Origin of the sequence: Streptomyces gamaensis (genome assembly GCF_042656465.1) — a bacterium.
Classification (GTDB): Bacteria; Actinomycetota; Actinomycetes; order Streptomycetales; family Streptomycetaceae; genus Streptomyces; species Streptomyces gamaensis.
In genome coordinates, this window is the sequence record NZ_JBHSPB010000015.1 from 1 (window position 1) to 112,501 (window position 112,501).

Genomic DNA, 112,501 nt, shown 5'->3' on the forward strand with positions numbered 1-112,501 from the left:
GGACGGGCTGGATTTTCCAGCCCGTCCGGCGTTTGAGGACCGGGGTCTGGGGCGGAGCCCCAGTTACGGGACCCCTTACCGCCCCCGCAGCTCCCGGTACCGCGCCACCAGCGCAGCGGTAGACGCATCCAACCCGGAAACCTCCGCGGAAGCGGAAAGCGCCGGCTCCACCCGCTTCGCGAGCACCTTCCCCAGCTCGACCCCCCACTGGTCGAAGGAGTCGATGTTCCAGATCGCCCCCTGCACGAACACCTTGTGCTCGTACAGCGCGATCAACTGCCCCAGCACGGACGGCGTCAGCTCCCGCGCGAGGATCGTCGTCGTCGGCCGGTTCCCCCGGAACGTCTTGTGCGGGATCAGCTCGGCGGGCACGCCCTCCGACGCGACCTCTTCCGGGGTCTTGCCGAAGGCGAGCGCCTGACCCTGGGCGAAGAGGTTCGCCATCAGCAGGTCGTGCTGGGCGACGAGACCGGGCTCCAGGTCGGCCACCGGCCGGGCGAAGCCGATCAGGTCGGCGGGGATGAGCTCGGTGCCCTGGTGGATCAACTGGTAGTAGGCGTGCTGCCCGTTGGTCCCGGGGGTGCCCCAGACGACCGGCCCGGTCTGCCAGTTGACCCGCTCCCCGTCGCGCGTGACGGACTTGCCGTTGGACTCCATGTCCAACTGCTGGAGATAGGCGGGGAACTTGGACAGGTAGTGGCTGTAGGGCAGCACCGCGTGCGACTGGGCGCCGTGGAAGTTGCCGTACCAGATGCCGAGCAGACCGAGCAGCAGCGGCGCGTTCCGCTCCGGCGGCGCCGTGCGGAAGTGCTCGTCGACGAGGTGGAAGCCGGCGAGCATCTCACGGAAGTGGTCGGGGCCGATGGCGATCATGAGGGAGAGGCCGATGGCGGAGTCGTAGGAGTAACGGCCGCCCACCCAGTCCCAGAACTCGAACATGTTGCACGGGTCGATACCGAACTCGCGGACCTTGGCCTCGTTCGTCGACAGCGCGACGAAGTGCTTGGCCACGGCCTCCTCCCCGGCGCCGAGTCCGGCCAGCAGCCAGGCGCGCGCGGAGGTGGCGTTGGTGATGGTCTCGATCGTGGTGAAGGTCTTGGACGCGACGATGAACAGGGTCTCGGCCGGGTCCAGGTCCCGCAGGGCCTCGTGCAGGTCGGCGCCGTCGACGTTGGAGACGAAACGCACCGTCAGGTCGCGGTCGGTGTAGGCGCGCAGGGCCTCGTAGGCCATCGCGGGGCCGAGGTCGGAGCCGCCGATGCCGATGTTGACGACGGCGCGGATCCGCTTGCCGGTGTGGCCCTTCCAGTCGCCGGAGCGCACCCGGTCGGTGAAGACCTGCATCTTGCGCAGGACGGCGTGCACTCCGGGCACGACATTCTCGCCGTCGGTGGTGATGACGGCGGACTCGGGGGCGCGCAGCGCGGTGTGCAGCACGGCCCGGTTCTCGGTGGTGTTGATCTTCTCGCCGCGGAACATGGCGTCGCGCAGCGCGGCGACGCCGGTGGCCGACGCGAGCTCGCGCAGCAGGCGCAGGGTCTCGTCGGTGACGAGGTGCTTGGAGTAGTCCAGGTGCAGATCGCCGACAGTGAGCGTATAGCGCTCGGCGCGGTCCGCGTCGTCCGCGAAAAGCTGCCGCAGCTGCACCTCCCCCAGCTCTTCCCGGTGCTTGGCCAGTGCCTGCCACTCGGGGGTCCGGTCGAGCCTGCCGCGGCCTTCTGCGTTCATATCGGACATCGCTCACTTCTCACTCGTAGCTGACTCATCGTCCAACCTAACGGAACGGGGCTTTGTTCCAATGTCAGGGCGGGGGACGGGACGCGAACGGCCCGGCCGCGCACCCCTCGTCGAAGGAGGGGGCGCGGCCGGGCCGCTTCGCTGTCACTGTCGGCCGGTCAGATCTCGCCGCGCAGCTTGGCGAGGGCCTCGGCGAGGATGGCCTCGCCGTCGGCGTCACTGCGCCGCTCCCGGACATAGGCGAGATGGGTCTTGTACGGCTCGGTGCGCGGCGGGTCCGGCGGATTGTCCCGGTCCTGGCCGGCCGGGAAGCCGCAGCGCGGGCAGTCCCAGGTGTCCGGCACCTGTGCGTCACTGGCGAAGCTCGGCTGCGTCTCGTGCCCGTTCGAGCACCAGAAGGAGATGCGGAGGCGCGGGGCCGACTCGCCCCGCTCGGCCTCCCCCATCGGCCCCGCTCCGACCCGGCTTCCCCGGATCGCGTTGCCACTTGCCACGGTCGTAACTCCCTGCGTGATGGTGCTGCACTGTGCCGAAAGCGGCTGCGCCGCGGGGTCGTACGAACGGCTCCGCTGCGGGCGCCCCAGTCTACGTAAGGCCCAACGCGCGTCCACTGGCAGGAGTTGCGGCCCGGCCGCGTGGACGCGAGCCCATGATAGGCCCCGTCCACGACGGTACGTCAGCGATTGAGCTTCATCAGCAACCCGAGCACGACAATGCACGCGAACCACAGCAGGCCGACGACGATCGTGATGCGGTCGAGGTTGCGCTCGGCGACCGAGGAGCCACCGACGGACGACTGCATGCCACCGCCGAACATGTCGGACAGGCCGCCGCCCTTCCCCTTGTGCATGAGCACCAGCATCATCATCAGCAGGCTGAAGACGATGAGGGCGATCGAGAACCCGATGACCACGGCTTGACCAACTCTCTCGGACTGAAGTACAGGCTGGAACAGGTGCGGGGCCGGGCGGCGCGCGAACGCGCCGGTCCCGGCCCCGACAGGGTACTTCGACGACGGTCCGTCGTCATAGCGGCCGCCGGGGCGGCCGCGGGGACGGACTCGTGGGCGGGCTACTGGTCCCGGAAGCGGACGATCTTGACGAACTCGTCGACGTCCAGCGAGGCCCCGCCGATCAGGGCGCCGTCCACATCCGGCTTCGCCATGATCGCGGCGACATTGCCGGACTTGACGGAGCCGCCGTACTGGATGCGGATCTTGTCGGCGACCTCGCGGCCGTACAGCTCGGCGAGGCGGCCGCGGATGGCCCCGCAGACCTCCTGCGCGTCCTCGGGGGTGGCGACCTCGCCGGTGCCGATGGCCCACACCGGCTCGTAGGCGATCACGATGGACTCGGCCTGCTCGGCCGGGACGTCCGCGAGCGCGCCGTCGACCTGGGCCAGGGTGTGCGCGACCTGGCCGCCGGCCTTGCGCACGTCCAGGCCCTCGCCGACGCACAGGATCGGGGTGAGCCCGTGCCGGTAGGCGGCCTTGACCTTGGCGTTGCAGAGCTCGTCGGTCTCGTTGTGGTACTGGCGGCGCTCGGAGTGCCCGATCACCACGTAGGTGCACTTGAGCTTGGCGAGCATCGAGCCGGAGATCTCGCCGGTGTAGGCGCCGGAGTCGTAGGCGGAGACGTCCTGCGCCCCGTACTTGATCTTCAGCTTGTCGCCGTCGACGAGGGTCTGCACCGAGCGCAGATCCGTGAACGGCGGCAGCACGGCGACCTCGGTGCCCTCGTAGTCCTTGTCGGCGAGGGCGAAGGCGAGCTTCTGGACGTGGGCGATGGCCTCAAGGTGGTTGAGGTTCATCTTCCAGTTGCCCGCCATCAGCGGGGTGCGGCCGGTGTTTTCCATGGATGCCACGGTGGTTCAGTCCTCCAGTGCGGCGAGGCCGGGGAGCGTCTTGCCCTCAAGGTATTCGAGGCTCGCGCCGCCGCCGGTCGAGATGTGGCCGAAAGCGTTCTCGTCGAAGCCCAGCAGGCGCACGGCCGCGGCCGAGTCGCCGCCGCCGACGACGGTGAAGGCCTCGGAGTCGATCAGGCCCTGCGCGACGGCCTTGGTGCCGTTCGCGTAGTCGGGGTGCTCGAAGACGCCCATCGGGCCGTTCCAGAAGACCGTGCCGGCGTCGGCGAGCTTCGCCGCGTACAGCTCCCGGGTCTTCGGGCCGATGTCCAGGCCCTCCTTGTCGGCGGGGATGGCGTCCGAGGCGACGAGCTCGGGGCTCGCGGGGGCCTTGGTCTTCAGGTCCGGGAAGTCGGCGGAGACCAGGACGTCGACGGGGAGGAGGAACTCCACGCCGCGCTTCTCGGCCTCGGCGAGGTACTCCAGGCAGACCGGGATCTGGTCCTCCTGGAGCAGGGAGATGCCGACCTCGTGGCCCTTGGCCTTGAGGAAGGTGTACGACATGCCGCCGCCGATGAGGATGCGGTCGGCCTTCTTCAGCAGGTTGTCGATGACGCCCAGCTTGTCGGAGACCTTGGCACCGCCGAGGACGACCACGTACGGGCGCCGTACGTCCTCGGTGAGCTTCTTGAGCACCCCGACCTCGGTGGCGATCAGGTCGCCCGCGGCGTGCGGCAGGCGCGCCGGGAGGTCGTAGACGGAGGCGTGCTTGCGGTGCACCGCGCCGAAGCCGTCGCCGACGTACAGATCGGCCAGCCGCGCCAGCTGGTCGGCGAACGCGCCGCGCTCGGCGTCGTCCTTGGCCGTCTCGCCCGCGTTGAAACGGAGGTTCTCCAGCAGCGTGACCTCGCCGTTCGCCAGGGCGGCGACGGTGGCCTTCGCGCTGTCGCCGACCGTGTCGGTGGCGAACGAGACGTTCTTGCCCAGCAGCTCACCGAGTCGCTTCGCGACCGGGGCCAGGGAGAACTGCGGGTCCGGGGCACCCTTGGGGCGGCCCAGGTGGGAGGCGACGATCACCTTGGCACCCGCCTCGGCGAGCTTGCTGATCGTCGGGGCGACGGCGCGGATGCGGCCGTCGTCGGTGATGGTCTCGCCCTGGAGCGGGACGTTGAGGTCGGCGCGGACGAAGACCCGCTTGCCCTCGACGCCGCCCTGGATGAGCTCGTCGATCGTCTTCATGGAGTGACTCCGTGACGTCCGTGATGGATCGGTGTGGTCCAGGGGGCCGGGGATGCCCCCGGGGAGAACGGGGCACGGGACGGGGCCCGGACGAGCGCGTCGCCGCGCCGTACGAGCCCCGTGCCCACAGTGCCTCGATCAGCCGGTGATCAGAGCTGGCCGCCGACGAAGACGGTCAGGTCCACCAGGCGGTTGGAGTAGCCCCACTCGTTGTCGTACCAGCCGACGACCTTGACCTGCTTGCCCTGGACCATCGTCAGCTGCGAGTCGAAGGTGCAGGAGGCCGGCCAGTTGACGATGTCGGAGGAGACGATCGGGTCCTCGGTGTATTCCAGGACACCCTTGAGCTGGCCCTCGGCGGCCTTCTGGAAGGCGGCGTTGATCTCTTCCTTGGTGACCTCGCGGTCGAGCTCAAGGACCAGGTCGGTGACCGAGCCGGTCGGGACCGGGACGCGCATGGCGATGCCGTCCAGCTTGCCCTTGAGCTGCGGGAGGACCAGGGCGGTGGCCTTGGCGGCACCGGTCGAGGTCGGGATGATGTTCTCCGCGGCGGCGCGGGCGCGGCGCAGGTCGGAGTGCGGGAAGTCCAGGATGCGCTGGTCGTTGGTGTACGCGTGGACCGTGGTCATCATGCCCTTGACGATGCCGAAGTTCTCGTCGAGAACCTTGGCCATCGGCGCCACACAGTTGGTGGTGCAGGAGGCGTTGGAGATGACGTGGTGGTTGGCCGCGTCGTACTTGTCCTGGTTGACGCCCATCACGATGGTGATGTCCTCGCCCTTGGCGGGCGCGGAGATGAGGACCTTCTTGGCGCCGGCGGCGAGGTGCTTGGCGGCGTCCTCGCGCTTGGTGAAGATGCCGGTGGACTCGATGACGATGTCGGCGCCGAGCTCGCCCCACGGGAGGGCGGCCGGGTCGCGCTCGGCCATCGTCTTGAAGGTCATGTCACCAACGGTGATCGTGTCGTCGGTGTGGCTGACCTCCTGCTGCAGACGGCCCAGGATCGAGTCGTACTTCAGCAGGTGCACCAGGGTGGCATTGTCGGTCAGGTCATTGACACCGACGATCTCGATGTCCGCACCCTGCTCCAGGAGCGCACGGAAGTAGTTGCGACCAATACGGCCAAAGCCGTTGATGCCTACGCGGATCGTCACGAACCGATCTCCTCGTTGGTGTGCCGGACATTCCGCCGGCGGCTTATTGGGATGTCCCCGACCACCAACGACCCTACCTCTAACAAGGGGGGTACGTGACATTTGGTTGCGCGGCCCCGGGGTGCCGCGCGGGCAGGGGCGCGAACACGCGGACCCCGCTTCCCACAAGGGAACACGAGGGAAAGCAGAGCCCGCGTGAGCGGGGTGGAGCTCACCCGTGCACGGCCTTCAGGGCGGCCCGGAGCAGGTCCGCGCGGGCCCGTTCGGACGGCACGTTCTCCAGGCCGAAACCGAGCAGCACGGTGCGCTCGGTGGCGATCGCGGCGAAGGAGCGCGCGAGCTCCCGGGAGCGGGACCAGTCGCCCCGGTTGCCGGGGCTGCCGGCCGGCGGTCCGGGCACGGACCAGGCGCCGAGGGAGGTCTCGAAGCCCTCGGTGGACGGCTCGCCCTTCCCCGTGGTGACGGTGGCCTCGTCGACGAAGGCCCCGGCCCCGCCGTTGCTCGCGTCGGTCACGTACGCGATCGCGAGCTCGGCCTTCTTGCCCGCGTACGGGCCGAGGTCGACGGAGACGGGCCGCCAGCCGCCGGAGGAGCCGGTGAAGCTGTTCCAGGTGCCGGTGGTGCCCTTGGCGGCGCAGCCGCCGCCGTCGCGGGCGAGGTAGTGGCCGAGGAAGGGGTGCAGCTTCAGGTACGTACCGTCACCGCAGTCGGCGGGCACCTTCGCGGACGTACCGCCGTTCGTGTCGGGCAGGGTGGTCCAGTCGTCACTGCCGACGGTGTGCGCCTCGACGACGACGTGGTCGTAGCCGGGTTCGGTGTCGTGGCTGAGCCGGAAGGACAGGTTCGGCTTGTCCGCGGGGCTGACCCCGGTCAGGTCGACGGTGCGGGCGAGACGCATCCAGGCGGCGTCCCGGTGTTCGGCTGCGGCCATCCACTCCCCCGCGTACGGCTGGAACGGGCCGCGCACGCCCGGGTAGTCGCCGGCGCCGGCGCTGCGGAACTGCGGGAACCGCTCGGGCGGCAGCTGCGCGGAGGTGGGGACGTACGAGCTCGCCGCGCCGGCGTTCTTCAGGCCGGTGGCGACACCGGAGAGCGGGCCGGTGCCGGCGAAGGACGCCGCGCCGGTGAGCGGTGTGCGGCCGGTCGCGCCGAGCCAGTACTTGCTGAAGTCCTCGGTGTCGGCGCCCTCGACGCTCACACTGCCGCCGGCCTCCTTGCCGAGGGTGACGAGCCTGCCGCCTTCGTTGACGAAGTCGCGCACGGCGAGCGCGGTCGCGCCGTCCGGCCGGTGGTCGCCCGAGTACCACACGACGGACCTGAAGTGGCCGAGCACGCCGAGCGGATGGGGCGCGCCCTGGGCGGCGACGTCCCACACGGCGGCCTGGTGCCCGGCGGCGGCGAGGGCCTGGGTGTAGGCGGCCAGCTGCCGGGTGGGCGCGCCCTCGTCGGCGAGGACGAGGGTGTCGGCCTCGGGGCGCCGCCAGACGGTGTAGGTGAAGGGCTCGCTCGCGGTCGGCCCGCCCGCCTCCGTACGGCCGGTGAACCACACCTGCACCTTCGAGCCGACGTCCGCGCCGTCGACGTAGCCGCGGTACTCCTCGAAGCGGATGTTGTCCGTGCCGCCGTAGCGGTCGCCGCCGCGCCACGCGGTGAGCGGCGCGGTGCGCGTACTGCCGCCGTCGACGCGGTAGTTGAGCCGCTTGTCGCGCACGCTTCTGCGGGCGGTGACGGAGACCTCCTGCTCCTCGCCGCGCGCGAAGGAGGCGGTGAAGGCGTCGGGCGTGAAGTCCGGGGCGCTCAGGCCGACGGAGGAGGACGGGGTGTCGGGGTGCTCCGCGGTCTCGGCGACGGACAGCGCGAAGGGGATGTTCTTCTCGAACTCGGCCTGGATCAGCCTGCGGTCGTCCGGGAAGTGGAACGAGGACGGGCAGTCGGCCGGGTTCCAGCGCCCGGTGGTGTCGGCCTTCGAGGCGGTCTGACAGGTCGACATCTCCGGCGTGAACATCATGACGCCGTTGACGTTGGCGGCGTGGCCGTCGGCCTCGCCGTTGGTGGTGTACAACTCGGCGGCGCGCTCCGGCCGGTAGCCGGGGACCGCCGGTTTGTCGGGGGTGCCGGCCAGCGCCCGGTAGAGCACGTCGTCGGGTGTGGGCGTGGCGATCTGCCAGCCGACGCCGTACAGCAACAGCTCGGCGGCGGAGTGGTAGTTGACGGCGTAGCGGAAGCGGACGCGCTTCTCGAAGGCGTCGAGGGCACGCGTCTCCGGCTCGGAGGCCGGGCTCTTGCCGCGGTAGGTCTCGGAGGCCGGGTCGGGGGACGAACCCTCGTTGTCGTAGCCCCATTTGTAGGGGAAGTTGCGGTTGAGGTCGACGCCGTCGCCGGGGGTGATCTTCCCGTCGCCGTTGTTGTCGCGCAGGTTCTTGCGCCACAGCCGGGTCGCCGGTCCCTCGAAGGTGTAGTCGTAGCCGTCGGGGTTGGCGGAGAGCACGAACCACAGCTCGGTACGGTCGACGATGCGCGTAATACGGTCGTCGCGCCCGTAGTTGTCGATGTAGTGGTGCATCAGCCGGCGCGTCATCTCCGGGGTGATCCACTCCCGGGCGTGCTGGTTCGACAGATAGAGCACGGCCGGTCTCGCGCCGTCGGGGGTGCTCCCCGCGTCCTTGGTGACCTTGACGGCGAGGATGTCCTTGCCCCTGAGGCTCTTGCCGATGCTCTCCACCTTGGCCAGGCCCGGGTGCTCCCGGCCGGTATTGACCATCTCCTCCATGAGTCCGCCCTTGGGCGCGTACGGGCGGAAGACGCCGTCGCCCTGGGCGGCGAGCTGTTCCCGGACGTCCCGGGGGATGCGCTTCTCCTTCAGGGCCACGCCCTGCGCGCGCAGGCTGCGGGCCTGCTCGCCGGTGAGGACCAGCTCCACGGACCGCGCCGCCCCGCCGGCGGGCCGCTCGCCGAGCTCGTGCCCGTCGACCCCGGCCCGCGCCAGCAGCGGCAGCTGGGCGCTGGTGACCTCGGCGGTCCACACGCTCAGCGCGCCGTCGTCATGACTGTGCGGCGGAGCCGGTTGTGCCTGTGCGAAGGGTGCCGCGGCGAGCCCGCCGAAGAGCAACGAAGCGGCCGCGAGAATCGTTCTCGCCCTGCGTCTCATGAACCCCCCTTACCCCGGTTCGGCACGTCGCTGTACCGACGCCAGGCTGGTGACGCCGCATGAGTGTGTCAATGGCGTCCGGGGGGCCCGGCCGAAAACCGTCCGCCCCCGGCGCGTCGGAGGCGGCGGGGGCGGACGGGGAAGGCTTTTCGAGCTGACGGACGGTCAGCCCGCGACGTTCTCCGCGAGCTCCTCGGAGAGCTCGGTCAGATCGGCCAGGTTCGACTCGGTGCCGGGGATGCCGAGGTCCTGGGCACGCTTGTCGGCCATCGCGAGCAGCCGGCGGATCCGGCCCGCGACGGCGTCCTTGGTCAGCGGCGGGTCGGCGAGCGCGCCCAGCTCCTCCAGGGAGGCCTGCTTGTGCTCCATGCGCAGCCGGCCGGCGGCGGCGAGGTGCTCGGGCACCTCCTCGCCGAGGATCTCCAGCGCCCGCTGCACACGCGCGCCGGCGGCGACGGCGGCACGGGCCGAGCGGCGCAGATTGGCGTCGTCGAAGTTGGCCAGCCGGTTGGCGGTGGCCCGCACCTCGCGGCGCATCCGCCGCTCCTCCCACGCCAGCACGGACTCGTGGGCGCCCAGGCGGGTCAACAGGGCACCGATGGCATCACCGTCGCGGACCACGACACGGTCCACGCCGCGCACCTCGCGGGCCTTGGCGGCGATCTGCAGTCTGCGGGCCGCGCCGACGAGCGCGAGCGCCGCCTCGGGCCCGGGGCAGGTCACCTCCAGCGAGGAGGAGCGGCCGGGCTCGGTGAGCGAGCCGTGGGCGAGGAACGCGCCCCGCCAGGCGGCCTCGGCATCGCAGGTCGCCCCGGAGACCACCTGCGGCGGCAGGCCCCGGATCGGCCGGCCCCGGCCGTCGACCAGCCCCGTCTGCCGGGCCAGCTGATCGCCGCCCGCCACCACCCGCACCACGTAGCGGCTGCCGCGGCGCAGCCCGCCGGGGGCCATCACCACGAGGTCGGAGGCGTGCCCGAAGATCTCCAGGATGTCCCTGCGCAGCCGCCGGGCGGCGATCCCGGTATCCAGCTCGGCCTCGATCACGATGCGGCCGCTGACGAGATGGAGTCCGCCCGCGAACCGCAGGATGGCCGAGACCTCCGCTTTCCGGCAGCAGGTCCGGGTGACGGGGAGCCGGGAGATTTCGTCCTTCACCGCTGCCGTCATCGCCATGGGCCGATCCTTCCATGCATCCGAAAAATACGGTCGTACGCGGCGGCCAACAGCTCCGGGTCGTGCGTGGGGGAGCCGTCCGGCGCGGCCACGCGCGCCAGCTCGACCGTGGCCCCCAGTCGCTCGGCGGCGTCCGTCAGGCTCTTGCGGTCGGGCACGGCGTCCTCGTCGGCCAGCACCACGTCCAGGGCGAGTTTAGGGGCGTGTCGTGCCAAAACCTCCAAATGACGCTGCGGGGAGAAGCCACTGGTTTCGCCCGGTTGCGGGGCGAGGTTGAGCGAGAGCACCCGGCGGGCCTTGGTCTCCTGCAGCGCGTCGAGGAGTTCGGGGACCAGCAGATGCGGGATGACGGAGGAGAACCAGGAGCCGGGGCCGAGGACCACCCAGTCGGCGTCCAGGACGGCCTCGACGGCCTCGGGGACGGCGGGCGGGTCCTCGGGCACGACGTGCACGGACTGCACCTCGCCGGGGGTGAGCGCCACGGTGGCCTGCCCGCACACGGTGCTGGTCTCCTCCGGGGCGGCCGGGTCGTGGCCACGCACGAGGGCCTGCAACTGGAGCGGCACCGCCGACATCGGCAGCACCCGGCCGTGCGCGCCGAGCAGCTTGCCCACCAGGTCCAGGGCCTTGACGTGGTCGCCGAGCTGCTCCCACAGGGCGACGATGAGCAGATTGCCCACCGCGTGCCCGTGCAGATCGCCCTCGCTGGCGAAGCGGTGCTGGATGACCCGGGCCCAGGTCTGGCCCCAGTCGTCGTCGCCGCACAGGGCGGCGAGCGCCTTGCGCAGATCGCCGGGGGGCAGCACGCCCAGCTCGTCGCGGAGCCGGCCGCTGGAGCCGCCGTCGTCGGCGACGGTGACGACGGCGGTCAGGTCGCCGGTGATACGGCGCAGCGCGGCGAGCGAGGCGGACAGCCCGTGGCCGCCGCCGAGGGCGACGACCTTGGGCTGGGCGCCGCAGTTCGCGCGGGCCTCACGGCCCCGGGTGCGGCTGGGGACGAGCCGCCGCATGCGGCGCATCCGGAAGGTACGGCCGGTCACTCGCGCCCCATGTCCCGGTGGACGACGACGGTCTCGACACCCTCCGAGACCAGGCGGTGGGCGAGCTTCTCGGACATGGCCACGGAGCGGTGCTTGCCGCCGGTGCAGCCGACCGCGATGGTCACGTACCGCTTGCCCTCGCGGCGGTAGCCGGCGGCGATGAGCTGGAGGAGCTCGGTGTAGCGGTCGAGGAACTCCTTGGCGCCCGGCTGGTTGAAGACGTAGCCGGAGACCTCCTCGTTGAGGCCGGTGTAGGGGCGCAGCTCGGGCACCCAGTGCGGATTGGGCAGGAAGCGGCAGTCCACCACGAGGTCGGCGTCGACGGGCAGGCCGTACTTGTAGCCGAAGGACATCACGGTGGCCCGCAGCTCGGGCTCCTCCTCGCCGGCGAACTGGGCGTCGAGCTTGGCGCGCAGCTCGTGCACGTTGAGGCTGGAGGTGTCGATCACCAGGTCGGCGTCGCCGCGCAGCTCGCGCAGCAGGTCGCGCTCGGCGGCGATGCCGTCGACGATGCGCCCGGAGCCCTGCAGGGGGTGCGGGCGGCGCACGGACTCGAAGCGGCGCACGAGGGCGTCGTCGGAGGCCTCCAGGAAGATCACGCGCCGTTTGACCTTCTTGGCCGCGAGGTCCGCGAGGGACTCGCGGAGGTTGTCGAAGAAGCGCCGGCCGCGCACGTCGACCACCACGGCGATCCGGGCCACATTGCCCTGCGAGCGGGCGCCGAGGTCCACCATGGTGGGGATCAGGGCGGGCGGCAGGTTGTCCACGACGAACCAGCCGAGGTCCTCCAGGCACTTGGCGGCGGTGCTGCGGCCCGCCCCCGACATGCCGGAGATGATCACCAGTTCGGGGATGCCCGCCGCTTCACCGGCGCCGTCCGCCGTTGTGCCCGTACTCACCTGTGCTCCGTCTCGATCGGTCCCGGTCATGCTGGCTTCCCCCGTTCCGTTGACAACGCCGCGGGCGCGGCCCCGTCTTCCCTCGCCGATCCCCGCGGGCCCCGGCCTGCCGGCCGGGAGGGAACCGGACTGATTCTGACCCATGCCGCTCCCCCGGCGGCGCTGCGGTGGCCGCGCGAGCGCGGCGCGAGCCCCCGGTCACGGCTGCTCCTCTTCCAGGATCTCGCCGGTGGCCATGTTCACGGCAGGGGCCGCGGGGGCTGCCGTGGCGAGCGCGGCGGCGACGGTCTCGGCGGTCCTGCGGCCGATGCCGGGCACCTCGCAGATCTGCTCGACCGTGGCGGCGCGCAGCCGCTTGAGGGAGCCGAAGTGCTTGAGCAGGGCGCGCTTGCGGGTCTCGCCGAGGCCGCTGACGGCGTCGAGAGGGCCGGCCTTCATCGACTTGGCGCGTTTGCCGCGCTGGTAGGTGATGGCGAAGCGGTGCGCCTCGTCGCGGACGCGCTGCAGCAGATACAGGCCCTCGCTGGTGCGGGGCAGGACCACGGGGTCGTCCTCGCCGGGCAGCCAGACCTCCTCCAGCCGCTTGGCGAGACCGCAGACCGCGACGTCCTCGACGCCGAGCTCGTCCAACGCGGCGCGGGCGGCGGCGACCTGGGGCGCACCACCGTCGACGACGACGAGCTGCGGGGGGTAGGCGAAGCGCTTGGGGCGGCCGTCGTCGTCCACGGCGGGGCGGTCGGCGTCCGCAACCGGACCACGACCGGCATCCGCCGCCGGACCCCCGTCGGCAACCGCCACCGGACCACGGCCGCCGTCCTCCACCGCACCGCCGCCGACAGCCGCCACCGGACCACTACCGGCACCCGACGCCAGACCCCCGTCGGCAACCGCCACCGGACCACGGTCGGTTTCCGCCGTCGGCCCCCCGTCGAAGCCCTCCACCAGGCTGCCCGCGGCGGGCGCGCCGTTCTCGGCCGCGGTGCCGGGGTCCTCCTCGCCCCACTCCCCCGTGCGCTGCTTCTCCTGCAGATAGCGGCGGAAGCGGCGGCCGACGACCTCGTGCATGGCGCGTACGTCGTCCTGGCCGGCGAAGCTCTTGATCTGGAAGCGCCGGTACTCGCTCTTGCGGGCCAGGCCGTCCTCGAAGACGACCATGGAGGCGACCACGTCCTGCCCCTGGAGGTGGGAGATGTCGAAACACTCGATGCGCAGCGGCGCCGAGTCCAGGCCGAGGGCCTCGGCGATCTCCTCCAGGGCGCGGGAGCGGGTGGTCAGGTCGGAGGCGCGCTTGGTCTTGTGCAGGGCGAGGGCCTGCGCCGCGTTGCGCTGGACCGTGGCCATGAGGTCCTTCTTGTCGCCGCGCTGCGGCACGCGCAGGTCGACGCGGGAGCCGCGCCGCCCGGTGAGCCACTGCACGAGCGGCTCGGCGGGCTCGGGCAGGGCGGGGACGAGGACTTCCTTGGGGACGGCGTCGCCGCTCTCCTCGCCGTAGAGCTGCTGCAGGGCGTGCTCGACCAGCCCCGCCGTGTCGACGGCCTCGACCTTGTCGGTGACCCAGCCGCGCTGGCCCCGGACGCGCCCGCCGCGCACGTGGAAGATCTGCACGGCGGCCTCCAGCTCGTCCTCGGCGACGGCGATCAGATCGGCGTCGGTGGCGTCGGCGAGGACGACGGCGTTCTTCTCCATGGCGCGCTTGAGGGCCGCTATGTCGTCCCGCAGCCGGGCCGCCTTCTCGTACTCCATCTCCTCGGCGGCCTCGCGCATCCCCTGCTCCAGGCGGCGCAGGTACGCGCCGGTGCGGCCGGCCATGAAGTCGCAGAATTCCTCGGCGAGTTCGCGGTGGTCCTCGGGGCTGATGCGGCCGACGCAGGGGGCGGAGCACTTGCCGATGTAGCCGAGGAGGCAGGGGCGGCCGATCTGGGCGGAGCGCTTGAACACCCCGGCGGAGCAGGTGCGTACGGGGAAGACCCGCAGCATCAGGTCGACGGTCTCGCGGATCGCCCACGCGTGCGCGTACGGGCCGAAGTAGCGCACGCCTTTCTTCTTGGGGCCGCGCATGACCTGCACGCGCGGGAACTCCTCGTTCATGGTGACGGCGAGGGACGGATAGCTCTTGTCGTCCCGGTACTTGACGTTGAACCGGGGGTCGTACTCCTTGATCCAGGAGTACTCCAGCTGCAGCGCCTCGACCTCGGTGGAGACCACGGTCCACTCCACGGAGGCGGCCGTGGTGACCATGGTGCGGGTACGCGGGTGCAGGCCCGCGAGATCCTGGAAGTACGAGGAGAGGCGCTGGCGCAGGCTCTTCGCCTTCCCCACGTAGATCACGCGGCCGTGCTCGTCGCGGAACCGGTAGACCCCCGGCGAGTCGGGGATCTGTCCCGGCTTGGGGCGGTAGCTGCTGGGATCGGCCATGTTCCAACCCTACTTGCGGGCACTGACAACGCCGTGACTCCCCGGTTACGCCCGTACGCTCGCAGGGGCCGCCGCGGGCATGGAGCGGCCCCGGTGGCGAGTGCGCGCCACCGGGGCTCTTGGGGCGGTCGGAGTCCGCCCCGGGTGGGTGGCCCGGCGCGTCAGCGGCGACGCAGCCTGCGGGCCACCAGGGCACCGGCACCGAGCGTCAGGGCCGCGCCGGCGGCTGTCGCTGCGGTGGCGGTGGTCGAGAGGCCCCCGCTGTCGGCGGGCCCGGGGGCCGCGGCGTTCACGGCGGTGTCCGGGGAGCCCTGGGAGGAGGTGTCGTAGCCGCCGGCGAGGCCCTTCTTCGCGTAGGCGGAGCCGGGCAGCTTGTCGCCGTAGGCGCGGTGGACGCGGTCCTGGTACTTCTCCACCGTCGTGCCGTTCTCGCCGACGGCGCGGACGGCGTCGGGGGACAGCGGCAGGACCTTGTCGCCGCGCTGGACGTACCAGGCGTTGATCTGCGGTTCGCGGAAGACGGTGCCGCCGCTGAGCCTGCGGGCGCCTTCGGCCGCGTAGCGCGTCTCGTCGTCGCCGGTGGCGATGTTGACGACCTTCCAGGAGCCGCCGGTCTCGGCGGCCCACACGGAGGCCTTCTGCCCGTCGGCGGCGACGGCCTTGCTGGCGAGGACCTCCAGCGCGGCGACCGGGGCGCCTTCCTTGCCGGCGACGAAGTCCGGGGAGAGCGCGTAGACGGGGACGGTGTCCCCTTCGATCCTCGGCTGGGCCTTCGCGCGTGCCTGCGCGCCGCCGAGGGCGTCGCCGCGGTCCCCGTCGCGGGTGAAGAAGCGGGAGAGGGTGTCGAGGGTGGCGGGGGCGGCGGCCGCGTCGTGGGCGGCGGCGATGCTCGCCGCGGCGGGCGCCTGGGGTGCCGCCGGGACCGGGGTGGCGGCCTGGGCGAGCGGGGCGGCACCGAGGAGGGCGGCGGCGAGGGCGCCGCCGGTGAGCGCGGTGCGGGTGACGGCGGCCTTGCGCGTACGGGCCGTACCGCTCGTACCGCTCGTACGGCCCGTACCGTCCGTACGGTCCTGCGGGCGCGGGGTGTTGGTGGTCATGGCCTTCACGCCCCGATCCGGTAGAGCGAGTGGGTCCACGAGAACCGGTTGTTGTTCACGTACCAGTCGTGCGAGGCCCAGTTGTAGCGGTCGCTGGACGGCCACGGGTCGCCCCAGTAGACCCACGTGCGCGAGTCGTCGTAGCCGTAGAGGACGTGCATGTGGCCGCCCCCGGAGGACCACTGGATGCGCGTTTCGACGGGCCGGCCGGCGTTGATCTCGTTCTTGACGGTCGCGTAGCGCAGCCATCCGCTCACGTAGGAGCCGGAGTTGATGCCGGCCCAGTCGAGGGCGTTCTGTACATTGCCCAGCGTGGCCTGGTTGTTGGGGCACTCGGTGCCCTGCCGGCGGTTGAAGGCGGCGTTGCAGAACTGGTTCTGGCTGTAGTTGCGGCCGTACCAGGTGGCGATGGTGTTGCCGGAGCCGGCCCAGCACCAGTTGCTCTTCTGCTGGGCCTGCATGGAGATGTCGAGCCGTTTGGCGGCGGCGAGCCGTGCCTGGGCGTCGCCGGCCGTGGCGCTCGCAGTGGCGTTCGCGGCGGCGCTCGTCGTGGCGTTCGCCGTGGCACTCGCCGTGGTGGGGACGGCGAGCAGCGCGGTGGCGAGGGCCGCGGTGGTCAGGGTTCTGCGGCGTATACGGCGGCGCGCTGGCGCGCCCTGTGCCGATGCATGGTGCATGGACGTTCCTCACGAGCAAGGGGGGTTGGTGCGGCGACTGCCGCGAAGCGCGTCCGGACGCTGGGCAGGAGCATCAAGGAGTTGTCAGGGGCTGGTCAACACGGTTCAATGCTGGGCGAGCCGGTTGTGTGAACAGTGCGAAGCAGATGTGAACGGCTGGTGCTTGCTCAGGTGGAACGCGGCGCTCCGCCGCACCCTGGCCGCGTGCACCGCCGGTGAATATTCACAAAGGTGGCGAGCGGATGAGACAGACCCGCACCCGGACCGACGTGGCCGAAACCGAGCTGGCGCAGGCCCTGCGCACCGGCCCCTTCCACCACGCCCTGCGGACCGCGCTGTCGGCCCGCGGGCTCGCCCTGCACCGGGTACAGCACCGCCTCGCGCAGCGCGGCGTACGCGTCGGGGTGACGAGCCTGAGCTACTGGCAGCAGGGCGCCAGACGGCCGCGCCGCCCCGAATCCCTGCGCGCGGTCCGCCTGTTGGAGGACGTACTGGAACTCCCCGCGCACGCCCTGACCCGGCTGCTGGAGCAGCCCCCGGCGGAGCGGTCCGGCGAGCGGCCGCCCAGCCGCTCGTACCGCTCCCTGGTCGAGGAGTCCCGCGCCCTGGAACGCCTCCTGGCCGAACTGGAGGCACCGCCCGACGGCGGCCTGCACACCGTCTGCCACCTCGAACGCGTCCTCATCGGCAGCGAGCGCGAGATGCGCAGCCGCGACTCGCAGCACGTGGTCCGCGCACACCGCGACGGCGTCGACCGCTACATCGCCATCCACCACGGCGACCCCGGCTGCGATCCCTCCCGGGTCGTCGTCCGCGCGACGGAGAACTGCCGCGTGGGGCGCGTCCGTTGGCACGCGCGCTCCGGCGTACTCGTCGCGGAACTCCTCTTCGACGCCCGGCTGCGCTGCGGTGAGACCTACGTCCTCGGCTACGGCTTCGACGACGGCACCGGCGGCCCCAGCAGCGAGTACGTCCGCGGCTTCAGCTTCGCCGGCGGCCAGTACGTCCTCCAGGTCCGCTTCGACGCCGCGGCCCTGCCCGTACGCTGCCACCGCTTCACCCGCACCTCAGCGGCCGGCCCCCGCTGCGGCCGGCAGGAACTGACCCTGGCGGGCCGGCACCGCGGGGTGCATGTGGTGGAGCAGGGGGTGCGGCCGGGGATTGTGGGGATTGCTTGGGACTGGGCTTGAGGGGGTTGGGTGGTACGGGCCGGGCCCGCGATCAGCATGCCGCCGGGCTGCTGCCCGGCACCGGGCCGGGCCGCACGTCCGCGCTCCCCGGCCGGAGAGGGCCCTACGCCTCCGGACCCGCGATCAGCTTCCCGCCGGTCTCCCGGACCGGTACGGACGGCAGCGGGGCACCCGCCGGGCCCTGCAGCACCTTGCCCGTCGCCACCTCGAACTCGCTCCCGTGGCAAGGGCAGCGGACCTTCCCGTCCTTGACGCTGTCCACGACGCACCCGGCGTGCGTGCACACCGCGCTGAACGCCTTGTACTCGCCCTTCGCGGGCTGCGTGACGACGACCCGCTGCTCGCGGTAGAGCTTCGCCCCGCCGACAGGGACCTCTCCCGGATCACCGAGCTCCACCGGCGCGGTCGGCGTCGCCGAGGGCCTCCCCCCACCCGCCCCCTGGCACGCACCCGCCGCCCCGCACACACCGACCGCACCGGCGAGGGCGGCAGTGCCGCGCAGAACGGTACGACGGGAGGCTTGCGGTGCGGGGAGGCTGCTCATGCGGGGCTCCAGCGGGGGCGGTGGTTCTTCCGCCTTGACCCTACCGGCAGCGTTCCCGCTGGCTGGGGCCGCACCCCGGCACGGCGAGGCCGCCCGGTTCCGGGGCGGGGCGGGAGGCCCGGGGCAGGGGTGCGGGGTGCGCGTTGCTGTGTCCTACGCCGCGGCCGGGTGTGTGCCGGAGGCGGGGTCCGCCAGGTGGGCTAGCACTGCGGCTTGGGGGTGATCTCCCAGGTCACTGCGGCACCCGCCCGTACCTCCAGAAAAGCCGAAGGAAACTCCAGGAGAGCCCCGGACAGCTCCCCCACAGAGTTATGAATCCCCGAGATCCGCACTACCTTGTCGAGCCCTGGAGCGCCGATCCGCTCGATCTCCTCATGAGCCCACGACTCGGCAGGCCAGCACCAGTCGGGCAGTTCGGGCCAGGCCCCCTCCGCAACCTCCAAGCTCCAGTCCGTGGCACAGGAGAGAAGAACGGAGCGGCCGTCGGCGAGCAGGAACTCCATTCCTTCGGCCGGTGAACGCTCATTCCCTGTGTCGAGCAGGCAGACGATCGCGTACGCCTTCGTGACCCGTTGCCCGGACAGCAGATTCAGTGCGGACCGTCCAGCCCCTTCGGCCGGCTTCACCGGACGTGCTTCGCTTGCTCTTCCCTCAGCCTGCGTGCGATCTCCAGATCCACGTCGAGCGCGCTGAGCCTGGCCGGGTCACGCTCATCGTCGACCACGCAGACACGGAGCACGCTGCCGACGGCGGTGGATCGACCGCCCGAACGCCAGGCCGGGTCCTTGGCGATGTCAATAAAACCTCGGGTTCCGTCCGGGGATTCGACATCCAGGCCCCAGGGGCGAATCGCAACCACTGTCACGTCAACCTCTTGATCCAGCAGAAATTTCATACTCGCTCACTCACTGGGCGGATGCGTCCGAGGACCAGCAGGCCGCCCTCGATCCAGAACCGATGGGCCGTCAGAATCATATGCTGGCCTGGTTCGTGGCAGCCCGCTGGGCATCCCACAGCCCGGCGGGCAGGTGGCAGGCGCCGACGCATCCTGCTGCCCGTTGGAGAATCCGAAGAACCTCATCACCGACCGGCGTTGATCTTCTACTGTGCCGACTTCGCAAAGTTCGGCCGGCTCGAAGATGTCCACCAAGTCCGCGTCGGTCAGAGGCGGATCCCTCCGCAACGGGTAGGCAAGCCGACCGTTCGACATCTGGCGCCCCATCCCCGACGGGAAGACCGTGGGACGTGCGCCTTGACAGCAGATGAGGAGGCCGTCTTGCTCAAGGCTTTGACGAGCGTCCTTCAAGCAGTCGAAGAGATCTCGGCCCGCGTGAACGCTGGTTGTCCCGTTAGCCCGGATCAGCTTGATGCTCGGTGCGCCCGAGTCCTCGACTTCGAGGTCGACCGGCTCGCGACGGCCGTCGCTGCCGACGGCGACGAGGTGAAATACGTCCATAACTCCCCTGCGGGCATGTAGTTGGGGTTGTCTTTCCATGTAGCGCCGCGAAGCCAGACTCCGACAACCCACCGTGAGCTCCGCGCCCTCAACGGGGGAGAGATCAGCGGGAGCATCAGACGTTGCTCGGCCACCGCTTCAGACCTGTATCAGGAATTCCTCACTCGCCTCCCGTGTCCGCGAGCAAGGATCGAAGACGCCTGACTTCCTCTACGAGGCGCGGCACGGCTTCCCGAGCCATGGCGATGAAGGCCGCATTCTCGTCCCACCGCTCATCCCCGGAGTCGACATAGCGCGGATGCACCAACGTTGCAGCGACGATTTCCCGGTGATCAAACTCTGGCCATCTCTCGGCACGACCGGTATCCGGAGCCGTACTCACCGCGACAAGATTCATGGCATGGGTATCGTCCAAAGCGCGGACGAACCAGGGCCCTTGAGTGGCCGCGGAACACAGCTCCTCGATCTCTTCGAGCTCATCTTCACGCATGCGATTACCTTCCCCCGGCGCGCCCACCCGCCGAGGGTATCTCACCAGTGATCACGCTTCAGAGCACATTCAGTGGACGCCGTCGGGCGCTGAACGCCACGAGGGAAAGCACAGGGCGCCGGTCCGGATCGCGGTGATGGAGGAGCGATCCGCCGTGGCTGGGCCGCGTACGCCCGTACGCAGCGCACCCTCGGCCGGCACCGGTCGCGAGCGCACCGCACGTGGTACTCCGAGCCCGTCTGATTCACGCCGCCGCTTCGCGGCAGGTCGGCATCGCCCTCTACGGGCCGCGCAACGACGTGGACAAGGTACTCAAGGGCGCCAGGATGTATCCCTGAGCCAACCGGACCGGCCGTCGGGCCGGGGAGAGCGACGTGCCCAAGGTGACCGCTCCTCCGCGTGCACAGCCATGAATTCCAGGGCCCAGGTTTTCTGGAACTCCGGCTTCGGTGGGACCAGTTCGGTACGGGCGCCGCAGTGCCCTGCCCGGCGCCTGTGGCGTCACCGGGCGAGGTGGGTCCCGACCAACTGAAGCACCATCCGCAGACGCAAAATCTGGTTCAAGGTTCCTTATATCCTTGAACAAAACCCTGGACTGCGGAAACGGAGCATCACCATGCCTGGGCCGGACGTCACGGTCATCATTGCCGCGTACAACGCCATGCCGTACGTCACGCGCAGCGTCACGTCCGTCCTCGACCAGACTCTGGGTACGGACCGCATCGAGCTGATCGTCGTGGACGACGGTTCCACGGACGGTACGTCGGCCGAACTGGACCGCCTGGCGGCGCACGCACCGCAGATGCAGGTGATTCACCAGCCGAACTCCGGCGGCCCGGCCGCACCCCGCAACCTCGCGCTCGGCCGTGCCACCGGCCGGTACGTCTTCTTCCTCGACGCCGACGACCACCTCGGGGCCGAGGCCCTGGAGCGCATGGTCGCGGCGGCGGAGGCGAACGGTTCCGACGTCGTTCTCGGGCGCATGGTGGGTGAGGGCGGGCGTCGCGTACCGCAGTCGATGTTCCGGCGCAATCAGCCGAAGACGGACGTCTTCAGCTCGCGCGTGTACTGGACGCTCGGCCCCTTGAAGCTGTTCCGACGCGAACTGATCGAGCGGCATCAACTCCGCTTCGACACGGGCCTGTCGATCGGCGAGGACCAGCCGTTCACCGCCGCCGCGTATCTCAAGGCCGCCGCGATATCCGTAGTCGCGGACTACGACTGCCTGCACTGCCTCGCGCGCGAGGACGGCAACAACATCACCGCGCGGGAACACAGCACGCGGATGCGTATCGACCTCTTCCGGACGATGACCGAGCTCATAGCGGAACACGTCCCGGCCGGCCCGGACCGTGATGCTCTGATGCACCGCCACTTCGCCGTAGAACTACGTGAAGCCGTACTGCAGTTGTTCCGCGAGCCGGAACGCGGCGTACAGGACAAGCTGCTGCGTGAGCTGGCCGACCTGATATCCCCGTACTGGACCGAGGGCCTGGCGGCCCGCCTCCCCGCCATCTTCCGGCTCCGCTGCCACCTCATACGCCATGCACTCCTCGACGAACTCCTCACTCTCGTCCGTTGGGAACTGGACCGGGGCGCGGCGAACTCCGAGATCACCACCCTGGCGCCCGCAGCCACGGTGGACCCGGACATCCACACAGAGAAAGGCCGCGCCTACGCCCTCTATCCGTACTTCCGGGACTCCACGCTCAACATCCCCGACGACTGCTACGACATCACGTCCGAACTGCGCCTTCGCCACCGTGTCGACTCCACCGACATCGACGGAACGGGGCTGCGCCTCACGGGGCACGCGTACATCCATCGAATACCGGCGAACGATGTGGCCATGGAGCTGGTACTCCGTAAGCGGGGGACAGAAGGCGAGCAGCGCCTGCCGGTGGATTCGGTTCCGGACGCCGGAGAGGACGGCGGCCCGTCCCGCTTTGACATCACGATCGACTTCGCGTCGCTGTCGGCCGGCCTCTGGGACATCTCGCTGTCGGTGGACGCACAGGGCGTGGTCAAGGAGGCCCGCCTGGGCAGCAGTCGCGCCGACTCGGTCACGACCGCGACGACCACGCTGGTCACGAGCACGGGGACGGCCGTCGCTCTCTTCACCACGAAGCCCTACGGCAATCTCACGCTGGACGTGGGTGAGACCCGGCATCGCGTGCTGCCCCATCTGCGTGTCGCGGGTGCGGAGTGGTCGGCGGGCAATCCGGCCACTCTGATCGTGAACGGATGCTGCACGCTCGCTGGTTGGCCCGACGGAGCGTTGACGGTGAGCGCCAGGGGGCCGCGCGGGGCGGAGCGATCCGTGCCGGTCGAGGTAGTGGCACCGGGCGGTACGTTCAAGGCGGTGGTGCGGTGCGATGCCGTGGGGGAATGGGAGTTCACCCTCCGCCTGGCGGTGGGGGATCACGAGTCGTCCGTGCCCGTACCGCCACAGGCGTCGCTCAAGCCCGCTCGTTGGCGGCGGTTCGGGATGCCGTGGTACGCGAAGCCGATGGCAGGGCAGGATGCGTTGACGTTGCGGGTGGGGCGAGTCGAGTTGCTGAAGGCGGTGCGGAATCGGCTGACGAGCCGGTAGCCAGGGGCCAAGCGAAGGGTGGCTGGGAACGCGTCCCGGCCACCGTGTGCGAGTGCGGCTACTCCTCCGTGTGCGAGGCCATGAATTCCAGGGCCCAGGTTTCCTGGAATTCCGGTTTCGGCGCGACCAGTTCGAGCCGGACCCTGCGGCGGCCGGCTGAGCCGCAGCAAGGTAGTTGTGACAAAGGCAGGCGCGTGGTCACTTTGCGTCAGCGGCTGGCCCTGCCGGGGGCTCGCTTCTGGCAACGCCGGTGCAGGCCACTACCGCGGTGGCGGTGGCGTTGAGGAAGAGCATGAACGTCCAGGACCTGTCCGGCGCATCGATACGCCCGATACAGAGAGGCTCTTCTGCTGCCTGGAAGAGGAGGTCGACAGTGGCAGCGAGGGCCAGTGTCGGCTGGCCGCGCCGGTGGGTGATACGGAGCCGCCTCCGGTAGACGTGTGCGAGACGGTCGGCAGGAACCGGGCCGTCCCAGACGATGAAGGGTCCACCGGCGATCAACGCATCGCGTGCAGGTCCACACGCCGTGGTCTGCCCGCCGAGCATCCCGGCGAGCCCCTCACGCGTCATTCCTCGACCTGGTGACAGGACGGTTGCTGATTGAGCGTCTGTGACACGCAGCCTGCCTCCCAGGTGACAACCAGGCTGCTTCGGCCCGGCCCTTCTGTCAGCTTATTCGGCTCCGCCGACCCGACTGGCCGCACCCGGACAAACGCCGACCTGGGCCCCAGTACGTGGCGACGATCTCCATCGGCTGGTCAAGGAGCCACCAGACGTCGTCAAGCATCTGCCGCAGTCCCGAGTTGTGCGTGAGCCGGAGGCCGCTCGGCAGGCGGCGATGCGGCAACGATTTGCCTACGATCTGGGGCCAGTGACGTAGGCAAACTGTGTTGTCGATCCCGATGCCCGGTGACGGCGCCCCTGCGGGCAGTTCCGCTGAAGCGGGGGCCGAAGTGAAAGGGTGACCGGGAACGAGTCCTGGCCACCCCGTGGTGCGCGTGCGGCTACTCCCCTGTGTGCGGAGCCCCGAATTCCAGGGTCCAGGCCTCCTGTAACTCCGCCTTCGGAGTGCAGGCCGCGGGGTGAGGAGGCCAGCTGCCGGGTGGCATGGATGACGGACAAGCGTGTTTCCAACTACGGGTCGGTTGGATCGGGGTTCGCGGCCCTGGCGCCATCCGGGTTCGATGCGGGCTTGGGGCGAGAGTGGTTCAGAGGGCGCCGGTCCGGATCGCGGTGATGAAGGCGGTCCAGGCCGGCGCCCTGGGTATGAGTACGGGGCCGTGGGGGGTACGTTTGCTGTCGCGGACGGGGACAGTGGCGGGGGCAGGGGCGGTTCCGGTTATGTGGTCGGCGACTTCCAGGCAACTGCCGCCAGCGCCACCGCTGTGGCTGCTTTTGCGCCACATCTCTACGCATTCGCCGCCGGTGCCGTTGCTGTGACTGCTCTTACGCCACGTACCACGATGCTGTTCAAGCGTCGTTCGCATGCGTGTAGTCCTCCGCCGTGGACTCGATCAAGGCCAGGGACGCCTCAGGTGGCAGTGCGGCGGCCCGTACAAGATCGTAGGATTCCATGTACCGGGCGACTAGCGCCGGATCATCCAACAGTTGTCCTGTGTGCTGCCCCTCGGTGTAGACCACTGGGGCGTCATCGGGGAACGCCATGACCGTGGCCATGCCACCCATGAGCGCGTGGGCTCCTGCCGCAAGTGGCAACACCTGGATGAGCACGCGTCGACGGCGTACGGTTTCGGCAATGTGCATGAGCTGTCCGGCCATGGTTGCTGGTCCACCGACGCACCGTCGGAGCACATTCTCATCCAGAATCGCCCAAAACGAGGGCGTTGTTGGATGGTCAAGGATGCGAGCCCGCTCAAGTCTCCCGGAAACCAGTCGATCAACCTGGGCAATGGGAGCTACTGGCATAGCGGCACTGGTGACTGCTCTTGCGTACTCTTCTGTCTGGAGCAGGCCGGGCACGAACGTCTGGGCGTAGGTGCAGATGGACTTGGCATACGGCTCCAGCTCGGCCGCCTCTGCGAAGTAATCCGCATGCTTGGACTTCCGCATCGCTCCGCAGTGCCGTTCGAAGAACCCGTTCGTACCCAGTCCGACATCAAGCCGCTGCGCCAGATCCGGCGGCATCCGCCGTGTCCCGGCCTCCAGCTGGCCGATGAACGCCCCGCTGCACAGCACCAGTTTGCCCAGGTCGGTCTGCGACAGCCCCGCCGTCTCCCGCAGGTGCCGCAGTTCCGCCCCGTACAGGGCCTGCGGGGACGCGGACGGGTCGAGTTCCTTGGCAGGGGGCATCGGGCAACTCCGTGTACGCGGCATCTGACTATGTCATTGGCTGGACCACAGGCACTCCCGAGTGCACCGCTCCGTCGCCAAAGTGAGCTGGCACACACGGTAGTTGCCCGTTCCGCATGAGCGGGACACGTTCGATGGAGGTTCGATGCACACCCCGGAAATCGGTGAGATCGTGCGCGACACGGAGGCCAATCGCCTCGGCCAGGTGATGGCCAGAGAAGGCAACGGCTACGCCCTCCGACCCGTGCGCGGCGGCATTGAGTGGACCGCTCAGCCGTCCGCGCTCGAACCGCTCACCGAGCGGGAGTTGCTGAGTGCCCGGGTGGCGGAGGGCAATGCCGGGAGCCGGCGGGGCAGCCGGTGACGGAGCAGGAGGAGGAGACGCACTGGTGCCTGCGGTGTGCGCGGCTGAGCATGGCGCGGACCATGGCGATCCGGGACGGGCGGATGCGGGACGCGTTCGCGATCGAGGACGAGCGACAGCAGCACGTACGGGAGGTGTGCCCGTGAGCGTTCCGGTGCCGCACTCGGGCGGGGCTACGGTCATCGCCCGCAGTGAAGTGGATTCGTGTACCGAGTGCGGGCGGCTCGCGGACCTACGGGACCGGGCCGCCGCCTGCCGTGACTGGGCCGCGTACGCCCGTACGCAGCGCGATTTCGGCCGGCACTGGGCGCATACGCACCGCACGTGATGCCCAGGCCGACTCACGCCGCTGCTTCGCGGCAGTCCCGGCACAGTCCGGGGTGGGGTGCTCGGAACGCGCGGTCGCAGCCGTCGCAGTTGCGCAGGGGGTGGGGGCGTACGGGCTCCGGCTTCGGTGCGGCCGGTGCGGATGCGGGCAGGGCGGGCGGGAGCCAGTCGGTGAGGCGGTGGGTGAGGATTCTGGCGGGCCATTTCAGGCCCTCCGCCGGGAGTTCGCGGGTCAGGGTGTGCCTGAGCTGGTGCGGGCCGATACCCCGGTCCAGCCAGGTCCGGACGAGCGGGGCCATGCGCCGGATGTCCCGCCCGGAGAGCAGCAGGCGCGGGTCGCGGCGGCGGAGGGAGGCCAGGAGGTCGGCCGCCTCCTGGTCCACGGGTTCCTGGTCCACGGGCGGGAGTTCGGGGGCCTTCCGGGTGGGGGCGGGGGCGGGGGCCGCCGGTACGTTCGCGGGGGTACGGTCCGTACGTGTCGGCAGCTGCGGTTCCGGGTGCCCCGGCCCGTCCGCAGGATTACGGCCCGTACCGTCCGGAACCGCCGGGCCACCCGGCGCCATCCCCCACCGCGCCCCCGGGTGCTCGTACCACGTCGTCCGCGTCCGCACCCGCCCGTCCTTCCCCCGCACCCGCTTCCGCAGCAAGTACCCGGCCGCCTCCAGCTCGTTGAGCGCGCGGCCGATCACGGTCGCGCCCTCCGGGAAGACCTCCACCAGCTGCTTGATACCGATCCTCGCGCCGTCCGGGAGGGCCTGGATGTACACCGCCAGGCCGCGCGCGACCAGCGACAGCGAACCGTGCAGCGCCAGGTGATTGCCGACGACCGTGAAACGCTCGGTGTGGCGGTGACGGACATGGGTGACCCCGCGTCGCGGGACGGTGGATGAGCTGGAGCGGGCGGACGCCTGGGCGATAGGCTGGGTCTCAGTCATTGGGAAGGTCCGACTTCCTTGATGATCAGGCCCTCGGCCAGGATGGCAGTCCTGTCGGGGGCCGTCTGCGTGTATGGGGTTCTTGTCGCGAACGTACACACGCAACTCGCCCCGCATCCCGCGTACTTCGCCGCCTCACCCGATGGAGTGAGACCGGCCCCAAAGACGACGCCCCCGTCACCTGAGGTTCCAACAGGGCTGGAAGGGCTTGGTACTTACCCCCAGTTCTTTACAAGAAGGCGTCGGGGCCCACCGGTTCCCGGTCCACCGGGTCCCGGTCCCCTCGACCCGGTACCGACCCGGGTACCTTGAACCGACCTTGGCCGGAATGCGCTGCATGACCAGAGGAGCCGAGGAGCCATGACCGCGCAGCATCACGAGCCCTCTCCCGAGCTGATCCCACGGCCGGAGATGGCTTTCCCCGAGCTACGTGCCGCACTCGCTCGTGTCGCCCCTTCTCGACTGGCCGAGTTCCAGGCGGACCGCGACCTGGCGTTCACCTCGGCCACCCAGCACGGCTCGTTCCGCCCCATCCGCCTCTTCCAGGTCAAATGGGCAACAGAAATCGAGATCGAGCGCCTTCCCCGCCTGGCGGCCCGCTACCGGGCGGCCCTGGACGCCGCGAACACCCTGGACCGCCATGACCCGAAATGGCGTGAGGCCATGGACGATTGCCTGGCGGTTCGCGAGGAGGCCCAGGCCGCAGTGACGGATGCCTGACAGGCAGCGGCCCGCATCCGCGAACAGTTCACGACGCACTGGGCGACGCCCCACCGCGTAAGGCAGTCATGACCCTGCCGCAGCCGACCGCACCGGGGCCCCACGGGCGCACCCGGGTCCCGTGACCGTTGCTCCGCGTCTGAGCAGCTAAACGGCGATGGGTGCGGTTCGTTTCGAGGGAAGATCGTGGTCGGGCGGTCAAGCTGTAGCCCGCCTGGTCGGAGGTGGGCGGAGGAACAGACGACTCGTCACCCTCATTTGGCGATCAGCTCTTCCGCATCCCCGAAGAGAGGGATGGACGTCAATGGCTCCGCCCTGGGCGGGACAGCTGCGAGTTCGCTGCCCTGCCCGGGGCCACGCAGTCGTGGCGGTGATCGGCTTGCAGCTTGTGCTCAGACCAGGGTGGTGATGCAGAACGGGTGGCCTGCGGGGTCCAGCAGGACCCGCCATCTGTCGGGGTCCGGCTGGAATTCGGGCTTGACGGCCCCCAGAGCGAGCAGGCGAGCCTGAGCGGCGTCCAGATCGTCGACGCCTAGTTCTATATGGGCCTGCTTTTCCTGGGAAGGGTCCGGCCAGGTGGGACGGCGGTAGTCAGCAAGCCGGTTGAATCCCAGTCCGGCGGCGCCGTCCTGGCTGAGCAGGACGAAGTCGTCGGTGGAGAAGGCTACGGGCATACCGAGGGCTTCTCCGTAGAAGTGGGCCAGCTCGGCAGGGTCGGGGCAGTCGAATGTGACAGCCGAATAACGGAACGTCAATGCTGACGTGTCTTCATGGCTCATGGAAGGACGGTATTAGGGAAGTAGGACAGGCTGGGCCCTATATGTGGGGGCATCTTGATCGTGCACCAGACCACTGGCAAGGCTCCCCGGGCAACAAGGGAGGGGCTGCCCCTGGGAGGGCGCTGTCCGGGGCTGTGGGCGGGACTGCTCACCTCTACCGTGGTGGTAGAGGGGGTGGCGGATGGGCTCGTTGTTCGAGGAGCTGGAGATTCGGGAAGCGTCCGCTCAGGCGGGGGGGAGGAACTGGAGGCCGAGCTCGCCGACTTGAACGGCCGACTTGAGGAGGCCCGGGGAAGCCTGGAACGGTTGCGGATCGCGCGCGAGACGGTCGACGAGTGCTGGCCGAGATGACGCCGGAGGACGAGCCGGTAGCAGGAGCAGCCATGAAAACGGCCTTCTCCCGGAACAAACTCTCCCCACCCTTCCATGCGATGATCCCGAGATGACCGACAGTGGCCTTCTCCTTCAGCAGTTCACGGCACCCCACCAGGTCACACCCCAGGTGAGGCAACGGCTTGCCGAATGCTGGGTGGAGGTCACCAACGCCGGAGGAGCGGCAGGCTTCCCCTTTCCTCCTATCGACGACGGGCAAGCGGCCCCGGCGGTGGACAGGATCGTCCATTCCCTCGCCCCCGAAACCAGTCGCTTGCTCACGGCCTCGGTCCAGAGGGAACTCGTCGGCTGGCTCAACGTCCGCCGGGATCCTTTTGAACTCACCGCGCACTGGGGCACGCTCCACCATGTCCAGACCCGCCCCGCACTGCGGGGACAGGGCTTCGGAGTGGCGCTCATGAACGAAGTTCGCACGATCGCCCGCGACGAGATGGGCCTGGAACAACTCCACCTCGCCGCCCGCAGCGGCATGGGCCTTGAGAAATTCTACGGACGGCTAGGCTGGAAAGAGATAGGCCGCTGGCCCCAGGCCCTCCGTCTTGCCCCAGGCGACAACCGCGACGAGATCCTTATGCTTCTCGCCCCACTCTGACATCGCACGGCCTGATCAACACCGTCACTTGAGAAGAACCGCGCCCAACGGTGATCCCGAGGTTCTCGCGGGTCCGGTGGAGGAACTCGCGGACGGCCGGCTCGCGTCGCCAGGGGGCCAGGGCGGCGTTGAACTCGCGCACGTAGTCCAGCGCGCGGGCCGATTTCACGCGGGCGAGGATGGCGACGGAGCGGTTGCCGAGCTCCAGGCCGTGGTCGAGGTCGCGGGCCTGGAGGTGGGCGGTCCCCACGATCGCCAGCCGCATGCCGACGGAGCGGGTGAAGACCCCGGGCTGCATGGCGACGGCCTGCTGGTTCCAGGCCAGGGCGGCCTTGGGGTTCTTCACGTCGCGGAAGACCTCGGCGGCGTCGGCCGAGAGCCGCGCGTGATGATAGAAGTCGATCCACCCCGGCTCGTCGCCGCTGTCCTCGCGGGTCCGTTCGAGGAGCCCTTCAGAGGCGGCCCGGGCCCTGGAGGCGGCACGGGCATCGGAGGTTCGCGCGTGAGCGCGGGCTTCGATGAGCTTGGTGAAGGCCAGCACCCGGGGCACCGCGTCGTGTTTGGCCGTTCGAAGGCGCCTTGGGCCATGTCGATGGCCTCCTCTGCGAACCCGCGCATGAGAGCCTGCATGGCCATGGTCGTCAGGACATAGCAGCCGAGCTGGACGTCCCCGCCAGCCCGGGCGAGGCAGAGGGCCTGGATGAAGTGCCGCTGGGCGACCTCGTGTTGGCCGACGTCGAAGGCCGTCCAGCCGGCGAGGCGGGAGAGCTCGGCGGTGACGGAGAACAGCTCGCGGCCGACCTCGTCGGAGAACGATCCTTGCAGCAGCGGGGCGGCCCGGTGTTCCAAGCAGGTGGTGACGGAGTTGGCCCGCCAGTTCCCGCCGCCGTATTTGGAGTCCCAGCGGCGGGCCTCATCGGCGGCGTCTCGCAGTTCGTCCAGATCAAGGCGGCCGACCTGCGCCAGGCCGCAGTGATGGGCGGTGCCGTCGGCGGGGGTGACGAGCCAGCGGGTGACGGGGGTGGTGCACGCGGAGAGCGCGAAGCTCGATCCGGTCAGGAAGTCGCGGCGGTTCACACTGCTCCAGAACGAAGTGGCGACGCGGACGGCATCGGCGGCCCCGTCACCTGAGGTTCCAACAGGGCTGGAAGGGCTTGGTACTTACCCCACGTTCTTTACAAGAAGGCGGCAGGACCCACCGGGTCCCGGTCCACCGGGACCCGGGGACAGCGGCAACGGGGCCGGGAAAGCACACCGCTCCCCCGGCCCCGCCGAATCGAGCCGTCAGCTCTTCCGCGCCCGCGAAGCCGTCTTCTTCGCCGGAGCCGCCTTCTTCGCGGAAGCGGCCTTCTTCGCCGAAGCGGAACCGGTGGAACCGGCCTTCGCCGAAACCGTCCTCTTCGCCGGAGACTTCCGCGCCGCCACCGTCTTCTTCTTCGCACTGGCCGCCGGGCAGTCGCTCACCCGGTCCCCCAGCAGCTCCCGCAGGAACTTGCCGGTGTGGCTGGACGGCTCGGAGGCGACGTCCTCCGGGGTGCCCTCGGCGATGACGAGGCCGCCGCCGGAGCCGCCTTCGGGGCCCATGTCGACGACCCAGTCGGCGGTCTTGATGACGTCGAGGTTGTGCTCGATGACGATGACGCTGTTGCCCTTGTCGACGAGCCCGGACAGCACGGAGATCAGCTTGCTGATGTCCTCGAAGTGCAGCCCGGTGGTGGGCTCGTCCAGGACGTAGACCGTGCGCCCGGTGGAGCGCTTCTGCAGCTCGCTGGCGAGCTTGACGCGCTGGGCCTCGCCGCCGGAGAGGGTGGGCGCGGGCTGTCCGAGGCGGACGTAGCCGAGGCCGACCTCGTGCAGGGTGCGCAGGTGGCGGGCGATGGTGGGCACGGCCTCGAAGAAGGAGAGGGCCTCCTCGATGGGCATGTCCAGTACCTCGGCGATGGACTTGCCCTTGTAGTGGACCTCCAGGGTCTCCCGGTTGTAGCGCGCCCCGTGGCAGACCTCGCACGGCACGTACACGTCCGGCAGGAAGTTCATCTCGATCTTGATGGTGCCGTCGCCGGAGCAGTTCTCGCAGCGGCCGCCCTTGACGTTGAAGGAGAAGCGGCCGGGCAGATAGCCGCGGACCTTCGCTTCCATGGTCTCCGCGAAGAGCTTGCGGACGTGGTCGAAGACGCCGGTGTAGGTGGCCGGGTTGGAGCGGGGGGTGCGGCCGATGGGCGACTGGTCGACGTGCACGACCTTGTCGACGAGGTCGTCGCCGTCCACGCGCGTGTGCCGACCGGGAACGGCCTTGGCGCCGTTGAGCTCACGGGCGAGGTGCGTGTAGAGGATGTCGTTGACGAGGGTCGACTTGCCCGAGCCGGAGACGCCGGTGACGGCGGTGAGGACACCGAGGGGGAAGGCGACGTCGATGTCGCGCAGGTTGTTCTCGCGGGCGCCGCGCACGGTCAGCTGCCGCTTGGGGTCGACGGGGCGGCGCACGTCCGGGGTGGCGATGGACTTCTTGCCCGCGAGGTAGTGCCCGGTGACCGAGTCCTTGTTGCGCAGCAGCTCCTTCAACGGGCCGCTGTGGACGACCTTGCCGCCGTGCTCGCCCGCGCCGGGGCCGATGTCGACGACCCAGTCGGCGACCTTGATGGTGTCCTCGTCGTGCTCGACGACGATGAGGGTGTTGCCCATGTCCCGCAGGCGCACCAGCGTCTCGATGAGGCGGTGGTTGTCACGCTGGTGCAGGCCGATGGAGGGCTCGTCCAGCACGTACAGCACGCCCACCAGACCGGAGCCGATCTGGGTGGCGAGGCGGATGCGCTGGGCCTCGCCGCCGGAGAGGGTGCCGGCGGCGCGGTTGAGGGAGAGGTAGTCCAGGCCGACGTCGACGAGGAAGCGCAGCCGCTCGTTGACCTCCTTCAGCACCCGCTCGGCGATCTTCTTCTCGCGGCCGGTGAGGGTCATCTCCCGCAGGAAGTCGGCGCATTCGCTGATCGACATCGCGGCGACCTCGGCGATGGACTTCCCCTGCACGGTCACGGCGAGGACGATCGGCTTGAGCCGGGTGCCCTCGCAGGCCGGGCAGTGCACCTCGCGCATATAGCCCTCGAAGCGCTCGCGGCCGGCGTCGCTCTCGGCCTCGGAGTGGCGGCGCTTGACGAAGGGCACGGCGCCCTCGAAGGCGGTGGTGTAGGCGCGCTCACGCCCGTAGCGGTTGCGGTAGCGCACCTCGATCTGCGTCTTGTGACCATTGAGGAGCGCCTTTTTCGCGCGCTGCGGCAGTCCGGCCCAGGGGATGTCCGTGCGGAAGCCGAGCTCGCCGGCGAGGGCGTCGACGAGGCGGCCGAAGTAGTCCTTGGTGTGGCCGTGCGACCAGGGGCTGATGGCGCCCTCGTCGAGGGACTTCTCCGGGTCGGGGACGATCAGCTCGGGGTCGACCTCCATGCGCGTGCCGATACCGGTGCACTCGGGGCAGGCGCCGAAGGGGGAGTTGAAGGAGAACGAGCGCGGCTCCAGCTCCTCGAAGGACAGGTCGTCGTACGGGCAGTACAGGTGCTCCGAGTACATCCGCTCGCGCTCGGGGTCGTCCTCGGGGAGGTCGACGAAGTCGAGGACGACCATGCCGCCGGACAGGCCGAGCGCGGTCTCGACGGAGTCGGTCAGGCGGCGCTTGGCGCTGTCCTTGACGGTGAGGCGGTCGACGACCACCTCGATGGTGTGCTTCTCCTGCTTCTTGAGCTTCGGCGGCTCGGCGAGCTGGATCGTCCGCCCGTCGACGCGGGCCCGGCTGTAGCCCTTGGTCTGGAGGTCGGAGAAGAGATCGACGAACTCGCCCTTGCGCTCGCGCACGAGCGGCGAGAGCACCTGGAAGCGGCTGCCCTCGGGCAGCTCCAGCACCTTGTCGACGATGGCCTGCGGGGACTGCCGGGTGATCGGGCGGGCGCACTGGGGGCAGTGCGGCTTGCCGATACGGGCGAACAGCAGCCGGAGGTAGTCGTAGACCTCGGTGATGGTGCCGACCGTGGAGCGCGGGTTGCGCGAGGTCGACTTCTGGTCGATGGACACCGCCGGGGACAGGCCCTCGATGAAGTCCACGTCCGGCTTGTCCATCTGGCCGAGGAACTGGCGCGCGTAGGAGGAGAGCGACTCGACGTACCGGCGCTGCCCCTCCGCGAAGATCGTGTCGAACGCGAGGGACGACTTGCCCGAACCCGAGAGCCCCGTGAAGACGATGAGCGCGTCACGGGGAAGGTCGAGCGAGACGTTCTTGAGGTTGTGCTCGCGAGCGCCACGGACGATGAGACGGTCAGCCACGCCGGTCGGCACCTTTCGTGAGAGTCCTGGGAACGGGTCTCGCAAGGGGAGAACGGGTCCTTCGGGACTGCGGGATTTCCTGAGGCTGTGAGAGCGGTTCGCCGGCGAGGATCGCCACGGCGCGCACCGCGCCCCCGACCCAGGGTATGGGGGGCGGCGAGTGAACGTCGGATCCGCTTCCGGACCGAGCCTATAGCACGCACATTCGATTTAGGGTGGAAGTCCACCACCTTCACCCGCACGAGTGGCGGCACTATCGTCGGCCGCATGACGGATCATGTGCACGACCTGGCCTCTGTACGTGAAGCGACCAGCCGACTGCTCAGCGCGGCCGCCTCCCTGGACGACGCCGCGCTCGCCGCCCCCTCCCGGCTGCCGGGCTGGACGCGTGGCCACATCCTGGCCCACCTCGCCCGCAACGCGGACGCCCTCGTCAACGTACTGACCGGCCGCCCCATGTACGCCTCCGCCGAGGCCCGCGACGCCGACATCCAGCGCGACGCCCCGCGCCCGCTCGCCGTCCAGCTCGCCGACCTCCGCGAGGGCGCGGCCCGGCTGCAGCGGGCCGCCGACGGGATCACCGACTGGTCGCGCACCGTCGTCCTGCGCAACGGCGTCACCGACACCGCCGCACGCGTCCCCCTGCGCCGGTGGACCGAGGTCGAAATCCATCATGTCGACCTTGATATCGGCTACGAACTCGAAGACCTGCCCGGGGAGTTCACCGACCGGGAGATCGCCTTCCTCGCCCAGCGCTTCGCGGGCCGCGACGACCTCCCGGCCATCGAGATCGTCGCCGACGACGGCCACGCCTGGCACACGGGCGCCGCGCGGGGCACCGCGCTCACCGTCACCGGCCCCGCCCCCGACCTCCTGGGCTGGCTCACCGGCCGGCGGGCACCCCGCGCCCTGGACGCGGGCGGGGCCCCCGTCCCCACCCTGCCGCCCTTCTAGAACTAGGCTTGATCCCATGACTTACACCGGAGCAGTGACGGTCGGCGGCCCGGCGGACGTGCACGAGCTGACCGACCTCATGATCTCGAAGGTCGCGGTCGGCCCGATGAACAACAACGCCTATCTGCTGCGCTGTCGCGCGACGGACGAGCAGTTGCTCATCGACGCCGCCGCCGAGCCGCACACCCTGCTCACCCTGATCGGGGACAGCGGCATCGCGTCCGTCGTCACCACGCACCGGCACGGCGACCACTGGGGCGCGCTGCGCGAGGTCGTGGACGCGACCGGCGCCCGCACCTACGCGGGCCGGTACGACGCCGAGGGCATCCCGGTGCCCACCGACGTGCCCGTGGAGGACGGCGACGTCATCCGCGTCGGCCGCGTCGAGCTGGTCGCCCGCCACCTGGTGGGCCACACCCCGGGCAGCATCGCCCTGGTCTACGACGACCCGCACGGCCACCCCCATCTCTTCACCGGCGACTGCCTCTTCCCCGGCGGCGTCGGCAACACCCACGACGACCCCGAGGCGTTCACCAGTCTCCTCGACGGCGTCGAGAGCAAGCTCTTCGGCCAACTCCCCGACGAGACCTGGGTCTACCCCGGCCACGGCGCCGACACCACGCTGGGCGCGGAGCGCCCGCACCTCGCGGAGTGGCGCGCACGCGGCTGGTGATCCAGGGGCCGCGCGGCAGCGCGGACCCGGATACGCGGACGGCTCCGGGCCTCGAAGGCCCGGAGCCGTCTGCCGCGACGCGGTCAGCTGTGGTGCGAGATCTTTCCGGTGTAGACACCGATGGACCAGTACCCCGCGTTGGGGGTCTGGAAGGTGTAGTGCGGCTCGGTCACGAGCGGCGCGAGGGGCCAGTTGATGTGCAGTGCGCTGTACGGCCCCTTGTAGCCCGTGTCCCTGATGAGCCGGTCGGCGTCAGTGATGTCCATCTGCACGGACGGGACGGGGATCCCCCGGGCGCCGATCATGTGCTGCGGGACGAACTCGACGACGAAGGACGGATCCCAGGGCTTCTCGTTTGCGAGGAAGATGGTTCCTTCCTCGACGGCGAAAGCGAACCGCCACATGCCGAAGTCGTCGACATTCGCCGACGTGCCATTGGGAGTCCGCCCGTCCGCGAAAAGGAAGCGGGCTTCCGGATACTCTTCCCTGGCCCGCTCGTCGGCTTGATGGAGCAGGCGGACGAACTTCTTTTCCACTGCTGTCATTTGCCCTCCCTGGTCGACTGGGGACCCTTGAGCGCTGCCAGGGAGCATCCTGCCCTGCGGTGCGCCGTGTAACCGGGATGTTTCCGGACGCAACTCGCGTTCCTCATGCGGCAATCTCATTCCCCTCCGCCACAGAGCCGACCGAAGTGGAGCTCGTGGACTGGCCGAAAAGTGAAGCATCTCAAGCATGCTGCGCCACACCCCTCCCTCCCCGCACACGCGCATGAGTGGCCGGTTCCAAGGAGCGCCCGTATCCGACCGCGCCCAACGGAAGTTGGGCAGTGCATGCAGCGACATGACGCGCAAACCGGCCGTCCCCCGGGCATGTTCCGGCTGGCGTCGGCCGCCATGGCCGGGACCGCCATCGAGTTCTACGACTTCTTCGTCTACGGCACCGCGGCGGCGCTCGTCGTCGGCCCGCTCTTCTTCCCCACCGCCTCCCCCCTGACGGGCACCCTCGCCGCCTTCGGCACCTTCGGCGCGGGCTTCCTCGCGCGGCCGCTGGGATCGGTGCTCTTCGGCCACCTCGGCGACCGGCACGGCCGACGGCCGGTCCTCGTCCTCTCCCTGCTGCTGACCGGGCTCGCGACCGTCGCGGTCGGCCTGGTGCCCACGTACGCGCGCATCGGCCCCGCCGCGCCCGTCCTGCTGCTGCTCCTGCGCTTCGTCCAGGGGCTGGGACTGGGCGGCGAGTGGGGCGGCGCGGTACTGCTGACCGTCGAGCACGCGCCCGCCCACCGCCGCGCCCTGTGGTCGAGCCTGCCGCAGCTCGGGCCGTACGTGGGCTTCCTGCTGGCCAACGGCATCACCCTCGCCCTGTCCGCCGGCCTCGACGAGCGGCAGTTCCTCTCCTGGGGCTGGCGGGTGCCGTTCTGGTGCGCCGCACCGCTGGTCGCGGCCGGGCTGCTGCTGCGGGCCCGGCTCGCCGAGACCCCCGACTTCCGCGAGCTGGCGGCGCGCGGCACCGCCTCCCTGCCGTTCGCCGAGGTCGTCCGCGACCACTGGCGGCTCGTCCTGCTCACCGCCGGCGGGCTCTCGGTGGCGTATTCCGTGTTCTACACGGTCACCACGTGGGCGCTGTCGTACGGCACCGAGCGGCTCGGGGTCGACCGCACGGTCATGCTCGGCTGCGTCATGACGATGGTCTGTGTGACGGGCGCGGCCACGCCGCTGTTCGCGCTGCTGGGCGACCGCGTGGGGCGCCGTCCGCTGTGCCTGGCGGCCTGCGCGGCCATCGCCCTGTGGACGGTCCCGCTGGCCGCCCTGCTGCACACCGGACGCCCTCTGCCGATGCTGCTGGGCTTCCTGGGCGCGGGCCTGGCCTCCTCGGCCGAGTTCGCCGTGATCGCGGCGTATCTGCCGGAGCTGTACGCGCCCCGGGTGCGCTGCACCGGTGCGGCCGTCGGCTACAACCTGGCGGGCGTCCTGGGCGGCGCGGTCACCCCGCTCGTCGCGACAGCGCTCTCCCGGGGCGACGGGCCGCCGTGGGGCATGGCCGTCTTCCTGACCGCCGTGGCACTCCTCAGCCTCGGCTGCTTCGCATTCCTCCCGGAAACCGGGCCCCCGGCGGCCCCGCAGCCGGCACCCGCCGACGGGGCGCCCGCGTAGGCCCGTACGGGCCGGTCGACGGGCTGAGGAAGGGACGCGCGCACGCAGCCTCCTGAGCCGCTCACGGTCCCGTCAGCGGCCCCGGGACGCCCGATACGGTCAGACGCCCGCGCCGTCCCGGTCCGCGACGGCACCGGCCGCCGAGGCCGCGCCGTCGCCGCCCGCCTGCCCGGCGGCCGTCTGCCGCCGGGCGGCCCGCAGGCTCGTGAACGTCGTGACGGCCAGCACCGCGCAGATGACACCCAGCGAGACCGGGATGCTGATCTCGGGCACGGCCACCCCGCTCTCGTGCAGCGCGTGCAGCACGAGCTTGACGCCGATGAAGCCGAGGATGACCGACAGCCCGTAGGAGAGGTGCACGAGCTTCTCCAGCAGCCCGCCGATCAGGAAGTACAGCTGGCGCAGACCCATGAGCGCGAACGCGTTGGCGGTGAAGACGATGTACGGGTCCTGGGTCAGGCCGAAGATCGCGGGGATGGAGTCGAGCGCGAAGAGCACGTCGGTGGTGCCGATCGCGAGCATGACGATCAGCATCGGGGTCATCAGCCGCCGCCCGTTCTCGACGACGAACAGCGCGGTGCCGTGGTAGCGGTCGGTCGAGGGGAAGCGCCGCTCGACCGCCTTCAGGAAGCGGTTCTCCTCGAACTCCTCTTCCGATTCCCCGGAGCGGGCCTCCTGGATGAGCTTCCAGGCCGTCCAGACGAGGAAGGCCCCGAACAGGTAGAAGATCCAGGAGAAGTTGGCGATGATCGCGGCGCCCGCGCCGATGAAGATGGCCCGCAGGACGAGCGCGATGAGCACGCCGACCATCAGGACCCGCTGCTGGTAGGCCGCCGGCACCGAGAACTTCGCCATGATCAGCACGAAGACGAAGAGGTTGTCGACGCTGAGCGACTTCTCGGTGATGAATCCCGCGAAGAACTCGGTGGCGGGCCCGCCGCCGCCGAAGACCAGCAGCCCGAGCCCGAACAGCCCGGCCAGGGCCACCCAGACCGCCGTCCAGATGCCCGCCTCCTTGACGGAGACCTCGTGCGGCTTGCGGCCGCCGATGAAGAAGTCGGCGGCGACGAGGGCGCACAGACCGAGGATGGTCAGGCCCCACAGGGTCAAGGAGACGTCCACGTGTTCCTCCGGCAGCTTTCCGAGCGAACCCAGAACGGTACAGGAGGCCCCACAGAAAGGTAAAGATACCGCCAAGTCACCCAGGGTGAGGACGGGCGCCCCGCACGCGGCCACGGCTTGCCGTCCGGCCCGACAGGGGCTTCCCGGGCACGCGCCCCTCGGGCCCTGCGCGCCCACGGGCACAGCGAACCGCCGCGCGGGGCGCGGCCACCACCCCCCGGAGACATCCACCTGACGCACGCCCACGGCCCCGGCGCGGCGCGCCCGGCCACCAACCCCGAGAAGCCCACCGCTGGCCGCGAGGCCGGCAGCCGTGTCCGGCACGGCCGCCCCCGCCCCCCGCCGGCACGCGCCCCTCAGGTCAGGCCCGCCTCCTTCATCTGCCGCAGTTCCGTCTTCAGCTCGCCCACCTCGTCGCGCAGTCGCGCCGCGACCTCGAACTGCAGCTCCGCCGCCGCGGCCCGCATCCGGTCGGTCATCTCCTCGATGAGCTCGGCGAGCTGTGCCGCGGGCCGGTCCGTCGCCTCCACCGGCTCGGCCTTGGCCTTCTTCCTGCCGCCCTTGGCACCGGCCCCGGCCTTCCCGGCCGCCGGAACCGGCGCCCTGCCCTTGGCGGCCGCGCCCTTGCCCTTGTCGGACTTGCGGTAGCCCGTGCCCAGCAGCTCCTCCGTGTCGAGCTCCTCGCGCACGATGTCGGCCACGATGTCGCCGATCTTCTTGCGCAGCGGCTGCGGATCGATACCGCGCTCCTTGTTGTACGCGATCTGCTTCTCGCGGCGGCGGTTGGTCTCCTCGATGGCCTTCTCCATGGCCGGGGTGATCTTGTCCGCGTACATATGGACCTGGCCGGAGACATTGCGCGCCGCGCGGCCGATCGTCTGGATCAGGGAGGTGCCCGAACGCAGGAAGCCCTCCTTGTCGGCATCGAGGATGGCGACCAGGGACACCTCCGGCAGGTCCAGGCCCTCGCGCAGCAGGTTGATGCCGACGAGCACGTCGAACTCGCCCGCGCGCAGCTCCCGCAGCAGCTCCACCCGCCGCAGCGTGTCGACGTCGCTGTGCAGATAGCGCACCGCGATGCCCAACTCCAGGAAGTAGTCGGTGAGATCCTCGGCCATCTTCTTCGTCAGCGTGGTGACCAGGACGCGCTCGTCACGCTCCACCCGCGTACGGATCTCGTGCACCAGGTCGTCGATCTGGCCGTCGGTGGGCTTGACGACGACCTCCGGGTCGACGAGACCGGTGGGCCGGATGATCTGCTCGACGAAGCCGTCGGAGCGCGAGAGCTCGTACGGACCGGGGGTCGCGGACAGGTAGACGGTCTGCCCGATGCGCTTCGTGAACTCCTCCCACTTCAGCGGCCTGTTGTCCAGGGCCGAGGGCAGCCGGAAGCCGTGCTCGACGAGCGTGCGCTTGCGGGAGGCGTCGCCCTCGTACATGGCGCCGATCTGCGGCACGGTCACATGCGACTCGTCGATGACGAGCAGGAAGTCCTCGGGGAAGTAGTCGAGGAGGGTGTGGGGCGGGGAGCCGGGCTCACGGCCGTCCATGTGCAGCGAGTAGTTCTCGATGCCGGAGCAGGAACCGACCTGCCGCATCATCTCGATGTCGTAGGTGGTGCGCATGCGCAGCCGCTGCGCCTCCAGCAGCTTGCCCTGCTTCTCCAGCACGGCGAGCCGCTCCTCCAGCTCCCGCTCGATCCCCGCGATCGCCCGCTCCATCCGCTCGGCTCCGGCGATGTAGTGGCTGGCGGGGAAGACGTAGAGCTCCTGGTCGTCGGAGATGACCTCGCCGGTGAGCGGGTGCAGGGTCGACAGCGCCTCGATCTCGTCGCCGAACATCTCGATACGGACGGCGAGTTCCTCGTAGACCGGGAAGATCTCGATGGTGTCGCCGCGCACCCGGAAGGTGCCGCGCGTGAAGGCCAGGTCGTTGCGCGTGTACTGGATCTCCACGAAGCGGCGCAGCAGCTGGTCGCGGTCGATCTCCTCGCCGACCTTCAGCGGCACCATGCGGTCCACGTACTCCTGCGGCGTGCCCAGGCCGTAGATGCACGACACCGAGGCGACCACGATCACGTCGCGCCGCGTCAGCAGCGAGTTCGTCGCGGAGTGACGCAGCCGCTCGACCTCCTCGTTGATCGAGGAGTCCTTCTCGATGTAGGTGTCCGACTGCGGGACGTAGGCCTCGGGCTGGTAGTAGTCGTAGTACGACACGAAGTACTCGACGGCGTTGTTCGGCAGCAGCTCGCGGAACTCGCTCGCCAGCTGGGCGGCGAGCGTCTTGTTGGGCGCCATCACGAGCGTCGGCCGCTGCAGCCGCTCGATCATCCACGCGGTGGTCGCGGACTTGCCGGTACCGGTCGCGCCGAGCAGGACGACGTCCTTCTCGCCGGCGCGGATGCGCCGCTCCAGCTCGGTGATGGCCGTCGGCTGGTCACCGCTGGGCTGGTAGGGGCTGACGACCTCGAAGGGCGCCACCTTGCGTTCGATCTGGGAAACGGGCCGCATGGGTCCACCGTACGACCACCCACTGACATCACCTCCCGACCCGGAGATCACGGTCCGTGGGAGCGGCCCTACCCTGGGCCCGTGACGGACTCTGCGACAGACGTGACGGACGTACCGGACGAGGCCGGCGCGAGGGACGACGGGCCCCGTGGAGCCGCCGGGGAGCGGCCCTGGGCCTGGACGGTGCTGCGCACCGGTGTCATCGGCCCGCTCGGCCTCGCGGCGAGCGCCGACGGCCTGCTCCAGGTCGTCTTCGGCGCCGACACCCGTACGGCCGCGACGGCCGTGGACCGGCTCGCCCGCCGCCTGGGCGGCGCCCCCTCGCCCGCCCCGTCCCCCGCGCACGACGTGCTGGCGGCCGCCTCGCAGCAGCTCACCGAGTACTTCGCCGGGGGCCGCACCGTCTTCTCCGTCCCCCTGGACTGGTCGCTGTCCTCGGGGTTCGCCCGCCGGGTGCTGCGCGAGCTGGCCGCGCACGTGCCGTACGGGACCGTCGTCGGCTACCAGCACCTCGCCGACCGCGTCGGTGAACCCGGCGCCGCCCGCGCCGTGGGCGCGGCCATGGGCGGCAATCCGCTGCCCGTCGTGGTCCCCTGCCACCGCGTCGTCGAGAGCGGCGGCGGGCTGGGCGGCTTCGGCGGCGGGCTGGAGACCAAGCGCGCCCTGCTGGCCCTGGAGGGCGTACTGCCCCAGCCGCTGTTCTGATCCAGCCCCTGTTCTTGATCCGGCCCCTGTTCCGATCCGGCCACGGCCCCGCACCGGTGGCACCCTGGAAGCAGGAGGCCACCATGCCCCTGCGGACCGGCAATGAACCGATGACCGCGCGCAGCCCGCTGCGGTTGCGGTGCGCGCTGGCCTCCTGGGGGCTGGCGTGGGCCGTGGCCGGAACCGTACTGTTCGCGCTCGCCGGACACCCGGGCTGGGCGATCGCCTGCGGGGTGCTGTTCGCCATCACCGTGGTGGATCTCGCGATGGTCGTCCGGCACATCCGGCAGGGCCCGCACTACCAGCCGGGCCGGGACATCCCGCCGTACGAGCCGGTCCGCGAGCGCCGCGGGGACCGGATGCGGTGACCGCTGCCGCGCACCTCAGCCCTGGTGATCCCTGTCCTCGAAGCGGGCCGCCGCCACATGGTCCGGGCGCGGGTCGAGGGCGGCCGCGATCCGGAAGTGGCGCAGCGCCTCGGCCGGGCGCGCGGCCCGCTCGTAGGTGCGGCCCAGCGCGAAGTGGGCGTAGGCGTTCGTCGGCTCGCGCTCCAGGACGGTCTGGAACTCCAGCTCGGCCGCCCGCAGTTGGGCGGCGGCGAAGAAGGCACGCGCGCGCAGCAGCCTGGCCGCGGTGCTCTCGGGGTGCGCGGCGATGACCGAATCGAGGAGCCGGATCGCGCCGCGCGCGTCCCGGGCCTCCAGGAGCGTCTCGGCGGCCCGGAAGTCGATGACATGGGTCTCGGGCGTCATGCGGGGCACGTCGTACCGCCTTTCCGTCGCTGCGCGGCCTCCCGGCCGCGGCACGGCCGCAGCCGTGTGATGCGGGTCGGAACGCCGACGCCCGGCGGGCTATTCCGGAGCCGGCGCCCCGTCCGTCGCGGGGCCGCGCGCGGCCCGTTCCGCCAGTTCCTCCCACACCTCGGCGACCCGCCGCTCCAGGGCGGCGAGCGGGCCGTCGTTGTCGATGACGATGTCGGCGACGGCGAGGCGTTCCTCGCGGCTCGCCTGGGCGGCCATCCGGGCGCGGGCGTCCTCGGGGGTCATGCCGCGGGCGCGTACGAGCCGGTCGAGCCGGGTGGCGGTGGTGGCGTCGACGACCACGACGAGGTCGTACAGCGGCGCGAGCCCGTTCTCCGCGAGGAGCGGCACGTCGTGGACGACGACGGCGTCCGGCGCCGCGGCCGCCTCCAGTTCGGCGGAGCGGGCGCGCACCAGCGGGTGCACGATGGCGTTGAGGGCGGCGAGGCGGGCGGGGTCGGCGAAGACGATGCCGCCGAGCCGGGGCCGGTCCAGGGAGCCCTCGGGGGTGAGGACCTCGGGGCCGAACTCGGCGACGACGGCGGCCAGTCCGGGGGTGCCGGGCTCGACCACCTCGCGCGCGATCCTGTCGGAGTCCACGATCACCGCGCCGTGGGACGCGAGGAGCCGTGACACCTCGCTCTTGCCGGCACCGATTCCGCCCGTGAGGCCCACTCTCAGCATGGGCCCACGGTATCGGCCGCCCCGTCAGTGCCCGCCCTCGCCCTCCCGGTCGGCGAGGAAGCGCTCGAACTCGGCGCCGAGTTCATCTGCGGAGGGCAGCTGGGCCGGCTCGGCGACGAGGTTGCCCCGGGTCTCGGCCCCGGCCACCGCGTCGTACTGGTGCTCAAGTCCCCTGACGAGCGAGACGAGTTCCTCGTCGCCCTCGGCGATCTGCCGCTCGATCTCCTCCTGGGTGCGCAGGGCCTCGGTGCGCAGCGCGTGCGCGGCGGTCGGCAGGACGAGCCCGGTGGCGGCGGTGAGGGCCTCCAGGGCGACGAGGGCGGCGTCCGGGTAGGGGGAGCGTGCCACGTAGTGCGGGACGTGCGCGGCGATGCCCAGCACGTCGTGCCCGGCCTCCGCGAGCCGGAATTCGACCAGGGCCTCGGCGCTGCCGGGGACCTGGGCCTCGTCGAAGACACCGCGGTGGCCCGGGGTGAGGTCGGTGCGGTTGCCGTGCGGGGTGAGGCCGACGGGGCGGGTGTGCGGGACGCCCATGGGGATGCCGTGGAAGTTGACGGACAGCCGCACCTTCAGCCGCTCCGCCAACTGCCGCACGGCGGCGGCGAATCGCTCCCACTCCACATCCGGCTCGGGTCCGGACAGCAGCAGGAAGGGCGCGCCCGTCGCGTCCTGCACGAGCCGCAGCTCGATGGCCGGGGTCTCGTACGCGCTCCAGCGGTCCTTGCGGAACGTCAGCAGGGGGCGGCGGGCCCGGTAGTCGATGAGCCGGTCGTGGTCGAAGCGGGCCACCACCTGGTGGGGCAGGGTGTCCAGGAGCTTCGCGACGATCTGGTCACCGGTCTCCCCCGCGTCGATGTAGCCCTCGAAGTGGTAGAGCATCACCAGGCCCGCGGTGTCCTGGGCCAGGGCCAGGTCGGCCACGGCGAGCCCCTGCGGCTCCCATTCGTACAAACCCTGCGGATCCAACACAGTGACCGTTCCTCCTCGTGTTCCGTACGGGAGAACGTCCGTTGCCGCCCCGGCCATTCCCGTACCGGCGCGCGGGGCGGGAAGCGCGCCGGACATGAGCGAGGCCCGCCCCCTCGATGAGGGGACGGGCCTCGCGTCAGTCAGCTGTCAGCTGTCGGGGCAGAGCGTCAGCTCTGGCCGCCGGCCAGCTTCTCGCGGAGGGCGGCGAGCGCCTCGTCCGACGCCAGGGCGCCGGAGTTGTCGGCCGACTCCGAGGAGTACGAACCGCCGCCGGCCTGGCCGGCCTGCGGGGCGGCCTGACCGGCCTCGGCCGCGGCCTCGGCGTCCGCCTCGCGGGACTTGATGACCTGCTGCTGGTGCTGCTCGAAGCGGGACTGCGCCTCGGCGTACTGGCGCTCCCACTCCTCGCGCTGCTTCTCGTAGCCCGGCAGCCAGTCGTTGGCCTCGGGGTCGAAGCCCTCGGGGTAGATGTAGTTGCCCTGGTCGTCGTAGGACGCGGCCATGCCGTACAGGGTCGGGTCGAACTCGACGGCCGACGGGTCGGCGCCGAAGGACTCGTTGGCCTGCTTCAGCGAGAGGCTGATGCGGCGGCGCTCCAGGTCGATGTCGATGACCTTGACGAAGATCTCGTCGTTGACCTGGACGACCTGCTCCGGGATCTCCACGTGGCGCTCGGCCAGCTCGGAGATGTGGACCAGACCCTCGATGCCCTCGTCGACGCGGACGAACGCACCGAACGGCACCAGCTTGGTGACCTTGCCCGGAACGACCTGGCCGATCTGGTGGGTGCGGGCGAACTGCTGCCACGGGTCTTCCTGGGTCGCCTTGAGCGACAGGGAGACGCGCTCGCGGTCCATGTCGACGTCCAGGACCTCGACCGTGACCTCCTGGCCGACCTCGACGACCTCGGAGGGGTGGTCGATGTGCTTCCAGGACAGCTCGGAGACGTGGACGAGACCGTCGACGCCGCCCAGGTCCACGAAGGCACCGAAGTTGACGATGGAGGAGACGACGCCGGAGCGCACCTGGCCCTTCTGCAGGGTGGTGAGGAAGGTCTGGCGGACCTCGCTCTGGGTCTGCTCCAGCCAGGCACGGCGGGACAGGACCACGTTGTTGCGGTTCTTGTCCAGCTCGATGATCTTGGCTTCGAGCTCCTTGCCCACGTAGGGCTGCAGGTCGCGGACGCGGCGCATCTCGACCAGGGAGGCCGGCAGGAAGCCACGGAGGCCGATGTCGAGGATGAGACCACCCTTGACGACCTCGATGACGGTACCGGTGACGATGCCGTCCTCTTCCTTGATCTTCTCGATGGTGCCCCAGGCACGCTCGTACTGGGCGCGCTTCTTCGAGAGGATCAGGCGGCCTTCCTTGTCCTCCTTCTGGAGAACAAGGGCCTCGATCTCGTCGCCGACCTTGACGACCTCGTTCGGGTCGACGTCGTGCTTGATCGAGAGCTCGCGGGAGGGGATGACACCCTCGGTCTTGTAACCGATGTCGAGCAGGACCTCGTCCCGGTCGACCTTCACGATGACGCCGTCGACGATGTCGCCGTCGTTGAAGTACTTGATCGTCTCGTCGATCGCGGCGAGGAAGGCTTCCTCGTTACCGATGTCGTTGACCGCAACCTGAGGGGTGGTGGCGGTGGTCTCGGTGCTGCTCGTCATGTGGGAAAGGGCTCCGGTACGGACATTGAAGTCGTAGGTACTGCTACGCCGAGAGCCCGTATCGCACTGCCGAAGCCGGACAGCCTTGGAGACACCCGGGGGCGCCTCGACAACCGAGGGGACATACAACAGGTGCGAGCGCGGCCTGCTCCGTCTGAGGCGCGCAGGCCCGCAGCGCAACTTGTAGCATACGGGGGCAGCCGGGCACGGTCAATGCGCGAAGGCGCACACCCGGGACGAAACCGTCCATACACGGCTCAACCACTGAACCTGCCGGACCTGCCGGACCCCGCAGACCCGGACCCTGTAGACAACGAAACACTACTGCCGAGGGCACGACCGCCGAGATGATCCAAGAGTACGAGCCGGAAGCGACCCGCCGCGCCACGGGCGAAGCCGAGAGCAGCCGCGCCAGCCGCGGCTGGTGGGACCGCAACGCGGACGAGTACCAGAGCGAGCACGGCGCCTTCCTCGGCGACGACCGCTTCGTCTGGGGCCCGGAGGGACTGGACGAGGCCGAGGCCCGCCTCCTCGGCCCGGCCCCGGCGCTCGCCGGCCGCGACGTACTGGAGATCGGCGCGGGCGCCGCGCAGTGCTCCCGCTGGCTGGCCGCCCAGGGCGCCCGGCCCGTGGCCCTCGACGTCTCGCACCGCCAGCTGCAGCACGCGCTGCGCATCGGCGCGGACTTCCCCCTGGTACAGGCCGACGCGGGCGCCCTGCCCTTCGCCGACGGCTCCTTCGACCTGGCCTGCTCCGCCTACGGGGCCGTGCCCTTCGTCGCCGACCCGGTGCGGGTGATGCGCGAGGTACGCCGGGTACTGCGGCCGGGCGGCCGCTGGGTCTTCTCCGTCACCCACCCCATCCGCTGGGCCCTGCCCGACGAGCCGGGCCCGGAAGGCCTGACCGTGGCCGCCTCCTACTTCGACCGCACCCCTTACGTGGAGCAGGACGAGCACGGCCGGGCCGTCTACGTCGAGCACCACCGCACGCTCGGCGACCGGGTGCGCGACGTGGTCACGGCGGGCTTCCGCCTGGTCGACCTCGTCGAACCGGAGTGGCCGCAGTGGAACCGGCAGGAGTGGGGCGGCTGGTCCCCGCTGCGCGGCCGGCTCATCCCCGGCACGGCGATCTTCGTGTGCGAACGGGACCACTGAGGCGAGCCGCACGACGCGGGCAGCGACCCGATCCGTAGGCGACCCGGATTGCGCCCGCCGGGCTTGCTGCGGCGACACTGGCCCGTGTGATCCGCACCGACGCCCTCGACCGGCTGCCCGTACGGGCCGTACTGCCCGCGCTGACCCGCGCCCTGGACGGGCACGGCACGGCGGTGCTGTGCGCGCCGCCCGGCACCGGCAAGACCACCCTCGTCCCCCTCGCCCTCGCCGGCCTCCTCACCGGCGGCCCCGCCCACCGCGTCCTGGTCGCCGAACCACGCCGGATCGCGGCACGGGCGGCGGCACGGCGCATGGCCTGGCTGCTGGGCGAGGACGTCGGCGACCGCGTCGGCTTCACCGTGCGCGGGGAACGGCGGGCCGGCCCCCGGACGGCCGTGGAAGTCGTCACCACCGGTGTCCTGCTGCAACGGCTGCAACGCGACCCCGAACTGGCCGGCGTCGGCACGGTCGTCCTCGACGAGTGCCACGAGCGGCACCTGGACGCCGACACCGCCGCCGCGTTCCTGCTGGACGTACGCGCCGCACTGCGCCCCGAACTGCGGCTGCTCGCCGCCTCCGCGACCACCGACGCGCAGGGCTGGGCGCGATTGCTCGGCGGCGCGCCCGTGGTGGAGGCCGAAGGGGTCTCGCACCCCGTCCAGGTGGTGTGGGCGCCCCCGGAACGGCCGGTGCGGCCGCCGCACGGGATGCGCGTGGACCCGGCCCTGCTCGCCCACGTCGCCAGGGTGGTGCGGCGGGCCCTGCGGGAACGGCAGGGGGACGTGCTGTGCTTCCTGCCCGGCGTCGGGGAGATCGCCCGGGTCGCCGGACTGCTGGGCGGGGAGAAGGAGTTGGGCGCCCAGGTACTGCAAGTGCACGGCCGCGCCCCGGCGGCCGTGCAGGACGCGGCGCTCTCGGGCGCCACGGGTGGTACGGGCGCTACGGGAGGGCGGCGGGTGGTCCTGGCGACGTCCGTCGCCGAGTCGAGCCTGACCGTGCCCGGCGTACGGACCGTGGTGGACGCGGGCCTGGCCCGCGAGCCGCGCACCGACCACGCGCGCGGGCTGAGCGCGCTGACCACCGTACGGGCCTCCCTGGCGACGGGCCGCCAGCGCGCGGGCCGTGCCGGACGTGAGGCGCCCGGCACGGTGTACCGCTGCTGGGCGGAGGCCGACGAGGCACGGCTGCCCCGCTTCCCGGCGGCCGAGATCACGGTCGCCGACCTGACCGCCTTCGCACTCCAGGCCGCCTGCTGGGGCGACCCGGACGCCTCCGGCCTGGCCCTGCTGGACGGGCCGCCGTCCGGGGCGATGGCCGCGGCACGCGACACCCTGAGCGCCATCGGCGCGGTCGACACGACGGGCCGCGCCACGGACCGGGGCCGCCGCATGACCCGCCTGGGCCTCCACCCCCGCCTGGCCCGCGCCCTCCTGGACAGCACCCCCGAACTCGGCGCCCGCCGCGCCGCCGAAGTGGTGGCCCTGCTGAGCGAGGAACCGCCGCGCGAGTACGGCGACGACCTGGCAGCGGCCTGGCGCACGGCCCGGCGCGGCAGCGACCCGTACGCGGCCCGCTGGCGCGCGGAAGCACGACGACTGGAGTCAGCGGTGCGTGCGGGGGCACGCGATGCCGGGGACACCGACGCACCGGTAACGCAGGGGCACGGCCCACTGCCGGCCGCGGACGGCGCCGGCCCGGGGCCGGGTGGATATGAGCAGGCGACACGCGCGATGAACAACGGCCGATCGGGCGGGAGTTCGGAGACAGTGCGGGACGCCGCCGGCGCGGGGGCGTGTGCAGATGGCAACGAACCGGCGGCCCCGGACCGGCAACGGCCGACAGCAGACAGGGACGACAGCGGCCCGGAGAGCGCGAGTTCGACCACAGCGCCGGACGCCACCGGCACGGAAGCCTGCGCGGACGGCGGCGAACCGGCGGTCCCAGGTCGGCGCCAGCCAGCAGCGGACACGGCCGGCAGCAGCCCGGGCGGCGGGAGTTCGGGCACCGCGCGGGACGCCGCCGGCGCGAAGGCGCGTACCGGCGTGGCGGCCGGCGGGCGGGTGGACGGGCGCGGGGCCGCCCCGGGCGGTGGTGCGTCGCAGGTTGCCCCTGCCGACGACGCCGTCGTCGGTCTCGTCGCCGCGCTCGCCTTTCCCGAGCGCGTCGCGCGGCGCCGGGGTGAGGGCGTGTACCTCATGGCCTCGGGGACGGGGGCGGAGCTCGGGGGCGCTTCGCGGCTGCGTAGTGCCGAGTGGCTCGCGGTCGCGGTCGCGGACCGGCCTGTCGCGGCGGCCTCGGCGCGGGTGCGGCTGGGGGCGGTGATCGACGAGGACACCGCGCGGGCCGCCGCCGGGGCGCTGTACACCTCCGGCGAGGAGATCGCCTGGTCCGAGGAGCGCCGCGACGTGGTGGCCCGCGAGACCGAGCGGCTCGGCGCGGTCGAGCTGGCCGCCCGGCCGCTGCCCTCACCCGATCCGGGGCTGGTGCGGGCCGCGCTGTGCGAGGGGCTGCGCCGTGAGGGGACCGGCCTGCTGCGCTGGACGCCCGAGGCCGTCGCCCTGCGGCAGCGGCTGGCGTTCCTGCGCCGTGAACTGGGCGACCCGTGGCCGGAGACGGACGACGCGGCCCTGCTGGCACGCCTGGACGACTGGCTCGGCTGGGAGCTCGAAGGCGCCCGCAGGCGCGCCGACCTGGAGCGGCTGGACGCCGGGAAGGCACTGGAACGGCTGCTGCCGTGGGCGACCGGCGACGCGGCCCGCCTGGACGAGCTGGCGCCGGAGCGCATCGAGGTGCCGAGCGGTTCGCGGATCCGCGTGGACTACGGCGGCGGGCAGCCCGTCCTGGCCGTGAAACTGCAGGAGCTTTTCGGACTGCGGGAGACGCCCCGTATCGCGGGCGGGCGGGTGCCCGTCCTGGTGCATCTGCTGTCCCCGGCGGGCCGCCCCGCGGCGGTGACCGCCGACCTGGCGTCGTTCTGGGGCGAGGGCTACCGGGCCGTACGGGCCGAACTGCGCGGCCGCTACCCGCGCCACCCCTGGCCCGAGGACCCCACCACGGCCACCCCGACACGCCGTACCAACGCCCGCCGCCAGTAGGGGCGTTGGTACGGTGTGCCCGCCGTCAGGGGAGGTAGCGTTCGATCGCCGCCGCGCCCTTCTCCTCGATGAGCCGCTTGGCGCGCTCCAGCCGCTCGGGGGTGATGTCGTGTCCGGACGCCATGACCAGGTCCTCGGGGTCGAACGGCCGCTCACCGCCGGTGAACAGCCGCTCCCGCGCGGACGGGACGGACTTCTCCTCGGGGTTCGTCTCCTCCATCACGGCGAGCCTCCTTCTGTCGGTGTGGCCCCCTGCCCCGGGGCCGCCGTTCGGGTGTCCCTCCATCCTGTGCCATGTCCCCCGTCCGCGCACGACGATCTCCCCTCGGGGACCGCCGGGACCGTACGGGGGCGGCGTGACCTGGCCTCCAGGTACAGGGACAGCGCGAGCAGCACGACCGCCAGGCCCGCGCAACTCCACGGCAGCACGGTGGTGAGCAGCAGGACGAGGTCGCGCTGCGAGGAGACGAGGGCGACGGTCGCCTCGACGTAGTCGGGGCGCATGCGTACGTGCCCGGCGAACGCGGTGACGGGTTTCTTCTCGGGGTGCCCGGTCCAGCGCAGTTCCTCCCGGTGCTCCTCCTCGCCGTTGACGGGCGCGCCGGTGACGGGGTCGACCCAGAACATGCGCTTGGTGGTGTACCAGCGTTCCAGGCCGAGTTGCCGGACGGTCTCGGGGGTGACCCCGAGCGGCAGGGTGCGGGGCACGGGGACCTCGGTCCAGGGGACGGTCTGCTCGAAGTAGTAGACGTCCAGGCCGTGGAAGGTGCGGGTGCCCCGGTAGTGGATGGGGGCGGAGGTGCGGGTCTGCATGTCGAAGTAGCGGTAGTCGCGTTTCTCGACGAGGAAGGGCCACTTGTACTCGATGCCGTCGCGGCGCACGGGGGTGCCGTCGACGTGCTCGCCGCCGGCGTGCACGGGTTCCTGGCTGTGGGCGTCGAAGACGTAGCGTTCGGGGATCTTCGAGACGAGTTGTCCGTCGGGTCCGGCGACGTAGGTGAGGGTGTCCCAGACGACGGCGTCACGGCCGGTGGCGTCCTTGACCTCGCGGGCCGCCTCCGCATTGCCCTTGAGGGTCTGGACCATGGTGACGCGGGGGACGGTGCGGGGTTCGAGACGGGCGTAGTCGACGAGGGTGGCGTTCTCCGCCTCCAGGACGACGGCCTGGTAGCGGCCTGCGGGCACCTTGGCCAGCCGGGGGAAGGCGTACCAGCGCAGCAGGGGGGCGAGGGCGCCGAGGAAGACGGCGGCGGCGAGGAGGACGAGGCTCGCGGTACGGCGCATCGCGGCGGCCCCGTCTCACGGGTGGGCGGGCGGCGAGGTCAGCAGGGGCTTCGGGGATGTGCCGCCGGAGGGCGGTCCTAGGGCGGTGACGGTGAGCACGAGGGCGAGGGCGGCGGCCAGTCCGGCGGCCGCGGCGGCCAGTGCGCGCATGCTCGGCCTCCCATGAGCCGACAGGGCTTCGGATCGGGGGCACCGTAGCAACACGGGGCACGGATGAGAACACACAAGTGCCGCCCCCGCTCCCCCCGTTGGGGGCGGGGACGGCACTCGCCCGCATACGTCAGTGCGCCGCCGACTCCCAGTCGCCGCCCACACCGACCGAGACGTCCATCGGTACGCGCAGCGACACCGCGCCGCTCATCTCGCGCCGCACCAGCTCCTCGACGCGCTCCCGCTCGCCCGGCGCGATCTCCAGCACGATCTCGTCGTGGACCTGGAGCAGCATCCGGGAGGTGAGCTTCTCGGCCTCCAGGGCCTGCGCCACCCGCAGCATCGCGATCTTGACGATGTCGGCGGCCGTGCCCTGGATCGGGGCGTTGAGCGCCATCCGCTCGGCCATCTCGCGGCGCAGCCGGTTGTCGCTGTTGAGGTCGGGCAGATAGCGGCGGCGGCCGAGAATGGTCTCGGTGTAGCCGGTGGCGCGGGCCTCCTCGACGACGCGCTGGAGGTAGTCGCGCACGCCGCCGAACCGCTCGAAGAAGGTGTCCATCAGCCTGCGCGCCTCGTCGGGCATGATGCTCAGCTGCTGGGACAGGCCGAAGGCCGACAGCCCGTAGGCCAGCCCGTACGACATCGCCTTGATCTTCCGGCGCATCTCCGGGTCGACCTCGGCCCGCTCCACGCCGAACACCTGGGAGGCGACGGTGGTGTGCAGGTCCTCACCGGAGGCGAAGGCCGCGATCAGGCCCTCGTCCTCGGACAGGTGGGCCATCACCCGCAGTTCGATCTGGCTGTAGTCGGCCGTCATCAGCGACTCGTAGCCCTCGCCGACGACGAAGCCGCGCCGGATGGCCCGGCCCTCGTCGGTACGCACCGGGATGTTCTGCAGGTTGGGGTCGGTGGAGGAGAGCCGGCCGGTGGCGGCGACCGTCTGGTTGAAGGTGGTGTGGATACGGTCGCGCGGGCCGATCGCCTTGATCAGGCCCTCGACCGTGGAACGCAGCTTGGACTGCTCCCGGTGCCGCAGCATGATCACCGGGAGTTCGTTGTCGGTCTGCGTGGCCAGCCAGGCCAGCGCGTCGGCGTCGGTGGTGTAACCGGTCTTGGTCTTCTTCGTCCTCGGCAGGCCGAGTTCACCGAAGAGGACCTCCTGCAGCTGCTTGGGCGAGCCGAGGTTGAACTCGTGGCCGGCCGCCGCGTGCGCCTCCCGCACGGCCTGCTGCACGGCGGCCGCGAACTGCTGCTCCATGCGCTCCAGCCGGCCGCGGTCGGCGGCGATGCCCGCCCGCTCCATCCGGGCCAGGACGGCGCTGGTGGGCAGCTCGACCTCGGTCAGCAGCTCGGCGGCGCCCACCTCGGCCAGCCGGCCGGCGAAGGCGGCGCCCAGGTCGAGGACGGTACGGGCGCGGCCCATCAGGGCGTCGGCCTCGGCCTGCTCGTCGGCGCCGAAGGCGAGCTGTCCGTCCCCCTGGGCCGCCGTGGCCAGTTCACGGCCCAGGTACTCCACCGACAGCGCGTCGAGCGCGAAGGAGCGGCGGCCGGGCTTGACCAGATAGGCGGCCAGAGCGGTGTCCATGGTGACGCCCTCGATGACCCAGCCGTACTCGGCGAAGGCACGCATGGCGGCCTTCGCGTCGTGCAGCGTCTTGGGCCGCTCCGGATCCGCGCTCCACTCGCCCAGCGCCCTCTCGTCGGCCGGGTCGAGGTCGGCCGGGTCGAACCAGACGGCCGGGCCGTCCCCGCCGGCCAGCGCGATCTCGGCGACCCGGCCGGCGCCCTGGGTCCAGGTGTCGACGACGGCCACGCCCAGCGGGGACGAGCCGTGCTCGGCGAGCCACGGCGCGAGCTGCCCGGCGGCCAGCACGCTGCCGTCGACCTCCGCGCCCGCCTCAGGGGCCTGCTCCTGCTCCTGCTCACCGCCGGGGTCGGCGGCCAGCAGCCGGTCCCGCAGCCCCTGGTTGCGGATCTCCAGACCCTCCAGGAACGCGATCAGCGCCGTACGGTCGTAGGGCTCGCGCACCAGCCCGCCCGGGTCCGTGGGCAGCTCCACGTCCCGCACCATCTCGGTGAGGCGACGGTTCAGCTTGACGGACTCCAGGTGATCGCGCAGGTTCTGCCCGGCCTTGCCCTTGACCTCCTCGACCCGCTCGACGAGCTCGGCGAACGAACCGAACTGGTTGATCCACTTCGCGGCGGTCTTCTCACCCACCCCGGGGATGCCCGGCAGGTTGTCCGACGGGTCACCGCGCAGGGCCGCGAAGTCGGGGTACTGCGCCGGGGAGAGCCCGTACTTCTCCTGGACCTTCTCCGGGGTGAAACGGGTCAGCTCGGAGACACCCTTGGTCGGATACAGCACCGTGGTGTGCTCGGTGACCAGCTGGAAGGAGTCACGGTCACCGGTGACGATGGCGACCTCGTACCCCTCCGCCTCGGCCCGCGTGGCCAGCGTGGCGATGATGTCGTCCGCCTCGAAACCGTCGAGGGCGAAACGCGGCACCTTCATCGCGTCCAGCAGCTCACCGATCAGCTCGACCTGGCCCTTGAACTCGTCGGGCGTCTTCGACCGGTTCGCCTTGTAGTCGGGGAACTCCTGCGAGCGCCACGTCTTGCGGGAGACGTCGAAGGCCACCGCGAAATGCGTGGGCGCCTCGTCGCGCAGCGTGTTCGCCAGCATCGACGCGAAGCCGTACACCGCGTTCGTCGGCTGACCCGCCACCGTCGTGAAATTCTCCGCGGGCAGCGCGAAGAACGCCCGGTAGGCCATGGAGTGCCCGTCCATCAACAGCAGACGGGGCCGGCCGCCCTCCTCGCCGGGGCGGGACGCGCTCGCCGGCGCGCCGGTCGTCGGGGTCTTCGCTGGGTTCTTCGATGCTTGTGCTGCCACGCCCCCGATCCTGCCACGGCCCACCGACAATCCCGCCACGAGCGACCCGGGCGAGCGCACCGTCCGACGCGACCGCGCGACTGTCACAGGGGCGTGACAGGATCAGCACGTACGGCACTTCGCGGCCGGGCCCAGGCGCCCGTAACCGCGCACCCAGCGACCGCTCAAGGGGGAGCACGATGGCAGGCAAGCCGCCGACCAGCGATCCGGTCCAGGACGCACCCGAGGTCAGCACCCCACGGCACGCCGCGGCCGGACTGCCCGCCGTCGGCCACTCCCTGCGCATCGCCCAGCAGCAGATGGGCGTGCGGCGCACCGCGCTCACCCTCCTCAAGGTCAACCAGAAGGACGGCTTCGACTGCCCGGGCTGTGCCTGGCCCGAACCGGACAAGCGGCACGCGGCCGAATTCTGCGAGAACGGCGCCAAGGCCGTCGCCGAGGAAGCCACCCTGCGCCGCGTGACGCCCGCCTTCTTCGCCGCGCACCCTGTCGCCGACCTCTTCGGCCGCAGCGGCTACTGGCTCGGCCAGCAGGGCCGGCTCACCCAGCCCATGTATCTCGCCGAGGGCGCCGAGAACTACCAACCCGTCTCCTGGGAACGGGCCTTCGACATCATCGCGGAGGAACTGGCCGCCCTCGGCTCCCCCGACGAGGCCGTCTTCTACACCTCGGGCCGCACCAGCAACGAAGCCGCCTTCCTCTTCCAACTGTTCGCCCGCGAATTCGGCACCAACAACCTGCCGGACTGCTCCAACATGTGCCACGAGTCCTCCGGCTCGGCACTCAGCGACACCATCGGCATCGGCAAGGGCAGCGTCCTGCTGGAGGACCTGTACAAGGCCGACCTGATCATCGTCGCCGGACAGAACCCGGGCACCAACCACCCCCGCATGCTCAGCGCCCTGGAAAAGGCCAAGGCCGGCGGCGCCCGCATCATCACCGTCAACCCCCTGCCCGAAGCGGGCATGGAACGCTTCAAGAACCCGCAGACCCCCCGCGGCCTCGCCGCCGGCGGCACCCCCCTGACCGACCTGTTCCTCCAGATCCGCCTCGGCGGCGACCAGGCCCTCTTCCGCCTCCTCAACAAACTCGTCCTCCAGACCGACGGCGCCGTCGACACCGCCTTCGTCCGCGAACACACCCACGGCTTCGAGGAGTTCACCGCGGCCGCCCACACCGCCGACTGGGAAGAGACACTGCGCGCCACCGGACTGCGCCGCGAGGACATCGAACGCGCCCTGCGCATGATCCTGGAGTCGAAACGCACCGTCGTGTGCTGGGCCATGGGCCTCACCCAGCACAAACACGCCGTACCCACCATCAAGGAAGTCGTCAACTTCCTCCTCCTGCGCGGCAATATCGGCCGGCCCGGCGCCGGCGTGTGCCCGGTGCGCGGCCACAGCAATGTCCAGGGCGACCGCACCATGGGCATCTTCGAACGCCCCTCGGCCGCCTTCCTCGACGCCCTGGAGAAAGAGTTCGGCTTCACCCCGCCCCGCGAACACGGCCTGGACGTCGTCCGCGCCATCCGCGCCCTGCGCGACGGCAAGGCCAAAGTGTTCTTCGCGATGGGCGGCAACTTCGTCTCCGCCACACCCGACACCGACGTCACCGAAGCCGCCGTACGCCGCGCCCGCCTGACCGTCCACGTGTCGACCAAGCTCAACCGCTCGCACGTCATCACCGGCGCCCGCGCCCTGATCCTGCCCACCCTCGGCCGCACCGAACGCGACCGGCAGTCCGGCGGCGACCAGTTCGTGACCGTCGAGGACTCCATGGGCATGGTCCACGCCTCACGCGGCCGCCTGGAACCCGCGAGCCGCGCACTCCTGTCGGAACCCGCGATCGTCTGCCGCCTCGCCCGCCGCGTACTGGGCGACAAGAGCACCACACCCTGGGCGGAATTCGAGCGCGACTACGCGACGATCCGCGACCGCATCGCACGCGTCGTCCCCGGCTTCGAGGACTTCAACTCCCGCGTCGCGAAACCCGGCGGCTTCACCCTGCCGCACGCCCCGCGCGACGAACGCCGCTTCCCCACCGCCACCGGCAAGGCCAACTTCAGCGCGGACCCGGTGGAGTTCCCCCACGCCCCCGAAGGCCGGCTGCTGCTGCAGACCCTGCGCTCCCACGACCAGTACAACACCACCATCTACGGACTCGACGACCGCTACCGCGGCATCAAGAACGGCCGCCGCGTCGTCCTCGTCCACCCCGAGGACGCGGCCGCGCTCGGCCTCGCCGACGGCACCTACACCGACCTCGTCAGCGAATGGACCGACGGCAGCGAACGGCGCGCACCGGGCTTCCGCGTCGTGCACTACCCGACCGCGCGCGGCTGCGCCGCCGCCTACTACCCCGAGACCAACGTGCTCGTCCCCCTCGACCACACCGCCGACACCAGCAACACCCCGGCCAGCAAGTCCCTCGTCATCCGGCTCGAATCAGCACGAAACACCGCACACACCCCGGCGGAAGCCACCACCGACCACCGATAACCGCCCCTGGCGGGCCGCCCGCACGGCCCGCCTGATAGGACGGTCCCGGCAAGCGCGCCCACCGCACCGCTGTGGCGCGCCCGGCACCACAGCGATCGGAGCAGCACGGCATGGGCGAGCGCATGCGGACCGTCTTCCCGCAAGAGGTCCTGGACCAGTGGACCGCGAGCGGGCTCGACATGACCCGGCTGTTCTCCGCCGGACACCTCGGCCAACGCATGGGCCTCACCGTCACCGAGGCCGCCCCCGAACGCGTCGTCGGCACCATGCCCGTCGAGGGCAACACCCAGCCCTACGGACTGCTGCACGGCGGCGCCTCCGCCGTACTGGCCGAAACCCTCGGCTCCGTCGGCGCGATGCTCCACGCCGGCCCCCAGGGCATCGCCGTCGGCGTCGACCTCAACTGCACCCACCACCGGGGCATACGCTCCGGCCTGGTCACCGGCGTCGCCACCCCCGTACACCGGGGACGCACCAGCGCCACCTACGAGATCGCCGTCACCGACGAGCACGGCAGGCGCGTGTGCTCCGCACGCCTCACCTGCGTCATCCGCCCGGCGGACACCGTCCCGGGCACACCGCACACCAACGCCTGAACCCCCACCGGCCGACGAGGCATTCCGGGGCTCTCGCGCTTGCCGGACGCCCGGTACGACCCCACACCAGGAGCCGTACCGGGCACCCCAACTCCCCCACACGCCAGTCCCGTTACCGCCCCCGACCCGGGGCATAACAAGAACGTCACATCCTGGACTGCACCACTGCCCCGCACCGCCCCGCCCCCTTAAAGTCACGGCCATTCACGGCCTCGCCGGGCGGTTCGCACCCTGACGTCCCACCCCGTCCGCCTTGCCCGGCGCCACACCCGCGCACCACGGCAACGCCGCACCGGCCCACGCGCCAGGGAAAGGACTCACCGTGCGCCACCGTTCCCTCATCGCCCTCACCGCGGCCCTGACCACCACAGCCCTCACCCTCACCGCATGCGGGTCACGCGACAAGGGCGGCGGCGGAGACGGCGGCGAGAAGAACACCACCGTCGTCATCGGCGTCGACGCCCCCCTCACCGGCTCGCTCTCCGCCCTCGGCCAGGGCATCAAGAACTCCGTCGACCTCGCCGTACGCACCGCCAACGACACCCACGAAGTCAAAGGCATCACCTTCAAAGCCGAACCGCTCGACGACCAGGCCTCCCCCAACTGGGGTCAGCAGAACGCCGCCAAACTCGTCGCCGACAGCTCCGTCCTCGGCGTCGTCGGCCCCCTCAACTCCGGCGTCTCACAATCCATGCAGGGCATCTTCGACAAGGCCGGCCTCACCCAGGTCTCCCCCGCCAACACCAGCCCCGAACTCAGCCAGGGCGACAACTGGGCCACCGGCCAGAAAAAGCGGCCCTTCAAGACCTACTTCCGCACCGCCACCACCGACATCATCCAAGGCCGCTTCGGCGCCCAATACCTCTACAACGACGCCAAGAAACGCAAGGTCTTCGTCGTCGACGACAAGCAGACCTACGGCGTCGGCCTCGCCACCCTCGCCGCCCAGGAGTTCAAACGACTCGGCGGCCAGATCGTCGGCACCGACCACCTCACCGTCAAGGAGACCGACTTCTCCGGCATCGCCAACAAAATCAAGAACTCAGGAGCCGACTCCGTCTATTACGGCGGCCAGTACCCCGAAGGCGGACTCCTCTCCGGCCAGACCAAGAAAGCCGGGGCCCACATCCCCCAGATGGGCGGCGACGGCCTCTACGACCCCGCCTACATCCAAGCGGGCGGCGAAGGAGCCGACGGCGACCTCGCCACCTCCGTCGGCTACCCCGTCGACCAGCTCCCCTCCGCCAAGACCTTCGTCAAGAACTACCAGGCCGCAGGCTACAAAGACCCCTACGCGGCCTACGGCGGCTACTCCTACGACGGCGCCTGGGCCATCGTCCAAGCCGTCAAGAAGACCATCGAGGACAACGGCGGCAAACTCCCCGCCAACCCCCGCGCCAAAATCACCGAAGCCATGGGCAAAGTGAGCTTCGACGGAGTCACCGGACACGTCTCCTTCGACCAGTACGGCGACACCACCAACAAACAACTCACCGTCTACCAGGTCGACAAGGGCAACTGGAAGTCCGTCAAGAGCGCCACATTCGAGGAGTGACCCGGTCCCGTCACACCGCAACGGAGGCCACACGGTGCACGAACTGCCCCAAACACTGGTCAGCGGACTCGCCCTCGGAGCCCTCTACGGACTCGTCGCCATCGGCTACACCATGGTCTACGGCATCGTCCAACTGATCAACTTCGCCCACGGCGAGATCGTCATGGTCGGCGCCTTCGGCGCCCTCACCGTCCACCTCTGGCTCCCCGACCTCTCCCTCGGCGCCACCCTCCCCCTCATGCTCCTCGGCGGCGGCCTCGTCTCCGTCGCCACCGCGGCAGCCGCCGAACGCTTCGCCTACCGCCCCCTGCGCACCGCACCCCGCCTCGCCCCCCTCATCACCGCCATCGGCCTGTCCATCGCCCTGCAACAACTCGTCTGGGCCTTCTACCCCGACGCCAAAAAACCCCGCCCCTTCCCCCACTTCACCGGCCGCGCCTTCGAACTCGCCACCACCGTCCACCTCCAGCGCGACGACATCTTCGTCCTCGCCGCCGCCCCCCTGTGCATGCTCGCCCTCGGCCTCTTCGTCGCCAAGAGCCGCACCGGCCGCGCCATGCAGGCCACCGCCCAGGACCCCGACACCGCCAAACTCATGGGCATCGACACCAACCGCATCATCGTCCTCGCCTTCGCCATCGGCGGCGCCTTCGCCGCCGTCGCCGCCGTCGCCCAAGGACTCCGCTCCGGACAGATCAGCTTCGACCTCGGCTTCATCCTCGGCCTCAAAGCCTTCACCGCCGCCGTACTCGGCGGCATCGGCAACATCTACGGAGCCATGCTCGGCGGACTCGTCCTCGGCATCGCCGAAACCGCCTCCGTCACCTACATCCAGCACATCCCCGGCATGGCACAACTCGGCGGCTCCGGCTGGAAGGACGTCTGGGCCTTCGCCCTCCTCATCATCGTCCTCCTCGTACGGCCCCAGGGCCTCCTCGGCGAACGCGTCGCGGACAGGGCGTGAACACCATGACCACACCTTCACCCCTCCCCGCCACCGCCACCACCACCGACAGCACCGCCGCCGTCGAAACCACCCCCGCCATCCCCCTGCCCCTGCGCACCGCCCGCACCCTCACCACAGCAGGCGCCGCACTCACCCTCGCCTCCACCTTCCTCGCCTGGACCTGGACCGCGCGCTTCCCCGGCGACCTCACCATCGACGGCTACCCCGGCGGCCTTCAACTCCTCACCCTGACGGGCGCATTACTCACCCTCGCCCATGTACTCGGCACCTGGGGCCTGCCCGGACTCCGATGGCTCGCCCCCTCCGGCACCCACACCGCCACCGCCTGGTTCGCCGCCGGCACCTTCGCCGTCACCTGGTACACACTCCTCGCCATCACCGTGCGGCTCGGCGGCCTCGTCAACCTCGAACCCGGCGGCTGGGCCGCCGCGTTCGCCTCACTGATCACCCTCCTGGCCGCCCTCGCCCTCCCCCTCGAACGACGCACCACCGCCTCCTACCCCACCACCGGCCGACTCGCCGGCACCCCCCTCGGCCGACTCCTGCGCGCCATCGACCGCACCGTACGCCCCGGCACAGCCCCCCGCCCCCTCCCCCCGGCCCGTCCCCTGCCCACCTGGGCCGAACTCCCCCTCATCGCCGCCGCGTTCGCCCTCACCCTCGGCATCACCGCCTACGGCATCGGCACCGCCTACGGCGAACTCTTCACCGGCTTCCTCCTCCTCGCCGGCTTCAGCGCCACCGCCCTCGTACGCGCCGGACTCCTCACCCGCCTCACCCAGCTCACCGCCCGGCACCGCCCCACCACCATCACCTGCGCCTTCCTCGCAGCAGCCCTCTTCCCCCTCACCCAGGACACCGACCAGTACACCCTCATCGCCGTCAACATCCTGATCTTCTCCACCGTCGCCCTCGGACTCAACGTCGTCGTCGGACTCGCCGGCCTCCTCGACCTCGGCTACGTCGCCTTCCTCGGCGTCGGCGCCTACACCGCCGCCCTCGTCTCCGGCTCCACCGCCTCCACCCTCGGCGTGCACTTCCCCTTCTGGGCCGCCATGCTCACCGGCGCCGCCGCCTCACTCGCCTTCGGCGTCGTCATCGGCGCCCCCACCCTGCGACTGCGCGGCGACTACCTCGCCATCGTCACCCTCGGCTTCGGAGAGATCTTCCGCATCGCCGTCGGCAACCTCAACGGCGAACTCGGCCCCTCCGTCACCAACGGCCCCAACGGCATCCCCAACATCCCCGACCTCGTCCTCTTCGGCTACTCATTCGGCGACACCCACGACCTCGGCGGCATCACGCTCAACCCCTTCGCCAACTACTACCTCCTGATGCTGCTCGTCACCGTCATCGTCGTCCTCGTCTTCAGCCGCGCCGGCAACTCCCGCATCGGCCGCGCCTGGATCGCCATCCGCGAGGACGAAACAGCCGCAACAGCCATGGGCATCAACAGCTTCCGCCTCAAACTCCTCGCCTTCGCCCTCGGCGCCTGCCTCGCCGGACTCGCCGGCACCGTCCAGGCACACGTCTCCTACACCGTCGTCCCCGAGCAGTACATGTTCGCCGGAACCGCACCGCCCAACTCCGCCTTCCTCCTCGCCGCCGTCATCCTCGGCGGCATGGGCACCATCACCGGCCCCCTCCTCGGCGCCGCCCTCCTCTACCTCATCCCCGCCAAACTCCAGTTCCTCCAGGACTACCAACTCCTCGCCTTCGGCGCCGCGCTCATCCTCCTCATGCGCTTCCGCCCCGAAGGCGTGATCCCCGACCGCCGCAGGCAACTCGAATTCCACGAACCCTCACCCACAGCCGCTACCACTGCTGCTACAGCCGCCACGACAAGGGCCGAGGCATGACATGACGACCACCACCTCCCCCTTGCTCACCGCGACCGGCGTCACCATGCGCTTCGGCGGACTCACGGCCGTACGCGCCGTCGACCTCACCGTCGCCCCCCACGAAATCGTCGGCCTCATCGGCCCCAACGGCGCAGGCAAAACCACCTTCTTCAACTGCCTCACCGGCCTCTACCGACCCACCCAAGGCACCGTCACCTACCGGGACGCCGTACTCCCCCCCAAACCCCACCTCGTCTCCGCCGCCGGCATCGCCCGCACCTTCCAGAACATCCGCCTCTTCGCCAATATGACCGTTCTGGAAAACGTCCTCGTCGGCCGCCACACCCGCACCCGCGAAGGACTCCTCGCCGCCCTCGTCCGCGGCCCCCGCTACCGCCACGCCGAAGCCGAATCCGCACAACGCGCCATGGAACTCCTGGAGTTCACCCACCTCGCAGGCAAAGCACGCCACCTCGCCCGCAACCTTCCCTACGGCGAACAACGCCGACTCGAAATCGCCCGCGCCCTCGCCGGCGACCCCGGACTCCTCCTCCTCGACGAACCCACCGCCGGCATGAACCCCCAGGAAACCCGCGCCACCCAAACCCTCGTACGCGCCATCCGCGACCGCGGCACAGCCGTCCTCGTCATCGAGCACGACATGCGCTTCATCTTCACCCTCTGCGACCGCATCGCCGTCCTCGTCCAAGGCACGAAACTCACCGAAGGCACCCCCGAAGCGGTCCAGGCCGACGAACGCGTCATCGCCGCCTACCTCGGCACCCCCGACGAACCCCGTACCTCCGACGACAACGCCGCAGCACCCACGGAGGAGACCCCGTGACCGCCCTCCTCGAAGTGCACGGACTGCGCGTCGCCTACGGCAAGATCGAAGCCGTCAAAGGAATCACCTTCACCGTCGAAGAAGGCCAGGTCGTCACCCTCATCGGCACCAACGGAGCCGGCAAGACCACCACCCTGCGCACCCTCTCCGGCCTCATCACCCCCCTCGACGGCACCGTCCTCTTCGCCGGACAGCCCCTCATCGGTGTCCCCGCCCACCGCATCGTCGCCCTCGGACTCGCCCACTCCCCCGAAGGCCGCCACATCTTCCCCCGCCTCACCATCACCGAGAACCTCCGGCTCGGCGCCTTCCTCCGCAAGGACACCACCGCCGTCAAACAGGACATCGAGCGCGTCTACGAACTCTTCCCCGTACTCGGCGAACGCGCGAGCCAGCCCTCCGGCACCCTCTCCGGCGGCGAACAGCAAATGCTCGCGATGGGCCGCGCCCTGATGTCCCGCCCCCGGCTCCTCATGCTCGACGAGCCCTCCATGGGCCTCTCCCCGATCATGATGCAGAAGATCATGACGACCGTCGCCGAACTGCGCTCCTCCGGCACCACGATCCTGCTCGTCGAACAGAACGCACGCGCCGCGCTCTCCCTCGCCGACCAGGGCCACGTCATGGAAACCGGCCGCATCGTGCTCTCCGGCACGGGCGCGGGCCTGCTGCACGACGAGTCGGTACGCAAGGCGTATCTGGGCGAGGACTGATGATGCGCGAAGGGGACGAGAGGTCCGCCCCCTCGTCCCCTTCACGCACCCCGCGGGGGCTACTGCCCCTTGCCGGCCGCCTTCTTCCGCTCCTCGGCGTCCTCGATGACCGCCTCGGCCACCTGCTGCATCGACAGCCGGCGGTCCATCGACGTCTTCTGGATCCACCGGAACGCCGCCGGCTCGCTCAGCCCGTACTGCGTCTGCAGCACGCTCTTGGCACGGTCGACCAGCTTGCGCGTCTCCAGCCGCTGCGAGAGGTCGGCGACCTCCTTCTCCAGCGCCTTCAGCTCCGTGAAACGGGAGACGGCCATCTCGATGGCCGGCACGACGTCGCTCTTGCTGAACGGCTTCACCAGGTAGGCCATCGCGCCCGCGTCCCGGGCACGCTCCACCAGCTCGCGCTGCGAGAAGGCCGTCAGCATCAGTACTGGCGCGATCGAGTCTCGGGCGATCTGCTCGGCGGCGGAGATCCCGTCCAGGACGGGCATCTTCACATCCAGGATCACCAGATCCGGCGTGTGCTCCCGCGCCAGCGCGACGGCCGTCTCCCCGTCGCCGGCCTCGCCCACGACGGTGTAGCCCTCCTCCTCAAGCATCTCCTTGAGATCGAGACGGATCAGGGCCTCGTCCTCCGCGATCACGACGCGGGTCGTGTGCGGCGGGGTGTGGTTCTGCTCGTCGTCGACGGGCGGCTGGGGCTCGGCGGCGCTCACGGTTCTCCTTGATCGCGGGCGGGGGTGCTGCTGCATGAGCCTACCTAGGTCGTGTAGTTTTGAGCACAGGAGGGGTATAGACTCTCCTTGCATTGCAAGGCCCCGGTAGCCCAATTTGGCAGCAGGCGATGGATTCAAAACCCATACAGTGTCGGTTCGAGTCCGACCCGGGGCACTTCACCTTCGATTCGAAGGCGGCTCGCCGCTTCTGGGCGTTGGGGATCTTCACTCGTTGCGCTGAAGAGCCCTTCGAAACCGCCGCTCGGCGTTAGTTGCCGGGCCAGGCTCTCCAGGGTGTACGACCTCAAGACACGCAGGCACGCCCTCGCCCTGGTCGTCCAGGGCCACAGCCTGAACTCCGTGAGCAAGCGGACCGGCATATCCAGGGCCGCGATCCGCGCCTGGCAGACCAGAATCGACCCGGTGTCCCGCGCTGCGGACTGCCCGCTCTGCTCGCCGGATCCCCAGCCGCCCGCCGACACCGCTGCCTACGCGTATCTCCTGGGGCTCTACCTCGGCGACGGCTGCCTCAGCAGACAGGCGTCCGGCGTCTACGCCTTACGCATCGCATGTGCGGACGCATGGCCCGGGCTGATCGAATCCTGTCGCGAGGCCGTCACGCGGGTGCGCCCCACGAACAAGGTCTGTACCGTCCGGAAGGACGGCTGCATCATGGTCACGAGCTACAGCAAGCACTGGCTGTGCCACTTCCCCCAGCACGGGCCCGGCAAAAAACACGAGCGCCCCATCATCCTGGAGCCCTGGCAACAGCACATCGTGGACGCCCACCCCTGGGAGTTCATCCGCGGCCTCATCCACTCCGACGGCTGCCGCATCACCAACTGGACAACCCGACTCGTCGCCGGTGTGCGCAAGCGCTACGAGTACCCGAGGTACTTCTTCACCAACAAGTCCGACGACATCCGTCGGCTCTTCACCGACACCCTCGCCAAGGTCGGCGTCGAGTGGAGCACTCTCGCACGCGGCAGCGACCCGTTCAACGTCTCCATCGCCCGGCGCGCATCCGTAGCCCTCATGGACACCCACATCGGCCCGAAGTACTAACCCCTATCCCCCTCCCCAATATGGTGCACCCGCACCATATTCGTCGTCCCAGGCGTCGCCGGCGGCGAGCCCGCCGTGATGATCACGACGTCCCCCTTGCGGCACCGCCCGATGCGCAACAGGTACTCGTCGACCTGGTCGACCATCTCGTCCGTCGTCTGCACCATCGGCCCCAGGAAGGTCTCCACCCCCCACGTGAGGCTGAGTTGGGCACGCGTGGCCGCCTCCGGCGTGAATGCCAGCAGCGGGATCGGCGAACGGTAACGCGACAACCGCCGCACCGTGTCGCCGGATTGTGTGAAGGCGACCAGGAATTTCGCGCCGAGGAAGTCGCCCATTTCGGCGGCCGCGCGGGCGACGGCGCCGCCCTGGGTGCGGGGCTTGCCCCGTTCCGTGAGGGGGGGCAGGCCCTTGGCGAGCATGTCCTCCTCGGCGGCGCGCAGGATGCGTCCCATCGTCTTGACGGTCTCGACGGGGTATTTGCCGACGCTGGTCTCGCCGGAGAGCATCACCGCATCCGTGCCGTCGATAACCGCATTGGCGACGTCGGACGCTTCGGCGCGCGTGGGGCGGGAGGCGTCGACCATGGAGTCGAGCATCTGGGTGGCGACGATGACGGGTTTGGCGTTGCGGCGGGCGAGAGTAATGGCGCGCTTCTGGACGACGGGGACGGTTTCCAGAGGCATTTCGACGCCGAGGTCGCCCCGGGCGACCATGATGCCGTCGAAGGCGGCGACGATCTCGTCGAGGTGTTCGACGGCCTGCGGTTTTTCGATCTTGGCGATGACGGGGGTGCGGCGGCCCTCCTCGTCCATGATCTGGTGGACGTCGTGGGCGTCGCGGGCGGAGCGCACGAAGGACAGGGCGATGATGTCGAGGCCGTTGCGCAGGGCCCAGCGCAGGTCGTCGACGTCCTTGTCGGAGAGGGCGGGGACGGAGACGGCGACGCCGGGCAGGTTGAGGCCCTTGTGGTCGGAGACCATGCCGCCCTCGATGACGATGGTGCGGACGCGGGGGCCGTCGACCTCGGTGACTTCCAGGGTGACACGGCCGTCGTCGACGAGGATGCGCTCGCCCTTGGTGACGTCGGCGGCGAGCCCGGCGTAGGTGGTGCCGCACAGGTGGCGGTCGCCCTCGGCGGAGTCGACGGTGATGGTGAACTCGTCGCCGCGTTCAAGGAGTACGGGGCCTTCGCGGAATCGGCCGAGGCGGATCTTCGGGCCTTGAAGGTCGGCGAGGATACCGACGCTGCGGCCGGTTTCCTCGGCGGCTTTGCGGACCCGTCGGATGCGCGCCTCGTGGTCGGCGTAGGTGCCGTGGCTGAGGTTGCAGCGGGCGACGTCCATACCGGCTTCGACGAGTGCCTTGATCTGCTCGTACGAGTCGGTGGCGGGCCCGAGGGTGCAGACGATTTTTGCTCGGCGCATGACTCGACCTTATGCCGTACCAGCGGGTAGGTGATGGGGCGTCGGCGACTGCCCAACACCCTTTGGGTAAAACCTTGTTGACGCTAGTTGAACGTGCGCGGGGGTGCTCCGATGAGCGCCGGAGCACCCCCGTCGGGGGTCGTGTCACAGGGCCGGTGGCGTCATCGTGAAGCGGGCGCTGACCTGGGCGTGGACGGACTGGCGCTGGGGCTGGAGGTCCAGGGGGGCGGCGGCTTCGTCGGGGACGGTTCCGGCGAAGGCGGTGCGCATCATGTGGGGTGCCGGGTAGGGCAGGGGCCGTTCGTTCTCGGCGCCGGTGTCGGCGAGTTCGACGAGTGCGGTGAGTTCGGCGCCGAGGGCGGTGGCGTATTCGCGGGCGCGGCGTACGGCTTCGCGTACGGCCTGTTGGCGTGCTTCGCCGTGGACGGGCGAGTCGGGGCGCAGGGCCCACCAGGGGCCTTCGACGCGGGTGAGGTCGAGGTCGGCGAGGCGGGTGGCGAGTTCGCCGAGGGCGGTGAAGTCGTTGACGGTGGCGGTGAGGTGGATGGTGCCGAGGTAGGAGCGGACGCGTTCGCGGCGGCTTTTCTCGGCGGTTTCGGGGGCGAGGGTGAGGGTGCTGGTCTCCACTTTTTCGACGGCGTCGCCGTAGCCGCGGATGAGGTCGAGGGCGGTGCGGTTGCGGCGGGTGGTCTCGTCGAGGGTGGTGCGGCGGTCGGTGCCGCGTGCGGTGATGGTGATGTGGAGGTGGGCGATCTCGGGGTCGACGTCGAGGTGGGCCTCGCCGAGGACGGCGAGGCGTGGGGTCTGGGGGGTTCCGTAGGGCAGGGGTGCGGGTGTGGTCATGGGGTCCAGCGTCTCAGGCCGGTGGGTGGTGGGGGCCGCCTGGGGAGTTGTGGGGCTCCCCGGTGGCGGCTCGCGCGGTCAGTGGACGGGGAGTTGGCGCGGGATGGTGTGGCGCTGGTCCGGGGAGGCGGTGTGGGGGCGGGGCTGGCGGGGGTGGGGTTCGAGTCCGAAGGTGGTGAAGGCGGTGCGTTCGGGGAGGGTGTAGGGGGCTTTGCCGGTGATGGCGTTGAGGATGGTGGCGCTGCGCCAGGCGGCGAGTCCGAGGTCGGGGGTGCCGACGCCGTGGGTGTGGCTCTCGGCGTTCTGTACGTGGACGGCGCCCTTGACGAGGGGGTCGAGGACGAGGCGGTGGTTCTCGTCGATGCGGGGGCGGTCGCTGTGGTCGCGGCGGATGTAGGGGTCGAGGGCGGCGAGGAGGGTGTCGACGCGGCGTTCGCGGTAGCCGGTGGCGAGGACGACGGCGTCGGTGGTGATGCGGGAGCGGGAGCCTTGTTCGACGTGTTCCAGGTGGAGTTCGACGCGGGTGGTGCCGACGCGGCCGGCGGTGCGGACGAAGACGCCGGGGGTCAGGACGGTGTCGGGCCAGCCGCCGTGGAGGCTGCGGCGGTAGAGCTCGTCGTGGATGTCGGCGAGGGTGCCGGCGTCGATGCCCTTGTGGAGTTGCCATTGCTGGGGCAGGAGTTGGTTGCGGACGGGTTCGGGCAGGTTGTGGAAGTAGCGGGTGTAGTCGGGGGTGAAGTGTTCGAGGCCGAGTTTGCTGTACTCCATGGGCGCGAAGGCGGGGGTGCGGGCGAGCCAGTGGATGCGTTCGCGGCCGGCGGGGCGGTTGCGCAGGAGGTCGAGGAAGACTTCGGCGCCGGACTGGCCGGAGCCGATGACGGTGATGTGGTCGGCGGCGAGGATGGTTTCGCGGTGGTCGAGGTAGTCGGCGGAGTGGATGACGGGGACGCCGGGGGCTTCGGTTAGGGGGCGGAGGGGTTCGGGGATGTGGGGGGCGGTGCCGACGCCGAGGACGATGTTGCGGGTGTGGGCGCGGCCGAGGGCGGCGGCTTCGCCGTCGGCGTCGAGCTGGGTGTAGTCGAGCTCGAAGAGGTTGCGTTCGGGGTTCCAGCGGACGGCGTCGATCTGGTGGCCGAAGTGGAGGCCGGGGAGGTGCTGGCTGACCCAGCGGCAGTAGGCGTCGTACTCGGCGCGTTGGATGTGGAAGCGCTCGGCGAAGTAGAAGGGGTAGAGGCGTTCTTGGGCCTTGAGGTAGTTGAGGAAGGTCCAGGGGCTGGCGGGGTCGGCGAGGGTGACGAGGTCGGCGAGGAAGGGGACCTGGACGGTGGTGCCGTCGATGAGGAGTCCGGGGTGCCAGCGGAAGCCGTGGTTCTGGTCGTAGAAGGCGGTGCGCAGGCCGGGGATGCCGTGGGCGAGGGCGGCGAGGGAGAGGTTGGAGGGGCCGATGCCGATGCCCGCGATGGCGAGGGGCTGCTCGGGGGTGGTCTTGGGGCCCGGGGGGCGGGAGCCGGTGCCGTCCTGCTCGGGGTTTCGCGGTTGCTTCGGCGTGGTCATGGGGTGGTGTGGCCTTCCACGAGTGTGTTGAGGGTGGCGGGGTCGTCGGGGTCGGGGAGTCTGCGGGGTGCGGTGCCGTGCTCACGCTGCGGGGCGCCCGTGGCGGTACGTACGTACTCGGTGACCGCGCCCGGGCCGTCGGCGGACAGCGGGGCGGCGGCAGCCTCGGCGGGGGTGCGCGGGAGTCTGCGGGGTGCGGCGCCGTGCTCACGCCTCGGGGCGCCCACGGCCGTACGTACGCCCCCGGCGGGCGGCGGGGTGGCGTGGGCGGCGGCATCGAGGGGGGCGACGGGCGCAGGCACGGTGGGTCTTGCCCCTTTGGGGTCTGGGGTCGGCTGAGCTGGGCTGCCGGGTCCCGCGCGGGCCACGGGCTGGAGGCTGCTTCACGTTACTGGCGGCGCACGCTCGGTCACCTGGGTCGGGGCGGGGTTCGCCCGATGGTGGGACAGGCGTGCGCGGGGCGGCGGTGGGGTCTGCTAAAGGGGTGCGGGCGGACGCGGGGTGCCGGCTTCGACTAATCTGCACCCATGGCCATGAACTCTCTCGCTCTCGATGTCGGCCCGCTGAAGCCCGATGTCGCACCGCTCGTGCTCGGCGCGGTGCTGTTCTTCATCCTGTTCGCCGTGATGGCGAAGGCGCTGCTGCCCCGGATCAACAAGGTGCTCGTCGAGCGCGAGCAGGCGACCGACGGCCGGATCGAGGAGGCGGAGGGGACGCGTGCCGAGGCGGAGCGCGTCCACGCCGAGTACCAGGAGCTGCTGGCCGAGGCGCGTCATGAGGCGGCGCGGCTGCGTCAGGAGGCCGTCGAGCAGGGCAACGCGATCATCGCGGAGCTGCGGGCCGAGGGTCAGCGTCAGCGCGAGGAGATCATTTCCGCGGGTCATGCGGTGATCGACGCCGAGCGTGCGGTGGCCGAGGCGGAGCTGCGCGAGCAGGTCGGGGTGCTGGCGACGGAGCTGGCGGGCCGCATCGTGGGTGAGGACGTCAAGGAGTTCGCGCGGGAGAGCGGTGTTGTGGACCGTTTCCTGGAGGAGATGCGCGCGGGCGAGCCGGCCGGGCGTGAGGCGCGCGACTGAGGCCTGTACGGCTGCTGCCCGATCACGGCGAAGCCCCGCGACCCGATGGGTCGCGGGGCTTCGTCGTGTCCGCTGTGGGTCGTGGCCGGCGGTGCCGGTCGTGGTCAGCGGTGCTGTGCGGTCCGGGCGGTGAGGGCGCGGCGCAGGTCGTCGAGCTGGTCGGCGAGGTGGCGGCGGAGGGAGGGGCCGGGTTCGCCGGTGCGCAGGCATTCTTCGCCGAGGTGGAGGGTGCGGTGCTCGACGAGGGTGTGGGGGAAGCCCTGGCGGCCGGCGAGGGCGGCGATGGCGGGTCCGCGTCGGGCGGCGAGGGCGACGGCGTCGTGGTAGTAGCGCTCGACGTAGGGGCGGAGGAGGTCGGGTTGTTCGGCGCGCCAGAAGCCCTGGGCGGTGGCGGCGAAGAGGTAGTTGGAGAGTTCGGGCCGGTGCTGGGGGTCGTACATGGCGTGCCAGGCGGCTTCTTTGGCGGTGGGGTCGGGGAGTGAGGCGCGGCAGCGGGCGGCGCCTTCCTGTCCGGTGGCGCTGGGGTCGCGGGTGAGTTCGGCGGTGATGTCGTTCTCGTCGATGGCGCCGAGGACGGCGAGGCGGGCGAGGACGCGCCAGCGGAGTTCGGGGTCGAGGGGGATGGTGCCGGGGGTGGTGCCTTCGCGCAGCCAGTCCTGGAGTGGCCGGGGGTCGGTGGCGCTGTCGATGAGGGCTCGTACGGCGGTGAGTCGTACGCCGGTGGCGGGGCTGTCGGTGCGGTGGAGGAGGTCGTGGCAGAGGGTGGTGATGGTGGCGAGGGCGGTGGGCCGGTCGGCGGGGGTGGTGCAGTGGTCGGCGATGTGGGTGCGGGCGAAGGCGAGGACGCCTTGGACGATGGCGTTGTCGTTCTCGTGCGGGAGGTGGGCGCGGGCGGCGTCCAGGTAGCGTTCGGGGGCGAGTTCGCCGTCGCGGACCATGTCGCGGGCGGCGTTCCAGAGGACGGCGCGGGTGAGGGCGCCGTCTGCGCCGTTGTCGCCGCCGTCGAGTCGGGAGAGGGAGCGTAGGGCGGTGTTCCAGGAGGTGTGGTCGAGGCGGACCTTGGCGTAGGTGAGGTCCTGGTCGTTGAGGAGCAGGAGTGCGGGGCGGGGTCCGGTGAAGTGCAGTGCGTGGTCAGAGCCTGTCTCTGGCGTGAGGTCGGTCTCGACGCGTTCGCGGAGGGCGAGTTGGCCGGTGGGTGTCTCGTCGTAGAGGCCGATGGCCAGGTGGTGCGGCCTGATTCCCTGGTGGCGGACGGTGAGGTGCCAGGCGTCGGCGGTGGTGGTGATGTCGGGGGTGAGGGTGTCGACGCCGGTGGTGCGCAGCCAGCGTTCGGCCCAGGCGTGTACGTCGCGGGTGGTGGCGCGGGCGAGGGAGTCGATGAAGTCGGCGAGGGTGGCGTTGGCGAAGCGGTGGCGGGCGAAGTGGTCGTTGATGCCGGCGAGGAAGTCCTTTTCGCCGAGCCAGGCGACGAGTTGGCGCAGGGCGCTGGCACCCTTGGCGTAGGAGATGCCGTCGAAGTTGAGCATGGCCTGGGACGTGTCGTGGACGGCGTCGGTGGCGGGGGCGACGGGGTGGGTGGAGGGGCGTTGGTCGGCGTCGTATCCCCAGCTTTTGCGGTCGATGGCGAAGCCGGTCCAGGTGTCGGTGAAGCGGGTGGCTTCGCCGAGGACTTGGTAGCCCATGTATTCGGCGAAGGACTCGTTGAGCCAGATGTCGTCCCACCAGGTGAGGGTGACGAGGTCGCCGAACCACATGTGGGCCATTTCGTGGGCGATGACGATGCCGCGGAGCTGGCGTTCGGTGTCGGTGACGGCGGAGCGGTGGAGGAATTCGTCGCGGAAGGTGACGAGTCCGGGGTTCTCCATGGCGCCGGCGTTGAATTCGGGGACGAAGGCCTGGTCGTAGGAGTCGAAGGGGTAGGGCTCGTCGAAGAGTTCGTGGTAGCGGTCGTAGCAGCGGCGGGTGATGTCGAGGATTTCGGTGGCGTCGGCGTCGAGGTAGGGGGCGAGGGAGCGCCGGCAGTGGAGGCCGAAGGGGAGTCCGGCGTGCTGGGTGCGTACGGAGTGCCAGGGGCCGGCGGCGAAGGCGACGAGGTAGGTGCTGATGGGCTGGGTGGGGGCGAATTGCCAGCGGGTGGTGGTGTCTTGGCCGGTCGGGGTCGGTGTGGCGATGGCGTTGCCGAGGACCGTCCACTGCGCGGGTGCGGTGACGCTCGCTTCGAAGACGGCTTTGAGGTCGGGTTGGTCGAAGGCGGCGAAGACGCGTTGGACGTCTTCCATGAACAGCTGGGTGTAGGTGTAGGTTTCGCCGTCGGCGGGGTCGGTGAACCGGTGCATGCCCTCGCCGGTCCGTGAGTAGCGCATGTCGGCCTCGACGCGCAGTTCGTGCTGGCCGGCGTTCAGTTGGAGGGGGATCCGGTTGTCGTCCAGGCGGGCCGGGTCGATGTGGGTGCCGTCGAGGGTGATCCGGTGCAGGGTGGCGGGTTTGATCTCGACGAAGGTGTCGCCGTCGGTGCGGGCGGTGAAGCGGATGACGGCGGTGGAGGCGAAGTGTTCGTCGCCGCGGGTGAGGTCGAGGTCGACGGTGCAGTGGTGGACGTCGAGGAGGCGGGCTCGGTTCTGCGCTTCGTCACGTGTGAGTGCGGGCATGGCGGCCATGCTGCCGTACGGGGTGGTGGGGGGCCATGTGTTTCTGCGTGGGCGTACGGGCCGGGTGGGTGGAGGGTTGCCCGGCCCGTGGATGTTCGTGCGTCTTGCCCGCTTACTCGCTCAGCCGCTCACTCGCTCAGCCGCGTGCGATGGTCTCGTGGTGCCGGATGACTTCGGCGATGATGAAGTTGAGGAACTTCTCCGCGAAGGCGGGGTCGAGCTTGGCGTTCTCGGCGAGCTCCCGCAGTCGGGCGATCTGGCGGGCCTCGCGGGCGGGGTCGGCCGGGGGCAGGCGGTGGGCGGCTTTGAGGTGGCCGACCTGCTGGGTGCACTTGAACCGCTCGGCCAGCATGTGGATCACGGCGGCGTCGATGTTGTCGATGCTGTCGCGGAGCCGGACGAGCTCGGCGCGGACGGACGCGTCGGTTATGCCGTCGGCGTGGTGGTTGAGGGTGGGGCCGGAGGGGTCGGTGCTGTGGTTCATGCTCCCCGAGCCTAAGCGGAGCGGGCGGAATGGCGCGATCCGATCATGGGGGATTTCTCAGGATGCGGGACGCGGTCGCTCCAACTGTCGGGGAGGGGGCGGCCCTGTCGTTCACGGAAGCGGACGGGAGCGGTGCCGACACGGCGGGTGAACAGTCGGCTGAAGTAGGCGGGGTCGTCGTAGCCGACGCGGCGGGCGACGGCGGCGACGGGCAGTTCGGTGGCGGTGAGGAGTTCCTTGGCGCGGTGCAGGCGGATGCCCAGGAGGTAGTCCTTGGGGCTGCAGCCGGCGCCGCGGCGGACGGCGGCGCGCAGTTCGGCGGGGGTCATGCCGTGGCGGGCGGCGTGCTCGGCGACGGACAGGGGCAGGAAGGCGTCGCGGGCGAGGGCGTCGAGGACGGGGTCGGTGCCGGGGGTGTCGTCGGCGCGGGCGCGGCGCAGGGCGATGAGGAGTTCGTGGACGGCGGCGGAGGTCTCGACCTCCAGGAGGGGGTTGCCGCTGCGGGCGGCGCGGGTGATACGGGCGATGGCGGCGCGGGCGTCGGCGGTGTCGGTGAGGGGGACGAGGGGCCGGTCCGGTTCGATGCAGCCGAGTTCGGTGTAGGCGGCGACGGCGGGGCCGGTGAAGTCGACGAAGCTCTCGTCCCAGCCTCTGCCGGGTGCGGCTCCGTAGTGGTGGGGGATGTCGGGGGCGAGCCAGAGGAGGGCGGGGGCGGTGACGGTGCGGGTGCGGCCGTCGGGGGTGCGCAGCCAGCCGCTGCCGGCGCTGATGACGACGGCGGTGTGGTGGTCGAGGGTACGGGGGCCGACGGCGGGCAGTGCCCCGTACTGCAGGCCGACGCCGAGGCAGACGAGGCCGAGCCGGTGGTGGACCGGTGCGGGGCTGAAGGAGCGCATCCAGGTGTGATACACGCGTTGTCGGCCTCCGCCTTGTGGGTCCTGATCCCGTGGGTCCTGATCCCCCGCCAGGGCTGATCTTCGTCGATCGTGGTGCTGCCCGCCAGGGGGCGGCGGCCGTCGGCCGGTGGTGGTGAGCCCGACGGCTTTGGATTCCTGTGCGACGGTCGGGCAGGATCGGGGGATGATCGCGAAGCTGTTGAGCACGGTTGTCGACTGCCCGGACCCGGTGGGGCTGGGCGGTTTCTACGCGGCAATCCTGGGCGGAGAGCTCGACGTGTCCGACCCGGAGTGGGTGGAGCTGCGGACGCCGTCCGGTCAGCACTTCTCCTTCCAGGCCGTCGAGGACTACCGGCCGCCCCGCTGGCCGGATCCCGGGCATCCGCAGCAGGTGCACCTGGATTTCGAGGTCGACGGGATGGAGGACGTGGAGCGGGCGCAGGCGGAGGTGCTGGCGCTGGGGGCGACGCTCCTGCACGACAGCGGGGGCAAGCGCCGGGGTTTCCGGGTGTTCTCGGACCCGGCGGGGCATCCGTTCTGCCTGTGCTACGGGCAGGGGTACCCGAAGGGGACGGGCTGAGGGCGGCCCTGACGTTACCCCTCCGCCCCGCTCCCCCGCCGGACCGTTCGCGCCCCCTCCCCCGGTCGCCACACCCGCACGACGAAGTGCGGTGCTTGCGCGTACGCGTGGACGACCTCGGTGAGGTCCACGCGGAAGAGGTGGAACGGTTCCGGCGGCCGGACCGTCTCCGCGTAGCGGCGCAGGACCGCCGGGTCCGTCTGGGGCACCGCGCGCCCCGACACGCGTACGTCCCCGGTGACCGTTTCCCCGGTCTGGCCGGGGTTTGCCTGGAGCGTGAGGCGTGGGTCGCGCTGGAGGTCGTGTGCCTTGCGGGAGTGCCACATCATGCCGAGCCACAATTCGCCGAAGCGGAAGTCCGCTTCGAGGACCGTCACCCGTGGGGAGCCGTCCTTGCGGAGTGTCGCGAGGACGTGGTGGCGGTGGGCCTGGAAGCGGTCCTGGACGGTTGTGGCGAAGGCCGGTTCGGCGGCGCGGAATTCTGCCCAGTTGGTGGTTGCCATGGCCTCAGCCAAGCGTGGATTCCCGACACCTCATGTCAGGAATTCCGTGCGCTCCGGCGGGAGTTCACCGCCCCGTCCGGGCCACCGCCTCCCGTAGCGCCTCCCCCGCCCCGCCCACCACGGGCGCCCCGTGGCCGAAGCACGCCACCTCCAGCCCCGGCAGTTCCGCTTGTTTGCGGAAGGAGGACAGTGCCTGCTCGCGGTCCACGTTGAAGACGCCGAGGATGACGCCGCCCAGTTCGGGGGCGTTGGCGATGGTGTCGCCGGTGAACAGCACGCCGGAGGCGGGGAGATGGAGGGCCATGCTGCCTGCCGTGTGGCCCGGGATGTGGACGGCGGTTGCCTCCTCGCCCCAGTCGAGGGTGTCGCCGTCGGTGAGTTCGACGTCCACCCGGCAGGGTGGGGCCTGCACGGTGTCGCCGAGCCGCGCGTGCACGGATTCGATGATCGGGACTTCCCAGTCCTCCAGGACGGGCGGGGGTTCGGGGGCCGTTCCCCGGATGACGTCGGCGTCGGCGGCCCCGGCCAGGACGCGGGCCCCGGTGAGCGCGGCCAGTTCGGCGGCGGAGCCGGTGTGGTCGCCGTGGGAGTGGGTGAGGAAGATGTCGCGCAACCGGCCGCCCTCGGCGGACAGTTCGGACAGCGCGGAGAGGATGGCGCGGCCGTGCCCGCGCAGGCCGGTGTCGACGAGGGTCCAGTCGCCGTCGGGGCGCCGCAGCGCGTACGCCTGGCCGGCGGTGAAGGTGAACATCGTGATGCGGGGAGTGAGGCGAGTGACGTCCATGCGGACACGGTAGGCAGCCGTGCGCCGTCGGCCACAGGTCTTGCGCCGTGAGCGGATTGCGCGGCCGGCGAACTCGCCCCGGACCAGGGATTGTTCCGGCTTGCCGGCGCCGTGGCCCCGCCGTGCCGGCCGCACCGCGTGACGCGTCAGTGCCCCTCGTGTCCCGCGTGCCGTACCCGTTCGACCGGGAAGAGCGCCGTGACCTCCCAGCCGCCCTCCGGTGCCGGGCCCGCGCGCAGCAGGCCGCCCATGGCCTTGGCGCGTTCGCTCAGGCCGACGAGGCCGAAGCCGCCGCCGCGGGCCTGTTCGGAGAGGCGGGCGGCGTTGCGGCCGTCGTCGGCGATGCGCAGTTCGACGCCGGCGGGGACGCGGCGGACACCGATGCGGACGGCGGTGGCGTCGGCGGCGTGCTTGCGGATGTTGGTGAGGGCCTCGCGGACGACGCGGTGGACGGCGGCGGCGACCTCGCCGGGGATCCAGTCGTCCAGGCCCTGTTCGATGTAGAGGACGACGGGTGGTCCGGTGCGGGCGAACGACTCGGTCAGGGCGCGGACTTCGGGCAGTCCGGCGACGGGTTCGGTCTCGGCGTTCTCGCTCTCGCGCAGGATGCCCACGAGCCGTCGCATCGCACCGAGCGATTCGCTCGCGGAGGTCTCGATGCGTTCGAAGGCGGCCGCGGCGGAGGGCCCGTCGAGGGCGGTGAAGCGGGCGGCCTGGGCCTGGACGACGATGCCGGTGACGTGGTGGGCGACGAGGTCGTGCAGTTCGCGGGCGAGTTCGAGGCGTTCGGCGGTACGGACGGCCGCCATGTCGCGCAGGCGCTGCGCGGACTGCCCGCGCAGCAGCAGGGAGTAGCCGGCGACGACGACGGTGAGGGTGGCGAACACGGCGGTGAACCGGCCCGCGTTGAGGTCGCGCAGGGGCGCGGCGACGGCGGCGACGGCGAGCATGGGTCCGAGGACGGCGGCGGTGTGGCCGGAGGAGCGCTGGATGACGGAGGTGAGCAGGACGAGCAGGGCGATGTCCTCGCCCATGCCCCACACGACGGCGGGGTGGGTGCCGGTCATGAGGACGGCGGAGGTGGTCCAGGAGACGGTGACAGCGATGGCGGCGCGTACTTCCAGGGGGATCCAGGCGTAGGGCACGGCGCACAGGCAGACGGCGACGCCGGAGGCGAGGACCATGGCGTGGGCGGGGCTGGGCACCCGGGCGAGGACGGCGCTCTCCCAGGCGACGAGGAAGAGCAGGGCGACCGCGAGCGCGGTCTTCGCGGTGACGGCCCGCCGGGGGTGCCGGGTGGCCCACCCGGCGATTCTGTTCATGCCCCGCCCGTGGCCAGCCCGCTCTCCCAGGCCCAGGCGGCGATCTCGACGCGGTTGCGGGCGTCGAGTTTGGTCTGGACGTTGGCCAGGTGGGTCTTGACCGTGGACAGGGAGACGAACAGTTCGGCGGCGATCTCGGCGTTGGTGGCGCCGCGGGCGAGGCAGCGCACGACGTCGGCCTCGCGGTCGGTGAGGGGTTCGGTGGGCTGTTTGACGGCGGGTGCCGGGTTGCCGGCGGCGGGGGCCAGGTCGCGCAGCAGCCGTACGGTGATCGCGGGGGAGATCAGGGAGTCGCCGACGGCGGCGGCGTGCACGGCCTCGACGAGCATGGCGGGGCTGGCGTCCTTGAGCAGGAAGCCGGAGGCGCCGTTGCGCAGCGCGGTGTGCACGTACTCGTCGAGGTCGAAGGTGGTGACGATGACGATGCGGGGGCGTTGGGCGCCGCCGGGGCGGGAGGCGGCGAGGGCGGAGAGCCGGCGGGTGACCTCCAGGCCGTCGAGCTTGGGCATGCGGATGTCGAGGAGGAGGACGTCGGGGTCGTGTTCCTCGACGGCCCGCAGGGCTGCCTCGCCGTCGACGACATCGGCGACGACGTCGATGTCGGGCTGGCTCTCCAGGATCATCCGGAAACCGGTGCGGACCATCTCCTGGTCGTCCGCGATGACCACCGTGATCGCCATGCTGCGTCCTTGCCCTGTTCGTCCGTGCCATGCGTGCCGTGCGTGCTGTCGCGCTTGGCTAGATGTCCGATTCGGGGTGTCTGGTTCCAGTGATGTCTGGTTCCTGTGAGGCCAGTGTGACGCAACTGTGGCGGGCGCTGCCGCGTTCAGTCCTGCGTGCTCCCGGCGCCGTCCGCGGCCGCCGCTGCCCGGGAGCGGCGCCGCGCGAGCCTGCGCAGCCCGTAGGCGCCGCCGCCGACGGCGAGCAGCGTGGCGGCCCCGGCGACGGCCGGGGTGCCGATCTCGTGCCGGTCCTTGATGACCTCGCTCGCCTCGACGACCCGCTTGACGGGGTTGCTGGAGGCGAGGTGGTGCCCGTGCGGGCGCTTGTCGGCGCGGCCCTTGTGGTCCCGCTCCTGGTGGTGTCCGGCGCGCTGCTGGCCGCCGGTGCGGGCCCGGTGTCCGGCCGGGCCGGCCACGGGGTCGGGTGTGCGGCGGGCGGAGCCGGTGAGGAAGTCGTAGTAGGTGGGCCCGGTGCCGCCGTCGAGCGTGGCGCGCAGGGTGGGGCGGGCGCTGTCGCCGCCGAGGATGCGCAGGTGCATCCGGTCGAGGTCGGCGGCCGGGTGGGCGCCGTCGAGGGTGCGCCGGCGGTCGCCCTGCCCGACGGTGACGCTGGGGGCGCCGTCGCCGGAGACGAGCCGGGCCCGGCTGCCGTCGGGCAGCTGTACCTGGTGCTCCACGGCCCGGGTGCCGCGTCCGTCGCGGCGCGTGCCGCCGTCGTCGGCGTACGCGCCGGCCGCCGGCCAGAGCGCCGCGCCGAGGGCGGCGGCGAGGACGGCGGTGGCGGCGAGGCGGGGTGTGGCGGGCACGGGTTCTCTTTCGTACGGGACGGCTGCGGTCGGCGGCCGTCGGGCCGGGGGCTCCCTCGCCCCCGGGGTACGCCGAAACCGCACCCCTTCACGTTACGGACGATTACCTGCGTCACACCTCGACTGTCCGACCATTCCCGGGTCGGCCAAAAGGATGACGAGGGCCCTTCCACGTCATACCGGGGACGGCCAGGGCGGCCCCTCGGGGGACGGACCGACGCTGGGCCGTACGGGTGCGCGGGGCCGCCGTACGGGCGTACGTCCGGGCCCTGCCCGGGTGCCGCTTCCCGCCCGTAGAGTGGAGGCGGGGCCGCCCGTACGGCCCGAGGGGGTGGTCCCGATGCGCTCGCCGGAACCGGACGTGAAGATCGCGCACGGCTTCCCCCACCTCGACACCGTGCGCGCGTCGATCACCGCGCTGTACAAGCGGCTCTCCTACGACACGGTGCACAGCTTCGCCGCGAGTGTCCTCCCCGTCGACGTGGCCTTCTCCGACGACGAGGACCTGTATCTGGGGGTGCAGCGCGTCGCCCGCGCGATGGTGCTGCACCTGCGGCTGCCGGACGCCCGGATGATCGTGAGCTTCCGTGAGATGCGGCACGCGGGGAGCGTCGAACTCGCCGCGGGGCCCGAGTACTTCATCGAGCTGAACGCGCGTTTCCGCACCCACCGGCGGGACATCGGGGCGGCCCTCGCGCACGAGGTGATGCACGTGTATCTGCACCGCCTCGACCTGTCCTTCCCCGGCACCCGCGACAACGAGATCCTCACCGACACCGCCGCCGCCTATCTCGGCTCGGGCTGGCTGCTGCTCGACGCCTACCGCGAGTCGGCGGTCTCGACGCAGAAGCTGGGCTATCTCACGCCGGAGGAGTTCGGCTACGTCCTCGCCAAGCGCGCCCAGGCGTTCGGGGAGGACCCTTCCCCGTGGTTCACCAGCCCGCAGGCGTACGACGCGTACGTCAAGGGGCGGGCTGAGGCCCGCCGCGACGAGCAGCGTCCGCCGCTCGCGGCCGCCGGGCGGCTGGGGCGGCACCGCTACGTACGCGACCGGCGGGCCGTCCAGAGCGCGAAGCGGGTCCTGCCGCCGGGCCCGGCCGACTACGCCTTCGAGGGGCACGACCCGCTGCGGGTCAGCTTCCCCTGCCCGACCTGCCGACAGCGCATCCGCGTGCCGGTGCGGGGGCGGTTGCGGGCGCGGTGCGGGTTGTGTCGGACGGTGTTGGACTGCGATACGTAGCGCCGTGCGGCGCGCAAGGTCAGGGGTACGGGGTGCCCCACGTCGGCCGCCGCCGGCCCGGTTCAGCTCCCTCCCCACCACTTCCTCAGTACCGTCTCCGCCTGTTTGCCGTGCGGGGTGTACGCGAGTTTCTTCTTCGTCTCGCCGGCGCCCGGCCAGTCGTCCCACATCCACCAGCAGACGCCGGCCCACCACGGCTTGCCGTCGAAGGCGGAGAGCAACGCGGCGTAGGCGGCGGCCTGTTCGTCGTTGTCGGTGTTCTTGCTGACGGTCCAGGAGTACGGGGCGGTGGTGGTGCCGCGCTGGCTGACGTAACCGGCCTCGGTGAAGAGGATCCTGCGGTGCTGTACGGCGGAGAAGGCGGCGAGTCTGTCGGCGATCGGCTGCCACGCGGCGCGCAGCCGGTTCTCGTCGGTGGTGGCGGTGTCGGCGAGTGGCCAGTAGGCGTCGATGCCGATGACGTCGAGGGCGTCCCAGAAGGGGACTTTGTCGTACTCGTCGTAGTTCGCGGCGTAGGTGAGGGTGCCCCGGTACTGTGCGCGGACGGCGGCGACGACCTCGCGCCAGTGCGGGGCGTCCTGGGAGAGCCCGGTCAACTCGGTGCCGACGGCGAGCTGTTCGACGCCGGTGTCCGCCGCGAGCCGCGCGTAGTGGGTGATGAGGCGTGTGTACGCGCCGAACCAGGCGTCGGCGTCGGTGGGCCGGATCCTCGCGCGGTCGCTGCCGTCCCTGAGGTCGACGTGGGGTTTGAGCATGACCTTGAGTCCGGTGGCGCGGGCGAGGCCGATGATGTGGCGGAGGCTGTCGTCGCTCGCGGTCTCCCCGGTGGTGTGCTGGCCGGGGTCGGTGACCGTGTCCTGGTACCAGGTGGGGGTGAAGGTCACCCACTGGGCGCCGGTGGCGGCGATCTGCCGCAGGTAGGTGCCGGCTTCGGGGCTGTGGTAGTCGTCGGTGTTCCACGCGGGGAGGGTGATGCCGCGCATGCCGCCCGCCTTCCGCTGCTCGGGGGCGCCCGGTGAGGGGCTCGGTGGGGTGCTCGGTGGGGAACTCGCCTTGCTGCCCGGCGTGTTGGCCGGCGTGCTGGTTCCGGGGCTGCCCGGTTCCGTGGAGCAGCCGCCGGTGAAGAGGGCGGCCGCCAGCGTCAGTACGGCCACCGCCCTCTTCACCGCTGTCATCGGTCCGTCCTCACTGGGCGAGGTCCGTCGGGCCGACGAAGGTGTATCCCAGCCCCTGGATGCCGGAGACGATCTGCTGCAGTGCGGTCGTCCCGTAGTAGGGGTGGTAGAAGAAGCTCGCCACGCCGTCGCGGACCGCCAGGTTGGCCTGGGCGGAGGCGATGAGGTCGGCGGGGAGGCGGGCCGGGTGGTTGTTGTAGGGCAGGGGCTCGTAGTTGCCGAGGTTCTCGGGCAGCACGGTCGTACCGTAGACGTCCTTGACGGCGTACGGGAAGAACTCGCCGATGTAGCGGGTGGCGTCCACGGTGCCGCCGCTCAGCGTTCCGGCGTAGTACAGCGAACGTTCCAGCCGGGCGCCGTAGTTCTGGCCGATGACGCCGTAGTCGGCGGCCGAGGCGGCGTAGTGCGGGGTCGTCCACAGTGTGGGCCGCGGCAGTCCGGCGGCCTGGAAGAGGGCGAGGGCGGAGGTGACGCGGGTCTGCGCCCAGAGGGCGGAGTCCTCGGGGGGCGGCCCGTCGAGGACGACGTTGTTGGAGGCGTCGATGTGGGAGAGGAAGAACTCGAAGTCGTCGCCCGTGACGCCGGTGTAGGGGTTGTTGACGTTGCGGTACTGGTGGGTGAGGCCGTGGTTCATCAGGACGGCGCCGTGGGCGAGCATGTACCGCAGCGCGGAGACGACGTCGGGGGCCTGGGCGAGGGTGACGGTTTCCGGAGTTCCGTTGTTGTAGTACCCGTTGGGGTCGGTGTACTCGGGGATGACGTTGATCCCGTAGGTGATGTGCTGCGAGAAGAGGTAGTCCGCGCAGGCCCGCAGATCGCTCGGGCTGGACTTGGGGCTGATGTCCTCCAGGCGGACGAAGGCCCGGTGCCTCTGGGGTGTGGCGGGCGCCAGTCCGTCGAAGAGCAGGTCCTCGAAGGCGACGACGCGGTCGTTCTCCGAGACGTAGGCGAAGGGGATCTCGCCGACGTAGGTGAGGTTCCCGGAGCGGAGGGCCCACGGGAAGGTCGTGCCGGTGCTGGAGTCCAGCGCCTGGGCGAGTGCGGTGACCTGCGGGTAGCCGGGGCCGGTGAGGATCGCCGGGTGCAGTACGCCGCCGTCCTGTCCGGCGGGGATCTTCCGGGTCAGCTGCCGGCCCTTGTAGGTGACCTGGGTGATGCTGCCGACGCTGCCGTTGGACGCGAAGTAGGAGTTGGTGGGGTCCCAGCCGTAGGTCTGCTGGAACTTGGTGACGCCGGCGGCGTTCGCCAGGTTCCAGATGTTGTCGCCGATCCAGGTCACCGGGTGACTGGTCGTCAGGACGTCCTGGTAGAGGGCGGCGGGCACGGCGTCGGGGACGGTTCCCCCGTAGTACGTCGAGCCGATGTAGTACGTGGCGGTGTACTGCTCCGTCATTCCGGAGGTGTACGCCGATACGGGCTTGGCGGTCACGCTCCCGAAGTGACCGGCGAGGTTCGCGGCCGCCATCGCGTAGAGCTCGCCCAACTGCCCGTAGGGGCCGGTGGTGTCGTAGAGCACGAGCGCGCTGGAGCTCCCACCGACGGGGATGCCTGCGGCGGGCAGCGCCAATGACTCCTTCGCCCGGGGTGGACTCCCGGCGAGGGAGGCGGACTTGACGGCATTGCCGCCTGCCGGAGCGACGGCGTCCGGCGCCGCTACTCCCCGCACGGCGCGGGCCTGCGAAACGCCCCCGCCGGCCGAGGCGGCACGTACGAACCCCGCGGTCGTTCCGGCCACCGGGCCGTCAGGCGTCCGTACGGACGCACCCCGTACGGAGCCGCCCCCGGCGGAACCCGGATTCGCCGAGTGGATCACCAGGGTGTGGGCCCGCCTCTGCTTCTCCAGGGTGAGGCGGTCCTTCGCCCAACCGGTCAGATCCGCCGTGGACTTCGCGGACAGCGAGGCCGGCCCGAAGCCGTGCGTGCCGCCCCTTCCGCCCGGTTTGCCGTCCTTCTTGGCCGCGTAGACCGCCGACGCCGGCGACTGCGAGTAGCCGTACAGCACGACGCCGCCCACCAGGGCGGCGCACAAGGCGACGGCAACCGAAATCCGGGAAACCACCTTCCGGTGTCTCCCCCGTGCTTTTTGCACGCTGTTTCCCCCATCCACATCAACTCTTGCGGCGCCCTTTTGACGTGCCTGTGAAAGCCGTTCGGCAGGAATGCGCCGCCACCCCCGTGGGCAATCGCCCGACAATCCGGAGATTGTTGCGGTGGCGTTAAGGCCGCGTCAATAGACAACAGCGGTCCGTAGCAGGCATTTCCGATCGGCCGCATTGGACCGGACCGCAGCTCACTCGGGCCACAGCACCGCCCCTGACCTGCCCAACTGGCCTGCCAGGAAACGGAGTAGGCAATTCCGATCGATCAATTCCGAGCAAGTGCGACAGTAGTACCCGCCACCTCTGCTACGTTCCCAGCGCACGCCTCATGCGTGGCGAAAATCGGGGGGAACCCATGTACGGAAAACCAGCCCTGGGCACAGTCCTGCCCATGGCCGGACTCACCCTGGCCGCCCCGGCGGTACTGCCGGGTCTGCCGATCGCCAGGGGACTTCAAGAAGCAGCCGGAGCGGGATTCCTGCTCTACTGCGCGACCGCGGTAACCCTGCTGTCCGTCAAACTCTGGTTCCAGCTGCGGAGTTGGCTGCAACCTCACGGTGACCGGCCTTGATCGGGCAGATCCTGCTGAAGGCCGCCATCGCCATCATCGTCATGGCGGCCTGCTACAACACCACCCTGTTCATCCTCTCCAGGCGCCGTGTCAAACGGCGCCGCGGCCCCCGCCGTCCCCGCTTCTACGTCTTCCTGCTGGCCTGCCTCAACGAGGAGAAGGTCCTCGCCGAGAGCCTGGCGCGGATCACCGATCTGCCGGCGGGGAACTTCATCGCCCTCGTCATCGACGACGCCTCCGAGGACGGCACCGCCGAGGTGGCCCGCGCCGCCGTCCGCGAGTCCCCCGGCACCGTCCATCTGCTGCAGCGCCGGCTGCCCAACGCCCGCAAGGGGAAGGGGGCAGCGCTCAACGCGGGCATCGCGCACCTGCGCACCTCCGGGCTGCTGGGCGACTACGCCCCGGACGAGGTGATCGTCTGCGTCGTCGATGCCGACGGCCGTCTCGACGGGCACGTCGTGCAGTCCGTCGACCCGTACTTCGACAATCCGCGCACCGGCGGTACCCAGGTGGGAGTGCGGATGTACAACCGTCACCAGGGACTGCTCGCCCGGCTCCAGGACATGGAGTTCGTCATCTACGGCGACATCTTCCAGTGCGCCCGCCGCTTCATCGGCAGCGTCGGCATGGGCGGCAACGGGCAGTTCATGCGGCTCGCCGCGCTCGACTCCCTGATGACCGAGGACCCGGTCACCGGGGAGCGGCGGGGCCCGTGGAGCGACTCGCTCACCGAGGACCTCGACCTGGGCGTGCGGCTGATCGCGCGCGGCTGGGTCAACCAGCACTGCACGGCGGCCGCCGTCTCGCAGCAGGCGGTGCTCGACGTGCGCCGTCTGGTGCGCCAGCGCTCCCGCTGGTTCCAGGGCCATCTGCAGTCGGCGTCACTGGTCCCGCTGATCCTGCGGGAGGTGCCGCTGCGGGCCGCCGTCGACCTGCTGTACCACCTGTCCAGTCCGGTCCTGATCCTGCTGACCTCGCTGCTGCCGCTGTCGTTCCTCGTCGCCCTCGTGGGCACGGTGATCGGCTCGGTGGAGGCCGGCCGGTCGCTGATCACCCCGGCGTGGGTCATCGGCCCGTACGTGCTGTCGTTCACGGCGGCGTACGCGTACGGCTTCGTCTACCGCCGGCGCGAGCGCCGCCTCGGGTTACTGCGCTCGATCCTGCTCTCGCACGTGTTCATCTTCTACGGCTACATCTGGTTCGCCGCCGGATGGTGGGGGCTGTGGCGGATGCTCACCGGCAAGCAGACCTGGCTGAAGACCGCGCGCACTTAGGCCCGTACGCACGTAGGCCCGTAGCGCACACAGGCCCGTAGCGCGCACAAGGCCCGTACCTCCCGGCCCTTCCCGCCGGTACCCCCGCTTCCCCCGGCACCCGTCCGCCACCCGACATCCTGCCGTTCCGTCCTTCTCAGGGAGAAGCATGTCTTCGAGCGTCATCACCTCGCCCGTCCGCGCCATGCTCGTCCTCGGCACCCGTCCGGAGGCCGTCAAGCTCGCGCCTCTGGCCCGCGCCATGGCCGCCTCACCGCTCTTCGATCCCGTCGTCGTCACCACCGGCCAGCACCGCGAAATGCTCCAGCAGATGCTGGAGTTGCTCCAGGTTCCGGTGCGCACCGAGCTGGACGTGATGCGTGACCGGCAGCAGCTGTCCACCCTCACCGCCCGGCTGGTGGCCGGCCTCGGCGAGGTCGTACGCGCGCGCCGCCCCGACCTCGTGATCGTCCAGGGGGACACGACGACGGCCCTGACCGGCGCGCTCGCCGCGTTCTACGAGCACGTACCCATCGCCCACGTCGAGGCGGGGCTGCGCACCGGGGTCCTCGACAACCCCTTTCCGGAGGAGCTCAACCGGCGGCTGATCGGCCGCATGGCGCGCTGGCACTTCGCGCCCACGCCCCGGGCCGCCGGGCATCTGACGGCCGAGGGCGTCCTGGAGGCCGAGGTGTTCGTCACCGGCAATACGGTCATCGACAATCTGCTGTGGATGCTGGCGCAGGACACCGGCCGCAGCGCTTTTCCCGCCGGCACCGGCGGGCGGCCGCCGCTGCGGCGCGTCCTGCTGACGCTGCACCGCCGCGAGAACCAGGGCGCCACGATGCGCGCGATGGGCAGGGCGCTGCGCCGTCTCGCGGACCGGGGTGACGTCGAGCTCGTCCTGCCGCTGCACAAGAGTCCGGCTGTGCGGGACGCGCTGCTGCCGGCGCTCACCGGGCACGCGGACATCCATGTCGTCGAGCCGCTGGGCTACGCCGACTTCTGCGCGACGCTCGCCGACTGCGATCTGGTGATGACCGATTCGGGGGGTGTGCAGGAGGAGGCGCCGAGTCTGGACAAGCCGGCCCTGGTGCTGCGGACGACCACCGAGCGGCCGGAGGCGGTGGAGGCGGGCGCGGCCCGGCTGGTGGGCACCGAGCCGGAGACGATCCTGGCCGCGGCCTGCGCGCTGCTGGACGACCCGGCCGGGTACGCGCGGATGGCGCGGGCGGACAATCCCTTCGGGGACGGGCGTGCGGCCGAGCGGATCCTCGCGCAGCTCGCGGAGGACTTCGGCGCGGACGCCGGTCCGCGGGCGGCCGCGGTCACGGACGCGTGTGCGGAGGGGGGTTCGGGCAGGGTTTCGGACGGCGGTCCGGGCGGGGACACCGACCCGCTGGTGGCCTCGCGGACGGAGGGTCCGGGGTCATACTCGACGGCATGACGAGATCTCGCCGGCTGCTCGGCCTCGCTCTGCTCGCCGCCGCCGTCCTGGCGGGCGTCGTGTGGGGGCTGAGTGTGCTCTGGGGAGCCGGTGAGGAGAGCTCCGGGCGGCCGTGGGCCGACGGTTCGGTCCACGGGCCGTGGCGTTCGGTCTTCGACGGGCAGGGGGAGAACATCGGCCGGCACGACGGGCTGTTCCTCTCCCCCAGGCCGGCCCGCTCCCCCGAGGTCACGCACGCGGGGCTGATCGTCTCCACGCAGGCGTACGGCGCTGTGGACTACCGGGCGCGGATGCGGGCGGTCGCGCAGCTGCGCACCCCGCGCCCGAACCCGTGGGAGGTGCCGTGGCTGCTGTGGGCGTATGCCGACCCGGAGCACTTCTACTACATCAGTCTCAAGCCCAACGGCTGGGAGCTGGGCAAGCGGGATCCCGCGTATCCGGGCGGGCAGCGCTTCCTGGCGACGGGGCCGGGGGAGTTCCCGGTCGGTTCGTGGTCGGACGTGCGGGTCGCGCAGCGGGGGGCGCGGATGGAGGTGAGTGTGAACGGCGTGGGGCTCGTGGCGTACGAGGACCGGGAGCGGCCGTACACCAGCGGCAGTGTCGGGGTGTACACGGAGGACGCCTCGGTGGAGTTCCGTGACCTGTGGGCGCGGCAGATCTCCGAGGGGTGATCCCCGTGCGCGGCGCCCGTTCCCCGTGGAGGAGGGGAGCGGGCGCCGCGCCGGGTGGGGGGCTCAGCGGTGGCCGGGTCGGGGCGTGTCAGACCGTGAGCGCCCGGTCGGTGGGCCGGATCGGGGCTGGCAGGGTGCTCGTCCCGGTCAGGTAGCGGTCGACGCCGCGGGCGGCGGAGCGGCCCTCGGCGATGGCCCACACGATGAGGGACTGGCCGCGTCCGGCGTCTCCGGCGACGAAGACGCCGGGCACGTTGGTGGCGAAGTCGGCGTCCCGCTTGATGTTGCCGCGTTCGTCGAGTTCCAGGCCGAACTGCTCGACGAGGCCGTTGTCGCGGTCTGTGCCGGTGAATCCCATGGCGAGGGTGACGAGTTGGGCGGGGATGCGGCGTTCGGTGCCGGGCTTGTGGGTGAGCTTGCCGTCGGTGAACCCGACCTCGATCAGGTGGAGCCACTGGACGTTGCCGTCCTCGTCGCCCTCGAAGTGGGTCGTGGAGACGGAGTAGATCCTCTCGCCGCCTTCTTCGTGGGCCGAGGTCACCTTGTAGAGCATGGGGTAGGTGGGCCACGGCTGGTGGGCGGGCCGTTCGTCGGAGGGCCGGGGCATGATCTCCAGCTGGGTGACGGAGGCCGCGCCCTGCCGGTGGGCGGTGCCCACGCAGTCGGCGCCGGTGTCGCCGCCGCCGATGACGACGACGTGCTTGCCGTGCGCGTCGATGGGCGGGGTGACGTAGTCGCCCTCCTGCACCTTGTTGGCGCCGGGCAGGTACTCCATCGCGAAGTGGACGCCCTTGAGTTCGCGGCCGGGCACGGGCAGGTCGCGGGAGGTGGTGGCGCCGGCGGCGATGACCACGGCGTCGTAGCGGCCGCGCAGCCGGGCGGCGTCGATGTCGCGGCCGATCTCGACCTCGGTGCGGAACTTGGTGCCTTCGGCCCGCATCTGCTCGATGCGGCGGTTGATGTGCCGCTTCTCCATCTTGAACTCGGGGATGCCGTAGCGCAGCAGTCCGCCGATACGGTCGGCGCGTTCGTAGACGGCGACGGTGTGGCCGGCGCGGGTGAGCTGCTGGGCGGCGGCGAGTCCGGCGGGGCCGGAGCCGATGACGGCGACGGTCCTGCCGGAGAGCCGCTCGGGCGGCTGCGGGGTGACGTCGCCGGCGGCCCACGCCTTGTCGATGATGGTGACTTCGACGTTCTTGATGGTGACGGGCGGCTGGTTGATGCCGAGGACGCACGCCGATTCGCAGGGGGCGGGGCAGAGGCGGCCGGTGAACTCGGGGAAGTTGTTGGTGGCGTGGAGGCGTTCGCCGGCGGCGCGCCAGTCGTCGCGGTAGGCGTAGTCGTTCCACTCGGGGATGAGGTTGCCCAGGGGGCAGCCGTTGTGGCAGAAGGGGATGCCGCAGTCCATGCAGCGGCCGGCCTGCTTGCCGACGATGGGCAGCAGGGCGCCGGGGACGTACACCTCGTTCCAGTCGCGCAGGCGCTCCGCGACGGGGCGGGTGGGGGCGACCTCGCGGTCGGTGGTCAGGAAGCCCTTGGGGTCAGCCATGGTGCGCCGCCTCCATCATCTTCTCGTGGACCTCGGCCTCGGTGAGGCCGGCCCGCTCGGCGGCGTCCTTGGCGGCGAGCACTGCCTGGTAGGTGGCCGGAACGACCTTGCTGAAGCGGGCCGTTGCCGCTTCCCATTCGGCGAGGAGGGCGGCGGCCACGGTGGAGCCGGTCTCCTCGTGGTGGCGGCGCACCACGTCGTGCAGCCACCGGCGGTCGCCGTCGTCGAGGGGGGCGACGGCGTCCGTGAGTTCCTTGTTGACGTTGAGGGGGTCGAGGTCGAGGACGTAGGCGACGCCGCCGGACATGCCGGCCGCGAAGTTGCGTCCGGTCTCGCCGAGGACGACGGCGCGGCCGCCCGTCATGTACTCGCAGCCGTGGTCGCCGAGGCCCTCGCAGACCACGGTGGCCCCGGAGTTGCGGACGCAGGCCCGTTCGCCGACGCGGCCGCGCAGGAACAGTTCGCCGCCGGTGGCGCCGTAGGCGAGGGTGTTGCCGGCGATGACCGAGTACTCGGCGAGGTGGTCGGCGGCCCGGTCGGGGCGGACGATCACGCGGCCGCCGGAGAGGCCCTTGGCGACGTAGTCGTTGGCGTCGCCCTCCAGGCGCAGGGTGATGCCGCGCGGGAGGAAGGCGCCGAAGGACTGGCCGGCGGAGCCGGTGAAGGTGATGTCGATGGTGTCGTCGGGCAGTCCGGTGCCGCCGTACTTCTTGGTGACCTCGTGGCCGAGCATGGTGCCGACGGTGCGGTTGATGTTGCGGATCGGCAGGTGGGCCCGTACGGGCTGGGCCTCTTCGGCGCCCACCGCGGTCAGGGCGTCGGCGGCCAGCTTGATCAGGTCGTTGTCGAGGGCCTTCTGCAGCCCGTGGTCCTGGGCGATCGCGTGGTGGCGTACGGCGCCGTCGGGCAGCCGTGGCACGTGCAGCAGGGGGGCGAGGTCCAGGCCCTGGGCCTTCCAGTGGGCCACGGCCTTGCCGACGTCGAGGAGTTCGGCGTGGCCGACGGCCTCTTCGAGGGTGCGGAAGCCGAGTTCGGCGAGCAGTTCACGGACTTCCTCGGCGATGAACTCGAAGAAGTTCACGACGAATTCGGCCTTGCCGCTGAACCTCTCGCGCAGCACCGGGTTCTGGGTGGCGATGCCGACGGGGCAGGTGTCCAGGTGGCACACGCGCATCATGACGCAGCCGGAGACCACGAGCGGGGCGGTGGCGAAGCCGAATTCCTCGGCGCCGAGGAGGGCGGCGATCACCACGTCGCGGCCGGTCTTGAGCTGGCCGTCGGTCTGGACGACGATACGGTCGCGCAGTCCGTTGAGCAGCAGGGTCTGCTGGGTCTCGGCCAGGCCCAGCTCCCAGGGGCCGCCCGCGTGCTTGAGGCTGGTGAGGGGGGAGGCGCCCGTACCGCCGTCGTGCCCGGAGATCAGCACGACGTCGGCGTGGGCCTTGGAGACGCCCGCCGCGACCGTGCCGACGCCGACCTCGGAGACCAGCTTGACGTGGACGCGGGCCTGCGGGTTGGCGTTCTTCAGGTCGTGGATGAGCTGGGCGAGGTCCTCGATGGAGTAGATGTCGTGGTGCGGGGGCGGGGAGATCAGGCCGACGCCGGGGGTGGAGTGCCGGGTCCTGGCGACCCACGGGTAGACCTTGTGGCCGGGCAGCTGGCCGCCCTCGCCGGGCTTGGCGCCCTGGGCCATCTTGATCTGGATGTCGTCGGCGTTGACCAGGTATTCGCTGGTGACGCCGAAGCGGCCGGAGGCGACCTGCTTGATGCTGGAGCGGCGCCGCGGGTCGTACAGGCGGTCCGGGTCCTCGCCGCCCTCGCCGGTGTTGGACTTCGCGCCCAGCCGGTTCATGGCGATCGCGAGGGTCTCGTGGGCCTCGCGGGAGATCGATCCGTAGGACATGGCGCCGGTGGAGAAGCGCTTGACGATCGAGCTGACGGGCTCGACCTCCTCCAGCGGGACCGGGGCGCGGTCGCTGGTGAAGGAGAACAGGCCGCGCAGCGTCATCAGCCGCTCGGACTGCTCGTTCACGCGGGCCGTGTACTGCTTGAAGATGTCGTAGCGGCGGGCGCGCGTGGAGTGCTGGAGGCGGAAGACGGTGTCGGGGTCGAACAGGTGCGGTTCGCCCTCGCGGCGCCACTGGTACTCGCCGCCGATGTCCAGCCTGCGGTGGCTGGGGGCGATGCCGGTGGCCGGGTAGGCGGTGGCGTGCCGGGCGGCGACCTCCTTGGCGACGACGTCCAGCCCGGCGCCGCCGATCTTGGTGGCGGTGCCGTGGAAGTAGGTGTCGACGAAGCCGGCGTCCAGGCCGACGGCTTCGAAGACCTGGGCGCCCCGGTAGGAGGCGACGGTGGAGATGCCCATCTTGGACATCACCTTGAGCACGCCCTTGCCGAGCGCCTTGATGAGGTTGCGGATCGCGTCCTCGGCGGGGATGCCCGGCAGGTACGTGCCGGCGCGTACGAGGTCCTCAACGGACTCCATCGCCAGGTAGGGGTTGACGGCGGCGGCGCCGTAGCCGATGAGGAGGGCGACGTGGTGGACCTCGCGGACGTCCCCGGCCTCGACCAGCAGGCCCACGCGGGTGCGCTGCTTGGTGCGGATGAGGTGGTGGTGGACGGCGGAGGTGAGCAACAGCGAGGGGATGGGGGCGTGTTCGGCGTCGGAGTGCCGGTCGGAGAGGACGATCAGCCGGGCCCCGGCGGCGATGGCGGCGTCCGCCTCGGCGCGCAGCGCGTCCAGGCGGGCGGCGAGCGCCTCGGCGCCGCCCGCGACCCGGTACAGGCCGGAGAGCGTGACGGCCTTGAGGCCGGGCAGGTCGCCGTCGGCGTTGATGTGGATGAGCTTGGCCAGCTCGTCGTTGTCGATGACGGGGAAGGGCAGGGTGACGCTGCGGCAGGAGGCGGCCGTCGGGTCGAGGAGGTTGCCCTGGGGGCCGAGGGAGGAGGTCAGCGAGGTGACCAGCTCCTCGCGGATGGCGTCCAGCGGCGGGTTGGTGACCTGCGCGAACAGCTGGGTGAAGTAGTCGAAGAGCAGCCGGGGCCGCTCGGAGAGCGCGGCGATCGGCGAGTCCGTGCCCATGGAACCGATGGGCTCCGCCCCGGACTTGGCCATGGGCGCGAGGATGACGCGCAGTTCCTCCTCGGTGTAGCCGAAGGTCTGCTGGCGGCGGGTGACGGAGGCGTGGGTGTGCACGATGTGCTCGCGCTCGGGCAGTTCGGCCAGCTCGACGATCCCGGCCTCCAGCCACTCCTGGTAGGGCTGTTCGGCGGCGAGCTGAGCCTTGATCTCGTCGTCCTCGATGATGCGGTGGGAGGCGGTGTCGACGAGGAACATCCGGCCGGGCTGGAGCCGGCCCTTGCGGACGACCTTGGCGGGGTCGAGGTCGAGGACGCCGACCTCGGAGGAGAGCACGACGAGTCCGTCGTCGGTGACCCAGTAGCGGCCCGGCCGCAGGCCGTTGCGGTCGAGGACGGCGCCGACGAGGGTGCCGTCGGTGAAGGTGACGCAGGCCGGGCCGTCCCAGGGCTCCATCAGGGTGGAGTGGTACTGGTAGAAGGCGCGGCGGGCCGGGTCCATGGAGGCGTGGTTCTCCCAGGCCTCGGGGATCATCATCAGCACGCTGTGCGGCAGCGAACGGCCGCCGAGGTGCAGCAGCTCCAGCACCTCGTCGAAGGAGGCCGAGTCGGAGGCGCCGGGGGTGCACACGGGGAAGACGCGGTCCGGCTTCCCCTCCCCGAACACCTCGCCGGCCAGCTGGGATTCGCGGGCCCGCATCCAGTTGCGGTTGCCCTGCACGGTGTTGATCTCGCCGTTGTGGGCGACGAAACGGTAGGGGTGGGCGAGCGGCCAGCTCGGGAAGGTGTTGGTGGAGAAGCGGGAGTGCACGAGCGCGATGGCGGTGGCGCAGCGGCGGTCCGACAGGTCGGGGAAGAAGGGCTCCAACTGCCCTGTGGTGAGCATGCCCTTGTAGACGATCGTGCGCGCGGACAGCGACGGGAAGTACACGCCGGCCTCGCGCTCGGCGCGCTTGCGCAGGACGAACGCCTTGCGGTCGAGGGCGAGGCCGCTCAGGTGCGGCGCGGTGACGAACAGCTGCCGGAAGTCGGGCATCGTGGCGCGGGCGCCCGCGCCGAGGAGGTCGGGGACGACGGGGACCTCGCGCCAGCCGAGGACGGTGAGTCCTTCTTCGGCGGCGATGGCCTCGATCTGCGCGATCAGCTCGGTCTGCTCAGTCTGCTCGGCCTGCTCGGTCCGCGGGGCGGCGGTCGCGGCGTCGGTTTCGTCGGCGTCGGTGCCGTCGGCGCCGGCTGGTGCGGCGTCCGCGGGCAGGAAGGCGATGCCGACGGCGTACGCGCCGGGCTCGGGCAGCTCGAAAGGCACGCTCGCGCGCAGGAAGGCGTCGGGGACCTGCATCAGGATGCCCGCGCCGTCGCCGGAGTCCGGCTCGGAGCCGGTGGCGCCCCGGTGCTCCAGATTGCGCAGCACGGTGAGGGCCTGCTCCACGAGCGCGTGGCTCGCCTCGCCGGTGAGGGTCGCGACAAAGCCCACGCCACAGGCGTCGTGCTCGAATCGCGGGTCGTACATCCCCTGCTGGGCGGGGTGGGATGCGGCGAACAAGGGACGCATCGGCTCTCCCGTCGTCGTCTGGCAGTCATGGCGTCATGCATGTGCCGAGGGACGACGCTGGCCCTCTGCGAGGAACGTGCGGGCTGCCGGGCACTGCGGCGGCGCAGTGGCGAGAGCCCGTTCCGTAAGTCCGTAAAGCCTTGAAGCCCGTGCAGGCTACATAGTGGACCGCTTCTCGTAAAGCGGAAATATCCGTCCGGAATATGGACACCCGGGCAGAACGAGAAGGTGGTCGCAGGCCTGGGATCACCAGGCGCACGGGCCCGGGACACACCGCAGAGCGGGCGACACTGCCCGCTGCGCCTGCTGATTGTGCCCGTCCGTCAAGGACTTGAAACCGCTGGGCAACGCGCTCGTGATGCGCGGGCCCGGATAGAGGATCACCCCAGAGCGGTGCCGAACGCAATACCCAAAAGATAGGTGACCGCGGCGGCGGCCCCGCCGAGCAGCAGCTGCCGCAGCCCGCTGAACCACCACGACCGGGCCGTGACCCGGGCGACGACGGCCCCGCACGCGAACAGCCCGACCAGCGCCACGACCAGCGCCGGCCACAGCACGGTGGTGCCGAGCAGATAGGGCAGCAGGGGCAGCAGGGCGCCCAGCGCGAACGAGCCGAAGGAGGAGACCGCCGCGACCGCCGGCGAGGGCAGGTCGGAGGGGTCGACGCCCAGCTCCTCGCGCGCGTGGATCTCCAGCGCCTGGTCCGGGTCGCGCGAGAGCTGCCGGGCGACCTCGCGCGCAAGCTTCGGCTCCACGCCCCGCGACTCGTACAGCGCGGCCAGCTCGCGCTGCTCGTCGGCGGGGTGCTTGCGCAGCTCCCGTCGCTCGATGTCCAGCTCGGCCAGGACGAGTTCGCGCTGCGAGGCCACCGAGGTGTACTCCCCCGCCGCCATCGAGAACGCGCCCGCCGCGAGCCCGGCGAGACCGGTGAGCACGATCGTCTGCGGGGCGACGGAACCGCCCGCGACCCCGGTGATCAGCGCGAGGTTGGAGACGAGCCCGTCCATCGCGCCGAAGACGGCGGGGCGCAGCCAGCCGCCGTTGACATCGCGGTGCGTGTGGTTGTCACGGTGCGCGATGTGCGGGGCCTCGGCGGCGTCGAGGACGGCCATGCGGGGATGCTCCTTGCTGTTGTCTTCGCGTCTTCCGCGTCTTTCGCGGGGAGAGGGCCCACTGGCCCGTCCCGCAGCTCGACGGTACGCGCGATCGACCGTGCCCCGCCAGCAAGGAAGGCCGAACTTACCTTTCTGACCTGGGGTTTTGGGTAAGGGAAGGCTTGGCTTGGGGGCTGGTCCGGGGTATGCGCGAGGGCCGCCGGACGGGGTGGTCCGACGGCCCTCGGGACAGCGTGCGCGGCGGTGCCACGGCTTGCGCGGCGGTGCTACGGAGCGGGCTTCTGCTCCGGCTTCTCGCTCGCGGCGCCGGCCTTGCGGTCGAGCTCCTTGACGACCTTGACGGGCTTGCCTGCGTCCCCGGCGCCCTCGGCACCCTCGGCACCCTCGGTGGCCCCGTCCTCCACCGCCTGAGGCTCGACCACGGCCTCCCGTCCAGGGCACCGCTTCGCGGAGACGACCATGTAGACCACGGCGGCGAGGAAGACCAGGATCGACGTCCAGCCGTTGAGGCGCAGCCCCAGCACGTGGTGGGCGTCGTCGACGCGCAGATACTCCGTCCAGAACCGGCCCACGGTGTAGGCGGCGACGTACAGCGCGAACGCGCGCCCGTGGCCGAGGGTGAAGCGGCGGTCGGCCCAGATCACGAGGGCGGCGACGAGCAGGCACCACAGCGACTCGTAGAGGAACGTCGGGTGGTACGTGCCCGCGACCCGGCCGATCGCGGGGTCGGCGTCGATCTTCAGCGCCCAGGGCAGATCGGTGGCGCGGCCGTAGAGCTCCTGGTTGAACCAGTTGCCCCAGCGGCCGATGGCCTGCGCGACGGCGATGCCGGGCGCGAGGGCGTCGGCCCAGGCGGGCAGCGGGATGCCGCGCCGCCGGCAGCCGATCCAGGCGCCGACCGCGCCGAGCGCGACGGCGCCCCAGATACCGAGGCCGCCCTGCCAGATCTTGAAGGCGTCGACCCAGTCCCGGCCCGGGCCGAAGTACAGCTCGTAGTCGGTGATGACGTGGTAGAGGCGCCCGCCGACGAGCCCGAAGGGCACCGCCCACACGGCGATGTCGGCCACCGTCCCGGCCCGCCCGCCCCGCGCGATCCAGCGCCGGTTGCCGAGCCAGACAGCGGCGAAGACGCCGATGATGATGCAGAAGGCGTAGCCGCGCAGCGGGATCGGCCCGAGGTGGACCACTCCGGTCGAGGGGCTGGGGATGTATGCGAGATTCATGGCACCTAAAAACCTACCGTGCCGGGGTGCCGAGTCCCAGGGCGAGCGGTGGGAGGGGGGCTGCCGGTGCCTCTGGGGCGCCCCGTGGGCGCCGTCTCGTACTTATGGCCCTTTTCTTGTAAATCCGGAACCCCTGGCCCCTCACGCCCATCCCATAGGACGCGACAGATCTCACACCTCGCTCCGATCCCTCTGATCACCTGGGGTGTGGCAGCCACGACAGTCCGGAGCAAGCTCTCGATGACGTACCCCCCGATATCCGACACCAGGCCCGACCAGCGCGGCCACGCCCCCCACGGTCGGCGTCCCCGTCGCGGCAAGCGCTGGCTCCTCGTCGTGGCCTGCATAGCCGTCCTCGGCCTGATCGCCTGGCCGGTGATGAGCTACTTCGAGATACCCCCGTTCACGGACAAGGGTGAGGCGATCACCTTCGGTAAACAGCAGGAGGACGGCAAGGGCGGCACCCCGGAGAAGTCCGGCGACCCGAATGTGCTCATGCCGACCGGCGCGTACCCGGAGCAGCCGACCATCGAGACGAGCGTGAGCGACGGCACGAAGGTCGCGGTCGTGACCATCACGGGCAAGAAGTCCGGCTTCAAGGGCAAGGTCTGGCTGTGGGCCCCCAAGGAGTACGACGACCCGAAGTACGCGAAGAGCGGCTTCCCGGTGATGATCGCGCTGCCGGGCGGCGCGGGCTTCCCCAAGAACTACTGGATGGGCCAGGACCTCAAGCTCCAGTCGAGCATGTCCCAGTGGATCAAGGAGGGGAAGAGCCTGCCGTTCATCCTCGCGATGCCGGTGCTCAACCCCGAGAACCACGACAAGGACAAGAACGACCCGATGCTGGGCACCTACTGGGACGCCAGCGACATCCCCGGCCAGCCGAAGATGGGCACCTGGCTCACCGAGGACGTCCCCGACCTGGTCCGCTCCAACTTCCGCACCCAGAAGTCCCGTGACGGCTGGGCCTTCATGGGCTCCTCCACGGGCGGCTTCGCGGGCCTGAAGTCCGTACTGCAGAAGCCGGACCAGTTCAAGGCCGTCATCGCCTCCGGCCCCGACGTCGCCCCCGACTCCCACCTGTGGAAGGGCCACGACGCGGAGAAGGCGGCCAACAACCCCAAGCTGCTCGCCCCGAAGCTGATCCAGTCCGGGCACCCGGACGTCTACCTCGCGTTCCAGGTCGGCACCAAGGAAACCTCGGCGCTGCCCCCGATCCAGGACTTCGTGAAGCAGTACACGAAGGGCCCGATCCACACCAAGCTGAGCATCATCCAGGGCGGCGAGCACAACGCCGCGTCGTACGTGCCGGCCATGGAGAACGGCGGCCTGATCCAGTGGATCAGCCAGCACATGCAGGGACCGAAGCCGGCGTCCTGAGCTTCGCCGGGCTGCTTGCGCTGCGCTGCGCGCATGAGCGGGCCGTACGGGGGGGTGCCCCCCGTACGGCCCGTCCTCATCTCTCTTACAGCAGGCCGCCCTTGACGGTCTCGTGCCGCACGTGGGTGTTGCGGACCGAGTTGTCGGTCCTCTTGCTGTTGTCGATCGTGGTGCTCTTGTCGACAGCGGAGCTGTTGCGCACCGTGTGGTGGGCGTCGATGTCGGCGCTGCGACCGCAGCGGTTGTTGGTGGCCTGCTGGACGTTGTTCAGGTCCACGCTGCCGCCCTTGCCGCCGTTGGCGGCGGCACCCTGGTGCTGCTCGCCGCCGCCCGCACCGGAACCGCCCCGGCCGGCGCCGCCCGCGCTCGAACCGCCCGATCCCGCACCGCCGTTGGCGGGCCCGCTCTGCCCGTTGCCGCCGGAGGCGGGACCGGAGCCGTTGCCGCCCGTACCGGTACCGGTGCCGTGACCCTGGGCGTCACCGCCCTGCGCGCCCACCCCCACGGGAACGGAAGCCCCGGCGCCCGTACCGACCCCGGTACCGTCACCGCCCTGCCCATTGCTGGTGCCGTTGCCACCGCTGCCGTTGCCACTGGTGGCCCCACCACCGGAGCCACTGCCGCCCGACCCGGAACCCCCGGTGCCGTGCCCGCCCAGCCCGACGCCCAGCAGATCCTGCGTCTGCCGCAGCACGGCGGCCCCACCGGAGGCGTCCACCAGGCTCGCGTTGTACGGGTTGTCGCAGTAGATGCTCAGGGCCTCCCCATCGGACCCCGACGCGGCCACGGCACTACCGCAGCCGAACCCGAGCGTCGTGGCGACGAGCGCTGCTGCGGCGGCGATTCGCTGAACGTTCCTCACAAGTCTTCCCCTCCAACGACAGCGACGGTCGTATGACCGGCGTACTGATACGCCGGGCTAACCTGCCGACAATCAGGAAGGTCGCGGGTCAATCGTGCCGCGTCACGTTGACAGGGGTCGCCCACCCTCCGGGGTGCGGCGGCACCGCTCGGCACCGGAGTGCGTGCAGCAGACCGCGCCAGGTCACACGCGCCTGACGTACCGGTCGAGAACGCCCCGCAGCCGCTCCACATCCTCCGGCCCGTTCACACCCCGCTTCGGCAGCACGGTGAGACAGGAGGCATTCCGATCGCCGCTGAACAGGACGAACAGCTCCGGTGTCTCGACATAACAGGGCATCGCTTGCCACGTCAGATTGCTGGACGCCGTTTCGGCGACGACAGTCAGACCTTGTTCACTCACCACCGTGCGGCACCGCCCTTGCGCGGCCACGACCCGGTAGAACTGCCGGGCCTGGAGACGGGGCAGCCCGAAGAGCATGAAAAGCACGATCACCGGAATCACGCACATCGGCACCATGAACTTGCCATTGAGCACCAGCGAAGCCGCCTCCACGACCACCGCGAGCACCCCGGACACCATCAGGAGCCACCGCGTCCGACGCGCCGAGGCCGAGGCCCGCGTCCGGGCGTTCAACGCCTGCCGAAGGTCTTCGAGCGTCGGCACATAAGTCAGCTCGACCCGCACCCCGGTCTGCTGTTCTCCAACCATGGCGTCTTTTCGTCTTTCTGTCCGGCCAAAAGCAAGCAGCATAACGACCCGGGGCCAGGCCACTGTCCGGCAGCGCGTCGCTGCTTACGGAGCAACCGCCGTGTGCTGCTGCTCGTCGCCCGGGTCGGCGAGGGCCAGGGACAGGAGCGCTCGGCAAGTCCGGGCGAGTTCCTGGGCGTACACAGCCTTGCCGGCGGCCTGCGCATCGGCTGGAGGCACAGCGTCGAGCTTCGCGCGGACCTCGCGGAGGATCAGGCCGACGAGCTGTCCTCGCCCGTGCCTCTCCCAGTCCTTGGCCTCCACGACGGGCACCAGGCTCGCGATGTGCCGGCGCAGCTCAGCGATGAGGCCGTCCACGACTCCGGCCAACGGCAACTGGTCCAGCGCCCACCGCACGGTGGTGTTGATGACGTCGCGCTCCAACCCGGAGACGTTGCGGGCGCTGTTCTCGGGTGTCACCAGTGGATGCTTCTCCTTGAGCTTCTGCTGGAGGGTCTTGCGCTCTTCCCCCAGGGGGAACGGAGGCATGGCGGTACCCGGGAAGTGGGGCATGGGTCGGCTCCATCGTGAGCGAAACGCGCGGCGTACTGATCGCCAGGGTGGGCGCGGTAGCGGTGCGCATCGACCCGGCACCGTCAGAGTGCTCCCGCGAAACCCGGCCGTGCAAGGTAGCGACCCACCCCAACCGGCACTGAACCCATGTTCTTATCGACGCGCACAACCCGACGGAGTCACAATGCAACCCACAGGGTCCAACACACGACCCCTGCAAGGCAGTTCGCCACCCTTGGAGGACGACCAGTCCATGCCGAACCAACCAGCCCGACCGACCTTGCGAAGGCGACGCCTCGGCGAAGCGCTCCGCAAGTTCCGCAACCAAGCGGGCATGAACCTCGATCAGGTGGCCGAGGTGATGGGATGGGACCGCACCAAGCTGTCCCGGATCGAGAACGCCAAGGCCCACATCCGCCCTGTCGAGGCATCCAAACTCCTCGGCGTCTACGGCGTGGACGCACCGGACGTCCTCATGGCCATCGAAGGACTGGCCAGGGACGCGGGCAAGAAAGGCTGGTGGCAGACGTACGGAGACGTGGTCGCCGCCGGCTACAAGGACTACTTGTCGCTCGAATGGGACGCCGAGAGCACACGGATCTGCTCCATGAGCCTCATCCCCGGCTTGTTGCAGACCGGAAGCTACGCCCGGCAGGTCATCGCCGCCACTTCGTTCTGGCGACCGCAGGAAGAGGTCAACGCCCTCGCCGAAGTGCGCAAGGCACGTCAGTCCGTACTGACTGCACGGGCCGCCAGACCGCCGCTCGATTTCCGGGCTGTCATCCACGAATCCGTGCTCCGCCAGCACTTCGCATCACAGCCGAACCTCATGCGCGACCAGCTCCGGCACCTGTTGGACATGTCCGACCTGCCGAACATCACGCTTCAGATCATGCCGGTGGCCATGCCGCCGAACCCCGGAATGAGCGGCCTTTTCGAGGTCGTTCGGTTCCCTCACCCATGGCCGACCGTCGTGCTCACCGAAAACCTGGTGGGCGGTCAGTTCGTTGAGGGTACCCATCATGTGGACGTCTTCGAGAAAGCCTTCGACAACATCGTCGCTGCCGCACTCCCCGTGGACCAGTCACGGGAGATCATCAGGAAGATCATGGAAAAGGACGGCCAGACATGAACGGCATAGAAAGCCTGCGCGATCACGACCTGAGCGGCGCCCTCTGGCGCAAGTCGTCATACAGCAACGGCGGCGAACACTGCGTCGAAATTGCCGACTTGCCCGGCGGAGGGGTTGCCGTCCGTGATTCCAAGGACCCGGACCGCCCCGACCTGCGCTACACCACTGATGAATGGAACGCGTTCCGTTCTGGCGTGATAAACGGCGCACTGTAGGCGCGGAGTTGATGCAGGTTCCCCGACAGTGGGGCCATTTCCTCGCTCTGAGGGCCACTCAGGGGCCAATTGCCCCCTTAGTGTTGGCCCGCCCGTGACAGCTACTGGTCGAGTGGCACGCCCGCAGCCCTCGTGGCGCTCTCTGAGCGCGCCTTGAGGCTTCCCCCGTTTCAGTGACCTATGGAGCAAAGATTCGCGGGGGTGTGCGCGGTGGCTTGGGGCGTGCGTGCGCGGATGGAAGGGGAGGGATTCGTCGGACCGTACGCCGATCCCCTTCTCCTGCCCCTTTGAGCGGGGCTGACGCGCGGTCCACGAAGGTCCGGTGATTCGCGTCGGCCGGCAGTGCCGGCCTGCTCAAGGGGAGGGAAACAGCCATGACCCGTCACACCCTCCGGCACAGAACGCGCCGACTGCTGGCCGCCCTGACCTCGGCGATCGTGGTGGCGGGCGGGCTCACCGCAGCCGCCCCCACCACCGCCTGGGCCCGCGCCGGCTACAGCCGCTATGTCGCGCTGGGGGACTCCTTCGCGGCCGTCGGCACCGTCACGAAGGTCCACGGCACCCCTGCCGGGTGCGGCCGGGCCACGGACAACTACCCCAGCGACCTCGCCAGGTCGCTCGGGGTGGCCGACTTCGTCGACGTCTCCTGCGCCGGCGCCACGACCACCAACATGACCACCCCGCAGAGCGTGCAGCCGCTCGGCCAGAACCCGCCCCAGTTCGACGCGCTGACCCCCGACACCGACCTGGTCACGGTCACCATCTCCGGGAACGACGTCCTCAGCCCCATCCTCCTCACCTGCCTTCAGGGCAGCCTCACCGACCCGCTGGGCAACCCCTGCCAGCGGCACTACACCGCGGGCGGGACCGATCAGGCGGCCGCGATGATCAACGAGGCCGCCCCGAAGGTCGCCGGTGTCCTCGACGGCATCCACCAGCGTTCCCCCCACGCGACCGTCGTCCTCGTCGGCTACCTGCAACTGGCGCCGCCCACCACCGGATGCTGGCCACTGCTGCCCATCGCTCGCGGCGACGTCCCCTACGTCCACGGCCTCTTCCGGCAGATGAACGCCGTGCTCGGAACCGTCGCCGGCGGCCATCACACGCTGTTCAGCAACCCCGGCAACTTCACCGGGCACGACGCGTGCCAGCAGCCGGGAGTCAAATGGACCGAGGGCCTCATCCCCACCTCCCCCTCGGCCCCCCTGCACCCCAACGCCACCGGACAGGCCCACGTCGCCGCGCTCACCCAAGCGCTCCTGTCCTGAACCACCGACACCATGAGAAGCCGGGTGACCCGCAAGAGCCGCTTCTCCGGGGCACCCGGCTTCTTGACCAGCAACTGCACGGGGTACAGACGAAGGCCGCTCTACCGCCCGGCAAACGCACAGGCAAGCGGCCTGCAGTGAGCACATCACCGCTCGCTACCCGGCGCTCCGCCTCGGGAGGGCTGAGGGTCGGCACGACCTGCCGGACCGCACGCGCGAGCGCTGCTCAGCTTCCCTGCGGTGGAGAGCTGAGTACTGTGAAGTTCTCGCCGGGGGCCAGTCCGATCACGCGGACAGGATCCTCCTGGTACTCCCACGTGGCCGGATCCGCGAGGAGCCGTTCCAGTGCGGATCCCGCGACCACATCACCGGCTTCGCAGGCCGGCCACTCGGGGCCCGAGTGCACCACGATGTACTTCTCCTGAGACCACCGGGAAATGATCCGCGTGAAGACGGGGATGTGTCGGCGCCACACCTCTTCGTCCTCGCTCTCCGACCAGTCCGCCAGGAGGGACCAGAGAGGGGAGAGCTCGCGAGCGTTCAGGAGGGCGCATTCTTCTTCTGGGCTGATCCATTCCATTGCTGGGCCTTCGCGTGGGCTACCGGATTCTGCTGGCACCCGGCACCGACACGCTACCGGGTGCCAGCCCAACGGACTCCGGATCCGCCATCAGCACCACGCGATCAGCCGCGGGATCGAACCCGAGCACCGGATGCCCGTAGCCGCCCTCGTCGGTCATGGCCACCATTTTGTTCAGCCTCCGGCCGAGCGTGCTCAGAAACCGGCAGAGGGTGTCCACTCCTTCCTGGCCCTGCAACTCCCGGAGGTCGACATCGAAGTCGATCTCCTCAGCGGACATCAGCCAGAAGTGGACGCACACACCCGGCACAGGCCAGACCCGCAAAACGACCGACTCCGCATCGTCCGGACGCGGCAACACCTCCGCCGCGAGAGGCAGCGGCCCCGCGGCGCTGCCCTCCACGTACTCCCATGTCCACCCGCTCGACCGGATCAGGTCGAAGACCGCCTGCCAGTCCTCGACCGAAGTGTTCTCCACGCACACGTCCGGCAGAGCGCCCATCAGATCCGGGTCGAAGAAGTTCCTGACGTCGTCCCACAGCAAATCCGGCATTCCGCCATGCTGCACGCCAAACTCATTGAGCACACCCGATTTTCCAACGTACCGCCCGCCCCTGCCCCCACCCCCACCGCAATTCCCTACCCCTTCGGCCCCTCCCCCACCAGCTTGCGCAGCTTGTCCGGCGTCAGCGGATTCGCCGGGTCCCCGTACACACTCTTGCCGTTGACGAGCACCGTCGGAGTCGCCTTGTACTGCGAGGAGTTGAACGCCTCGTTCGACTTCTTCACCCAGCTGTTGTGCGTGCCGTCCGTGACGCACTTCTCGAACTCGGCGGTGCGCAGCCCCGGCACCTGGCCGGCCAGGTCCAGCAGGCGGGACTTCTTCGCGAAGGCGTCATTCGTCTCAAGGGGCTGGTTCTTGTAGAGGACGTCGTGGTACGCGCCGAACTTCCCGGCGTCCTGGGCGCACGCCGCCGCGTTCGCCGCGTTCAGGGAGCCGGTACCGCCCAGGTTTTTGTCGATCAGGGTCACCAGATGGTAGTCGGCCTTCAACTCGCCCTTGTTCTCCAGGTCGTGGACCGTGTCACGGAAGACGTTCTCGAACTGGCCGCAGCCGGGGCAGCGGAAGTCCTCGTAGACGGTGAGGGTGGACTTCGCGGAGGACGGGCCGAGGGGGATGGTGACGTTGTCCTTGCCGGTGGCGCCCTGGGGGGCGACCAGGGGGCCCGCGACCTCCGGCTTCTTCGGCTTGTGGGAGCCGGCGACGACGGCCGCGATGCCCGCGCCGGCGCCGAGGACCGCGACCACCACGACGGCCGCGATCAGGGTGCGTTTGCGTTGCGCGCGGGCCACTTCCTTCTCGCGCTGTTCCCGCAGCCGCTCGCGGGCGCTGCGCTTTCCGTCCTTGTTCTTCGGGTTCACATCCCTGGACAACGAGCGGACGGCGGGCCGGGGACGCGTCGTCCACGTCCCCGGCCGCCGGTTCCTTCCAAAGGGTTACCCCGTCAAAGGGGTACCCCTGCCGAGGGGTTAGGCCCGGCCGCGGACCCCCGCGGCCAGCTCGCCCGCCAGCGCCCGTACGCCCGCCAGGCCCGCCTCCACGTCCGGCGCGTCCAGCAGCCGCTTGACGAACGCGGAGCCGACGATGACGCCGTCGGCGAAGGAGCCGACCTCCTGGGCCTGCCGTGCGTCGGAGACGCCGAGGCCGACGCACACGGGGAGTTCGGTCACGGCCCGCGTACGGCGCACCAGTTCGCGCGCCTCGTGCCCGACGGACTCCCTCGTTCCGGTGACGCCCATCAGCGAGGCCGCGTACACGAAACCGCTGCCCGCCGCCGTGATCTTCGCGAGGCGCTCGTCGCGGCTGCTCGGCGCGACGACGAACACCGTGGCCAGGCCGTGCTGTTCGGCCGCCTTGCGCCACACGTCGGCCTCCTCGACGGGGAGGTCGGGCAGGATACAGCCCGCTCCCCCGGCCGCCGCGAGGTCGGCGGCGAAGCGCTCGACCCCGTAGGCGTCGACGGGGTTCCAGTACGTCATGCACAGCACCGGCGCGCCCGTCGCGGCGTGCGCCTCGCGGACCGTGCGGATGACGTCGGTGATGCGGATGCCGCCGCGCAGCGCGATGTCGTCGGCGGTCTGGATGACGGGGCCGTCGAGGACGGGGTCGCTGTGCGGCAGGCCGACCTCGACGATGTCGCAGCCGCCCTCGATCATCGCGGTGACGGCGCGTACGCCGTCGTCGACGGTCGGGAAGCCGGCGGGGAGGTAGCCGACGAGCGCGGCCCGGCCCTCCTCCCTGGCCCCGGCGATCGCCCGGCTCAACAGCTCGATGTTGCCGCTCACTTCGCCGCCCCCTCGTCGCCGCCGTTCCCGGAGTCGTAGAGTCCGAAGTAGCGGGCCGCCGTGTCCATGTCCTTGTCGCCGCGTCCGGAGAGGTTGACCAGGATCAGTCCCTCCGCGCCCAGTTCCCTGCCGATCTCCAGGGCTCCCGCGAGGGCGTGCGCGCTCTCGATGGCCGGGATGATGCCCTCGGTGCGCGACAGCAGCCGCAGCGCCTGCATGGCCTCGTCGTCGGTGACGGCGCGGTACTCGGCGCGGCCGGTGTCCTTCAGGTACGAGTGCTCGGGGCCGATGCCCGGGTAGTCGAGCCCGGCCGAGATCGAGTACGGCTCGGTGATCTGCCCGTCCTCGTCCTGCAGGACGTACGAGCGCGAGCCGTGCAGGATGCCGGGCGTGCCGGCGGTCAGCGTCGCGGCGTGCTCGCCGCTGGTGACGCCGTGCCCGCCGGGCTCGCAGCCCACGAGCCGTACGGACGTGTCGGGGAGGAACGCGTGGAAGAGGCCGATGGCGTTGGAGCCGCCGCCCACGCAGGCGACGGCCGCGTCCGGCAGCCGGCCCGTGCGCTCCAGGATCTGGCGGCGCGCCTCGACGCCGATGACGCGGTGGAAGTCGCGCACCAGCGCCGGGAAGGGGTGCGGTCCGGCGACCGTGCCGAACAGGTAGTGGGTGCGGTCGACGTTGGCGACCCAGTCGCGGAACGCCTCGTTGATGGCGTCCTTCAGGGTGCGGCTGCCGGACTTCACGGCGATGACCTCGGCGCCGAGCATGCGCATCCGGGCCACGTTGAGGGCCTGGCGCTTGGTGTCGACCTCGCCCATGTAGATGGTGCACTCCAGGCCGAACAGCGCGCAGGCGGTGGCGGTCGCGACGCCGTGCTGGCCGGCGCCGGTCTCGGCGATGACGCGGGTCTTGCCCATGCGCTTGGTGAGCAGGGCCTGCCCCAGCACATTGTTGATCTTGTGGGAGCCGGTGTGGTTGAGGTCCTCGCGCTTGAGGAACACCCGGGCCCCGCCCGCGTGCTCGGCGAAGCGCGGCACCTCGGTCAGGGCGCTGGGCCGCCCCGTGTAGTTGACCATCAGGTCGTTGAGCTCGGCCGCGAAGGCGGGGTCCGCCTTGGCCTTCTCGTACTCGGTGGCGACCTCGTCGACGGCGGCGACGAGCGCTTCGGGGATGAACTTGCCGCCGTAGGAGCCGAAGTAGCCGGCGGGGGTGGGGACTTGTCCCTCGGGGTCGGGGATGAAGAATTCAGAGGACACGGAGGTACTCCTGAGAAAGCTGTGAGGTTCGGGGCAACGGGTGGGCGGGAGCGAATGGCCCGCCGCAGGCGCGATGGCGCCGCACCCGGCGAAACAGATCAGCTACAGCGCAGCGACGCGACGCCATCGCCGCCCGTTGACCTGCCCAGGCTCACAGCCGATGTGATACCGCACGCGCCGCCCGCGCACCCGCCGCGCGGGCGCGCGGCAGCCCCGGGGGCGGCACCCCCGGGCCAGGCGCGCGTACGCGGTCATCGCGGGTCAGTCCCGTCCGTGCCCGTGCCGCAGCGCGGGGTGCGCCCCGGCCGCCACGAGGTCGGCGACCGCGCCCTTCGGGTCGCGTCCGGTCACCAGGGACTCGCCGACGAGCACCGCGTCGGCGCCGTCGTTCGCGTAGGCGATCAGGTCGTGGGGGCCGCGCACGCCCGACTCGGCGACCTTGATGATGCCGTCGGGGATCGTGGGGGCGACGCGGGCGAAAGTGCCCCGGTCCACCTCAAGCGTCTTGAGGTTACGGGCGTTGACGCCGATGACCCGGGCCCCGGCGGCCACCGCGCGCTCGACCTCGTCCTCGTCGTGGACCTCGACGAGGGGGGTCAGGCCGATCGACTCGGCGCGCTCGATCAGCGAGACCAGGGCCTCCTGCTCCAGCGCGGCGACGATCAGCAGGACGAGGTCGGCGCCGTGCGCGCGGGCCTCCCACAGCTGGTAGGCGGTGACGATGAAGTCCTTGCGCAGGACGGGGATGTCGACCCGGGCGCGGACGGCCTCCAGGTCGGCGAGCGAGCCGCCGAAGCGGCGCTGCTCGGTCAGGACGCTGATGACGGACGCGCCGCCCGCCTCGTAGTCGGCGGCGAGCCCGGCGGGGTCGGCGATCGCGGCGAGCGCGCCCTTGGAGGGGCTGGAGCGCTTGACCTCGCAGATCACGCTGACGTTCTCGCCGCGCAGGGCGGCCGCGCCGTCCCTGGCCTGCGGGGCCCTGGCCGCGCGCTCCTTGAGCTCGTCGAGGCTGACGCGCGCCTGCCGCTCCGCGAGGTCGGCACGGACTCCGTCGATGATCTCGTCGAGCACACTCACGCGAGCGGCCCCCTTCCGGACTCGGATCGTCAGGGCTGGCGTACGGCAGGTCCGGCCTCACCGGGCACCGCACCTCACCAGGCACTGCGATGGTACTTGCCGGAGGGCGAAGGTCTCGCATCCGGTCGACCGCGATCCCATCACGTGGACGCGCGGGTGGACGCGTCAGGGGGCGAGCACGGACCCGTACGGCAGGTTCCGTACCACCGTGAACAGCGTGACAGCCGCCCCCAGGGCCCACCAGTGGGCGGCCCGCAGCGGCAGGCGCACGCCCGCGCGTCCGCGGACGGTCCGGGCGAGCCAGGTGCCCCACAGCAGGGCGAAAGCGGCGTATCCGGCGACGGCGAGCGCGTTCGCGCCGAGGGCCGTGAGGAGCTCGCCGTGGACGAGCGCGTGGGCGCCGCGCAGCCCGCCGCAGGCGGGGCAGTACAGACCGGTCAGCCGCAGGAAGGGGCAGGCGGGGTAGTGCCCGGGGGTGCCCGGGTCGACGGCCCCGACGCGGGCGAAGGCGGCGGCGACCCCGGCGCCGACCGCGAGCGGGGGTGCGAGGCGGCGGGGCAGGGAGGGGGCCGCGGTCCGGGACTGCCTCACAGCCGCAGTCTGCCCCGGAGAGCGCGAAGGCGCAGCCCGGGAACGTCCGGACCGCGCCTTGGAAGAGCGTGCGGGAGCGCGCAGCGCGAGGGTCAGCCCTTCTGGCCCACCGCGATCGGCTCGGGGTACTGGCCCTTGCCCATCAGGCGCATGATGCCGCCGACGACACCGCCGAGGAGGATGAGCCCGATACCGGCCCAGAAGCCGACCGCGTTGGCCATCACCATGAACACACCGGCGACGCAGAAGCCGATGAAAGCGATGATGACGCCGGTCCAGGCGGCCGGAGTGTGTCCGTGGTGAACGTCGTTACCCGCCATGAGTTGACTCCTCGTTGCTGTGGCGCGCCTGCGGGCGCGGAAAACGCTGCGGCCCATTGTCCCGTACGGGCCGGGGCGGACTCGCGCCGGGGTCGGCGTGTCAGCGCGTCGGCTGGGCGTGCGCCGCGGCCGGTCGGACGGGGGGACGCGGTCAGTCGGAAGGGCGCTGGGGGCCGCCGCCGGTGGGGTCCTCGCCCCGGTCGAGGGCCTTCCACAGCTCCTCGGGGCGCTCGGGGTCGGGGGCGGTGCGGGCGGTGCGGCGCGGGCGCGGGGCGCCGTCGCGCTCGTAACGGCCCGACATGGCGGGCCAGTTGCGGCCGAAGCGCAGGGCGAGGAGGCCGGCGAGCAGCAGCAGCGCGCCGCCGGCGAGGGCGACCCACGGCCAGGCGGTGTGGCTGACGTCGGCGACGGCGGCGTGGGCCAGGCCCGTGGCCTTGGCGGCCTGCTCCTCCAGGGCGGCGGTGTCGAAGGCGCCGTCGACGGCGCTCGCGACGACGCCCGCGCCGCACAGGGCGAGCAGGGCGGCGACGACGGTGCGCCAGACGCCGCGGACGGCGAAGACGGCGACGAGCGCGGCGAGGCCGACGACGGCCAGGGCGCCCGGTACGCCGGTGACCTGCGCTCCGGTGGCGTGCTTGTCGATCGCGGTCTGGGCGATGGTGGCGGTGCCCTCGGCCCAGGTGCGGCTGCCGGCCAGCAGGACGAGCGCGGCGCCGGCGGCACCGAGCACGAGGGCGGCGGCGACACTGCGCCGGTTGCCGGCACCGCGGCGCGCGGGTTCGGCGTGGGGGCGGGGATGCGGTACGGCTGCGCTCACGGTTACCACTATCTCTCGGATCTCCTGCGGGGGCGCCCGGGGGTCACCCGTGCGCCCGCGCAGGGCGTCCGGTCAGGGGGCGAGGCGTTCCGCCGCGCGGACGGCCCGCAGGACGGCGGCGGCCTTGTTGCGGCACTCGGTGTCCTCGGCGACGGGGTCGGAGTCGGCGACGATGCCCGCGCCCGCCTGGACGTAGGCGGTGCCGTCGCGCAGCACGGCGGTGCGGATCGCGATGGCGGTGTCGGAGTCCCCCGCGAAGTCGAGATAGCCGACGCAGCCGCCGTACAGGCCCCGGCGCACCGGTTCCAGCTCCTCGATGATCTGCATCGCGCGCGGCTTGGGCGCCCCGGAGAGGGTGCCGGCGGGGAAGCACGCGGTGAGCACGTCGAAGGCGGTACGGCCGGGGGCGAGCCGGCCGGTGACGGTGGAGACGATGTGCATGACGTGGCTGTAGCGCTCGACCGACATGAAGTCGACGACCTCGACGCTGCCGGGCTCGCAGACCCGGCCCAGGTCGTTGCGGCCGAGGTCGACGAGCATCAGGTGCTCGGCGCGCTCCTTGGGGTCGGCGAGCAGTTCCTCGGCGAGGGCCGCGTCCGCCTGCGGGGTCGCGCCGCGCGGGCGGGTGCCGGCGATGGGGTGCAGCATGGCGTGCCCGTCCTCGACCTTCACCAGCGCCTCGGGGCTGGAGCCGACGACGTCGAACCCCTCGAAGCGGATCAGGTACATGTACGGGCTGGGGTTCGTCGCCCGCAGCATCCGGTACACGTCCAGCGCGGAGGCCGTGCACGGCGTCTCGAAGCGCTGGGAGGGCACGACCTGGAACGCCTCGCCGGCGCGGATGCGCTCCTTGATGTCCTCGACGGCCGTCATGAAGTCGGGGCCGCCCCAGCGGGCGGTGAACTCCGGCAGTTCGGCGGGCGGCAGCACGGCGGGGCCGGTGGGCGCGGGGCGGCCGAGGTCGGCGGCCATGGCGTCGAGGCGGGCGAGGGCGTCGGCGTAGGCCTCGTCGACGCCGGTCTCCAGGTCGTTGTGGTTGATCGCGTTGGCGATCAGCAGGACCGTGCCGTTCCAGTGGTCGAGAACGGCCAGGTCGGAGGTGAGCAGCATGGTCAGCTCGGGCAGGCCCAGCGGGTCGCGGTCCTCCCCGCCGTGCTCGCCGATCTTCTCCAGGCGGCGGACGATGTCGTAGCCGAGATAGCCGACCATGCCGCCGGTGAACGGCGGCAGGCCCGCGTCCTCGACGAGGTCGCGGGGGGTGTGCAGGGCCTCGACGGTGGCGCGCAGCGCGGCCAGCGGGTCGCCGTCGGTGGGCACGCCCACGGGCGGGGCGCCCAGCCAGTGGGCGGCGCCGTCCCGCACGGTGAGGGTCGCGGCGCTGCGGACGCCGACGAACGAGTAGCGGGACCAGGTGCGCCCGTTCTCGGCGGACTCCAGCAGGAAGGTGCCGGGCCGCTCGGCGGCGAGCTTGCGGTAGAGGCCGACAGGGGTGTCCCCGTCGGCGAGGAGACGCCGGGTGACCGGGATGACCCGGCGGTCCTTCGCGAGGGTGCGGAAGGTCTCGGCGTCGGGAACGGTGGCGGGAGCGACGTCCCCCGTGGTCGTGGCAGCCATGCCAGCGGAGCCTACTGTCCCGTTCCCGGACGGACCGGGAGGGTGCCCGCGTCGAAGCAGGTGCGGTCACCGGTGTGGCAGGCGGCGCCGACCTGGTCGACCTTGACCAGGAGGGTGTCGGCGTCGCAGTCCAGGGCGACGGACTTCACGTGCTGGACGTGGCCGGAGGTGTCGCCCTTGACCCAGTACTCCGCGCGGCTGCGGCTCCAGTAGGTGCAGCGGCCGGTGGTCAGGGTGCGGTGCAGGGCCTCGTCGTCCATCCACCCGAGCATGAGCACCTCGCCGGTGTCGTACTGCTGGGCGATGGCGGGGACCAGGCCGTCGGGGCTGCGCTTGAGGCGGGCGGCGATGGCCGGGTCGAGGGCGGAGGATCCGGGGCGTGCGGGCGCGGTGTTGCCGGTCATGGGGTCCATTCTGCCGCCCCGGCCGGACATTTCCGCCGGTGCGGGCCTTGATCGGGCAACCCGGGGGCGGGGGTGTCAGTGGCGTACGGCATGCTTCGTCCATGACGTCTCCGCCTCCGCCGAACGCTCCGCCGCCGACCGGCCCGCCGCCGACCGGTGCGGGTGCCGCACAGCCCGGCGCGGGCGACGGCTTCGGCCCGCCCCGCGGCTTCGGCCCGCCGACGGGGGCGCCGGGGCACGGGGCGGCCCCCGCGCGGGGGCCGCTGCCGGGGGCACAGGGTGCGGCCGCAGCCGGTGCGGTTCCGGGTCCACCGGCGCACGGGGCGCAGAGCTTGCCGGGTCCGCTGTCGGCTGCGGCGGGGCCCGTCCCGGGCGCACCCGGCCCGGTGCCGGGTGGCTACGGGCCCCCCGGTCCGTACGGGCAGCCCGCTCCCTACGGGGCGTACGCGCAGCCGTACGCCCCGCCCCCTCCCCCGCCCTCGGGCGGGAAGGCCGCCAAGGTCGCCGCGATCGTGATCGCCTGTGTGCTGGCGGCGGGCGTGGTCGTCGGCGGGCTGATCCTCGTCGCGGGCGGTGGGCAGCGGGAGGCGGACGCCGAGGACGCGAAGCCCTCGCACGCGCCGTCGCGGCAGCACGCGCCGGGCGGGTCCGGCCTGCCGGACCCCTCCTCGTCGCCGGACGCGCACCGGGTGCAGTACGTCGTGCTCAAGCCCGGCCAGTGCTTCGACCATCCGACGCTGACCAGCGGCATCACCGAGGTGCGCACCACGTCCTGCTCGGGCCGGCACGACGGCGAGGTCGTCGCGAACGAGACGCTGACGGGCACGTTCTCCTCGCAGCAGGAGATACGCGAGCGGGCCCGGGCGCTGTGCGAGGGCGCGGTGCGGGCCCGGCTGCGGGCCATGCCCGACGGCCACCAGCGCTTCTACTCGTTCTCGCTCTTCCCCGTGAAGCGGACCTACGAGCGCGGCGAGGACCAGGTCACCTGCGCGCTCACCCGCAGCCTGTCGCCCGACGGGCCCAAGCTCACCGCGCCGCTGCCGGGCTGAGCCGCCCGCTCCTCCGGAGCAGCCGGGGGCCGGTGCCATGGCACGGCGGCGCGACCGGTCGTAGGGTGGCGTCATGTCGACGCATGCACAGCGCGAACGCCTGCTCCTGGCCGATCTGTTGGAGACGGTGGGTCCCGACGCCCCGACCCTGTGCGAGGGCTGGCGCACCCGCGATCTCGCGGCGCATGTCGTGGTGCGCGAGCGCCGTGCGGACGCGGCCGCCGGCGCGGTGTTCAAGCCGCTGGCCGGCCGGCTGGAGCGGGTGCAGGCGGAGCTCGCCGCGAAGCCGTACGAGGAGCTGGTCCAGCTCATCCGTACGGGCCCGCCGAAGCTGTCGCCGTTCGCCCTCAAGCCGGTGGACGAGGCCGCCAACACGGTCGAGTTCTATGTGCACACCGAGGACGTGCGGCGGGCGCAGCCGGAGTGGACGCCCCGCGAGGTGGACCCGGTCTTCGGCGACGCCCTGTGGAGCCGCCTGGAGAAGATGGCCCGCGTGCTGGGCCGCAAGTCACCGGTGGGCCTGGTGCTGCGCCGCCCCGACGGCCGTACGGCGGTGGCCAACCGTGCCACTCCGGTGGTCACGGTCACGGGCGAGCCGGGCGAGCTGACGTTGTTCGCCTTCGGCCGGCAGGGCGCGGCCAAGGCCGAACTCGACGGTGACAAGGAGGCGGTCGAGAAGGCCCGCGAG

The 112,501-nt window shown here is 71.0% G+C and carries 104 protein-coding genes and 1 tRNA gene (1 of these 105 cut by a window edge); 36 read left to right on the top strand and 69 right to left on the bottom strand.

Annotated elements, in window-relative coordinates; all coding sequences use genetic code 11:
- Positions 1-75: 75 nt before the first annotated feature.
- From pgi to ACFP1Z_RS22875, 13 genes are all read right to left on the bottom strand, one after another.
- On the bottom strand, positions 76-1,728 hold the full coding sequence (gene pgi / locus ACFP1Z_RS22815; RefSeq protein WP_390319205.1) for a glucose-6-phosphate isomerase: 1,653 nt from the start codon (positions 1,726-1,728) through the stop codon (positions 76-78).
- 167 nt (positions 1,729-1,895) lie between these two features.
- Positions 1,896-2,231, bottom strand: coding sequence for an RNA polymerase-binding protein RbpA (locus ACFP1Z_RS22820; RefSeq protein ID WP_003957010.1), 336 nt, complete (start codon positions 2,229-2,231; stop codon positions 1,896-1,898).
- Positions 2,232-2,413: 182 nt separating this feature from the next.
- The gene (gene secG, locus ACFP1Z_RS22825; protein ID WP_390318882.1) at positions 2,414-2,650 is read right to left on the bottom strand and encodes a preprotein translocase subunit SecG; all 237 of its coding nucleotides are present in this window, start codon (positions 2,648-2,650) and stop codon (positions 2,414-2,416) included.
- 158 nt (positions 2,651-2,808) lie between these two features.
- A complete protein-coding gene (gene tpiA / locus ACFP1Z_RS22830; protein ID WP_390318884.1) occupies positions 2,809-3,591 on the bottom strand; it encodes a triose-phosphate isomerase in 783 nt (260 codons plus the stop codon).
- A gap of 15 nt (positions 3,592-3,606) precedes the next feature.
- The gene (locus ACFP1Z_RS22835; RefSeq protein WP_390318886.1) at positions 3,607-4,818 is read right to left on the bottom strand and encodes a phosphoglycerate kinase; all 1,212 of its coding nucleotides are present in this window, start codon (positions 4,816-4,818) and stop codon (positions 3,607-3,609) included.
- Positions 4,819-4,967: 149 nt separating this feature from the next.
- A complete protein-coding gene (gene gap, locus ACFP1Z_RS22840) occupies positions 4,968-5,972 on the bottom strand; it encodes a type I glyceraldehyde-3-phosphate dehydrogenase (RefSeq protein ID WP_390318888.1) in 1,005 nt (334 codons plus the stop codon).
- A 211-nt stretch (positions 5,973-6,183) separates the two neighbouring features.
- On the bottom strand, positions 6,184-9,120 hold the full coding sequence (locus ACFP1Z_RS22845) for a M14 family metallopeptidase (RefSeq protein ID WP_390318890.1): 2,937 nt from the start codon (positions 9,118-9,120) through the stop codon (positions 6,184-6,186).
- A 165-nt stretch (positions 9,121-9,285) separates the two neighbouring features.
- A complete protein-coding gene (gene whiA / locus ACFP1Z_RS22850) occupies positions 9,286-10,293 on the bottom strand; it encodes a DNA-binding protein WhiA (protein WP_390318892.1) in 1,008 nt (335 codons plus the stop codon).
- Positions 10,284-11,333: a gluconeogenesis factor YvcK family protein gene (locus tag ACFP1Z_RS22855; protein WP_390318894.1), complete on the bottom strand. Its 1,050-nt coding sequence runs from the start codon at positions 11,331-11,333 to the stop codon at positions 10,284-10,286. Before ACFP1Z_RS22855 ends, whiA begins: the two co-directional genes overlap by 10 nt.
- Positions 11,330-12,262, bottom strand: a complete 933-nt coding sequence (rapZ, locus tag ACFP1Z_RS22860; RefSeq protein ID WP_390318896.1) for an RNase adapter RapZ — start codon at positions 12,260-12,262, stop codon at positions 11,330-11,332. Before rapZ ends, ACFP1Z_RS22855 begins: the two co-directional genes overlap by 4 nt.
- Before the next feature lie 168 nt (positions 12,263-12,430).
- Positions 12,431-14,647, bottom strand: a complete 2,217-nt coding sequence (uvrC, locus tag ACFP1Z_RS22865) for an excinuclease ABC subunit UvrC (protein WP_390318898.1) — start codon at positions 14,645-14,647, stop codon at positions 12,431-12,433.
- 161 nt (positions 14,648-14,808) lie between these two features.
- Positions 14,809-15,744 carry a hypothetical protein gene (locus ACFP1Z_RS22870; protein ID WP_390318900.1) on the bottom strand — a complete coding sequence of 312 codons (936 nt, stop codon included), beginning with the start codon at positions 15,742-15,744 and terminating at the stop codon, positions 14,809-14,811.
- 5 nt (positions 15,745-15,749) lie between these two features.
- Entirely contained in the window at positions 15,750-16,421 is a 672-nt protein-coding gene (locus tag ACFP1Z_RS22875; RefSeq protein ID WP_390318901.1) for a papain-like cysteine protease family protein, read from the bottom strand.
- A 242-nt stretch (positions 16,422-16,663) separates the two neighbouring features.
- Between ACFP1Z_RS22875 and ACFP1Z_RS22880 the strand changes: the two genes are divergently transcribed.
- Positions 16,664-17,611, top strand: coding sequence for a hypothetical protein (locus tag ACFP1Z_RS22880; RefSeq protein ID WP_390318903.1), 948 nt, complete (start codon positions 16,664-16,666; stop codon positions 17,609-17,611).
- A gap of 103 nt (positions 17,612-17,714) precedes the next feature.
- Here the strand turns inward: ACFP1Z_RS22880 and ACFP1Z_RS22885 are convergent, their stop codons facing one another.
- From ACFP1Z_RS22885 to ACFP1Z_RS22900, 4 genes are all read right to left on the bottom strand, one after another.
- A complete protein-coding gene (locus tag ACFP1Z_RS22885) occupies positions 17,715-18,155 on the bottom strand; it encodes a Rieske (2Fe-2S) protein (RefSeq protein WP_390318905.1) in 441 nt (146 codons plus the stop codon).
- A gap of 200 nt (positions 18,156-18,355) precedes the next feature.
- On the bottom strand, positions 18,356-18,781 hold the full coding sequence (locus ACFP1Z_RS22890; protein WP_390318907.1) for a hypothetical protein: 426 nt from the start codon (positions 18,779-18,781) through the stop codon (positions 18,356-18,358).
- Positions 18,778-19,050 (bottom strand): hypothetical protein, encoded by a 273-nt coding sequence (locus ACFP1Z_RS22895; protein WP_390318910.1) that lies wholly within the window; start codon positions 19,048-19,050, stop codon positions 18,778-18,780. Before ACFP1Z_RS22895 ends, ACFP1Z_RS22890 begins: the two co-directional genes overlap by 4 nt.
- A gap of 721 nt (positions 19,051-19,771) precedes the next feature.
- Positions 19,772-20,101, bottom strand: a complete 330-nt coding sequence (locus ACFP1Z_RS22900) for a hypothetical protein (protein ID WP_390318912.1) — start codon at positions 20,099-20,101, stop codon at positions 19,772-19,774.
- 616 nt (positions 20,102-20,717) lie between these two features.
- Between ACFP1Z_RS22900 and ACFP1Z_RS22905 the strand changes: the two genes are divergently transcribed.
- On the top strand, positions 20,718-22,694 hold the full coding sequence (locus ACFP1Z_RS22905) for a glycosyltransferase family 2 protein (protein ID WP_390318914.1): 1,977 nt from the start codon (positions 20,718-20,720) through the stop codon (positions 22,692-22,694).
- Between the two features lie 198 nt (positions 22,695-22,892).
- On the opposite strand, the gene ACFP1Z_RS22910 is transcribed toward ACFP1Z_RS22905, so the two are convergent.
- The 3 genes from ACFP1Z_RS22910 to ACFP1Z_RS22920 form a co-directional block, all read right to left on the bottom strand.
- Positions 22,893-23,264: a hypothetical protein gene (locus ACFP1Z_RS22910; RefSeq protein ID WP_390318916.1), complete on the bottom strand. Its 372-nt coding sequence runs from the start codon at positions 23,262-23,264 to the stop codon at positions 22,893-22,895.
- 638 nt (positions 23,265-23,902) lie between these two features.
- The gene (locus ACFP1Z_RS22915) at positions 23,903-24,181 is read right to left on the bottom strand and encodes a DUF397 domain-containing protein (RefSeq protein WP_390318918.1); all 279 of its coding nucleotides are present in this window, start codon (positions 24,179-24,181) and stop codon (positions 23,903-23,905) included.
- Positions 24,165-25,004, bottom strand: coding sequence for a helix-turn-helix domain-containing protein (locus ACFP1Z_RS22920; RefSeq protein WP_390318920.1), 840 nt, complete (start codon positions 25,002-25,004; stop codon positions 24,165-24,167). The genes ACFP1Z_RS22915 and ACFP1Z_RS22920 overlap by 17 nt, the downstream gene beginning before the upstream one ends.
- A 145-nt stretch (positions 25,005-25,149) precedes the next feature.
- Between ACFP1Z_RS22920 and ACFP1Z_RS22925 the strand changes: the two genes are divergently transcribed.
- Positions 25,150-25,368 (top strand): hypothetical protein, encoded by a 219-nt coding sequence (locus tag ACFP1Z_RS22925; RefSeq protein WP_390318921.1) that lies wholly within the window; start codon positions 25,150-25,152, stop codon positions 25,366-25,368.
- Entirely contained in the window at positions 25,365-25,514 is a 150-nt protein-coding gene (locus ACFP1Z_RS22930; RefSeq protein WP_390318923.1) for a hypothetical protein, read from the top strand. The genes ACFP1Z_RS22925 and ACFP1Z_RS22930 overlap by 4 nt, the downstream gene beginning before the upstream one ends.
- Positions 25,515-25,709: 195 nt before the next feature.
- Here the strand turns inward: ACFP1Z_RS22930 and ACFP1Z_RS22935 are convergent, their stop codons facing one another.
- Positions 25,710-26,630 (bottom strand): helix-turn-helix domain-containing protein, encoded by a 921-nt coding sequence (locus ACFP1Z_RS22935; protein WP_390318925.1) that lies wholly within the window; start codon positions 26,628-26,630, stop codon positions 25,710-25,712.
- A 360-nt stretch (positions 26,631-26,990) separates the two neighbouring features.
- On the opposite strand from ACFP1Z_RS22935, the gene ACFP1Z_RS22940 reads away from it, so the two are divergent.
- On the top strand, positions 26,991-27,350 hold the full coding sequence (locus tag ACFP1Z_RS22940; protein ID WP_390318927.1) for a hypothetical protein: 360 nt from the start codon (positions 26,991-26,993) through the stop codon (positions 27,348-27,350).
- Between the two features lie 392 nt (positions 27,351-27,742).
- On the opposite strand, the gene ACFP1Z_RS22945 is transcribed toward ACFP1Z_RS22940, so the two are convergent.
- Positions 27,743-28,129, bottom strand: coding sequence for a VOC family protein (locus ACFP1Z_RS22945; protein WP_390318929.1), 387 nt, complete (start codon positions 28,127-28,129; stop codon positions 27,743-27,745).
- Between the two features lie 442 nt (positions 28,130-28,571).
- Between ACFP1Z_RS22945 and ACFP1Z_RS22950 the strand changes: the two genes are divergently transcribed.
- On the top strand, positions 28,572-29,114 hold the full coding sequence (locus ACFP1Z_RS22950; RefSeq protein WP_390318931.1) for a GNAT family N-acetyltransferase: 543 nt from the start codon (positions 28,572-28,574) through the stop codon (positions 29,112-29,114).
- Here the strand turns inward: ACFP1Z_RS22950 and ACFP1Z_RS22955 are convergent.
- Positions 29,092-29,664: a hypothetical protein gene (locus ACFP1Z_RS22955; protein ID WP_390318933.1), complete on the bottom strand. Its 573-nt coding sequence runs from the start codon at positions 29,662-29,664 to the stop codon at positions 29,092-29,094. The genes ACFP1Z_RS22950 and ACFP1Z_RS22955 overlap by 23 nt on opposite strands.
- Positions 29,665-29,693: 29 nt before the next feature.
- On the opposite strand from ACFP1Z_RS22955, the gene ACFP1Z_RS22960 reads away from it, so the two are divergent.
- Entirely contained in the window at positions 29,694-30,245 is a 552-nt protein-coding gene (locus ACFP1Z_RS22960) for a hypothetical protein (protein ID WP_390318935.1), read from the top strand.
- Positions 30,246-30,398: 153 nt separating this feature from the next.
- Here the strand turns inward: ACFP1Z_RS22960 and uvrA are convergent, their stop codons facing one another.
- On the bottom strand, positions 30,399-33,419 hold the full coding sequence (gene uvrA / locus ACFP1Z_RS22965) for an excinuclease ABC subunit UvrA (protein WP_390318937.1): 3,021 nt from the start codon (positions 33,417-33,419) through the stop codon (positions 30,399-30,401).
- A gap of 267 nt (positions 33,420-33,686) precedes the next feature.
- Between uvrA and ACFP1Z_RS22970 the strand changes: the two genes are divergently transcribed.
- A complete protein-coding gene (locus ACFP1Z_RS22970; protein ID WP_390318939.1) occupies positions 33,687-34,373 on the top strand; it encodes a maleylpyruvate isomerase family mycothiol-dependent enzyme in 687 nt (228 codons plus the stop codon).
- Between the two features lie 16 nt (positions 34,374-34,389).
- Positions 34,390-35,046, top strand: a complete 657-nt coding sequence (locus tag ACFP1Z_RS22975) for an MBL fold metallo-hydrolase (RefSeq protein ID WP_390318941.1) — start codon at positions 34,390-34,392, stop codon at positions 35,044-35,046.
- A gap of 83 nt (positions 35,047-35,129) precedes the next feature.
- On the opposite strand, the gene ACFP1Z_RS22980 is transcribed toward ACFP1Z_RS22975, so the two are convergent.
- Positions 35,130-35,591: a hypothetical protein gene (locus ACFP1Z_RS22980; protein WP_390318943.1), complete on the bottom strand. Its 462-nt coding sequence runs from the start codon at positions 35,589-35,591 to the stop codon at positions 35,130-35,132.
- 324 nt (positions 35,592-35,915) lie between these two features.
- Between ACFP1Z_RS22980 and ACFP1Z_RS22985 the strand changes: the two genes are divergently transcribed.
- Positions 35,916-37,199, top strand: coding sequence for an MFS transporter (locus tag ACFP1Z_RS22985; RefSeq protein ID WP_390319207.1), 1,284 nt, complete (start codon positions 35,916-35,918; stop codon positions 37,197-37,199).
- Between the two features lie 99 nt (positions 37,200-37,298).
- Here the strand turns inward: ACFP1Z_RS22985 and ACFP1Z_RS22990 are convergent, their stop codons facing one another.
- Both ACFP1Z_RS22990 and uvrB read right to left on the bottom strand, forming a co-directional pair.
- Positions 37,299-38,321, bottom strand: coding sequence for a TerC family protein (locus tag ACFP1Z_RS22990; RefSeq protein ID WP_390318945.1), 1,023 nt, complete (start codon positions 38,319-38,321; stop codon positions 37,299-37,301).
- A gap of 356 nt (positions 38,322-38,677) precedes the next feature.
- Positions 38,678-40,831 carry an excinuclease ABC subunit UvrB gene (uvrB, locus tag ACFP1Z_RS22995; RefSeq protein WP_390318946.1) on the bottom strand — a complete coding sequence of 718 codons (2,154 nt, stop codon included), beginning with the start codon at positions 40,829-40,831 and terminating at the stop codon, positions 38,678-38,680.
- Positions 40,832-40,912: 81 nt separating this feature from the next.
- Between uvrB and ACFP1Z_RS23000 the strand changes: the two genes are divergently transcribed.
- Together ACFP1Z_RS23000 and ACFP1Z_RS23005 are read left to right on the top strand one after the other, a co-directional pair.
- Entirely contained in the window at positions 40,913-41,536 is a 624-nt protein-coding gene (locus ACFP1Z_RS23000) for a methylated-DNA--[protein]-cysteine S-methyltransferase (protein ID WP_390318948.1), read from the top strand.
- A gap of 83 nt (positions 41,537-41,619) precedes the next feature.
- The gene (locus ACFP1Z_RS23005; protein WP_390318950.1) at positions 41,620-41,904 is read left to right on the top strand and encodes a DUF6343 family protein; all 285 of its coding nucleotides are present in this window, start codon (positions 41,620-41,622) and stop codon (positions 41,902-41,904) included.
- A gap of 15 nt (positions 41,905-41,919) precedes the next feature.
- Here ACFP1Z_RS23005 and ACFP1Z_RS23010 read toward each other — a convergent pair whose 3' ends face one another.
- The 4 genes from ACFP1Z_RS23010 to rpsA all read right to left on the bottom strand — a co-directional run bounded on the left by ACFP1Z_RS23010 (position 41,920) and on the right by rpsA (position 45,653).
- A complete protein-coding gene (locus ACFP1Z_RS23010; RefSeq protein ID WP_390318952.1) occupies positions 41,920-42,297 on the bottom strand; it encodes a tetratricopeptide repeat protein in 378 nt (125 codons plus the stop codon).
- A gap of 90 nt (positions 42,298-42,387) precedes the next feature.
- The gene (gene coaE / locus ACFP1Z_RS23015; RefSeq protein WP_390318953.1) at positions 42,388-43,020 is read right to left on the bottom strand and encodes a dephospho-CoA kinase; all 633 of its coding nucleotides are present in this window, start codon (positions 43,018-43,020) and stop codon (positions 42,388-42,390) included.
- A 24-nt stretch (positions 43,021-43,044) separates the two neighbouring features.
- Positions 43,045-43,989 carry a proteasome assembly chaperone family protein gene (locus ACFP1Z_RS23020; protein WP_390318955.1) on the bottom strand — a complete coding sequence of 315 codons (945 nt, stop codon included), beginning with the start codon at positions 43,987-43,989 and terminating at the stop codon, positions 43,045-43,047.
- A 167-nt stretch (positions 43,990-44,156) separates the two neighbouring features.
- On the bottom strand, positions 44,157-45,653 hold the full coding sequence (rpsA, locus tag ACFP1Z_RS23025) for a 30S ribosomal protein S1 (protein WP_390318957.1): 1,497 nt from the start codon (positions 45,651-45,653) through the stop codon (positions 44,157-44,159).
- 347 nt (positions 45,654-46,000) lie between these two features.
- On the opposite strand from rpsA, the gene ACFP1Z_RS23030 reads away from it, so the two are divergent.
- Complete coding sequence (locus ACFP1Z_RS23030) at positions 46,001-46,807, top strand: class I SAM-dependent methyltransferase (protein ID WP_390318959.1); 807 nt, start codon at positions 46,001-46,003, stop codon at positions 46,805-46,807.
- A gap of 86 nt (positions 46,808-46,893) precedes the next feature.
- Positions 46,894-49,902, top strand: coding sequence for an ATP-dependent RNA helicase (locus tag ACFP1Z_RS23035; protein WP_390318961.1), 3,009 nt, complete (start codon positions 46,894-46,896; stop codon positions 49,900-49,902).
- A gap of 25 nt (positions 49,903-49,927) precedes the next feature.
- Here the strand turns inward: ACFP1Z_RS23035 and ACFP1Z_RS23040 are convergent, their stop codons facing one another.
- From ACFP1Z_RS23040 to polA, 4 genes are all read right to left on the bottom strand, one after another.
- Positions 49,928-50,122, bottom strand: coding sequence for a hypothetical protein (locus tag ACFP1Z_RS23040; RefSeq protein ID WP_390318963.1), 195 nt, complete (start codon positions 50,120-50,122; stop codon positions 49,928-49,930).
- Complete coding sequence (pgfA, locus tag ACFP1Z_RS23045; protein WP_390318965.1) at positions 50,122-51,186, bottom strand: cell envelope lipid trafficking protein PgfA; 1,065 nt, start codon at positions 51,184-51,186, stop codon at positions 50,122-50,124. Before pgfA ends, ACFP1Z_RS23040 begins: the two co-directional genes overlap by 1 nt.
- A gap of 15 nt (positions 51,187-51,201) precedes the next feature.
- Positions 51,202-51,336 carry an SPW_0924 family protein gene (locus ACFP1Z_RS23050; protein ID WP_390318967.1) on the bottom strand — a complete coding sequence of 45 codons (135 nt, stop codon included), beginning with the start codon at positions 51,334-51,336 and terminating at the stop codon, positions 51,202-51,204.
- 130 nt (positions 51,337-51,466) lie between these two features.
- On the bottom strand, positions 51,467-54,229 hold the full coding sequence (gene polA / locus ACFP1Z_RS23055) for a DNA polymerase I (protein WP_390318969.1): 2,763 nt from the start codon (positions 54,227-54,229) through the stop codon (positions 51,467-51,469).
- A 179-nt stretch (positions 54,230-54,408) separates the two neighbouring features.
- Here polA and ACFP1Z_RS23060 point away from each other — a divergent pair, with 179 nt between their 5' ends.
- The 7 genes from ACFP1Z_RS23060 to ACFP1Z_RS23090 all read left to right on the top strand — a co-directional run bounded on the left by ACFP1Z_RS23060 (position 54,409) and on the right by ACFP1Z_RS23090 (position 63,243).
- Positions 54,409-56,727: an FdhF/YdeP family oxidoreductase gene (locus tag ACFP1Z_RS23060; RefSeq protein WP_390318971.1), complete on the top strand. Its 2,319-nt coding sequence runs from the start codon at positions 54,409-54,411 to the stop codon at positions 56,725-56,727.
- A 110-nt stretch (positions 56,728-56,837) separates the two neighbouring features.
- The gene (locus ACFP1Z_RS23065; RefSeq protein ID WP_390318973.1) at positions 56,838-57,323 is read left to right on the top strand and encodes a PaaI family thioesterase; all 486 of its coding nucleotides are present in this window, start codon (positions 56,838-56,840) and stop codon (positions 57,321-57,323) included.
- 322 nt (positions 57,324-57,645) lie between these two features.
- Positions 57,646-58,878, top strand: coding sequence for a branched-chain amino acid ABC transporter substrate-binding protein (locus tag ACFP1Z_RS23070; protein ID WP_390318975.1), 1,233 nt, complete (start codon positions 57,646-57,648; stop codon positions 58,876-58,878).
- Between the two features lie 34 nt (positions 58,879-58,912).
- Entirely contained in the window at positions 58,913-59,842 is a 930-nt protein-coding gene (locus ACFP1Z_RS23075; RefSeq protein WP_390318977.1) for a branched-chain amino acid ABC transporter permease, read from the top strand.
- A gap of 5 nt (positions 59,843-59,847) precedes the next feature.
- Positions 59,848-61,704, top strand: a complete 1,857-nt coding sequence (locus ACFP1Z_RS23080; RefSeq protein WP_390318979.1) for a branched-chain amino acid ABC transporter permease — start codon at positions 59,848-59,850, stop codon at positions 61,702-61,704.
- Position 61,705: 1 nt separating this feature from the next.
- The gene (locus ACFP1Z_RS23085) at positions 61,706-62,530 is read left to right on the top strand and encodes an ABC transporter ATP-binding protein (protein WP_390318981.1); all 825 of its coding nucleotides are present in this window, start codon (positions 61,706-61,708) and stop codon (positions 62,528-62,530) included.
- Positions 62,527-63,243: an ABC transporter ATP-binding protein gene (locus ACFP1Z_RS23090; RefSeq protein WP_390318983.1), complete on the top strand. Its 717-nt coding sequence runs from the start codon at positions 62,527-62,529 to the stop codon at positions 63,241-63,243. The genes ACFP1Z_RS23085 and ACFP1Z_RS23090 overlap by 4 nt, the downstream gene beginning before the upstream one ends.
- Positions 63,244-63,302: 59 nt before the next feature.
- Here ACFP1Z_RS23090 and ACFP1Z_RS23095 read toward each other — a convergent pair whose 3' ends face one another.
- Positions 63,303-63,959: an ANTAR domain-containing response regulator gene (locus ACFP1Z_RS23095; RefSeq protein WP_390318984.1), complete on the bottom strand. Its 657-nt coding sequence runs from the start codon at positions 63,957-63,959 to the stop codon at positions 63,303-63,305.
- 99 nt (positions 63,960-64,058) lie between these two features.
- Between ACFP1Z_RS23095 and ACFP1Z_RS23100 the strand changes: the two genes are divergently transcribed.
- Both ACFP1Z_RS23100 and ACFP1Z_RS23105 read left to right on the top strand, forming a co-directional pair.
- Positions 64,059-64,134, top strand: a tRNA-Leu gene (locus tag ACFP1Z_RS23100).
- 119 nt (positions 64,135-64,253) lie between these two features.
- On the top strand, positions 64,254-65,024 hold the full coding sequence (locus ACFP1Z_RS23105) for a transcriptional regulator (RefSeq protein WP_390318986.1): 771 nt from the start codon (positions 64,254-64,256) through the stop codon (positions 65,022-65,024).
- Here the strand turns inward: ACFP1Z_RS23105 and pyk are convergent.
- The 4 genes from pyk to ACFP1Z_RS23125 form a co-directional block, all read right to left on the bottom strand.
- Positions 65,021-66,451 (bottom strand): pyruvate kinase, encoded by a 1,431-nt coding sequence (gene pyk / locus ACFP1Z_RS23110; RefSeq protein WP_390318988.1) that lies wholly within the window; start codon positions 66,449-66,451, stop codon positions 65,021-65,023. The two genes, ACFP1Z_RS23105 and pyk, sit on opposite strands and share 4 nt — an antisense overlap.
- A 144-nt stretch (positions 66,452-66,595) precedes the next feature.
- A complete protein-coding gene (locus tag ACFP1Z_RS23115) occupies positions 66,596-67,294 on the bottom strand; it encodes an SIMPL domain-containing protein (RefSeq protein ID WP_390318990.1) in 699 nt (232 codons plus the stop codon).
- 78 nt (positions 67,295-67,372) lie between these two features.
- Positions 67,373-68,848: a lysine N(6)-hydroxylase/L-ornithine N(5)-oxygenase family protein gene (locus ACFP1Z_RS23120; RefSeq protein ID WP_390318992.1), complete on the bottom strand. Its 1,476-nt coding sequence runs from the start codon at positions 68,846-68,848 to the stop codon at positions 67,373-67,375.
- Complete coding sequence (locus tag ACFP1Z_RS23125; RefSeq protein ID WP_390318994.1) at positions 68,845-69,150, bottom strand: hypothetical protein; 306 nt, start codon at positions 69,148-69,150, stop codon at positions 68,845-68,847. Before ACFP1Z_RS23125 ends, ACFP1Z_RS23120 begins: the two co-directional genes overlap by 4 nt.
- A gap of 225 nt (positions 69,151-69,375) precedes the next feature.
- Between ACFP1Z_RS23125 and ACFP1Z_RS23130 the strand changes: the two genes are divergently transcribed.
- Positions 69,376-69,924 (top strand): F0F1 ATP synthase subunit B, encoded by a 549-nt coding sequence (locus ACFP1Z_RS23130; protein WP_390318996.1) that lies wholly within the window; start codon positions 69,376-69,378, stop codon positions 69,922-69,924.
- Between the two features lie 104 nt (positions 69,925-70,028).
- Here ACFP1Z_RS23130 and pepN read toward each other — a convergent pair whose 3' ends face one another.
- The 3 genes from pepN to ACFP1Z_RS23145 all read right to left on the bottom strand — a co-directional run bounded on the left by pepN (position 70,029) and on the right by ACFP1Z_RS23145 (position 73,967).
- Positions 70,029-72,572, bottom strand: a complete 2,544-nt coding sequence (pepN, locus tag ACFP1Z_RS23135) for an aminopeptidase N (protein WP_390318998.1) — start codon at positions 72,570-72,572, stop codon at positions 70,029-70,031.
- Between the two features lie 136 nt (positions 72,573-72,708).
- The gene (locus ACFP1Z_RS23140; RefSeq protein WP_390319000.1) at positions 72,709-73,056 is read right to left on the bottom strand and encodes a chorismate mutase; all 348 of its coding nucleotides are present in this window, start codon (positions 73,054-73,056) and stop codon (positions 72,709-72,711) included.
- An 11-nt stretch (positions 73,057-73,067) separates the two neighbouring features.
- On the bottom strand, positions 73,068-73,967 hold the full coding sequence (locus tag ACFP1Z_RS23145; RefSeq protein ID WP_390319002.1) for a helix-turn-helix domain-containing protein: 900 nt from the start codon (positions 73,965-73,967) through the stop codon (positions 73,068-73,070).
- A 169-nt stretch (positions 73,968-74,136) separates the two neighbouring features.
- Between ACFP1Z_RS23145 and ACFP1Z_RS23150 the strand changes: the two genes are divergently transcribed.
- Positions 74,137-74,532 carry a VOC family protein gene (locus tag ACFP1Z_RS23150; RefSeq protein WP_390319004.1) on the top strand — a complete coding sequence of 132 codons (396 nt, stop codon included), beginning with the start codon at positions 74,137-74,139 and terminating at the stop codon, positions 74,530-74,532.
- A 14-nt stretch (positions 74,533-74,546) separates the two neighbouring features.
- Here ACFP1Z_RS23150 and ACFP1Z_RS23155 read toward each other — a convergent pair whose 3' ends face one another.
- The 5 genes from ACFP1Z_RS23155 to ACFP1Z_RS23175 form a co-directional block, all read right to left on the bottom strand.
- Positions 74,547-75,035, bottom strand: a complete 489-nt coding sequence (locus ACFP1Z_RS23155; RefSeq protein WP_390319006.1) for a pyridoxamine 5'-phosphate oxidase family protein — start codon at positions 75,033-75,035, stop codon at positions 74,547-74,549.
- A gap of 64 nt (positions 75,036-75,099) precedes the next feature.
- On the bottom strand, positions 75,100-75,819 hold the full coding sequence (locus ACFP1Z_RS23160; RefSeq protein ID WP_390319008.1) for an MBL fold metallo-hydrolase: 720 nt from the start codon (positions 75,817-75,819) through the stop codon (positions 75,100-75,102).
- Between the two features lie 146 nt (positions 75,820-75,965).
- The gene (locus ACFP1Z_RS23165; protein WP_390319010.1) at positions 75,966-77,141 is read right to left on the bottom strand and encodes a sensor histidine kinase; all 1,176 of its coding nucleotides are present in this window, start codon (positions 77,139-77,141) and stop codon (positions 75,966-75,968) included.
- Positions 77,138-77,821: a response regulator gene (locus ACFP1Z_RS23170; RefSeq protein ID WP_390319012.1), complete on the bottom strand. Its 684-nt coding sequence runs from the start codon at positions 77,819-77,821 to the stop codon at positions 77,138-77,140. Before ACFP1Z_RS23170 ends, ACFP1Z_RS23165 begins: the two co-directional genes overlap by 4 nt.
- Positions 77,822-77,967: 146 nt before the next feature.
- Positions 77,968-78,669 (bottom strand): hypothetical protein, encoded by a 702-nt coding sequence (locus ACFP1Z_RS23175; RefSeq protein WP_390319014.1) that lies wholly within the window; start codon positions 78,667-78,669, stop codon positions 77,968-77,970.
- 340 nt (positions 78,670-79,009) lie between these two features.
- Between ACFP1Z_RS23175 and ACFP1Z_RS23180 the strand changes: the two genes are divergently transcribed.
- Entirely contained in the window at positions 79,010-79,909 is a 900-nt protein-coding gene (locus ACFP1Z_RS23180; RefSeq protein WP_390319016.1) for a hypothetical protein, read from the top strand.
- Positions 79,910-79,971: 62 nt separating this feature from the next.
- Here the strand turns inward: ACFP1Z_RS23180 and ACFP1Z_RS23185 are convergent, their stop codons facing one another.
- Complete coding sequence (locus ACFP1Z_RS23185) at positions 79,972-81,084, bottom strand: glycoside hydrolase family 113 (protein WP_390319018.1); 1,113 nt, start codon at positions 81,082-81,084, stop codon at positions 79,972-79,974.
- A gap of 10 nt (positions 81,085-81,094) precedes the next feature.
- Entirely contained in the window at positions 81,095-83,143 is a 2,049-nt protein-coding gene (locus tag ACFP1Z_RS23190) for a DUF2334 domain-containing protein (RefSeq protein ID WP_390319020.1), read from the bottom strand.
- Between the two features lie 431 nt (positions 83,144-83,574).
- On the opposite strand from ACFP1Z_RS23190, the gene ACFP1Z_RS23195 reads away from it, so the two are divergent.
- From ACFP1Z_RS23195 to ACFP1Z_RS23210, 4 genes are all read left to right on the top strand, one after another.
- Positions 83,575-83,754, top strand: coding sequence for a hypothetical protein (locus ACFP1Z_RS23195; protein ID WP_390319022.1), 180 nt, complete (start codon positions 83,575-83,577; stop codon positions 83,752-83,754).
- Positions 83,751-85,028, top strand: coding sequence for a glycosyltransferase (locus ACFP1Z_RS23200; RefSeq protein WP_390319023.1), 1,278 nt, complete (start codon positions 83,751-83,753; stop codon positions 85,026-85,028). The genes ACFP1Z_RS23195 and ACFP1Z_RS23200 overlap by 4 nt, the downstream gene beginning before the upstream one ends.
- 148 nt (positions 85,029-85,176) lie before the next feature.
- On the top strand, positions 85,177-86,454 hold the full coding sequence (gene wecB, locus ACFP1Z_RS23205) for a non-hydrolyzing UDP-N-acetylglucosamine 2-epimerase (RefSeq protein ID WP_390319025.1): 1,278 nt from the start codon (positions 85,177-85,179) through the stop codon (positions 86,452-86,454).
- On the top strand, positions 86,451-87,125 hold the full coding sequence (locus ACFP1Z_RS23210) for a 3-keto-alpha-glucoside-1,2-lyase-like domain-containing protein (RefSeq protein WP_390319027.1): 675 nt from the start codon (positions 86,451-86,453) through the stop codon (positions 87,123-87,125). The genes wecB and ACFP1Z_RS23210 overlap by 4 nt, the downstream gene beginning before the upstream one ends.
- 88 nt (positions 87,126-87,213) lie before the next feature.
- Here ACFP1Z_RS23210 and ACFP1Z_RS23215 read toward each other — a convergent pair whose 3' ends face one another.
- The 4 genes from ACFP1Z_RS23215 to lgt form a co-directional block, all read right to left on the bottom strand.
- Positions 87,214-88,674, bottom strand: a complete 1,461-nt coding sequence (locus ACFP1Z_RS23215; protein ID WP_390319028.1) for a glutamate synthase subunit beta — start codon at positions 88,672-88,674, stop codon at positions 87,214-87,216.
- The gene (gene gltB / locus ACFP1Z_RS23220; RefSeq protein ID WP_390319030.1) at positions 88,667-93,304 is read right to left on the bottom strand and encodes a glutamate synthase large subunit; all 4,638 of its coding nucleotides are present in this window, start codon (positions 93,302-93,304) and stop codon (positions 88,667-88,669) included. Before gltB ends, ACFP1Z_RS23215 begins: the two co-directional genes overlap by 8 nt.
- 380 nt (positions 93,305-93,684) lie before the next feature.
- Positions 93,685-94,416, bottom strand: a complete 732-nt coding sequence (locus ACFP1Z_RS23225) for a VIT1/CCC1 transporter family protein (RefSeq protein WP_390319031.1) — start codon at positions 94,414-94,416, stop codon at positions 93,685-93,687.
- A gap of 269 nt (positions 94,417-94,685) precedes the next feature.
- Complete coding sequence (lgt, locus tag ACFP1Z_RS23230) at positions 94,686-95,642, bottom strand: prolipoprotein diacylglyceryl transferase (RefSeq protein WP_390319032.1); 957 nt, start codon at positions 95,640-95,642, stop codon at positions 94,686-94,688.
- 240 nt (positions 95,643-95,882) lie between these two features.
- Between lgt and ACFP1Z_RS23235 the strand changes: the two genes are divergently transcribed.
- Positions 95,883-97,022, top strand: coding sequence for an alpha/beta hydrolase (locus tag ACFP1Z_RS23235; RefSeq protein WP_390319033.1), 1,140 nt, complete (start codon positions 95,883-95,885; stop codon positions 97,020-97,022).
- An 85-nt stretch (positions 97,023-97,107) separates the two neighbouring features.
- On the opposite strand, the gene ACFP1Z_RS23240 is transcribed toward ACFP1Z_RS23235, so the two are convergent.
- The 3 genes from ACFP1Z_RS23240 to ACFP1Z_RS23250 form a co-directional block, all read right to left on the bottom strand.
- The gene (locus ACFP1Z_RS23240) at positions 97,108-97,884 is read right to left on the bottom strand and encodes a hypothetical protein (RefSeq protein WP_390319035.1); all 777 of its coding nucleotides are present in this window, start codon (positions 97,882-97,884) and stop codon (positions 97,108-97,110) included.
- A gap of 183 nt (positions 97,885-98,067) precedes the next feature.
- Positions 98,068-98,595, bottom strand: coding sequence for a YcxB family protein (locus tag ACFP1Z_RS23245; protein WP_390319036.1), 528 nt, complete (start codon positions 98,593-98,595; stop codon positions 98,068-98,070).
- Positions 98,596-98,679: 84 nt separating this feature from the next.
- The gene (locus ACFP1Z_RS23250) at positions 98,680-99,147 is read right to left on the bottom strand and encodes a DUF6415 family natural product biosynthesis protein (RefSeq protein ID WP_390319037.1); all 468 of its coding nucleotides are present in this window, start codon (positions 99,145-99,147) and stop codon (positions 98,680-98,682) included.
- 235 nt (positions 99,148-99,382) lie between these two features.
- Here ACFP1Z_RS23250 and ACFP1Z_RS23255 point away from each other — a divergent pair, with 235 nt between their 5' ends.
- The 3 genes from ACFP1Z_RS23255 to ACFP1Z_RS23265 all read left to right on the top strand — a co-directional run bounded on the left by ACFP1Z_RS23255 (position 99,383) and on the right by ACFP1Z_RS23265 (position 101,762).
- The gene (locus ACFP1Z_RS23255) at positions 99,383-100,279 is read left to right on the top strand and encodes a helix-turn-helix domain-containing protein (protein WP_390319039.1); all 897 of its coding nucleotides are present in this window, start codon (positions 99,383-99,385) and stop codon (positions 100,277-100,279) included.
- A complete protein-coding gene (locus tag ACFP1Z_RS23260; protein ID WP_390319041.1) occupies positions 100,276-100,494 on the top strand; it encodes a DUF397 domain-containing protein in 219 nt (72 codons plus the stop codon). The genes ACFP1Z_RS23255 and ACFP1Z_RS23260 overlap by 4 nt, the downstream gene beginning before the upstream one ends.
- Positions 100,495-100,868: 374 nt before the next feature.
- Positions 100,869-101,762: an SGNH/GDSL hydrolase family protein gene (locus tag ACFP1Z_RS23265; protein ID WP_390319043.1), complete on the top strand. Its 894-nt coding sequence runs from the start codon at positions 100,869-100,871 to the stop codon at positions 101,760-101,762.
- A gap of 226 nt (positions 101,763-101,988) precedes the next feature.
- Here ACFP1Z_RS23265 and ACFP1Z_RS23270 read toward each other — a convergent pair whose 3' ends face one another.
- From ACFP1Z_RS23270 to hisI, 12 genes are all read right to left on the bottom strand, one after another.
- Entirely contained in the window at positions 101,989-102,342 is a 354-nt protein-coding gene (locus tag ACFP1Z_RS23270) for a hypothetical protein (protein WP_390319045.1), read from the bottom strand.
- Positions 102,343-102,361: 19 nt separating this feature from the next.
- Complete coding sequence (locus ACFP1Z_RS23275) at positions 102,362-102,895, bottom strand: hypothetical protein (RefSeq protein ID WP_390319209.1); 534 nt, start codon at positions 102,893-102,895, stop codon at positions 102,362-102,364.
- Between the two features lie 86 nt (positions 102,896-102,981).
- Positions 102,982-103,764, bottom strand: a complete 783-nt coding sequence (locus ACFP1Z_RS23280) for a DsbA family protein (protein WP_390319211.1) — start codon at positions 103,762-103,764, stop codon at positions 102,982-102,984.
- 108 nt (positions 103,765-103,872) lie between these two features.
- Complete coding sequence (trpA, locus tag ACFP1Z_RS23285; protein ID WP_390319047.1) at positions 103,873-104,688, bottom strand: tryptophan synthase subunit alpha; 816 nt, start codon at positions 104,686-104,688, stop codon at positions 103,873-103,875.
- Entirely contained in the window at positions 104,685-105,941 is a 1,257-nt protein-coding gene (gene trpB, locus ACFP1Z_RS23290) for a tryptophan synthase subunit beta (protein WP_390319050.1), read from the bottom strand. Before trpB ends, trpA begins: the two co-directional genes overlap by 4 nt.
- 102 nt (positions 105,942-106,043) lie before the next feature.
- Complete coding sequence (gene trpM / locus ACFP1Z_RS23295) at positions 106,044-106,196, bottom strand: tryptophan biosynthesis modulator TrpM (RefSeq protein WP_390319052.1); 153 nt, start codon at positions 106,194-106,196, stop codon at positions 106,044-106,046.
- Between the two features lie 6 nt (positions 106,197-106,202).
- Complete coding sequence (trpC, locus tag ACFP1Z_RS23300) at positions 106,203-107,018, bottom strand: indole-3-glycerol phosphate synthase TrpC (RefSeq protein ID WP_390319054.1); 816 nt, start codon at positions 107,016-107,018, stop codon at positions 106,203-106,205.
- A gap of 165 nt (positions 107,019-107,183) precedes the next feature.
- Positions 107,184-107,609, bottom strand: a complete 426-nt coding sequence (locus ACFP1Z_RS23305) for a DUF2752 domain-containing protein (RefSeq protein WP_390319056.1) — start codon at positions 107,607-107,609, stop codon at positions 107,184-107,186.
- A 92-nt stretch (positions 107,610-107,701) separates the two neighbouring features.
- Positions 107,702-107,929, bottom strand: coding sequence for an HGxxPAAW family protein (locus tag ACFP1Z_RS23310; RefSeq protein ID WP_390319058.1), 228 nt, complete (start codon positions 107,927-107,929; stop codon positions 107,702-107,704).
- A 151-nt stretch (positions 107,930-108,080) separates the two neighbouring features.
- The gene (locus tag ACFP1Z_RS23315) at positions 108,081-108,746 is read right to left on the bottom strand and encodes a TIGR02234 family membrane protein (RefSeq protein WP_390319060.1); all 666 of its coding nucleotides are present in this window, start codon (positions 108,744-108,746) and stop codon (positions 108,081-108,083) included.
- A 72-nt stretch (positions 108,747-108,818) separates the two neighbouring features.
- Entirely contained in the window at positions 108,819-110,360 is a 1,542-nt protein-coding gene (locus tag ACFP1Z_RS23320) for an anthranilate synthase component I (protein ID WP_390319062.1), read from the bottom strand.
- Positions 110,361-110,371: 11 nt separating this feature from the next.
- Positions 110,372-110,764 (bottom strand): phosphoribosyl-AMP cyclohydrolase, encoded by a 393-nt coding sequence (gene hisI, locus ACFP1Z_RS23325; RefSeq protein ID WP_390319065.1) that lies wholly within the window; start codon positions 110,762-110,764, stop codon positions 110,372-110,374.
- Positions 110,765-110,865: 101 nt separating this feature from the next.
- Here hisI and ACFP1Z_RS23330 point away from each other — a divergent pair, with 101 nt between their 5' ends.
- Complete coding sequence (locus ACFP1Z_RS23330; RefSeq protein WP_390319068.1) at positions 110,866-111,813, top strand: septum formation family protein; 948 nt, start codon at positions 110,866-110,868, stop codon at positions 111,811-111,813.
- Between the two features lie 73 nt (positions 111,814-111,886).
- Positions 111,887-112,501, top strand: partial view of a TIGR03085 family metal-binding protein gene (locus tag ACFP1Z_RS23335; protein ID WP_390319070.1) — the 5' portion only. 18 nt of this gene lie beyond the right edge of the window; the window shows 615 of its 633 coding nt (coding positions 1-615); the start codon lies at positions 111,887-111,889; its stop codon lies off the right edge, out of view.

Excerpts from the sequence above, each read along its gene's own strand:
- pgi (WP_390319205.1), bottom strand. The coding sequence starts at position 1,728 with ATGAACGCAGAAGGCCGCGGCAGGCTCGACCGGACCCCCGAGTGGCAG.
- tpiA (WP_390318884.1), bottom strand. The coding sequence starts at position 3,591 with ATGGAAAACACCGGCCGCACCCCGCTGATGGCGGGCAACTGGAAGATG.
- ACFP1Z_RS22835 (WP_390318886.1), bottom strand. The coding sequence starts at position 4,818 with ATGAAGACGATCGACGAGCTCATCCAGGGCGGCGTCGAGGGCAAGCGG.
- ACFP1Z_RS22845 (WP_390318890.1), bottom strand. The coding sequence starts at position 9,120 with ATGAGACGCAGGGCGAGAACGATTCTCGCGGCCGCTTCGTTGCTCTTC.
- whiA (WP_390318892.1), bottom strand. The coding sequence starts at position 10,293 with ATGGCGATGACGGCAGCGGTGAAGGACGAAATCTCCCGGCTCCCCGTC.
- rapZ (WP_390318896.1), bottom strand. The coding sequence starts at position 12,262 with ATGACCGGGACCGATCGAGACGGAGCACAGGTGAGTACGGGCACAACG.
- uvrC (WP_390318898.1), bottom strand. The coding sequence starts at position 14,647 with ATGGCCGATCCCAGCAGCTACCGCCCCAAGCCGGGACAGATCCCCGAC.
- ACFP1Z_RS22870 (WP_390318900.1), bottom strand. The coding sequence starts at position 15,744 with ATGACCACCAACACCCCGCGCCCGCAGGACCGTACGGACGGTACGGGC.
- ACFP1Z_RS22875 (WP_390318901.1), bottom strand. The coding sequence starts at position 16,421 with ATGCACCATGCATCGGCACAGGGCGCGCCAGCGCGCCGCCGTATACGC.
- ACFP1Z_RS22880 (WP_390318903.1), top strand. The coding sequence starts at position 16,664 with ATGAGACAGACCCGCACCCGGACCGACGTGGCCGAAACCGAGCTGGCG.
- ACFP1Z_RS22885 (WP_390318905.1), bottom strand. The coding sequence starts at position 18,155 with ATGAGCAGCCTCCCCGCACCGCAAGCCTCCCGTCGTACCGTTCTGCGC.
- ACFP1Z_RS22895 (WP_390318910.1), bottom strand. The coding sequence starts at position 19,050 with ATGAAATTTCTGCTGGATCAAGAGGTTGACGTGACAGTGGTTGCGATT.
- ACFP1Z_RS22900 (WP_390318912.1), bottom strand. The coding sequence starts at position 20,101 with ATGCGTGAAGATGAGCTCGAAGAGATCGAGGAGCTGTGTTCCGCGGCC.
- ACFP1Z_RS22905 (WP_390318914.1), top strand. The coding sequence starts at position 20,718 with ATGCCTGGGCCGGACGTCACGGTCATCATTGCCGCGTACAACGCCATG.
- ACFP1Z_RS22910 (WP_390318916.1), bottom strand. The coding sequence starts at position 23,264 with ATGACGCGTGAGGGGCTCGCCGGGATGCTCGGCGGGCAGACCACGGCG.
- ACFP1Z_RS22915 (WP_390318918.1), bottom strand. The coding sequence starts at position 24,181 with ATGCGAACGACGCTTGAACAGCATCGTGGTACGTGGCGTAAGAGCAGT.
- ACFP1Z_RS22920 (WP_390318920.1), bottom strand. The coding sequence starts at position 25,004 with ATGCCCCCTGCCAAGGAACTCGACCCGTCCGCGTCCCCGCAGGCCCTG.
- ACFP1Z_RS22925 (WP_390318921.1), top strand. The coding sequence starts at position 25,150 with ATGCACACCCCGGAAATCGGTGAGATCGTGCGCGACACGGAGGCCAAT.
- ACFP1Z_RS22935 (WP_390318925.1), bottom strand. The coding sequence starts at position 26,630 with ATGACTGAGACCCAGCCTATCGCCCAGGCGTCCGCCCGCTCCAGCTCA.
- ACFP1Z_RS22940 (WP_390318927.1), top strand. The coding sequence starts at position 26,991 with ATGACCGCGCAGCATCACGAGCCCTCTCCCGAGCTGATCCCACGGCCG.
- ACFP1Z_RS22945 (WP_390318929.1), bottom strand. The coding sequence starts at position 28,129 with ATGAGCCATGAAGACACGTCAGCATTGACGTTCCGTTATTCGGCTGTC.
- ACFP1Z_RS22950 (WP_390318931.1), top strand. The coding sequence starts at position 28,572 with ATGACCGACAGTGGCCTTCTCCTTCAGCAGTTCACGGCACCCCACCAG.
- ACFP1Z_RS22970 (WP_390318939.1), top strand. The coding sequence starts at position 33,687 with ATGACGGATCATGTGCACGACCTGGCCTCTGTACGTGAAGCGACCAGC.
- ACFP1Z_RS22975 (WP_390318941.1), top strand. The coding sequence starts at position 34,390 with ATGACTTACACCGGAGCAGTGACGGTCGGCGGCCCGGCGGACGTGCAC.
- ACFP1Z_RS22980 (WP_390318943.1), bottom strand. The coding sequence starts at position 35,591 with ATGACAGCAGTGGAAAAGAAGTTCGTCCGCCTGCTCCATCAAGCCGAC.
- ACFP1Z_RS22985 (WP_390319207.1), top strand. The coding sequence starts at position 35,916 with ATGTTCCGGCTGGCGTCGGCCGCCATGGCCGGGACCGCCATCGAGTTC.
- uvrB (WP_390318946.1), bottom strand. The coding sequence starts at position 40,831 with ATGCGGCCCGTTTCCCAGATCGAACGCAAGGTGGCGCCCTTCGAGGTC.
- ACFP1Z_RS23005 (WP_390318950.1), top strand. The coding sequence starts at position 41,620 with ATGCCCCTGCGGACCGGCAATGAACCGATGACCGCGCGCAGCCCGCTG.
- coaE (WP_390318953.1), bottom strand. The coding sequence starts at position 43,020 with ATGCTGAGAGTGGGCCTCACGGGCGGAATCGGTGCCGGCAAGAGCGAG.
- rpsA (WP_390318957.1), bottom strand. The coding sequence starts at position 45,653 with ATGACGAGCAGCACCGAGACCACCGCCACCACCCCTCAGGTTGCGGTC.
- ACFP1Z_RS23030 (WP_390318959.1), top strand. The coding sequence starts at position 46,001 with ATGATCCAAGAGTACGAGCCGGAAGCGACCCGCCGCGCCACGGGCGAA.
- ACFP1Z_RS23040 (WP_390318963.1), bottom strand. The coding sequence starts at position 50,122 with ATGGAGGAGACGAACCCCGAGGAGAAGTCCGTCCCGTCCGCGCGGGAG.
- pgfA (WP_390318965.1), bottom strand. The coding sequence starts at position 51,186 with ATGCGCCGTACCGCGAGCCTCGTCCTCCTCGCCGCCGCCGTCTTCCTC.
- ACFP1Z_RS23050 (WP_390318967.1), bottom strand. The coding sequence starts at position 51,336 with ATGCGCGCACTGGCCGCCGCGGCCGCCGGACTGGCCGCCGCCCTCGCC.
- ACFP1Z_RS23060 (WP_390318971.1), top strand. The coding sequence starts at position 54,409 with ATGGCAGGCAAGCCGCCGACCAGCGATCCGGTCCAGGACGCACCCGAG.
- ACFP1Z_RS23065 (WP_390318973.1), top strand. The coding sequence starts at position 56,838 with ATGGGCGAGCGCATGCGGACCGTCTTCCCGCAAGAGGTCCTGGACCAG.
- ACFP1Z_RS23080 (WP_390318979.1), top strand. The coding sequence starts at position 59,848 with ATGACCACACCTTCACCCCTCCCCGCCACCGCCACCACCACCGACAGC.
- ACFP1Z_RS23085 (WP_390318981.1), top strand. The coding sequence starts at position 61,706 with ATGACGACCACCACCTCCCCCTTGCTCACCGCGACCGGCGTCACCATG.
- pyk (WP_390318988.1), bottom strand. The coding sequence starts at position 66,451 with ATGCGCCGAGCAAAAATCGTCTGCACCCTCGGGCCCGCCACCGACTCG.
- ACFP1Z_RS23115 (WP_390318990.1), bottom strand. The coding sequence starts at position 67,294 with ATGACCACACCCGCACCCCTGCCCTACGGAACCCCCCAGACCCCACGC.
- ACFP1Z_RS23120 (WP_390318992.1), bottom strand. The coding sequence starts at position 68,848 with ATGACCACGCCGAAGCAACCGCGAAACCCCGAGCAGGACGGCACCGGC.
- ACFP1Z_RS23130 (WP_390318996.1), top strand. The coding sequence starts at position 69,376 with ATGGCCATGAACTCTCTCGCTCTCGATGTCGGCCCGCTGAAGCCCGAT.
- pepN (WP_390318998.1), bottom strand. The coding sequence starts at position 72,572 with ATGCCCGCACTCACACGTGACGAAGCGCAGAACCGAGCCCGCCTCCTC.
- ACFP1Z_RS23140 (WP_390319000.1), bottom strand. The coding sequence starts at position 73,056 with ATGAACCACAGCACCGACCCCTCCGGCCCCACCCTCAACCACCACGCC.
- ACFP1Z_RS23150 (WP_390319004.1), top strand. The coding sequence starts at position 74,137 with ATGATCGCGAAGCTGTTGAGCACGGTTGTCGACTGCCCGGACCCGGTG.
- ACFP1Z_RS23155 (WP_390319006.1), bottom strand. The coding sequence starts at position 75,035 with ATGGCAACCACCAACTGGGCAGAATTCCGCGCCGCCGAACCGGCCTTC.
- ACFP1Z_RS23160 (WP_390319008.1), bottom strand. The coding sequence starts at position 75,819 with ATGGACGTCACTCGCCTCACTCCCCGCATCACGATGTTCACCTTCACC.
- ACFP1Z_RS23165 (WP_390319010.1), bottom strand. The coding sequence starts at position 77,141 with ATGAACAGAATCGCCGGGTGGGCCACCCGGCACCCCCGGCGGGCCGTC.
- ACFP1Z_RS23170 (WP_390319012.1), bottom strand. The coding sequence starts at position 77,821 with ATGGCGATCACGGTGGTCATCGCGGACGACCAGGAGATGGTCCGCACC.
- ACFP1Z_RS23180 (WP_390319016.1), top strand. The coding sequence starts at position 79,010 with ATGCGCTCGCCGGAACCGGACGTGAAGATCGCGCACGGCTTCCCCCAC.
- ACFP1Z_RS23185 (WP_390319018.1), bottom strand. The coding sequence starts at position 81,084 with ATGACAGCGGTGAAGAGGGCGGTGGCCGTACTGACGCTGGCGGCCGCC.
- ACFP1Z_RS23195 (WP_390319022.1), top strand. The coding sequence starts at position 83,575 with ATGGCCGGACTCACCCTGGCCGCCCCGGCGGTACTGCCGGGTCTGCCG.
- wecB (WP_390319025.1), top strand. The coding sequence starts at position 85,177 with ATGTCTTCGAGCGTCATCACCTCGCCCGTCCGCGCCATGCTCGTCCTC.
- ACFP1Z_RS23210 (WP_390319027.1), top strand. The coding sequence starts at position 86,451 with ATGACGAGATCTCGCCGGCTGCTCGGCCTCGCTCTGCTCGCCGCCGCC.
- ACFP1Z_RS23215 (WP_390319028.1), bottom strand. The coding sequence starts at position 88,674 with ATGGCTGACCCCAAGGGCTTCCTGACCACCGACCGCGAGGTCGCCCCC.
- gltB (WP_390319030.1), bottom strand. The coding sequence starts at position 93,304 with ATGCGTCCCTTGTTCGCCGCATCCCACCCCGCCCAGCAGGGGATGTAC.
- ACFP1Z_RS23225 (WP_390319031.1), bottom strand. The coding sequence starts at position 94,416 with ATGGCCGTCCTCGACGCCGCCGAGGCCCCGCACATCGCGCACCGTGAC.
- lgt (WP_390319032.1), bottom strand. The coding sequence starts at position 95,642 with ATGAATCTCGCATACATCCCCAGCCCCTCGACCGGAGTGGTCCACCTC.
- ACFP1Z_RS23235 (WP_390319033.1), top strand. The coding sequence starts at position 95,883 with ATGACGTACCCCCCGATATCCGACACCAGGCCCGACCAGCGCGGCCAC.
- ACFP1Z_RS23245 (WP_390319036.1), bottom strand. The coding sequence starts at position 98,595 with ATGGTTGGAGAACAGCAGACCGGGGTGCGGGTCGAGCTGACTTATGTG.
- ACFP1Z_RS23250 (WP_390319037.1), bottom strand. The coding sequence starts at position 99,147 with ATGCCCCACTTCCCGGGTACCGCCATGCCTCCGTTCCCCCTGGGGGAA.
- ACFP1Z_RS23260 (WP_390319041.1), top strand. The coding sequence starts at position 100,276 with ATGAACGGCATAGAAAGCCTGCGCGATCACGACCTGAGCGGCGCCCTC.
- ACFP1Z_RS23265 (WP_390319043.1), top strand. The coding sequence starts at position 100,869 with ATGACCCGTCACACCCTCCGGCACAGAACGCGCCGACTGCTGGCCGCC.
- ACFP1Z_RS23270 (WP_390319045.1), bottom strand. The coding sequence starts at position 102,342 with ATGGAATGGATCAGCCCAGAAGAAGAATGCGCCCTCCTGAACGCTCGC.
- ACFP1Z_RS23275 (WP_390319209.1), bottom strand. The coding sequence starts at position 102,895 with ATGCCGGATTTGCTGTGGGACGACGTCAGGAACTTCTTCGACCCGGAT.
- trpM (WP_390319052.1), bottom strand. The coding sequence starts at position 106,196 with ATGACCGCGTACGCGCGCCTGGCCCGGGGGTGCCGCCCCCGGGGCTGC.
- ACFP1Z_RS23310 (WP_390319058.1), bottom strand. The coding sequence starts at position 107,929 with ATGGCGGGTAACGACGTTCACCACGGACACACTCCGGCCGCCTGGACC.
- ACFP1Z_RS23320 (WP_390319062.1), bottom strand. The coding sequence starts at position 110,360 with ATGGCTGCCACGACCACGGGGGACGTCGCTCCCGCCACCGTTCCCGAC.
- hisI (WP_390319065.1), bottom strand. The coding sequence starts at position 110,764 with ATGACCGGCAACACCGCGCCCGCACGCCCCGGATCCTCCGCCCTCGAC.
- ACFP1Z_RS23330 (WP_390319068.1), top strand. The coding sequence starts at position 110,866 with ATGACGTCTCCGCCTCCGCCGAACGCTCCGCCGCCGACCGGCCCGCCG.